This is a genomic window from Pseudomonas maumuensis (assembly GCF_019139675.1).
GTDB classification, from domain to species: domain Bacteria; phylum Pseudomonadota; class Gammaproteobacteria; order Pseudomonadales; family Pseudomonadaceae; genus Aquipseudomonas; species Aquipseudomonas maumuensis.
Genome location: NZ_CP077077.1, coordinates 4,548,556 through 4,663,196 on the forward strand (window position 1 = coordinate 4,548,556; position 114,641 = coordinate 4,663,196).

A 114,641-nucleotide genomic window follows, 5' to 3' on the forward strand; every position below is an offset into this window, starting at 1 on the left:
GGCCCCTGCCCGCTCTCTTCCAGCTGGGCCTTCAGGCCATCGAGGCCGCGCATGCCCTGGCCATGCATGCGTTTCAGGCGCTGCAGCGTGGCCAGGTAAGGCTTCAGGCGCTGGGTCTCGACCAGCGACTTGCTCGACAGGTCCAGCAGGCTGTTCAGACGGTCGGCGGTGACCCGTAATACCCGCTCTGCGCCCTCACCACCGCGCTTGCCGGCCCTACGCACAGGCACCGGCTCCGCCTCGGGTTCAGGCTCCGCCGGGGCCTGCAGCGTAGGCTCGGGTTCCGGCCGCGCCGGCAAGGCAGCGGGCGGCGCGCTTGGAGCGGCAGTCTGCGCGATCAGCGGCGCGGGCGCCGTAGGGTCGAGCAGCGCTGTCATCTGTGCCAGGAACACCGCCACGGCGACATCGACGCCTTGTTCGCCAGGGGTCGCGATGCGCATCAGCAGATCAGTGCCTTGCAACAAGGCGTCGATATGCTCGGGGCGCAGCAGCAAGCGAGCTTCCTGGGCGGCCACCAGGCAGTCTTCCATGACGTGGGCGACACTGACCCCGGCATCGATCCCGACAATCCGCGCCGCCCCCTTGAGCGAGTGCGCCGCACGCATGCAGGCCTCGAGTTGATCGGGTTGCGCAGGGTTGCGCTCCAGCGCCATCAAGCCTGCACTGAGCACTTGAGTCTGGGCCTCGGCCTCCAGGCTGAACAGTTCGAGCAGCGATGCATCGCGCATTTGCTCCGGGGTCATGACAGGCTCCGCTTCACGGCTGACATCAGGTGTTGTTCATCCAGCACGCGCACGCTGCGCCCCCGCCACTGCAACACGGCGGCGGTGAAGTGCGCCGCGTCCTGACCGTTGTCCAGGCTGGCAGGGTCGAGACGATGGATGCCGTCGATCTCATCCACCGGCACCACCACCGGCCCACCCTCGGCTGCCAGAATCAGCATGCGCGGCATGCTCCGCCCGTTACGCTCGGTGCCCGCCTGCGTTGGAACGCCCAACAGGTCGGCCAGCGACAGGCAAGGCACCAGTACACCGCGCACATTGGCGACGCCCTGCAGCACCCGAGAACGCTGGTGCGGCAACGAGTGTACCGTTTGCGCCGGAGCGATTTCGGCCAGGCAGGCAGTGGCCAGGGCCAGCCACTCCTCGCCCAGGCGGAACAGCAGCATCGAGCGACCGACCGCGCATTCCTCCACGATTGCCGTTTCGACTTGCTCGTCCTGAACCAGCGCATAGCGATCCAGCAGGCGCGTTGCCGCCTCGGCATACACCTCGCAATTGCGGCAATGCACATGCCGCTCCAGCAACGGGCACTGCTTGTCGCCATGCACGCCGATGCGGTTCCAGCAATCGTCGATGGGCTGGTCGTCATTGGCGATCAGTTGCATATGGTATCCGCCGCTCATCGTTCAGACTCCCTGCCGGCACGGGCGGCGCGCTCCTGCAGGCGCCGGGCACCGGCCTCGTCGCCCTGCGCAGCCAGCAGCATGGCCAGGTGCATCAGCGCCTCAGGGTGCTGCGGCTCGAGGTAGAGCGCCTTGCGATAGTGGGTGATGGCCTGCGCGGCATCGCCTTCGGTGTCACTGAGCAACCCCAGCCAGTAATAGACCTGTGCCTTGGGGGCAAACTGGCGCAGATAGCGTTCGCAGTCCGCCCTGGCCTGCTGGTTTTCACCGGCATTGGCCTGCCGGGCAATGAGGGCCAGCAACTGCGCTTCGTCTTGTGCCGGTACCGGCGCCACTGGCACGGCGCTCGGCCTGGCGATGCGGGGCGGCAGCGCCACGATACGTGGCGGCGGCACGACCGGCTGGCGCGCAACCGGCAACGGATTGGCAGCAGCCGGTGGGGCATCATCCTGACGCACGTAGGCGAATGACTGGGCAATCCCCAGCGGTCGCATGCCCAGGCGCGCCAGCAGGCTGCCCTCGGCAGGGCCGATGAACAGTACGCCCTGGGCGTGGATGAGACGCTTGAGTACCTCGAACACCCGTTGCTGGGTCGGAACATCGAAGTAGATCAGCAAGTTGCGACAGAACACGAAATCGTAAAACCCTTCGCGCGCCTTGAGCGCCGGGTCGAGCACGTTACCCGCCTGCAGGCTGACTTGCTGGCGTACCCGCTCGTCCAGGCGATGGGTATCGCCGCTTGGGCTGAAGTGCCGCTCGCGAAAGGCCAGCTCGCTGCCGCGGAAGGAGTTGCGCCCGTACAGCGCCTGCTCGCCCTTGGCCACCGAACTGGGGCTGATATCGATACCATCGACACGGAAAGCGCCCGGGCTCAGGCCACCGTCGAGCAAGGCCATGGCGATCGAGTAGGGTTCCTCGCCGGTCGAGCACGGCAGGCTGAGGATGCGCAGGGGCCGTGCGCCGGCAAGTTCTGCCGCACGCTTGTGCGCCAGCCCCGCCAGCGCAGTGAAGGATTCTGGGTAACGGAAGAACCAGGTTTCCGGAACGATGACCGCCTCGATCAGGGCCTGCTGCTCATCGCTGGACTGCTGCAAACGCAGCCAGTAATCGTCGAGGTCCGCGGCCTGCACGAGCGTGCAGCGCTGACGCAACGCACGCTCGACCATCGCCGTGCCGACCGACTCCACGTCCAGCCCGATACGTTCCTGCAGGAAACGGAAGAAACGTTGCTCGCTCATGCTGGCTCCTGCCCGAGCTCGATGGGGTACAACAGCTCACGCACCGCGTCCGACAACAGGTCGTCCACCTGGATGCGCTGCAACAAACCGCGGGCATCTTGCCGAACAGGCCCGAGGTAACGCGCCTCGGCGTTGTCCAGGCCGTAGGGTTGGAACGCGTCGGGGGCACAACGCAGCGTGTCGGTGGCCTGCTCCAGAATCAGCCCCAGCTGCAGGTCCGGGCGCCGTGGGTCGGCGCGGTAATGCACCAGTACCAGCCGGGTGCTGCTGCGCGACTGCGCCGGCGCGCCAAAGCTCAACGCCGACACATCGACCACCGGTACCAATGCGCCCCGATGGGCCAGCACACCGGCCACCCAGCTCGGCGCCTGGGCAATGGGTTTGAGGGTACGGCACGGCAGCACCTCGACCACCTCGCGCACATCCAGGGCGAAGCGCTGGTCGGCGATGCGAAACTGCAGGTACAACACACCCTTGCCGGCTGATTCGCGATCCTCGCGGGGGAACAGTTCGCTCATCGTCGTCAGACTTTGAACCGCGAAACACCGCCCCGCAGCCCGGCGGCTACCTGGCTCAGTTCGTCGATGGCGAAGCTGGCCTGACGCAACGACTCCACAGTCTGGGTACTGGCATCGCTGAGCTGGGCCAGTGCCTGGTTGATCTGCTCGGCGCCGGTGGCCTGGGCCTGCATGCCCTCGTTGACCATCAGTACCCGCGGCGCCAGCGCCTGCACCTGATGGATGATCTGGCTGAGCTGCTCACCCACCTGCTGCACCTCGAACATGCCGCGGCGCACCTCCTCGGAGAACTTGTCCATGCCCATCACCCCGGCCGACACCGCCGACTGGATCTCGCGCACCATCTGCTCGATATCGTAGGTGGCCACGGCGGTCTGGTCGGCCAGGCGGCGTACCTCGGTGGCGACCACGGCGAATCCGCGACCGTACTCACCGGCCTTCTCGGCCTCGATGGCGGCGTTGAGCGACAGCAGGTTGGTCTGGTCGGCGACCTTGACGATGGTCACCACCATCTGCGTGATGTTGCTGGCCTTCTCGTTGAGGATCGCCAGCTTGGCGTTGACCAGGTCGGCGGCGCCCATCACCTGGTGCATGGTTTCTTCCATGCGCGCCAGGCCTTGCTGGCCCGAACCAGCGAGGCTCGAGGCCTGGTCGGCGGCGCTGGTGACTTCGGTCATGGTGCGCACCAGATCCCGCGAGGTCGCGGCGATCTCCCGCGAGGTGGCGCCGATCTCGGTTGTGGTGGCGGCTGTTTCGGTGGCGGTGGCCTGCTGCTGCTTGGAGGTGGCGGCGATCTCGGTGACCGAGGTGGTCACCTGCACCGACGAGCGCTGGGCCTGCGACACCAGATTGGCCAGGGATTCGGCCATTTCGTTGAAGCCACCCTCGATCGCGCCGAACTCATCCTTGCGGTCCAGGCTCAAGCGCATGCTCAGGTCGCCCGAACGCAAGCCGTCGAGGGCATGCACGATGCGCTGCATGGGGGCGGTGATCGCACGCATCAGCAGCAGCCCGCAAATGCCGGCGGCGACGATCGCCAACAGCAGCGAGACGATCATGCTGCCTTTGGCAGTGGCCACGGCGCTGACGATTTCGTTGGTGGCGTTGTCGGCGGACTCCCGGTTGCGCTCGATCACTTCGTTCAGATGCAGGCGCCCTTCTCTCCAGGCGGGCGTCAGCACGTCGGCGATCAATCGCTGGGCTTCGGCGTAGTTCTTCTGGCGGTAGGTTTCCAGGACCTGGTCGACGATCTTGACGTAGGCCTCTTCCTGGCGCGTGAAATCGTCGAACGCAGCCTGGTCGGCCGGATCGCGGATGGTGCCCTGGTAACTGGCCATATGCTGCTTGAGGCGGTCGTCGAAGCTCTTGAACAGTTCGACATCGGCGGAGGTGAACTCGCGGTGGTTCGACAGGCCGACCAACTGCTGGCTGGTCACGTAGCTGTCGACCCAGGCGCTGCGGATCATCGAGCTGTAGTAGAGGCCGGGAATGCTGTCGGACCCTACCGCCTCCTCGCTGGACTCGATCGCCACCAGCCGCGAGTAGGCGGCCACGATCATCAGCAGCATGATGGCGATGATCACGGCGAAACTTGCCAGGATCCGTTGGCGCAAGGTCCAGTTCTTCACATTCAGCCCTCAGGAATTCGATACGAGCGGGAAAAATCGCCGAAGTATAGCCCAGGCTTCCTAAGCATTTGCGGCTGAATGCTGCTGTATTCAGGCCTCCTTGCCCATTGATGTGGCCAATTGCAGACTCATTGATCCGCGGCAAGCCTGACCTGGTTCTCCAGCTCCAGGCGCAAGGCAGGGTCCAACCGCAGCTGACGCGCCAGTTCGTCGAGGTAGGCGCGCTCCATGAAGTTCTCCTGATCGACCATCATCACGCTGGCCAGGTACATCTCGGCGGCCATTTCCGAGGTCTGCGCGGCGCGGGCCACTTCGGCTGGGTCCAGCGGCTTGTTCAGCTCGGCATGCAGCCAGTGCTGCAACTCGCGGTCGCTGTCCAGGCGAGTGAACTCGCCTTCGATCAGGGCCCGCTCACGGTCATCGATATGACCGTCGGACTTGGCTGCCGCCACCAGCGCCCGCAGCACCGCCTGGCTGTGCTGCTCGACCTGGGCCGGCGGCAGGCGATCGAGCGTCTGCGGCTGTTGATCGCCGGCTCCCTGGCGTGCCTGCCAGTTGCCATAGGCCTTGTAGGCCAGCACCCCGAGCGCGGCCAGGCCACCGTAGGTAAGGGCCTTGCCGCCATACTTGCGGGCCTTCTTGTTGCCCAGCAGCAAACCCATGGCCCCCGCTGCCAACGCGCCACCGCCCGCACCAGACAACAGGCTGCCAAGGCTCCCCGAACCTTTGTCGCTGACGCCCTTGCCCTGCTGGTTCTGCATCAGGGATTGACCGGTTTTCAAGAGCTGATCGAGCAGACCACGCGTGTTCATCTGACAGACCTCGCAAACATTCAACGTTGAGAAGGCCCCAGAGTAGGCCGGCAAGCTGAAGCCTCGCTTAACGCATTTGCATCCGGATGTTGCCCCCTGCGGTTTGTTGGCACGGCCAGTCGCTTCTAGTCTGTAGCGTCACTGAGGCGCAGTGCGCTCGAGGACCACGAGGAGAACCGCTCCATGCAAACCCGAATGCTGATCAACGGCCACCTGGTGAACGGCGAAGGCCCGGCCTGGACCGTGCTCGACCCGGCCAAGGGCAGCGCCCTGGCGCAGATCAACGAAGCCACCGAGGCCCAGGTCGACACCGCCGTGCGCGCCGCCGACCATGCCTTCCAGCACTGGTCGCAGACTACGCCGAAGGAACGCGCCAGCGCATTGTTGGCCATTGCCGAGGTGATCGAACGACACGGTGAGGAACTGGCCCGGTTGGAGTCGGATAACTGCGGCAAGCCCTATGCCGCAGCGCTTGGCGACGAGATCCCGGCCATCGCCGACGTATTCCGCTACTTCGCTGGCGCCGCCCGCTGCCTGGGTGGCCTGGCGGCAGGCGAATACCTGCCCGGGCACACCTCGATGATCCGTCGCGACCCGCTGGGCGTGGTCGCCTCCATCGCGCCGTGGAACTACCCGCTGATGATGCTGGCCTGGAAGATCGCTCCCGCGTTGGCCGCCGGCAACACCGTGGTCATCAAGCCCTCGGAGCTGACCCCGCTGACGGCCCTGCGCCTGGGCGAGCTGGTCCGTGAGCTACTGCCGGCCGGCGTGCTCAATATCCTTTTCGGGCGTGGCCAAACCGTCGGCAACCCATTGGTCACCCATGCCAAGGTGCGCATGGTGTCGCTGACCGGCTCCATCCCCACCGGCGCGCACATCATTGGCGCCACCGCCGACAGCGTGAAGCGCATGCACATGGAATTGGGCGGCAAAGCACCGGTGCTGGTGTTCGACGATGCCGACCTCGACGCCGCCATCGACGGCATCCGCACCTTCGGCTTCTACAATGCCGGGCAGGACTGCACCGCCGCCTGCCGGCTGTACGTGCAGGACGGCATCTACGAACGCTTCGTCGAACGCTTGGGCGCGGCGGTGGAGAGCATCAAGCCAGGCCCGCAACATGCCACGGACACCGAGCTCGGCCCGTTGATCAGCGCCCAGCATCGCGACAAGGTGGCCGGCCTGGTGAACCGTGCCATCGCCCAGCCGCACATCCGCCTGGTCACCGGTGGCAAGCCACTGCCTGGCGATGGTTTCTTCTTTGCGCCGACCGTGCTGGCCGATGCGCTGCAGGACGACGAAATCGTCCGCCACGAGGTATTTGGCCCGGTGGTGTCGGTCACCCGCTTCAGCGACGAAGCCCAGGCGCTGGAATGGGCCAACGACTCGGAGTATGGCCTGGCCTCGTCGGTGTGGACCCGTGACAGCGGACGCGCCCACCGCCTCGCCGCACGGCTGCAATATGGCTGCACCTGGGTCAACACGCATTTCATGCTGGTCAGCGAGATGCCGCACGGCGGGCAGAAGCATTCCGGCTATGGCAAGGACATGTCGATGTACGGGCTGGAGGACTACACCTGTGTGCGCCATGTGATGTTCAAGCACTGAGCCACAACCAGCCGGTGGGGGCAAAACACCCACCGGCTTTTTTTCCTGCAAAGCAACGCGATTTTTCCTGCCTATCGCCTGAGCTACACCCTACCGCCGATCTATTGAGTTCGATGGCACTGGTATCACAGACTGATACCAGTTTCTGAAGCTGGCAGGAGTTACACCATGAATGTGATGAATTACCGCGGCTACTCGGCGCGCATCGAATACAGCGACGAAGACCAGTTGCTGATCGGCCATGTCGCCGGGATCCGCGACGTGATCGGCTTCCATGGCGAGTCGATCAGTGAATTGCGCCAGGCGTTCGAGGAAGCTGTCGACGACTACCTCGAAACCTGTCTGCGCCTGGGGCGTGAACCGCAGAAAACCTACTCCGGCAAACTCAGCCTGCGCTTGGAGCCTGCTCTCCACGCCAGCGTGGCGGCCAAGGCCGAGCTGGCGCAGAAGAGCATCAACCAGTGGGTCAGCGACATCCTCAGCCAAGCCGCCTGCGGCTGAGTCAGTCGCGCAGGTCCGATTCGTGGATCGGGTTGGCCCGGCTTGTCGCGCGTTGGTATTGCGCCGGCCAGGTCGCCTTGTTGCCGCCCAGGTCGTCGTCTGCGTGCAATGGCCAGTAAGGGTCGCGCAACAGTTCGCGGGCGAGGAAGATCACATCGGCCTGGCCGGTGCGCAGGATATGCTCGGCCTGGGCCGGCTCGGTGATCATGCCGACGGTGCCGGTGGCGATCTCCGACTCCTTGCGCACCCGCTCGGCGAAACGGGTCTGGTAGCCGGGGCCGGTGGGGATCTCGGCGTTGACCGAAGTCCCTCCCGACGATACGTCGATCAGGTCGACGCCCAAGGCGCGCAGCCGGCGGGCCAGCTCCACCGTCTCGTCCGGGTTCCAGCCATCCTCGACCCAGTCGGTGGCCGACACCCGCACCAACAGCGGCAGCTCCTGGGGCCAGGCCTTACGCACCGCCTCGACGACCTGCAGGGTCAGGCGGATACGGTTTTCAAAGCAGCTGCCGTACTCGTCGCGGCGCTGGTTGCTCAGCGGCGAAAGGAACTGGTGCAGCAGGTAGCCGTGGGCGGCGTGGATCTCGACCACCTTGAAGCCGGCCTTCAACGCCCGTTCGGTGGCGGCGACGAATGCGCCGACCACTTCCTGGATTTCATCCTTGCTCAATTCGCGGGGCGCGGTGTGTTCCGGGTCGAAGGCAATTTTGGAGGGCCCTACCGGCTGCCAGCCGCCGTCTTCGAGCTTGACGCTGCCGTGCTTGCCCAGCCACGGCCTGTGGGTACTGGCCTTGCGCCCGGCGTGGGCCAGCTGGATGCCGGGCACGGCGCCCTGGGCAGTGATGAAGCGAGTGATACGCTGCAGCGCGGGGATCTGGTCGTCGTTCCACAGGCCAAGGTCTTCGGCAGTTATGCGCCCATCGGCGGTGACAGCGACGGCCTCGCTGATCACCAGGCCGGCGCCACCGACAGCGCGGCTGCCCAGATGCACCAGGTGCCAGTCATTGGCCAGACCGTCGACGGCGGAATACTGGCACATGGGGGAAACGGCGATACGGTTGGGCAGGGTCAGCTGACGCAGGGTGTAGGGTTCGAGCAGCAGGCTCATGACGCACCTCCCAGGGACTCCAATGGTTGCCGGGCCGGCACTTGTAGTGGGACGTGGGCCGGTACCGGTAGGTTTCAGCCTAGACCATGGCTCCGAGGGGTGTTCGCCCATCGCCCTGCGCCACGCGTTCCTCCTCGCGCAAAGTCAGCACCTCGACACCGCTCTGCGTCACCGCCACGGTGTGCTCCCATTGCGCCGACAGGCTCCGGTCACGGGTAATCACCGTCCAGCCATCGCGCAAGCCGCGGGTTCCGCGCCCTCCCTGGTTGATCATCGGCTCGATGGTGAACACCATCCCCGGTTGCAGCTGCATGCCCGTGCCACGCTGGCCGTAGTGCAGCACCTCCGGCGCCTCGTGCATCTGCGTGCCGATGCCGTGCCCGCAATATTCGCGCACCACGCTGTAGCCGGCGGCCTCGGCATGGGCCTGGATGGCGTGGCCGATGTCACCGAGGGTCGCGCCGGGGCGCACCTGCTCGATACCCTTCCACAGCGCGGCATAGGTGGTGTCCATCAGCCGCCGGGCCTCTTCGCCGATCTGGCCGATGCTGTACATCTTCGACGAATCGGCGATATAGCCGCCCTGCTCCAGGGTAATGTCGACGTTGACGATCGAGCCCTCCTTCAGTGCCTCGTCGACCTTGGGCATGCCGTGGCAGACCACATGGTCCACCGACGTGTTCAGGGCAAAGGGAAAACCGTATTGGCCCTTGCTCGCCGGCCGCGCCTTGAGGGTCTGGACGATGAAGGCCTCGGCGCGGTCGTTGATCTGCATCGTGGTCACGCCGGGGCGAATGAAACCGTCGAGGTCGGCGAACACCCGGGCCAGCAACTGGCCGGCACGGCGCATCAGTTCAAGCTGGGCGGCGTCCTTGAGGATGACCTTGCTCATTGCAGCAGCTCCTTGAGATTGGCCTGCTCCTGGCGCAGCAACTGGCGCAGCAGTTCCTGGTAGGTGGCCTGCGGGTGCAACTCGGCCAGCATGCCGATACGGATCCAGTGCTCGGCCTGGGCGTTGATCGAGCGCGACAGCGCGGCGCTGGCCACGCGCAGGTCTTCGTGGAGGTCGTCGGCGATCTTGACGATACCCATGTGCGGTTACCTATATATGAAACGTATGCGAATCATATAGCCATAGTTCGACCGATGCCATCCGCTGGTGCGCAGCTCCCCATATCGGTGCGCGTCCCGCGCCGGGCGAGCCCACTCACACAGCAGCACCGCGTCCCGCATGAAATGGCCCGGGATTTGCTGTTTGCATGGCATCGAGGCCATCAACGCCGATGGTTCTCTCTCCACGACGAAGGCGCCGTGTTGCCCCGCTTGCCACTTGCAGGCCGGGTAGCCGGCGCCTTTGTCGTTTCGCCAGCAGGAGATCGTGATGAGCGGCAGTGAAGTGCGCAGTGTTTGCCCGTACTGCGGGGTCGGATGCGGCATTGTCATGCGCGTGAGCGGGGGCAAGGTGGTCAAGGTCAGCGGCGACAAGCAGCACCCCAGCAATTTCGGGCGCCTGTGTACCAAAGGGCTGACCGCCCATGTGCCACTGGAGGCCGGGCGCATGGCCCACGCGTTCGTCCGTGACCAGCGCAGCCAGGAGCCAGCCCGTCGCCCGCTGGACACGGCCATCGCCGAGACGGCCAGGCGCCTGCGCACGATCATCGATACCCACGGCGCCGACGCCGTGGCCCTCTATGTCTCCGGGCAGATGTCGCTGGAGGCCCAGTACCTGGCCAACAAGCTGGCCAAGGGTTTCATCCGCACCCGCCATATCGAATCCAACTCACGCCTGTGCATGGCCAGTGCCGGCAGCGGCTACAAGCAATCGCTGGGCGCCGACGGGCCGCCCGGCAGCTACCAGGATTTCGAGCGCGCCGAGGTGTTCCTGGTGATCGGCGCGAACATGGCCGACTGCCACCCGATCCTGTTCCTGCGCCTGCTCGACCGGCTCAAGGCCGGCGCCAGGCTGATCGTCGTCGACCCACGGCGCAGCGCCACCGCCGACAAGGCCGACCTGTTCCTGCAACTGCGCCCGTGTACCGACCTGGCACTGCTCAATGGCCTGCTGCACCTGCTGCACGCCAATGGCCATACCGACGCGGATTTCATCGCCCGCCACACCGAGGGCTGGGAGGCGCTGCCGGCGTTTCTCGAGGACTACACCCCCGCACACGTCGCGGCCATCACCGGGCTGGCCGAGGCCGACATCCGCGAAGCCGCCCGCCTGATCGGCGAGGCGGGCGAATGGATGAGCTGCTGGACCATGGGCCTGAACCAGAGCATCCACGGCACCTGGCACAGCAATGCCCTATGCAACCTGCACCTGGCCACCGGCGCCATCTGCCGCCCCGGCAGCGGGCCGTTCTCGCTGACCGGCCAACCCAATGCCATGGGCGGCCGCGAGATGGGTTACATGGGGCCGGGCCTGCCGGGCCAGCGTTCGGCGCAGGTGGCGGCGGATCGCGCCTTCGTCGAAGCGCAATGGCAACTGCCCTCCGGCACCCTGCGCAGCGAAGGGGGTGAGGGCACCGTGGCACTGTTCGAGCAACTCAAGCATGGCGAAGTGAAAGCCTGCTGGATCATCTGCAGCAACCCGGTGGCCAGCGTTGCCAACCGCCAACAGGTGATCGACGGCCTGCGCCAGGCACAGCTGGTGATCAGCCAGGACGCCTTCCTCGACACCGAGACCAACCGCTACGCCGACATCCTGTTGCCGGCGGCACTGTGGGCCGAGGGCGAAGGGGTGATGATCAACAGCGAGCGCAACCTGACCTTGATGCCCCGCGCCGTCGAGGCGCCCGGCGAGAGCCTCGAGGACTGGCGCCTGATCGCGCGCATCGCCTGTGCCCTGGGTTATGCGCACGCCTTCGACTACCCCGACGCCGAAGCGGTGTTCGATGAGATCCGCCGCTTCCACAACCCCGATACCGGCTACGACCTGCGCGGTATCGACTATGCCGACCTGCGCCAGGGCCCGCGGCAATGGCCAAGCGCACCGGGGCGCAAGGACACTCGCAGCCCGCTGCGCTATGTCGCGCCAGACGCCCCACAGGCGCCGGTGTTTCCGACGCCCACCGGCAAGGCGCGGTTCTTCGCCCGCCCCTGGCTGCCGCCGGCGGAGCTGCCCGACGATGCCTTCCCTTTCGTGCTCAATACTGGCCGCGTCCAGCACCAGTGGCACACGCTGACCAAGACCGGCCAGGTACCCAGCCTGAACAAGCTGGAGCCCGGCCCCTTTGTCGAGATCCATCCCGACGATGCCCGGCGCCTGGGTATTGCGCCCAAGGACCAGGTGGCGATCCGCTCGCGCCGTGGCCAGGCCGTGCTGCCGGCGCGGCTCAGCGAGCGGGTGCTGCCCGGCAACTGTTTCGCCCCGTTTCACTGGAACGACCTGTACGGCGAGCAACTGGCAATCAACGCGGTGACCTGCGACGCGGTGGACCCGACCTCGCTGCAGCCGGCCTTCAAGCACTGTGCCGTGGCCCTGGAGCGGGTCGCCGGCGAGCGCATCGAAGCCCTCGAACTGACGCTTCCCCCGGAGCCCATCACCATGCCCACCGCCACCCTGTCCCGCCTGCTCGGCCTGGAGGCTTTGCCGGCTCCGGTCCTGGCCGAGGAAGAGCGCCACTACCTGCAAGGTTTCCTGCTCGGACTGAGCCAGGCCAGCACCGAGAACGTGCCTTGCCTGCCGCCCACTGCGCCCCTGGCGCCGGAGCGACGCCTGTTCGTCGACGGCCTGCTGGCCGGCCTGTTCGCCCGGCCCGCGCCAGCACCGCAAACAGCGCTCGAAGGCCCTCGCCACCACGTGCTCTGGGCCTCGCAGACCGGCAATGGCGAGCACCTCGCCGAACGCTGCGCCCAGCGCCTGCGCGACGCCGGGCTGGTGGTCGCGCTCAGTTGCATGGAGGCGGTGCGCCCGTCCCAACTGCGGGGCGCCGCCAGCCTGCTGCTGATCGCCAGCACCTTCGGTGACGGCGATGCGCCGGACAGCGGCGCCGCGTTCTGGCGGGCGCTGCAGGATGACGAAAGCGCAAGTTGCGCCACCCTGCCCTACGCCGTGCTGGCCCTGGGCGACTCGAGCTACGACCAGTTCTGCGGCTTCGGCCGCAAGCTCGATCAACGCCTGGCCGAGCTGGGTGCCCGGCGCCTGCTGGCCCGGGTCGACTGCGAGCCGGACTGCGAAGCGGCCTTCGGCGCCTGGCTCGATGCCCTGCTGCCCGAGCTTGGCAGTGGCCCGCTAGCCCCTGCCGCGCCGGTCGCCGTCCGCGGCAAACATCAGCCCTGGCCCGCTACCCTGCGGGAAAATCGCCTCCTGAGCGGCCTGGGTTCAACCAAGGAAACTCGACAGCTGGTCTTCGACCTGTCCGGCAGCGACCTGCGCTATCAACCCGGCGATGCCCTGGGCGTTTGGCCGCGCAATTGCCCGGACCTGGTCGACGAGCTGCTCACACTGATGCAGCTGGAAGGTCAGGCCGAGATCGAACTCGAGGGGCATGGCCCAATGCCTCTGCGTACAGCGCTGGAGCGGCACCTGGACATCACCCAGGTCAACCGCCAGCAGCTCGAAACCTTCAGCCAGCACGCCCCCGGCCTGCAACGCCTGCTGCAGCCAGCATGCAAGGGCGAACTCAAGGAATGGCTGTGGGGCCGCCAGCTGGCCGACGTGCTGCGCGAACACCCCCAGGCCTTGCCGCTGGGCAATTGGTTGTCGTTGCTCAAACCCTTGCAGCCGCGCCTGTACTCGATCAGCTCCAGCCCCCGGGCTCATCCCGGCCAGGTGCATCTGACCGTCTCCATCGTGCGCCATGGCCAGCGCAAGGGCGTCTGTTCGAGCTTCCTCGCCGACCGCGCAACGGCTTTGGAGGTGTCGATCTTCGCGCAGCCTTCGAAGCACTTCCGCCTGCCCGAGGACGACGGCCTGCCGGTCGTGATGATCGGCCCCGGCACCGGTATCGCCCCCTTCCGGGCGTTCCTCGAGGAACGCGAGATACGCGGGGCCAAGGGGCGCAACTGGCTGTTCTTCGGCGAGCAACATGCCGCCTGCGACTTCTACTACCGCGAACAATTGCAGGCCTGGGAAGCCAGCGGGCATGTGCGCCTGAGCACGGCGTTCTCGCGGGACCAGCCGCAGAAGATCTATGTGCAGCATCGCCTGCTGGAGCACGGTGCCGAGCTGTGGCGCTGGTTGCAGGACGGCGCGCATGTGTATGTGTGTGGCGATGCCCGGCACATGGCCCGGGATGTGGACGCGGCCTTGCGCCAGCTCGTGGCGCGGCACGGCGGCCTGGACGAGGGCGCGGCAGCGGCGTTCGTCGAGGGGTTGGCGCGGGACAAGCGCTACCGACGGGATGTGTATTGATGCACCACGGTGGTGAGGCTTGCACCTTCGTTGTACACGTAACGGCCTCATCGCCGGCAAGCCGGCTCCCACAAGGGTACGCCGCAAATGGGTCCGCAGCCCTGTGGGAGCCGGCTTGCCGGCGATGAGGCCCGTGAGGACTGCCGTTGAGTGGCCGCTTGGCACACTCCCTGCTTTTCAATGCAGTACAACAGCCCCAACGACCAACGGCGGTCGACAGGGGCCTCACACTGATGAGTACAGGCAAAGGCGCCTGGAGCTTCGGCTCCAGGCGCCTTTTTCGTTTTTCCGTGATCGAGGATCGGCTATGCAGGCAACAGCGAACGAAGCACAACGAGCGCGACTGGTCATCGTCGGCAACGGCATGGTCGGCCATCACTGCGTCGAACAGCTGATAGAGCGCGGCGCCAGCGCGCGCTTCGAGCTGCATGTGTTCGGCGAGGAGCGCCAGCGCGCCTACGACCGGGTACACCTCTCGGAATACTTCACCGGCAGTTGCGCCGAAACCCTGGCCTTGTGCGACCGCGATTATTACTCAAGCAACGGCGTACACCTGCACCTGGGCGAGGCGGTACTGGCCATCGATCGCGAACGCCAGGAAGTGATCACCGCCGAAGGCCGCGTCGGCTACGACCAGTTGATCCTGGCCACCGGCTCCTATCCGTTCGTGCCGTCCATCGAAGGGGCCAGCGGCAATGCGCAACTGGTCTATCGCACTCTCGACGACCTCGATGCGATCCGCGCCGCCGCCGGCAGCGCCCGCCGTGGCGTGGTGGTCGGTGGCGGCCTGCTCGGCCTCGAGGCCGCCAACGCCCTCAAGTCGCTAGGACTGGAAGCGCATGTGGTGGAGTTCGCACCAAGGCTGATGCCGGTCCAGCTGGATGCCGAGGGCGGCGCGGCGCTCAAGGCGCGCATCGAGATGCTGGACGTGGGCGTGCATCTGGCCCGCGCCACCCAGTCGATCAGCGCCGGCGAGCACTACCGCTACCGCATGAACTTCGACGGCGGCGAACACCTGGAAACCGATCTGATCGTGTTCTCCGCCGGCATCCGCCCGCAGGACGCCCTGGGCCGCGCCTGCGGCCTGGAGATCGCCCCCCGCGGCGGCGTGGTGATCGACGGCCAGTGCCGCTCCAGCGACCCGTGCATCTTCGCCATTGGCGAATGCGCTTCGTGGAACGGCAGTGTGTTCGGCCTGGTCGCCCCGGGCTACGCCATGGCGCGTAACCTGGCGGCCCTGGTGATGGGCGAGTCGGCGAGCGAGTTCAGCGGCGCCGACATGTCGACCAAGCTCAAGCTGCTGGGCGTGGACGTCGGCTCCATCGGCGATGCCCAGGGCGTCACGCCGGGGGCGCGCAGCTACCGCTTCATCGACGAGGCCACGGCCTCGTACCGGCGTCTGGTGGTCGATGCCAGCGGCAAGCGCGTACTTGGCGCGGTGCTGGTGGGCGACAACAGCTACTACGACACCCTGCTGCAATACGCCCAGAACGGTATCAAGCTACCGGCCGACCCGGCCGCGCTGATTCTGCCCCAGGGCAGCGGCGCGCCGGCGCTGGGCGCCGATGCCTTGCCCGACAGCGCGACCATCTGCTCGTGCCACAACGTCAGCAAGGGCGCGGTATGCGCCGCCATCGACAACGGCTGTGGCGACCTCGCCGCACTCAAGGGCTGCACCAAGGCCGCCACGGGTTGCGGCGGCTGCGCGGCGCTGCTCAAGCAGGTGTTCGAGCACGAACTCACCGCTCGCGGCGTGAGCGTCGACAAGAGCCTCTGCGAACACTTCGCCTACACCCGCCAGGAGCTCTACGGGCTGGTGCGGGTCGAGGGCATCCGCACCTTCAGCGAGCTGCTCGAACGCCATGGCAAAGGCCACGTGGGTTGCGCCATCTGCAAGCCGGCGGTGGGCAATATCCTCGCCTCGTGCTGGAACCAGCCGATCATGGACCCGACGCTGGTGCCGCTGCAGGATACCAACGACACCTTCATGGCCAACATGCAGAAAAACGGCACCTACTCGGTGGTGCCGCGCATTCCTGGTGGCGAGATCACTCCGGAAAAACTCATCGTGATCGGCCAGGTGGCAAAGAAGTACGACCTCTATACCAAGATCACCGGCGGCCAGCGCATCGACCTGTTCGGTGCCCAGTTGCACGAGCTGCCGTTGATCTGGGGCGAGCTGATCGCCGCTGGCTTCGAGACCGGGCACGCCTACGGCAAGTCGACGCGCACGGTGAAATCCTGCGTCGGCAGCACCTGGTGCCGCTATGGCGTGCAGGACAGCGTGGCCATGGCCTTGCGCCTGGAGGACCGCTACAAGGGCCTGCGCGCGCCGCACAAGCTCAAGTTCGCGGTGTCTGGCTGCACCCGCGAATGCGCCGAGGCGCAAAGCAAGGACATCGGCGTGATCGCCACCGACAAGGGCTGGAACCTGTACGTGTGCGGCAACGGCGGCATGCGCCCGCGCCACGCCGAACTGTTCGCCACCGACCTGGACGATGAGACTCTGGTGCGCCTGATCGACCGTGTGCTGATGTTCTACATCCGCACCGCCGACAAACTGCAGCGCACCTCGGTGTGGCGCGAGGGCCTCGAAGGCGGGCTCGACTACCTCAAGCAAGTGGTGATCGACGACAGCCTGGGCCTGGCCGGCGAACTCGAGACGCAGATGCAACAGGTGGTCGACCGCTATGAATGCGAATGGGCCAACGCCCTTAGCGATCCGGAAAAGCTCAAGCGCTTCCGCACCTTCGTCAACGACCGACGCGCCGACCCCGATGTGCATTTCGTCCGTGAGCGCGGCCAACGCCGGCCTGCGGCGCCGCTGCAACTGATTCCCACCCATGAGGAGCTTGTGTGATGAACCTGTCCAATACGGCTGTTGCAACTCAAACCCAGTGGCAGGCGGTATGCCAGGCCAGCGACCTGGTGGCCGACTCCGGGGTGGTGGTATGGCATGAAGGCGAGCAGGTCGCGCTGTTCTACCTGCCGGGACGGGATCGCCAGGTCTTCGCGCTGGAGAACCGCGATCCGCGCTCTGGCGCCAACATCATCGGACGCGGGCTAGTGGCCAGCCTGCAGGGCGAATTGGTAGTGGCGGCGCCGCTCTATAAACAGCACTTCAGCCTGCACGACGGACATTGCCTGGAAGATCCGACACAGGCCTTGCGGGTGTGGACGGCGCGTCTGCGCGGTGCCGATGTCGAACTGGCCCGTAGCTGATGCTCGAACGGGCCAACCAGACGTTGCAGGTCTGGCCCGCACGGATACACTGCCGGGCATGAACCTCGATACCCGCATCAAGTTCCGCCATCTGCTGTGTTTCCTGGAGATTGCCCGACAGGGCAGCCTGGCCAGGGCCGCCGACGTGCTTGCGATCAGCCAGCCAGCGATCTCCAAGACCCTCAAGGAGTTGGAGGATCTGCTCGAAGCTCGCCTGTTCGAGCGCAGCCACCAGGGCGTCGCCCTGACCCCGGCCGGTACCCGTTTCATGCGCTATGCCGGCCCCAGCGTGCAGGCACTGCGTGACGGGGTCGGCAGTGTGCGCGGTGAGGCTCGGGCGCCGTCGCAGGTGCGTATCGGCGTGCTGTCGACAGTCGAAGGGCTGCTGATGCCCGAGGTGCTGTGCCGCCTGCACCAGCAGCACGAGGCATTGGTAATCAGCGTGGTGACCGGGGCCAGCGCCCAGCTGCTTGGGCAGTTGCACCTTGGCGAGCTGGAACTGGTGATCGGTCGCATGACCGACAGCCCGCAGATCCAGGGGCTGTCGTTCGAGCACCTGTACAGCGAGTCGATGACCCTGGTGGTGCGACCCGGGCATCCACTGCTGGCGGCTCAGCCTATTGACCACAGGCAGGTCGGTGCCTATCCACTGGTGCTGCCACCACCCGGCACGACCATTCGCCAGCACGCCGACAGCCTGTTCGTGCAATGCGCCATCCCGCTGCCGGCACAACGCCTGGAAACCCTGTCGCTAGCCTTGAGCAGGCGCTACGTGCTGGGCAGCGAGGCGGTCTGGGTGGCCCCGCGCGACGCCGTGCTGATCGACCTCGGGCGGGGCGAACTGGCCGAACTCGACCTGGGCGTGCGCGAACCGGGCGGCTCGGTGGGGATCTGCCGCAATGCCGCATTGGCGCAGAGCCTGCCGGCGCAGTGGGTGTGCGAGGTGCTCCGGGAGGTGGCCGAAGCCTACCGACTCGGGGTATACCCCTGACAACCCGGCCCGCGTATTCCTATACAATCCCCGCCAGTTCCCAGCGCCCCCAGGACCCCTTTCATGGACGAAACCGCGCAGCACTGGCTGCATGCCCTCTCCGCCCCCATGGCCGCCCTCAACGGCGCCAGCTACACCGCCCCCGACTACTTCGAAGGCGAAGACCAGACCGACCTGGAGCGCTGGTGGGGGATCAGTGACCGCGCCCAGTTGCTGGACATGCTGAACATGGCCGACAACGGCCACGCCACCGAAATGAGCGAAGCCTACTGGCAGTACCAGCGCTGCCTGCCCAGCCAGTGGCAGGCGCTGCTCGACACCCTGGCGCCGCGCGAGCGCATCCGCCACGAATACGCCGCCCGCACCTTCCCCGACTGCGGCCCGGGCGGCACCCGGGCCTGGGACCTGGGGCGCATGAGCTTCCTGCTGCGCGCCGGGGTCAAGAAAGGCCTGATCGATCGCGACGAAAGCCTCTACCTGCACTACCGCCTGGCGCTGCGCGCCCGCCACTACTACAACCGCTGGGATTGCTACCTGGCCGGCTACCTGTTCGGCAAGGCGCTGTGGAATGTCAGCGACAGCAGCGACGAGACCCTGGCCGCCGATCTCGAGCGCCAGGGCAGCGAGCACTGGAACCGCTGCATCCTGCTCAACCTGCGCCTCGGCGCCCATGAGCTGCTGGCCGGGCTGCCCTGGGACATGGACCTGCCGGAGCCAGCGCGCCCCGCCACCCTGGAAGAGGACTGCTGGTCATGAGTTGCTGGATTCGCCTGGGGATCGAACCGACCCAGGACCTGGACGCCATCCGCCTGGCCTACCGTGGCCGCCTGCCCACGCACCACCCGGAAACCGACCCGGAAGGTTTCCAGGCCCTGCGCGCGGCCTACGAGGAAGCGCTGCGCCTGGCCCGCGAGCAGGAAACCCACGAGGCCGAACCAACGGTCGCCGAGGACACTCCCCATCCGGCACTGCAGCACTTCCATCGCCTGCTCGAGGAGCCGTCCCTGCGCTTCGACCCGCAAGCCTGGCAGGGCTACATCGCCGAATTGGACGAACTGCCACTGGACGAACTGGACGACATTGGCTGGCAGCTTTTGCACACCCTGCGCGACTGCGGGCCGCTGTCCCATCACTGTGCCGGCCTGCTGGCACGGCGCCTGGGCTGGGCCGAGCAGGTGCTGCGCCTGGACAACCCCCATGAGGTGGAAGCCTTCCTCGACCGTCTCGCGCAGCCGGATCCCTTCGATACTGCATGCATGCGCGACTGGCCAGCGCCGGCGCAGATGGAGAGCCTGTGGTATTTCCGCAGCCTCGAATACTGCTACCAGCACCGCCCATTGTTCGAGTACGAGCAGTTCGCCAGCGTGCATACCTGCCTGGCGATCCCGAACGACCCGGCACTGGTTCAGCGCCTGTTGGTGCAGTTCAGCCAGGCCGGCATCGCCAGCCGGACCTTCCACGGCCTGCTCCAGGCACAACAGGCGCAATCCCCGGACGATGCCGACCTGCTCTACCTGCTGGCCCGCCAGGCCGATGCCCTGGGGGCCGAGCAACAAGCCCTGGACTGCTGGTTGCGGCTGTACCGCCAACACCAGCATCCACAGGCAGAGCGCTGGCTGATCGACCTCTGCGCCCGCCATCAGCCCCAGCGCCTGCCTTTGCTGATCCAGGCCTTCGACCGCCTGCATACGCCAGCCGGCTGGCCTGAGGAGCTCAGCGACCCGGCCCAGGCCTGGGGCAGCCCGGGGCAGTCAGCGCAGACCTTGGCGCGCTGGTCCGAAGCCTCGCGCCTGGGGCTGGACAGCATCGCCAGCACCTTCGTCGACTGGCATTTGGACGGTGACGACGAACTGCCGCTGCTCGCCTGGCTGCTGCAGGAGCAGCCTGACCAGAATCTGCACCGCTTGTATTGGCATGCCTGGGCCCTGCAGCGCGGCGAGGCCGGTTTACTGCGCCTGGTCCTCGCTCAGCCACCGGCCGAGGACGCCCTCGACGCGCTGATCCTCGAGGGCTTCCAACGCCAGGCGAACCAGCAGTTGCATTGGCTCGAGCAGGCCCCCGTGGTCCAGGTGCTGACGCAGCTCAGCGCCAGCGATGATCCGGCGGCTACCTTGCCCGAGGCCCTGACCGAGGATGCCATTCGCCCGGTCTGCCGTGAGTGGCTGCGGCGCATGCGGGTCTACCCGGCCCATGCCCTGCACACGCTCAACCGTCATTTCGACATGCGCCGCCTGTTCACCACGCCATTCGCCCTGCAACTGCAGGACCGCCTGGCCGAAGCCGGGGTCCTGTTGCCGCCGATGCCCGAAGGGGAGGCACTGTGGCAGTGGCACCGCCAGCAGCTGTTCATGCTGGCGCTGCTGGAGCAACCATCACGTTGGCTGGCACTGATCGACCCGGCCTTGCCCGGGCAGTTGCACTACCAGGCCGAGCATCCGTTCGCTCCGACACACGCCCTGCTCGGTCAACTGCTGACCAGCTCCGAAGGCGCCAGTGGACTGCTCGGCAGCCTGGATATCCGCGACCCGGTACAAGCCCTGATCTCGGCACGCCTGCTGACCTTGCAGCAGGCGCTCAACAGCACGCGCCTGCCCAACGCCGCGCAACTGCTGGCCTGCCTGGACAACGACGACGGCGGGCTGCGTACCGACTATCCGCTGGGCTACCTGCTGTTCTGCGCAGTGTTGCACCACGATCCGTCGCTGGACGAACCACAGCGCTGCGCGTTGCGCGACCGCATGCAGGCGCTGGACCTGCAAGGCGACTGGTTCGAAGCGCTGCGCCGGGGGCTGCTGGACGGCCAGGCCAAGCACCCGCCGGCTGCCGCGGTACGCGCGCAAGGCCTCGACAGCCGCACGGTCGACGAGGTACTGGATGCGCTGCACAGCCTGCTGAACACTTGCACCCCACCCAAGACCCGGGTGCTGCGCGCCCTGCAAAAGGTCAAGGACAACCCGGAACAAGACCCCGGCCTGCGCTGCGCAATCATGGCCGTGCTGTCATGGAGCGAACGCCTGCTGCTGGAGATGATCAAGGAGCCGCCGGCGCCGATGTGGGCGTTCTGGAAGCTCAAGAGTCGACTGAACCGCACGGGCCTGGCCGTGCATGTGGCAATCATCGCCTTGGGCGCCAGCCTGATGCTGCATATCCCGGCGATGTTGGTGGCGATCAGCATCCTGTCGATCAGTGGCTTCCTGCGCCGCCTGCGCGACCTCGGCCACGGCGTGCCGGCACTGCTGCTGGTGATGGTGCTGACCCGCGTGCTGCCGTTCTCGTCAATGGTGCTGCTGGGCCTGCCCGGCGACAAGCTGCCGAACCGTTACGGCCCGGTGCCGGGCAAAGGGCAGCCGCTGGAGGGTGGCCTGCAGGCCACCCTGCGCCGGCTCAACGCTCAGTAACGCAGCTCGTCGAGCGCCTGGCTCAATGCCTGGCGCTCACGGCTGATCTCGCCGGCCTGCTGCCCGGCCAGCACGGCATTGAAGGCGTCCAGCCAGCTGCCGATCAGCTCGCGCTCGTCGCCCAGGCTCTGCATCCAGGCTCGCTCCAGGCGGGCCAGCAAGGTGCGGTTGGGCAGCGTGTCACGTGGGTGGATCTTCAACTTTGCCAGGCGCTCCTCACTGGCCTGGCGTGCCTGCGCATCCAGCCCGGTGGGGCTGCGGTCGATACTGTGGCTGTGCTTCTGGCCGCTCTCGAGGAAGGTCACGTCCACTTCCAGCAGGCCGTTGATGTCGTAGCTGAAGCGCACGTCCAGCGACTGGATCTCGCCGGTCGGCTGCAACGGAATCTCGAAACTGTCCACCAGGATGTTGTCCCGCACCCATGGCCGCTCGCCCTGGTACACGGCGATGCGCACGAACTTCTGTTCCGGGTGGCTGCTGTAGAAACGCTGCACCTTGGACGTGGGGATGATCGTATTGCGCTCGATGATCGGCGAGAAAGCGCCGGTGACATCTTCGCCCCGGGACGAGGCCACGCCGAGGGTGTAGGGGCAGACATCGGTCAGGATCAGTTCGTCGATGGCCGCGTCGCGGGCCTTGCACGCCGCCTGGCTGGCGGCGCCGAGGGCGACGATGGTATCCGGGTCCAGGTGCCGGTACGGCAGGCGGCCAAACAGCTTGGCCACCAGTTGCTGCACCTGCGGCATGCGCGTGGCGCCGCCGACCAGCACCAGGCTGTCCAGCTCGCGCGGGCTCAAGCGGGCATCGCGCAGGGCCTGTTCGATGGGGGTGCGTACCCGTGCCAGCAAGGGTGCCCAGATCGCCTGCCGCTTCGAGTCATCCAGAACCCACTCACGGGGCTGGCCGCCAGCACTCCACTGTAGTGTCCGGCTGCCCTCGCCCGCGTCGCGCTTGAGCTGCTCGATGGCGTCGTGCAGGCTGGCCAGAGCCTGGGGCTCCAGGTCTTCGGCCTTGAGGTTCCAGTCGCGCAGGCAGGCCTGCAGCAGCGCCTCGGTGAAGTCCTCACCGCCCAGGTAGTTGTCGCCGGTAGAGGCATGCACCTCGATCAGCGGCAAGGCGTACTCCAGCACTGTGACATCGAACGTGCCGCCACCCAGGTCGAACACCAGGGTGCGCTCGAACTTCTGCTCATGCAGGCCGTAGGCCATGGCGGCGGCGGTGGGCTCGTTGATCAGCCGCTGGACCTTGAGCCCGGCCAGTTCGGCCGCGAACACCGTGCGTTTGCGCTGCTCGTCGCTGAAATAGGCCGGCACCGAGATCACCGCTTCGCTCACCGGGCAGCCCAGATAGGCCTCGGCGTCCTGCTTGAGCGAACCCAGTACCAACGCCGACAGCTCTTCAGGGGTGAAGCGGTGTTCGCCCAGGGCGTAACGCTTGTCGCTGCCCATGAAACGCTTGAACGCCGCGGCGCTGCGTTGCGGGTGGGTGGTCAGGCGCGCCCGGGCGGCCTGGCCGACGAGGATGCTGCCATCGTCATCGACGCTGACCACCGACGGCGTCAGCACCTCGCCCAGGGCATTGGCGATCAGCCGCGCTTCGCCATCCTGCCAGACGGCGATCAGGCTGTTGGTGGTACCCAGGTCGATTCCCAGCAAGGGAGTGGCGTGTGGCGGAGCGGGAGAGAGGCTGGCATCCTGCATGGTCGGTCTCTTGCTTGCGGTAGGAACCGGCGCAAGGCCTGCTGGCCACTTGCGGCGGACAGGGGATTCTGACGCAACGCCAGAAACAAAAAAAGCGACCCTAAGGTCGCTTTCTCTGTTGCTTCAAGGTGTTCAGTGGGCCCTGAAGCTAAATATGGCGCGGCGGACGGGACTCGAACCCGCGACCCCCGGCGTGACAGGCCGGTATTCTAACCGACTGAACTACCGCCGCGCTATACATCGAGTGGTGGGTGATGACGGGATCGAACCGCCGACCCTCTGCTTGTAAGGCAGATGCTCTCCCGGCTGAGCTAATCACCCTTCGTCTCGGTGTGGCGCGCATTCTACGGAGGACCTCCTACCCTGGCAAGCACTTTTTTCAAAAAATTTGAAAAAAATTTCCAGGCCTTTCAAAGACCTAGCCGCGCCGCGATTTTCTTCCTCTATATAGGACTGCTGGCCCTCTGACAGGGTTGGCCTGGAACCGTCGCTCGGAGAATAATGCCCGCCTTATGTATTAAGGAGAGATTCCCCCTCATGTGGTTCAAGAACCTGCTGTCCTATCGCCTGACCCAGGAAGTACCGTTCGAGGCCGAGGCCCTGGAGGCCGCCCTGGCCAGCAAGCCGGCCCGCCCCTGCGCCAGCCAGGAACTGACCACCTACGGTTTCGTCGCACCGTTCGGCAAGGGCGAGGATGCTCCCCTGGTTCACGTCAGTGGCGAATTCATGCTGATCGCCGCACGTAAAGAAGAGCGCATCCTGCCCAGCAGCGTGGTCAACGACGCGGTCAAGGAAAAGGTCGAGGAGATCGAGACCGAGCAGATGCGCAAGGTCTACAAGAAGGAACGCGACCAGATCAAGGACGAAATCATCCAGGCCTTCCTGCCGCGCGCTTTCATTCGTCGCTCGATGATCTTCGCCGCCATCGCCCCGCGCCTGGGCATGATCCTGGTCAACTCGGCCAGCGCCAAGCGCGCCGAAGACCTGCTGTCGACCCTGCGTGAAGTGATCGGCTCGCTGCCGGTGCGCCCGGCCACCGTGAAGATCGCGCCAAGCGCGACCATGACCGACTGGGTCAAGTCGCAACAGGCCGCCGAAGGCTTCTATGTCCTCGACGAGTGCGAACTGCGCGACACCGCCGAAGACGGTGGCATCGTGCGCTGCAAGCGCCAGGACCTGACCAGCGAGGAAATCCAGCTGCACCTGAGCACCGGCAAGGTGGTCACCCAGCTGGCCCTGGCCTGGCAGGACAAGCTGTCGTTCGTGCTCGACGACAAGATGGTGATCAAGCGCCTGAAGTTCGAGGAGCTGCTGCAAGAGCAAGCCGAGCAGGATGGTGGCGACGAGGCCCAGCAACAGTTCGACGCCAGCTTCCTGCTGATGATGATGACCTTCACCGAGTTCCTGCCGGTGCTGTTCGAAGCACTCGGCGGCGAAGAGATCCCGCAGGGGGTCTGACCCTTCAGGCCGGCGCGGCCCAGCGGCGCCGGCTGAACTTCAGCCGCACCCGCAGCCTTCGATGCTGTTCCTGCGCCAGGGCGTCCTTGGGGATGCACTGGCTCTGGCTGAACCATTGCCCCTTGCGCACGAAGCGCAGCACTACCACCGCGGGCAAGGCAACGCTGTCACGGCATAGGCGCGCCGGCTGCCACCCCCGGGCACGACTGTATATATGCCAACCACGCGGCTCACGACGCAGGCCGGTGATCGCGTCAGGGTGGGACAACAGGATTCGGCGGGGAATGGCCCAGCAGGCGTGGGCAAGGCAGGCAATGACCAGCAGGCCCTTCAGCCAACCGGGCAGCGCGACCACGACGCCGGCGATGAGCGCCAGCGCCAGGCAGGCGAGGTAGGCCGCCAGCAACAGGCGTGAGCCCTGCCAACGGCACTCGAAACAATCACTTGGGCTGGACACGATCCAGGATGATGCGGACCATGCGCTGCAGCTCCGGGTCTTCGGACTCGGTACGCTCCATGAACCAGCCGAACATGTCCTGGTCCTCGCAGGTCAGCAGGCGACGGTACAGCTCGCGGTCCGCTTCGCTCAGGCTCGGGTAGACTTCCTGGGTGAACGGTACCAGCAGCACGTCCAGTTCCAGCATGCCGCGACGGCTGTGCCAGAAAAGCCGATTGAGTTCAGTTTGTTCGACCATGGGGCCCTCCTCGAATGGTCGCGCAGTATACCGCGCAGCGAATGAAGCGGCACAAGGCGTTGGTCTACTCACCTACCTATTTTGTTACCGGCGTTCTATGATGGCCGCCAGTCTTTTAGCTACCGCGATGACCCATGGCCGATTCCGCTTTCTTCTGTTCCCTCTCCCATGAGGGCATCCTCGCCGTCCGCGGCTCCGACGCCGGCAAGTTCCTGCAGGGTCAACTGACCTGCAACATCAGCTACCTCAGCGAAGCCCATGCGAGCCTTGGTGCCCGCTGCATGGTCAAGGGCCGCATGCAGTCGAGCTTCCGTATCCTGCCCGAGGGCAACGGCTACCTGCTGGCCATGGCCAGCGAGCTGCTCGAGGCGCAGTTGGCCGACCTGAAGAAGTACGCGGTGTTCTCCAAGGCCACGCTGAGCGACGACAGCGCCGCCTGGGCGCGCTTCGGCTTGCAGGACGGCGACGCGGCCCAGCAGGCGCTGAGCCTGAGCGTGGCGGACGAGGCCGGCGCGACCGCGCGTCATGATGGCCTGATCGCCATCCGCGCCTCGGCTGGCCGGGTCGAACTGTGGGCGCCTGCCGAGCGGGCCAGCGCCGTGCGCGAGGCGCTCGCCGCCGCGCTGCCGGAGGGCACGCTCAACGACTGGCTGCTTGGCCAGGTGCGCGCCGGCATCGGCCAGGTCATGGGCCCGACCCGCGAGCTGTTCATCCCGCAGATGATCAACCTGCAGGCCGTCGATGGCGTGAGCTTCAAGAAGGGCTGCTACACCGGCCAGGAGATCGTCGCCCGCATGCAGTACCTGGGTAAGCTCAAGCGCCGCCAGTATCGCCTGGCACTGGCCGAGACAGCGGTACCCGAGCCGGGCGCCGAGATCTTCTCGCCAACCCACGGCTCGTCGGTCGGCGAGGTGGTGATCGCTGCCAGCAGCGGCAGCGCCGTCGAACTGCTGGCGGTGCTCAGCGCCGACGCGGTGGCAGACGACAACCTACACCTGGGCAGCCTCGAAGGCCCGCGCCTGACGCTGCTCGACCTGCCTTACGAACTGGACCGCGACCGGGAAATCCAGCGCTGACCAGCCCGCCCCGGCTTCACGCCGGGGCTGCACCACCTTTGCCGTAGAGAAGTCCATGAACAAGCTGGCCGAGAAGGTCCAAGCGCAATTGCTCGCCGCCATCGACCGGGACGACCTGGTCCTGCCGACGCTTCCGGAAGTTGCCCTGAGCATTCGCGAAGCCGCCGAAGACAGCGAGATCAGCGTGTCCGCCTTGAGCAAGGTGATCGGCCGCGACGCCGCGCTGTCGGCGCGCCTGATCAAGGTGGTCAACAGCCCTCTGCTGCGCGCCGCCGTCGAAGTCACCGATCTGCACACCGCGATCACCCGCCTGGGCATCAACTACAGCTGCAACCTGGCCATCGGCCTGGTGATCGAGCAGATCTTCCATGCCCGCGCCCCGGCGGTCGAACACAAGCTGCGCGATATCTGGGCCAACAGCCTGGATGTGGCGGGCATCAGCTATGAACTGTGCCGACGCTACACCCAACTCAAGCCCGACCAGGCCACCCTCGGCGGCCTGGTGCATCAGATCGGCGCGTTGCCGGTGCTGATCTATGCCGAGGAGCACAACGAGCTGCTGTCCGACCCGATCTGCCTGCATTTCGTGATCGAGCAGATCCAGCCAGTGCTGGGCGACAAGATCCTCAGCGCCTGGGAGTTCCCCGAGCAGCTGGTCAACCTGCCCAGCCAGGTGCAGGACCTGGACCGGCGCACCGACCAGATCGACTACATCGACATCGTCCAGATCGCCCGCTGCATCAGCCAGCGCGAGCGCAGCCGGCCACTGGCCGCCCTGCCCGCCTACCGGCACCTGGGGCTGCCCTACGGCACCGAGCTGGATATCGCCGAACTGCTGGATGCGCGGAGCATGTTGCGCTGAATCGGCAGGGCTGCTCGCGGGGCAAGCCCCGCGATAGCCGACATCAATCCGCGATAAAACTCACCCGCACCTTCAACCCGCCGCGCTCGCCGTCATGCAGGCTGATCTGCGCCAGGTGCGCCCGGCAGATCTCGCCGACGATGGCCAGCCCCAGCCCGCTGCCCTGGGCGCTGCGCCGGTAGAAACGCTCGAACACCCGCTCACGCTCATCCTCGGGAATTCCCGGCCCGTCGTCCTCGACTTCGAGCACAGCCGGCGCCAGGACCCGCAGCACCACATCACCGCCGGGCGGGGTGTGGGCCAGGGCATTGTCAACCAGGTTGCTGAGCAGCTCGTTGAGCAAGGTCGGTTCGCCCTTGAGCCACACCGGCGCCTCGGCCTCCAGCGCCAGGGCAACGCCGCGGGCGTGGGCCAGCGGCGCCATCGCCATGCCCAGCTCGCGGGCCAGCTGGCTCAGGTCCAGGCGCTGGGCACCACCCTCGGCGATGGCCCGGGCGCCGTTCTCCACCCGCGCCAACGACAGCAGTTGGTTGGCCAGATGGGTGAGCCGATCGGTGCCCTGGGCCGCCGCCTCCAGAGTCTTGCGCCACTCCTCTGGCTCCCGTGAGCGCAAGCCCAGTTCGACCCGCGCCTTGAGCGCCGCCAGCGGCGTGCGCAGCTCATGGGCGGCATCGGCGATGAACTGCGCCTGGCGCTCGAACTGGCCACGCAGGCGCTCGGTGAAATGGTTGAGGGCACGCACCAGCGGCCCCAGTTCGCGCTGCACCTGCACTACAGGCAAGGCGCGCAGGTCGTCCGGCTGGCGCTCCTCCACCGCCGTGCGCAAGCGCTCCAGCGGGCGCAGCGCGGCGCTCACCGCGAACCACACCATCACCAGCGCGCCGAAGGCCAGCATCCCCAGGCGCAGCAGGGTGTCGGCCATCAGCCCGCGAGCCATGCGCACCCGCGCCTCCTCGGTCTCGGCCACGCGGATCTCGGCCATGCCGTTCATGTTCGGTTCGCTCACCGCCTTGAGCAGACTGACCACGCGCACGTCCTGGCCCAGGTAGGTGGCGTTGTAGAAGCGCGCCAGCGCCGGGTAGTCGTCGGTGCGTGGTGTGCCTGGTGGCGGGGGCGGCAGGTTCTCGTAGCCGGAAATCAGCTTCTGGTGGATGTCCAGCACCTGGTAGTAGATGCGCCCGGCACTGTCGTAGGCGAAGGTGTCCAGGGCCACGTAGGGCACATCGGCGCTGAGGGTGCCGTCGCGCTGCGACAAGCCGGCGGCAATGGTCCGCGCCGACGCCAGCAAGGTCCGGTCATAGGCGGTGTCGGCAGCTTCGCGGCCATTCCAGTAAGCGCTCAGGCCGCTGGCCAGCATCAGCACCACCAGCAGCAACGCCAGGTTGCCCAGCAAGCGCCCGCGCAGGCTGCCGTTGTCACGCATCGCGGTGCTCGAGCAGGTAACCCAGGCCACGGAAGGTGACGATGGCCACCGGGTGGCCGTCGAGCTTCTTGCGCAGGCGGTGGATGTAGATCTCGATGGCGTCGGGGCTGGCCTCCTCGTCGAGGCCGAACACCTGGGCCGCCAGCTGCTCCTTGCTCATCACCCGGCCGGGGCGGGCAATCAGTGCCTCGAGCACGCTCTGTTCGCGCTGGGTCAAGGTCAGCGGCTCGCCGTCCAGGCCGAAGCGCCGGGTATCCAGGTCGTAGACCAGCGGGCCGCAGCGTTGCTGGCGTTCGCCACCGAGCACGCTGCGCCGCAGCAGGGCCTTGACCCGCGCTTCCAGCTCGGTCAGTTCGAAGGGTTTGGCCAGGTAGTCATCGGCGCCGAGATTCAGCCCGTGTACCCGATCCTTCACATCGCTGCGCGCGGTGAGCATCAGCACCGGCAAGGTCTTGCCGCGCCCGCGCAGGCGCGCCAGCACTTCGAAGCCGTCCATGCGTGGCAGGCCGACATCCAGCACCGCCACGGCATAGTCCTCGCTGGCCAGGGCCAGGTCGGCGGCCACGCCGTCATGCAGCACGTCCACGGTCAGGCCCTGGCTCTTGAGGGCCTGGGCCACGCTTTCGGCCAGTTGCAGATGGTCTTCGACCAGCAGCACACGCATCGGATTCTCCCTGTTCGGCTGGGCTTTTTGCGCGGAGTGTAACCCCGTGGCGGGTGCTGTGAAGCCCTCGCCGGAAACCTTTCACGCTGAAAGGTTAGCGAAAGGTTGGTTGCCTAGCATCGCACCACGGTCGCCCCGCGCGCCGCAAAAAGCACCAGCAAGGTGCAAACACATAAGAACAATAAATGGAGTCACCGACGATGCTGTCCACGCAGCCGCAGGCGTACGCGCCTATCCGTTCCCTCGCCGCCCGACCTTCCGCCCTCGCCAGCGCCTTCGCCCTTGCCGGTGTCGCGCCCATGAGCCAGGCCGCCTTCTTCGAAGACAGCACGGCCACCTTCGAAACCCGCAACATGTACTTCAACCGCGACTTCCGCGACGGTACCAGCACGCAGCAATCCAAGCGCGACGAATGGGCCCAGGGGTTCATGCTCAACTTCGAGTCCGGCTATACCGAAGGCACCGTGGGCTTCGGCCTGGACGCGCTGGGCATGCTCGGGGTCAAGCTCGACTCCAGCAAGGACCGCACCGACACCGGCCTGCTGCCGACCCACGACAACGGCAAGGCTGCCGACGAATACTCCAAGCTCGGCCTGACCGGCAAGGTCAAGGTCTCGCAGACCGAATTGAAGGTCGGCACGTTGATTCCCGAGCTGCCCACGCTGCAGCCCAACGACGGGCGCATCCTGCCGCAGACCTTCGAAGGCGGCCTGGTCACCTCGAAGGAGATCAAAGGCCTGACCTTCACCGGCGCCCGCCTGGAAAAAGCCAAGGACCGCAACGACACCAACTGGGAAGACCTGGCCCTCAACAACAAGAACAGTCGCTTCGGCGGCACCTTCAGCGCCGACCATTTCGACACCGGCGGCCTGGACTACCAGTTCACCGACCGCATCACCGGCAGCTACCACTTCGCCCAGCTCGACGACATCTACCGCCAGCACTTCATCGGCATGCTCGCCACCCAGCCCTGGGGCCCGGGCACCCTGGGCGCCGACCTGCGCCTGGCGATCAGCGACGATGCCGGCGCGGCCAAGGCCGGCAAGATCGACAACACCACCTTCAACGGCATGCTCAGCTACACCTTGGGCGGGCACAAGGTCAGCGGCGCCTGGCAACAGCTCTCCGGCGACAGCGCGTTCCCCTACGTCGACGGCGCCGACCCCTACCTGGTCAACTTCGTCCAGATCAACGACTTCGCAGGCGCCGACGAGCGCTCCTGGCAAGCGCGCTACGACTACAACTTCGCCGCCCTCGGCATCCCCGGCCTGACCTTCATGACCCGCTACATCAGCGGCGACAACGTCAGCCGCGCCGCCGGCGGCGAGGGCAAGGAGTGGGAACGCAACACCGAACTGAAGTACGTGGTACAAAGCGGCCCGTTGAAGAACGTCGCCGTGCGCCTGCGCAACGCCACCTTCCGCTCCAACTTCGCCCGCGACGCGGACGAGGTGCGGCTGCTGGTGAGCTACAGCGTGGCTCTGTGGTAACCCATAACAACAACGCTCACGGAGATAGACGATGACTTTTTCACTGCGCCGCCTCGTCCTGGCCACCGGTTGCCTGCTGCTGGCCGGCAACGCCCTGGCCGCCGAACCCAAACGCCCCGAATGCATCGCCCCGGCCTCGCCCGGCGGCGGTTTCGACCTGACCTGCAAGCTGGTGCAAAGCGCCCTGGTCAACGAGAAGATCCTCAGCAAGCCCATGCGCGTGACCTACATGCCCGGCGGTGTCGGCGCGGTGGCCTACAACGCCGTGGTCGCCCAGCGCCCGGCCGATGCCGGCACGCTGGTGGCCTGGTCCAGCGGTTCGTTGCTGAACCTGGCCCAGGGCAAGTTCGGCCGTTTCGACGAGAACGCAGTGAAATGGTTGGCGGCGGTCGGCACCAGCTATGGCGCCATCGCGGTGAAGAGCGACTCGCCCTACAAGACCCTCGATGACCTGGTCGCAGCCCTGAAGAAGGATCCGAGCAAGGTGGTGATCGGCTCCGGCGGCACCGTCGGCAGCCAGGACTGGATGCAGACCGCGCTGATCGCCAAGGCCGCCGGCATCAACCCACGCGACCTGCGCTACGTGGCCCTGGAAGGCGGCGGCGAGATCGCCACCGCGCTGCTCGGCGGGCATATCCAGGTGGGCTCCACCGACATTTCCGACTCCATGCCGCACATCCAGAGCGGCAACATGCGCATCCTCGCGGTGTTCTCCGAAAAACGCCTGGACGAGCCGGAGATGAAAGACATTCCCACCGCCAAGGAGCAGGGCTACGACATCGTCTGGCCGGTGGTGCGCGGGTTCTACCTCGGGCCGAAGGTCAGCGACGAGGACTACGCCTGGTGGAAGGCCTCGTTCGACAAGCTGCTGGCGTCGGAAGACTTCGCCAAGCTGCGTGACCAGCGCGAGCTGTTCCCGTTCGCCATGACCGGCGAGGAGCTGGACGGCTATGTGAAGAAGCAGGTGGCGGACTACAAGGCGCTGGCCCGGGAATTCGGCCTGATCCAGTAAGCCATGCAGCCTGTACTGGCCTCATCGCCGGCAAGCCGGCTCCCACAGGGCCTGCGCTAGGTTCTGAAGCGGCGGATGCCCTGTGGGAGCTGGCTTGCCAGCGATACGGCCAGCACAGATCCCGAGTTGTGCTTCGGCAATCCTTTTCGAGGATTTCTACATGATCCTGCAACGCCTCTTCGCCCTCGTCCTGCTGGCGCTGTGCGTCGTGCTGGCGGTGATGGCCTGGCCCTATCAAGCCGCCTTCTCCTACGAACCGGTGGGCCCGCGCGCCTACCCGCTGCTGATGCTCGGCCTGATGAGCCTGGGCCTGCTGTACCTGGCGATCCGTCCCACGCCGATCGTGCGCAAGGACGACGAACCTGAACTGGACCGCGAAACCCTGATCAAGGTCGCCGCCTGCGTCGGCCTGCTGCTGGTCTTCGCCAGCACCTTCGAGGCCCTGGGCTTCATCCTCAGCGCCACGCTGGTCGGTGTCCCCATGGCCCGCCTGTACGGTGGCCGCTGGCTGCACAGCGTCATCGTGGTGGTGGGTATGAGCATCTTCCTCTACTGGCTGTTCGACCGGGTGATGGACGTCCCCCTGCCCCTCGGCCTGCTCGACGTACTGGAGAACTGACACATGGATACCTTGAGCTACCTGGGCCAGGGCTTCGGCGTTGCCTTGAGCCCGTACAACCTGGTCACCGCCCTGACCGGCACCCTGATCGGCACCGTGGTCGGCCTGCTGCCGGGCCTGGGCCCGATCAACGGCGTGGCCCTGCTGATCCCCATCGCCTTCGCCCTCGGCCTGCCGCCGGAGTCGGCGCTGATCCTGCTGGCCGCCGTGTACCTGGGCTGCGAGTACGGCGGGCGGATCAGTTCGATCCTGCTGAACATTCCGGGCGAAGCCTCCACCGTGATGACCACCCTCGACGGCTACCCCATGGCTCGCCAGGGCCTGGCCGGCGTGGCCCTGTCGCTGTCGGCCTGGAGCTCGTTCATCGGTGCCTTCATCGCCACCTGCGGCATGGTGCTGTTCGCCCCGCTGCTGGCGAAATGGGCAATCGCCTTCGGCCCGGCGGAGTACTTCGTGCTGATGGTGTTCGCCATCGTCGCCCTCGGCGGCATGGCCGGCGACAAGCCACTGAAGACGTTCATCGCGGCGCTGATCGGCCTGTTCCTCTCGGCGGTGGGCATCGACGCCAACAGCGGCGTGTACCGTTTCACCGGTGACAGCGTGCATCTGGCCGACGGCATCCAGTTCGTGGTGCTGGTGCTGGGGCTGTTCTCGATCAGCGAGATCCTCCTGCTGCTTGAAAAGACCCATCACGGCCATGTGGCGGTCAAGGCCACCGGACGCATGCTGTTCAATCTCAAGGAAGCGGCGTCGGTATTCTTCGTCAACGTCCGCTGCGGCTTGCTGGGCTTCTTCATGGGCGTGTTGCCGGGCGCTGGCGCGACCCTGGCCAGTGCCGTGGCCTACATGACCGAGAAGCGCATCGCCGGCGAAAAAGGCAAGTTCGGCAAGGGCGACGCCCGCGGCCTGGCTGCCCCGGAAACCGCCATCGGCGCCTCCTGCTGTGGCGCCCTGGTGCCGATGCTGACCCTCGGCGTGCCGGGTTCTGGCACCACCGCGGTGATGATCGGCGCGCTGACGCTGTACAACATCACCCCCGGCCCGCTGTTGTTCGAACAGCAGCCGGACATCGTCTGGGGCCTGATCGCCTCGCTGTTCATCGCCAACATCATGCTGGTGATCCTGAACATCCCGATGATCCGCATCTTCACCCGCATCCTTGCCGTGCCGAACTGGGCACTGGTGCCGGTGATCGCGATCATCACCGCGATCGGTGTGTACGCGGTGCATGCAACCACCTTCGACCTGTTCCTGATGGTCGGCATCGGCATCATGGGCTACATCCTGCGCAAGCTGGACTTCCCGCTTTCGCCGATCCTGCTCGGGTTCATCCTCGGCGGGTTGATGGAGCAGAACCTGCGCCGCGCGCTGTCTATCTCCAACGGCGAACTGGGCATCCTCTGGTCGAGCCCGATCAGCATGGGCGTGTGGGTGCTGGTGGTCTGCATGCTGAGCCTGCCGCTGCTGCGTATCTGGCGCAAACGTGCCCTGCAGCGCCGGGCCATGGCCGATGCCTGACCGGTCGTTGCCACTGTTCTGGGCCACCGGGCTGGTCGGCCTTGCGGGCGGTTATGCCGCCAGCAAGGTCGGCTGGCCCTTGCCCTGGATGGTCGGCTCGTTGCTGGCGATCATCCTGGTGCGCTGCCTGACTCCCTGGCAGCTCAGTGAAATCCCCAATGGCCGCAAATGCGGGCAATGGATCATCGGCATCGGCATCGGCCTGCACTTTACCCCGGCGGTGATCGAACAGGTGGCCAGCCACTTCGCGCTGATCTTCTTCGGCGCGCTGTTCACCACTCTCTCCAGCGTGATCAGCGTGTGGCTGCTGCGGCGCACCGGTGAAGACCGGGCGACGGCGTTCTTCGCCAGCATGCCGGGCGGCTCGGGCGAGATGGTCAACCTCGGCGCGCGCAATGGCGCGGTGCTCAGCCAGGTGGCCGCGGCGCAGAGCCTGCGGGTGCTGGCGGTGGTGCTGTGCGTGCCGGCACTGTTCAAACTGCTGCTGGGCGATGGCGTGCCGCTGAACCATGCGGGCAGCGTGAGCTGGGGCTGGCTGGCGTTGATAGCGCCGCTTGGGGTGCTCATGGCACTGCTGTGGCAACGCCTGCGCCAACCCAACCCTTGGCTGTTCGGGCCGTTGCTGGTGGCTGCCGGCGTAAGCCTGGCGGGTAACCTGCAGATCGGCCTGCCCAACGGCGCCAGCCAGATCGGCCAGTGGCTGATCGGCAGTGGCCTGGCCTGCCACTTCAACCGGGCGTTCTTCCGCCGGGCGCCATCGTTCCTGGGGCGCACCCTGCTGGCCACGGCGTTGTGCATGCTGATCGCCGCCGGCGCGGCCTGGGCGCTGAGCCTGCTGACGCACCTGGACCTGCGCTCGCTGACCCTGGGCATGATGCCCGGGGGCATCGCCGAGATGAGCCTGACGGCCGAGACCTTGCAACTGTCGGTGCCGCTGGTGACGGCGCTGCAGGTGATGCGCTTGCTGTTCGTGCTGTTCCTGGCCGAGCCGTTGTTCCGGCAGTGGGCCAGGCACTGAGCAAGATGGGCCGCTTCGCGGCCCTCTTTTCAGGTCACAACGGGGGCAACGCCCAATCTATCGGCGCCATGCCGCGCTGCTCGAGGAAGCTGTTGGTGCGGCTGAAATGCCCGCAACCAAAGAACCCACGGTAGGCCGACAACGGCGACGGGTGTACCGATTTGAGCACCAGGTGCTTGCTGGCATCGATCAGCTTCTGCTTGCTCTGCGCATGGGAGCCCCACAGCAGGAACACCACATTCGGACACTGCTCGCTGACCACCTGGATGATCCGGTCGGTAAAGAACTCCCAACCTTTTTTCGCGTGGGACGCAGCGTTGGCCCGCTCCACGGTCATGGTGGTGTTGAGCAGCAACACGCCCTGCTCCGCCCAGCTCTGCAGGTAGCCGTGGCTGGGGATCGGCAAGTTGAGGTCGCGCTGCAGCTCCTTGTAGATATTGACCAGTGACGGCGGCGTGGCGATGCCCGGCTGCACCGAGAAACACAGGCCATGGGCCTGGCCGGGGCCGTGGTACGGGTCCTGACCGAGGATGACCACCTTGACCTGCTCCAGCGGCGTGGAGTTCAGGGCGTTGAAGATCAGCGGTCCCGGCGGGTAGATCTCCTTGCCGGCGGCGTACTCGCCGCGCAGGAACTCGCGCAACTGGTGCATGTAGGGCTGGTCGAACTCGGCACGCAGCGCGGCTTTCCAGCTGGGCTCGAGTTTGATGCGATCGTCGTCGGTCATGGGGGCATCCAAAAGCAAAGTGCCGCGACACTAGGAAAGCCTGACCGGCTTGTCAATCGATCCGACCGACGACCGGCAGCTTCGGCACGCCGGGCCATACTGAGGGGATGACTTGCGTGAGGTAGTCCATGGCCATTCAATGCGAGGTATTGACCGGCGCCGATGGCGCCCGTATCGGCATCGCCACCCTTGACGCGCCCAAGGCGCTCAATGCCCTGACGTTGCCCATGATCGAAGTGCTCGACGAACGGCTGCGCGCCTGGGCCAGCGACCCCGGGATCGTCTGCGTGCTGCTGCGCGGCAACGGGCCGAAAGCGTTCTGTGCCGGCGGTGATGTCCGTGCCCTGGTTCAGGCGTGCCGTACACATCCCGGCAGCGTACCGCCACTGGCCGCCACCTTCTTTGCCAGCGAGTACCGCCTCGACCATCACCTGCATATCTACCCCAAGCCTCTGCTGTGCTGGGGCCACGGCCACGTGCTGGGTGGCGGCATGGGCTTGCTGCAAGGCGCTGCGGTGCGCATCGTCACTCCCAGCAGCCGCCTGGCCATGCCCGAGATCAGCATCGGCCTGTATCCCGACGTCGGCGCTAGCTGGTTCCTGGCCCGACTGCCCGGCAAGCTTGGCCTGTTCCTGGGGCTGACCGGCGCGCCCCTCAATGCCCGCGATGCGCTGGACCTCGGCCTGGCCGACCGCTTTCTGGGCGAACATCAGCAGGAAGCGCTGATCGAAGAGCTGCTGCAGTTGAACTGGCAGGAGCAGACCGCCCTGCAGCTCAACAGCCTGCTCAAGGCCGAACAGCATCGTGCCTGCGTCGAACTGCCCGAAGGGCAATGGCTGGCACGTCGGGCCGCGATCGACGAAGTGCTCGATGTGGCCGACCCCGTCGCAGCCTGGCGGGCTTTGGCCGGCCTGGCCCAGCATGCCGATCCGTTGCTGGCGGCGGCGGGTCAACGCCTGCACGAGGGCTGCCCGCTGACGGCGCACCTGGTATGGGAACAGATCCGCCGGGCACGACACCTTTCGTTGGCGCAGGTGTTCCAGATGGAGTACACGATGAGCCTGAACTGCTGCCGTCACCCGGAGTTCAGCGAAGGGGTGCGCGCCCGCCTGCTGGACAAGGACAACACCCCGCACTGGCACTGGCCGGATGTGGCGCAGGTGCCAGCGGCGGTGGTGGAGGCGCATTTCAGCAAGGTCTGGGAGGGGCGGCACCCGCTGGCGGAACTGGGATGACGCATCGCGGGGCATGTCCGCACTCGGTCAACGCGACCAGCCCCGGTCGCCACCTCGCCCGCCGTCTGGTCGACGGTCGCGATTGCCCTGCCCGTTCGAATGCCAGCGATCACCTCGGCGATCGTCATTGCGATAGTCGTGGCGGTCGCGATCGCGCCCATAGTCGTAGCGCTGGCGGTTGCCATAGTCATAGCGCGGGTTGCCTTGCCAGCGCGGCTGCACGCCGGGCGCCGGATAAGGACGGTACTGCGGCACTGGCGCGGGCCGGTAGTAACGCGGCGCGGGCTGGTAGTAGTAACGTGGCTGCGGCGCCACATAGTAGCGATCCTGACGGTAGTAGCCAGGGTAAACGTAGCGATCGCTGGTGTAGTAGTCACGGCGGTAGTAGCCGTTGTCCGCGTAGTAAGGGGCGCAGGCGGATGTCAGCAGTCCGAGCAGGACGATGAGCAGGATTCGTGGGTACATGGCGGCCTCCTGGACCGCAGGGGTGCCCGGCACAGCGGCGCTGGCGGGCGTCGACGGCAATGCGTTGATCGACACTGGATAAGACAGTCGCGCCAGGGTTCGGTGCCATTTCCGCAACAAATTGAAACAGGTCGTATAACCCTAAAAAACATGCAGTCATTTTTCGGTCATCTCACTAGAATGTGGCCACCGGCACACTTCACGGGAAGATCATGCCTTCGCCCTCCACCCTGTTCTCGCAACGCTCGCTGATCCTTGCCCTGCTGCTGTTGCTGGCCTGCGGCTTCCTGGCCACCTCGCTGTTGAGCTACTACGCCTCGCGCGGGGCGATCCGCGACGGGATCGTCAACACCGAACTGCCGCTGACCTCCGACACGGTCTATTCGGAAATCCAGAAAGACCTGATTCGCCCGGTGCTGATCTCATCGATGATGGCCCAGGACACCTTCCTGCGGGACTGGGTACTGGGCGGCGAGCAGGACACCACGCGTGTTACCCGCTACCTCGGCGAAGTGATGGGCAGCCAGGTCACCTGCACCAGCTTCTTCGTTTCCGACCGCAGCCTCACCTACTACCAGGCCAAGGGCGTGCTCAAGCAGGTCCGCCCCGATGCCTGGCGCGACGCCTGGTACTTTCGCCTGCGCCAGTCGAACAAGCCCTACGAGATCAATGTCGACCTGGACATGGCCAACCAGGACAAGCTCACCGTGTTCATCAACCACCGCGTGCTCGACTACCAGCAACGCTTCATCGGCGCCGCCGGGGTGGGCCTGAGCGTGGAGTCGGTGGTACGCCTGATCGACGACTATCAGCGCAGGTACCAGCGTTCGGTGCTGTTCACCGATGCCCAGGGCAAGGTCCTGCTGACCGGCTCCGACGGTGGGCCCCACGGCTTGCGCGCCGGCCAGCAACTGGCCGACAGCAACCAGTGGCAGGCGTTGCTGGCACGCATGCCGACACCCACCACCGGCAGCCATGAGTACACCGACAACGACGGCCACAGCCACTTCCTCAACGTGCGCCTGCTGCCGGAGCTGGGCTGGTACCTGCTGGTGGACAAACGCGAGACCGGCGCCCTGGAGCGCATCCGCCAGTCGCTGTACCTGAACCTGGCGATCTGCGCGATGATCACCCTGGTCGTGCTGTCGCTGCTCAACGCCATGGTCAAGCGCCACCAGGACAACGCCGAGGCGCTGGCCACCCTCGACAGCCTCACCGGCCTGCCCAACCGCCGCAGCTTCGACCTGCTGGCCGGCCAGGCACTGGTCGAGGCCCAGCGCGACAGCGCGCCGCTGGTCGCCCTGCTGATCGACCTCGATCATTTCAAGGCCCTCAACGACACCCACGGCCACCTGGCCGGCGACGAAGTGCTGCGCCAGTTCGCCAATGTGCTGCAGGGCAGCCTGCGCCAGTCCGATATACTCTGCCGCTGGGGTGGCGAGGAGTTCATCGTGCTGCTGCGTGAAACCGAAGGCCGCCAGGCCATCGAGGTGGCGGAAAAAATCCGTCGGCGCACCGAGCAGTTGACCTTCAGCTATGCCGACCAGCCGCTGCGCCTGACCGCGAGCATCGGCCTGTCCGCCCTGCAGCGCGGCGACAGCCTGCACAATCTGCTGACCCGCGCCGACCACGCCCTCTATCGTGCCAAACAAGGTGGACGCAATCGCGTCTGCAGCGAGATGCCCGGAACCGACCATGCCTGACCCCCAACGCTGCCCCGCCTGCGGCGCCCTCAACCAATGCGGCCTGGCCGATCCGCGCAACGCCACGCAAGGCTGCTGGTGCTTCGAGGTGGTCATCGACTCGGCAGTCATCGAAGCCCTGCCCGCCGAACTTCGCGACAAGGCCTGCCTGTGCCCGCGCTGCGCACAGGTAGACGCGCAGCTCAAGGCAGCGCAGGCGCGCACTATCCGTTAGACTGCGCGCCGATTTCCCGCAAACGACCCTCCATGCGCCTCGACCGATTCCTCGGCAACCTGCCCTGCTACAACCGCCAGCAAGTGCGCCTGCTGCTGGCCCAAGGGCGTGTGCGCGTGGACGGCATGGTGACCGCCGACCCACTGCTGGAGGTGCGCGAATTCAGCCGCGTCGAAGTGGACGAGCAGGTGTACCAAGCCGGTCGCCCGGCACGCTACCTGATGCTGCACAAGCCCGCCGGCTGCGTCAGCGCCACCCACGACCCGCAGCACCGCACCGTGCTCGACCTGCTGCCGGCGGCGCTACGCGATGAGCTGCACATCGCCGGGCGCCTGGACTACAACACCACCGGGCTGATGATCCTGACCAACGATGGCCAGTGGTCGCGGCGCCTGACCCAGCCCCGGACCAAGCAGCCCAAGACCTATCTGGTGCATACCGAGGACGAGATTGGTGCGCACTACGTCGACAAGTTCCGTGAAGGCGTCTACTTCGCCTTCGAAGACCTCACCACCCTGCCCGCGCAGCTGGATGTCCTCGGCCCGCGCAGCGCGCGCCTGACCATCGTCGAGGGCCGCTATCACCAGGTGAAGCGGATGTTCGGACACTTCCAGAACAAGGTGGTGGCGCTGCATCGGGAAAGCATGGGGTCAATCACACTGGACCCGATATTGCATCCTGGAGAGTTCAGGGCGCTGACCGACGAGGAAGTCGCCTCGGTCTGAGCCGATCACCATTCGGCGGTTTCCCACGAAAGATTGTCCCAACGGCACTTGCGCGATCCTGCCCGCGCTGCTTGACTGCTAACTCGTCGGTCTGCATGTGACCAGCCAGTCACAACCGTAGTCCAAGACGCCCTTTACCGGCCACCCGGGGTCTCGATGCCCTGGGGCACGGTAATCGCCCGCCACAACAATACCGTCGACACCAGCGTCAAGGATCGACACAAGGGCCCACCGGTTTTCAGTTCCAGGCGAATGCCTACCTGTCATAAAGCACGTGCATCCTGATGGCCAGTCCGGTCGGTTCGGCGCCAGCCCGCCAAGCGACCACGCAGGTCAGCAGGTGACGCGAATACCCTTTTTGCGCCAGGAGTCGATGACATGAGGCCAGAAATCGCTGTACTTGATATCCAAGGGCAGTACCGGGTTTACACGGAGTTCCATCGCGCGCAGGGCGCCGAGAAGACGATCATCCTGATCAATGGCTCGTTGGCCACCACGGCGTCCTTTGCACAGACAGTGCGCAACCTGCACCCACAGTTCAACGTGGTGCTGTACGACCAGCCGTACGCCGGCAAGTCGAAACCCCACAACCGCCATGAACGCTTGCTGACCAAGGAGACCGAGGCGCACATCCTGCTCGAGCTGATCGAGCACTTCCGCGCCGACCACGTGATGTCGTTCTCCTGGGGCGGCGCCTGCACCCTGCTGGCCCTGGCGCACCAGCCGCGGCTGGTGAAAAAGGCCATCGTCAGCTCGTTCTCGCCGGTGATCAACGAACCGATGCGCGACTACCTGGATCGCGGCTGCCAGTACCTGGCCGCCTGCGACCGCTACCAGGTGGGCAACCTGGTCAACGACACCATCGGCAAGTACCTGCCGTCGTTGTTCAAGCGCTTCAACTACCGGCACGTCAGCAGCCTGGACAGCCACGAGTACGCGCAGATGCACTTCCACATCAACCAGGTGCTCGAGCATGACCTTGAGCGGGCGCTGAAGGCCGCGCGCAACATCGACATCCCGGTGCTGTTCATCAACGGCGACCGCGACGAGTACACCACCGTCGAGGATGCCCGCCAGTTCAGCCGCCATGTCGGGCGTAGCCAGTTCAGTGTGATCCGCGGGGCCGGTCACTTCCTGGACATGGAACACAAAAGCGCCTGCGAGGATACCCGCGATGCCATGCTCGGTTTCCTCAAGCCGGCCTTGCGTGAATCCCGCCAACGCTACGCACAGGAACCGGGGCAGCATGCACTGGCGATCTGAACGCATCGGCGTCCTGTAGCCCTCGTTACCCGCAGGCTACGGGCCGCCGACAGGCTTTTTTACAACCGTGGGGCTTCTCATTCGAGGAGGGTTCTGGTAAAAAGGCTGGCTTCGAAGCGGGTATAGTTTATTGGTAAAACTATAGCTTCCCAAGCTATTGAGGAGGGTTCGATTCCCTCTACCCGCTCCATCTCGCATTCCCCGCACGACGTTCCAATAACGTCGTCGCTGTCAAAAGGAGCCTCGGCTCCTTTTTTCGTTTCTGCGCTTGAAACTCAAAGCACCGCTGAGAATACCAAGGTCAATCCTCATTGCCCTTCTCGGTCTTCAAACGCCGACCGAACGGCCTCCCCGATTCGGGCTGCGAGGCGCTCGTCGTCGAGCTGCGGATATTGCTTCTTGAGCTTGCCTGAAACATTCCAGCCATTCTCCTTCACCGCGCGAATGATGCGGCTTGCATCCTGGTCTGGCATCTCCACCACATTTTTCCGGAAGCCCAAAAACGCTAATATTTTTTGACTATCACCGCAAAACAATACCGCCAGCCGTCAAACGCAAAAATACTACGGGACACACAAATTCACTACCGATTCAGATGGTTTACTCAAAAACGATAATGAAAGCGCTCCTCGCGAATTCCTTGGCCGCTCATCTCCCCTGCCCGAAGTTTGTCCTATAACCGTTCGATTCACTCTCCCGCTCCAACTCGTATTCCGTCCACGTCGTCTCTGTCAAAAGGAGCGTCGACTGTTTTTTCGTTTCCAACGTGCCTTTGTTGATCTGGCCCATAGCCATCGCCGCGCCAATTGGCTTGAATAGCCAGTCGTGCGCGGCGCCTGACCGCTACGCTTTCTGAAACATCTCCAAAGGACTGCGCATGTTTCTCTCCCGCTGGCTACCGGGCCTGGCCAACCTGCTGCACTACCGCCGCGAGTGGTTCCATGCTGACCTGCAGGCCGGCCTGTCGGTGGCCGCGATCCAGATCCCCATCGCCATCGCCTATGCGCAGATCGTCGGCCTGCCGCCACAGTACGGCTTGTATGCCTGCGTGCTGCCGATGATGGTCTATGCCCTGGTCGGCAGCTCACGGCAATTGATGGTCGGCCCGGACGCCGCCACCTGCGCCATGATCGGCGGCGCCGTGGCACCGCTGGCCATGGGCGACCCGCAACGCATCGCCGAGCTGTCGGTGATCGTCACCGTGCTGGTGGGCGTGATGCTGATCGCCGCCGGGGTGGCGCGGGCCGGTTTTATCGCCAGCTTCTTCTCGCGGCCGATCCTCATCGGCTACCTCAATGGCATCGGCCTGAGCCTGCTCGCCGGGCAGTTGTCGAAGGTGGTGGGTTTCAAGATCGAAGGCGACGGTTTCATTCTCAGCCTGATCAACTTCTTCCAGCGTCTGGGCGAGATCCACTGGCTGACGCTAGCCATCGGACTGGCCGGCCTGAGCCTGCTGATCTGGCTACCACGGCGCTATCCGCGGCTGCCGGCGGCGCTGGTGACCGTGGTGGTATTCACCGCCCTGGCCGGACTGTTCGGCCTGGACCGTTTCGGCGTGGCGATCCTCGGCCCGGTGCCGGCGGGCATTCCCGAGCTGGCCTGGCCACAGAGCTCCCTGGCGGAAACCAAGAGCCTGCTGCGCGACGCCCTGGGTATCGCCACCATCAGTTTCTGCAGCGCCATGCTCACCGCCCGCAGCTTCGCCGCCCGCCACGGCTACGCGATCAACGCCAACCATGAGTTCCTCGCCCTGGGCGTGAGCAACCTGGCCGCCGGTATTTCCCAGGGCTTCGCCATCAGCGGCGCCGACTCGCGCACCGCAGTCAACGACATGGTCGGCGGCAAGAGCCAGCTGGTGGGCATCATCGCCGCACTGGTGATCGCCTTGATCCTGCTGTTCTTCACCGCGCCCATGGCCTGGATTCCCCAGGCTGCGCTGGGCGCGGTGCTGCTCATGGCCGGCTGGGGGTTGATCGACGTGAAGTCGCTCAAGACCATCCGCAAGCTCAGCCGTTTCGAGTTCTGGCTGTGCCTGCTGACCACGGTCGGCGTACTCGGCCTGGGCGTGTTGCCGGGCATCGTGTTCGCCGTGACCCTGGCCATCCTGCGCCTGCTCTACAGCATCTACCAGCCCACCGACGCCGTGCTTGGCTGGGTGCCGGGCATCGAGGGCCAGGTGGACGTGCGCCAGCACAAGGATGCCCGCACCGTGCCAGGCCTGCTGGTGTACCGCTTCGACGACGCGATCCTGTTCTTCAACGCCGACTACTTCAAGATGCGCCTGCTCGAAGCCGTACAGAACGTGGAGAAAACCCAGGTGGTGCTGTTCGATGCGGAAGCTGTGACCAGCATCGACGTCAGCGGCATCGCCGCCCTGCGCGAGGTGCGCGACACCCTCGCCGCCCAGGGCATCCACTTCGCCATCGCCCGCGCCCGCGGCACCTTCCTGCGCATGCTGGTGCGTTCCGGGATGGCGCGGGAGATGGAGGAGAAACTGCTGTTCGGCTCGGTACGGGCGGGGATTCGGGCGTATCGGGTATGGCGCAACAGGGCTCGGCGGGAGGGTGCTGCGGATTGAGGGAGGGGGTGGCTTGCGATCCCACTTGGGCGGGCGGGTGCCAGGCGATGGTCTTGCAGCGCTCTCAAGATCGAGCGCCGCGCGGGCGGCGCTCGATCTCATAGACGCAGACGATCCATCGTTGAAAACTTGCGTTACGGCACACAAGCCCGCGCAACAGCCTGTGTCCCCTGCCCAAGCAAGCTGATCAACCCACAGGGCAGGCTCCCCCGCCACTGCAGATAGTCATGCCCCGCCGGAAACTCCACCTGTTCCACCCGGTACCCTTTGGCCAGCAACACATCGCGCAAGTGGCGGTTGGTGTCGAGAATTTTCGGCCCTTCGAACAGACCCGACTGCAAGTAGAACCGCAGTGGCTGGCGTGGCGCCTTGACGTACTCGCGGGTCAGCCAGCCAGATTCGTCACCGGCCATCGGCCACCAGTAGGAACCGGACATGCTCAGCACATTGCCGAACAACTCCGGGTGCCTGAGGCCCAGGTAGGCCGACGCCAGGCCGCCGTAGCTGGACCCTGCTACCACAGTGCGCGAGGCCGGTGCCGCGAGCCCCTGGTGGCTGGCCCAAGGCATCAGTTCCTCGGCCATGAACCTTGCGAACAGTGGATTAGGCGGCAACTCCCGCTCGCGGCTTTGGCTGCTGGGGTTGGCGATGATCAGCGCCGCAGTGGGCGGGATCAGGCCGTCGGCAATCAGGTTGTCGAGTATCGTCGGCGTCGGCACCTGGCGGGTGTAGGCATGGGCATCGAACAGCACCAGCAAGGCCTGGTCGGCCTTGCCCGGGCGCCAACCTGCCGGGCGGTAGAGGTAGATGTCGCGCTCGTTGCCCAGCACCTCGCTGGCCAGGCGCCTGCGCTCCAAACTGCCACGGGCCACCCCGGCACGCTCGGCCACCCACGGCTGGGGCGGCGCATCCACAAGTTCCAGCCGTGAGCGCGACAACCAGGCGTCGCCACTGGCGTCGGCGAAGGTATTCGGGTTCAACGGATCGCGCCGGGTACTGGCCAGGATCACCCGGCGGTCGTCGGACACCGGCACATCCGGCGCCATCTGATAACTCAGGCGGGTCGTCGCAGGTACCTCGAAGCTGTGGAACCAGACATCGCTCGTGCCCAGCCGAGACAGCGGTTCGTGATTGCCTGTGGGGGCGCCGAACATCCTCACGTTGTCCCGTGCCCCGCGCCAGAGGAAGGTGACCAGGCGCTTGCCGGGTTGCCCAGCAATGGCCTCGACCAATGGCGTTCCCTCAACGGCACGGGTCTGCCAGAAGCCTTCGCTGGTGCCACCCGTTGCCAGGTGCTGCTGCAGGGCGCGCAGGGTCGGGCTGAGCAGCGCCGCCGGTGTACGGCGTTGCTCGCCGACAGGCAGGACCTGTTCCAGGCTCAGGCTGAAACGCGCCGCCGGGCGTATCGCCAGGGGTTCGGCGCGCACCGCGTAACGGCCGTCCTGCGCCGCGACGAAGAGGAACTCGCGGGGCTGGTCCAGGCCGTCGATCAGCAGCCGCAACGGACGCCCTTCGGCGTCCAGCAGGCGCAGGCTGACGTCACCGTCGAGCCGACCACGCACCAGGTCCCCGGCCTTGAGCGCCACTTGCCAGGCTGGCGGATGCGCTGCGCCGACCTGGCCGGCAACCGGTTTTCCAACCTCGAGATCGGCGTACGCGCCCGCCAAGGTCAGATTCGAATAGAGCATGGCCAGCAGGCATGCTCCGCCCAAGCGCTTCAATCGCTGCATGTTCACCTCAGAAGTCGACGCTGGCGGAGAGTTTGAGCGTGCGCGGTTCGCTGACAGTCGCATAACCATCGTTGAACACACCGGCCCAGTAGGCGCGGTTCTCGACGTTCTCCAGGCTGGCGCGCAGGGTCACGTCCTTGCTCAGCACCTTGGTCGCATAGCGCGCGCCCAGGTCATAGCGGGTCCACTGTGGGATCTTCAGCTGGTTGGCGGAATCGAGGTACTGGGAGCTGCTGTGAATACCCAGCGCGGTCAGGGTCAGGCCCTCGACCCCAGGCAGATCCCACTCGGCGCCGAGGTTGGCCGACCAGGCCGGTACGCCGCGGGCGGTGTTGCCGTCCATGGCGCCATTGGCGGTCTTGCTCAGCACCGCGCGGGTGTAGGTCACGCCACCGAGCAGGCGCACGCTGGGGACGATTTCGCCGAACATCGTCCACTCCACGCCACGGTTGCGCTGCTCGCCGTCGTCGTTGTAGCGATTGCTGGGCTTGTCGTAGATCATGCTGGGCTTGTCGATCTGGAACACCGCCAGCGTGTGGGTGAAGTCGCCCAGATCCCACTTCACCCCGGCCTCCATCTGCTTGGCGACATAGGGCGCGAACTGCTCGCCGTAGTTGGCGGCCTTCTGGTCGGTGACCATGCCACCCTGGGTCAGGCCCTCGATGTAGTTGGCATACAGCGATACCGGCGCCTCCCAGGGCTTGAGCACGATACCCACGGCGGGGGTCAGCTTGCGCTCGTCGTACGAAGGGTTGCTCATCTTCTGCCGCACGCGCTGGGAACGCACGCCGAGGGTGAGCAGCACACGCTCGTCCAGGAAGCCCAGGGTATCTGCCACGGCAAAGCTCGAAAGGGTGTTGTCGCCGGTCTTGTCGCTGCTGCCGTGGTCACCCGCGATGATCGCCTTGCCCGGGTGGTAGATGTTGGTGGGGTACTTGGCGCCGGTGACCGTCGGCGCACGGCCGATGTCCTGGTGCAGCAAGGTGGTGCTGAGCACCAGTTGGTGGCTGACCGGACCGGTCATGAAGTTGCCGCGCAGGCCGGCCTCGGTGGAAAGACTGTGGGTGTAGCCGGCCTGGTTGTAGGTTTCCCCCGTGGCCGTGCCGTCGGCCTTGTTCACCACCACCCGGGTGCCGTTGAGGAAACCATCGTAGCGGGTGCGCGCGCCGCCGACGCTGGCGTAGGCGGTCCAGCTGTCATCGAGCTGGTACTCGCCACGCACCACCACGGCCTTGCTGATCTGCCGGGCGTGGATGCCTTCGAGGATGTTGGTATCCGGCTTGGGCGCGCGGGTCACGTGCTTGAGGCCGCTGAAACCGGCCATCATCGGGCTGCCGTTCTCCAGCTTCTCGTGGCTTTCGTAGGCATCCAGTTCGAGCTTGAAGTCATCGCCCCGATAGTCCAGTGCCAACGCCGCCAGGGTGCGGTCCTTGGATTGTTCGTCGACACCCGTGTCGCCGCTGCCATAAACGCCGTTGAAGCGAATGCCGAAGCGCCCCTCGGCAAAGCGCTGGCCGACATCGACGTGCTCGGCGACATAACCCTCGGACACGTAGCTGGTGGTCAGCCGGGTCAGCGGCGTATCGCCGGCGCGCTTGGGCACCAGGTTGACCACCCCGCCCACGCCACCGTTGGGCGCCATGCCATTGAGCAGCGCGCCCGGCCCCTTGAGCACTTCGACGCGCTCGAGGAATTCGGTCGGCACATGGCCATCGGGCGCCAGGCCGTACAGGCCACCCAGCGCCAGCTCGGTGGAGTCCAGCGCATAGCCGCGGATCATGAAGTTCTCGTAGGCATGCCCTTCGCCGGTGCTGAAGCGGATCGACGGGTCGTTGCGCAACACCGCGCCGACCGTGCCGCTCTGCTGGTTCTCGATGGTCTTGGCGGTGTAGGCGGTGACACTGAAGGGGGTGTCCATCAGGTCGCGATTGCCCAGCATGCCGATGCGCGCGCCGCGGGCCACCTGGCCACCACTGTAGCTTTCCGGCAGGTCACTGTTGAAGCCAGAGGCGTTGACCGTGGTCGCCCCCAAGGTCAGGGCACCCTGGTCAGTCGGGCCGCGCAGGATGATCACGCCGTTTTCCTCCACCGCCACCAGGTCGCTGCCGGCCAGCAGCTGGCGCAGCGCCTGCAGCACGGTGTAGCGCCCCTGCAAGGCAGGCGTGCTGCGCCCGGCCAATACACGGCTATCGGCGGCGATCGCAACTCCCGAGGCATGGGCCAGGGCATGCACCGTGGCCTCCAGCGACTGGCCCGGCAAGTCGAGGTTCAGCGGCTGGCTATCGGCCAGGGCCAGGCCGCTGCCACCCAGGGCGCAGGCCAGTGCCAGGCGCCGCAGGGTGCCGGGGAAGCGGGAGGTGAAAAGCGACATGATCAATCCTTGCAGGAGGTGGGTTCACAGCTGATGACGCGGCAGCGGCGGTTTACCCCTCAAACGTTTTTCAGAGGATCAGCGCGGCACGATCAGACGTTGCCCACCCAACGCCTGCACGCTGACCGGCAGGATGCCCGGCAAGGCATCGAGCAGTACCTCAGGCCGGTCACTGGGGAAACTCCCGGTCAATCGCAGGTTGACCAGCCCGGGATCGACCTTGACGGCCTGCGCGGCATAGGCGTTCAGCTCACCGATCACCTCTACCAGCGGCTGATCGGTGAACGACCACCAACCGCGCTGCCAATGCGCCTGGTCCGGCCCGTAATGGCCACCGGCACGCAGGCTGCCCAACCGCCCTTCTCCCTCCAGGCAGATGCGCTCGCCAGCCTGCAACACCTGTTCGCCGCCCTGCAGGTCGCGTACCTGCACCCACCCCCTGGCTACGGCCACCTGGACCTGGCCACCCCGGTCGCTGACCGTGAACGCGGTGCCCAGCACCTGTACCACGCCCAGGCGCGTGCTGATCAGGAATGGCCGCCACAGCTCATGAGCCACATCGAAGTAGACATTACCGTGCAGCAGCAGGACCTGGCGCTGGCCGTGATCGAAGCGCACCCGCAGGTTGCTTTCAGCGGCCACCAGCAGCTGGCTGCCATCGGGCAATGCCAAGGCCTGCGGCGCTTGCGCGTGGGCTGTCTGCAGGTCCTGCCGGAACGGCGCGGTGCGCTTGTACATCCAGCCCAGCCAGCCACCTGCGGCCAGCAGCAAGGCCAGCGCGCCGCCCTGGCGCAGCACCCGCCGACGCCCCACATCACAGGCCTGCGGTTGCAAGGCGCCACGCAGTTGCGGAGCGAGGCGGTGAACCAGTTGCCAGCGCTGCTCGGCCTCCAGCCAGGCGCGCTCATGCTCGGCGCTGCGACCGCGCCAGCGCCGCGCCAGGCCATGGGTCTTGCGCACGCGTTCGGGATCATCCCCTTGCAGCGCCGCCAGGTAGACCAGCGCCTGCTGCACCTTGCGTGGCGCGGCCGGCTCAATCATGACGGCTCGCCAGGCGCAGCTCGGACAGGTCGAAGACCGCCCGGGCGATATGCAGCTCGACCGCCTTGGCCGACAGCCCCAGGGCCTCGCACACCTCACGATGACTGTGGCCGTGCAGGCGCACGCGGACGAACACTTCGCGACGCAGCTTGGGCATGCGTTCGATGCGGGCGATCAGGTGTTGCAACTGTTCGCGCGCAATCATGATTTCTTCCACGCTGGGGCTGAGCCAATCGGCCCGCGCCAGCCAGTCTTCCAACGCCGCCAGTTCAGTGCTGCGCCGGCGGTACTGGTCGATGCACAGGTTGCGCGCCGCCTGGAACAGCAAGGCCCGGGCATTGATTACCGGTGCGTTGAGCGCATGGGCGTAGGCCTGGGCGAAGCTGGATTGGGCGATATCAGCGGCGTCGTCAGGATTGCGCAGCCGCCCGCAGAGGTAGCGGCGCAGATCACTGTAATGGGCAAGCAGGTCGTCGACGGCTGCCTTGAGGGCTGGCCGGGCCTGCCAACTGGAAAGGGAGGTCATTGCGGATGTGGCGAGGACCGTTAATAGGAATCCCTATCATTCTCACACATGTCATTCGGCCATCGCCAGCATCATCTTGCCGATCAGTAACCCAGCTTGCGCAGCAACTGGCCTTCGTTCTGTGGCATCGGTCGTTTATAGAAACGCATCAGCTCACCGGCACGGTTGGTGAATATGCCGTCGACGCCGGCTTTCATCGCCTTGTCGAAATCCACCGCCTCGTCGAGGGTGTACACATGCACCAGCAGCCCCTTGTCGTGGCTGGCCTGGTTCATCCAAGGCTGGATCAGGTCGGAGTAGCTCTGCTCGCCGAGGTGGGTGCGGATTGCCGAAGGGCCGGTACCAATGGCGCCGCCGGCCTTGGCATAGTCGAGCCAGCGCTGGAACTCGGCACGGTCCTTGGGTTGCTGACGGGCGTAGAAGGCCGACTTGTCCTGCTCACCGGATTCGGCGAAGTCCTGCCCCGAGGCCGGCTCGATGCTGCCCTTGGCTACCCACAGCAAGAGGATCTTCGGCACCTGCGGCATGGCCTCGTGCAGCAGCTTGAGGCTGTTGCGATCGAATGTCTGCAAGATCACCTTGCCCGGCTTGTCGAGCCAGCCACGAGCCTCGAGGCGCTTTTTCAGGTCCTGTTCGATACCGGGAAACTGCGCCGGCTCTTTGGTCTCGATGTACAGCCCCGGGTGACGCTCGGGGTTGCCTTCGGCGATATCGATCACTTCGTCCAGGGTCAGGATGCGCTGGCCCTTGAACGCTGCCCGGGCACGCTCGGGATAGGCCTTGTTGAACCAGCTGCCGGCGTCCAGCGCCTTGAGTTCGGCCAAGGTGAAGGCGCTGACCGGGCTTGCCTCGCGCTCGGGGTAACGTTCGGCGACGTCGCTGGTGCGTGCCAGCACATCGTCGTGGACCACCACCAGCACACCATCGCGGGTGCGCTGCAAGTCCATTTCCAGGTAGTCGGCGCCCAGTTCGCGGGCCAGCAGGTAGGCGGGGGTGGTGGACTCGGGCGCGTCGAACGAGGCGCCACGGTGGGCGATCACGGCCGGATGCGGGATGTCCTGGGCCTTGGCCAGGGCCTTGCCGTCGGTGGCATGGGCCGCGGTACTCGCCAGCAAGGTGGCCAGGAGAAGGGTCTTGTACATGGGTAGTCCTTTGCAGATCGGGGCCGGCCTCTGGAAGACGCCGGCAAGGTCAACGGTGCAGTCCTTGAGGGCGCAAGCCTCGCACACTCTGCATGACATGCTAAAGTCCCCGGCGTTTTCCGCCCCACCCATTGGATCGCCCATGCCCGCACTCGACGCCCACCTGCCCACCTGGGCCGACCTCAACCAGCGCCACCCCAGCACCGCCCTGCTGCTGGGCAATGGTGCCAGCCGCGCGTTGTGGAAACCGTTCGGCTACTTCTCGCTGTTCGAGGAAGCCCAGCGGGTGCGGCACAAGGCATTGGGGGTGAGCGACCAGGCACTGTTCAAGGCCTTGGGCAGCGAACTGTTCGAGCCGCTGCTCAGCACCCTGAACACCACGGTACGGGCCAACGCCGCGCTGGCGATCAACTCCACCGCACCGCTGAATCGCTATTACTCGATCAAGGAAGCGCTGATCCACGCGGTGCGCGCCGTGCATCTGCCCTGGCCGCGCTTCCCCAGCGCGACGCGCGCGGCCATCAACCAGGCGCTGCGCCAGTACCGCAGCGTCTACACCAGCAACTACGACCTGATCCTGCCCTGGGCCGTGGCCGAAGATACGCAAGGTTTCGCCAGCCTGTTCGACGAACAGGGCTTCTTCGATGTGCGCCGCAGCCAGGCCGACGGTATCCGCATCCTCCATCTGCACGGCGGCATGCACCTGCTCAAGCTGCCCGACGGCAGTACCCGCCAACGCAGCGCGGAACAGGCCGAACTGCTCGAAGGCTTCGCCGTGAACATTCCCGGCGAAGTACCGCTGTTCGTCAACGAAAGCCGCAGCGAAGACAAGCTGCGCGCCATCCGCAACTCCGACTACCTGTCCTGGAGCCTGGGACAGCTGGCCCGCGAACACGACGGATTATGCTTGTTCGGCCAGCACCTGGACGCCAGCGACCAGCACCTGCTCGACGCCATTCGCCAGGCGCGGCCCAAGCACCTGGCCATCGCCATCCGGCCGCTGAGCGAGGCATCGGTCATCAACCAAAAGCAGCACTTCATTGATCGCTTTGGCGATCTTTCGCAGGTTCCGCTGCACTTTTTCGATGCTTCCAGCCACCCCCTGGGCTTGGCTGAACTGGCCATCCCCGTTCCGGCCGCACAGGATCGACGGCGCTGAGCAACACACTTTGCAAATGTAAATAATTCTCGATAAGATCCGCACCCTTTCCTCCCCGCCAGCCCCGGAAAGCGTGCATGCAGCGCCCCAAGCCCGACCCCGTCGCCCACGGTTTCTATGCCGACATCCTGCATTTCCTGCGCAAGCGCATGGACAATGCCAGTGACGCTGCGGACATGACCCAGGATGTGTTCGCCCAATGGCTGGGTTACCGGGATCGGGCCAAGGTGGAGCAGCCGCGCGCGTTCCTGTTCCAGGTGGCGCGCAACCTGCTGAGCGACCATTGGCGCAGGCAGAAAGTGCGCCATGCGGCGTTGGCCGACGACACCCTGCCCGAGCAGCAGGGCGCGCCGGCCAACGACCCGCTGGACCACGCCCAGCAGCAGCAACGGCTGAATCAATTGCGTCAGGTACTCGCGGAACTCTCGCCGCGACGCCGCGAAGCCCTTATGCTGCACCGTTTCGAAGGCCTGACCCAGGCCCAGATCGCCGAGCGCATGAACATTTCCGTCAGCATGGTCGAGAAGCACATCGCCGCCGCCCTGCTGCAATGCAAGCAACGCCTGGACAGTGACAACGGCACGGAGCAGTTCCCATGATTCCCACCGACGAGCTCGACCCGCGCCCGATCGACGCCCAGGCGGCGAGCTGGTTCAGCCGCAACCGCAACCAGCCTTCACGAGAGGACCGCAAGGCGTTCGCCCAGTGGATGCAGACGCCCGAGCACACCCGCGCCTATCGTCAGTTCGAACAACTGTGGGATGACCTGGCCGCGCTCAAGCAAGCCAGTCGTCCCCTGCCGTTGCCGGTACGCCGGACGCGACACTGGCGCCCGGCCCTGGCAACGGCGGCGGCCCTGCTCTGCACGGTGCTGGCCGGTAACCTGGGGGCAGGCAGCGAAGCCTTCAGCCAAACCATCAGCGCCGGTCAGACACTGCAGGCACTGCAACTGCCCGACGGCAGCCAGCTGCATGTCAATGCCCAGACCCGGCTGCGCCTGGACTTCAACGCCGAACAGCGACTGATCCACCTCGATCACGGCCAGCTGTACATCGAGGTGGCGCCCGACAAGGAGCGGCCACTGTTCGTCGATGCCGGCAGCGGCCGCGTGCGTGTGGTCGGCACTGGCTTCGATGTGCGCCGAGGCGACCGGGAACTGGTGGTGGCGGTGGCCCATGGCCAAGTGGCATTCGACACTCCCGGCGAACGGCAACCGCCCTTGCTGCTCAGTGCCCGCCAAGGTGCCACCTACGACCTGGCACGCGGCACCCTGACCCAGCGTGAGTTGGGCGAGCAACAAGTGGCCGACTGGCGCGAGGGCCACGTGAGTTTTCGCAACCGCGAACTGGCCAGCCTGATCGACGAACTCGACCTGTATCGCCAGCACCCGGTGGTACTGGCCGATCCAGCGCTTGGCCGCTACAAGGTGTCCGGCAATCTCGACGTCCACGACCCGGATGCCCTGCTCAATGCCCTGCCCGCCCTGTTACCGGTCAAGACCACCTTGCTGGCGGACGGTCGCGTGCGTATCGAGCGCCGCTAAAAAATAATTTGAGAATTTTTATCATTCGCAGGTGAGGTTTTGTCGCAACATCGCGTCTTCCTCCCCGCCTGCCGCGTGATGGCGGGCTTTTTCCGGCCTTTTGCCGTTTGGGGGAAACCATGTTGTCCGCGTTGCGTCCATTGCACTGCCTGCCTGTCCGACCCACATTGCTGGCCCTGTGCCTGGCCATGAGCCTGGCCGCCGAAGCCGCCCCGGTACCGTTCGACCTGCCGGCGCAACCGCTGGCGCGCTCGCTGAGCCAACTGGCCCAGCAGGCCAAGGTCCAGTTGCTGTTCGACGAAGCGCTGCTCGGCAGCGCCCAGGCACCGGCCCTGAAAGGGGACTTCGAAGCCGAAGCGGCGATCAGCCGTCTGCTGGTGGGCAGCCGCTTCAACGTGGTGCGCATGGGCAATACCTACGTGGTGCGCCTGCGCGAAGACGACCCAACGGCAGACAACAGCCTGCAACTCAGTGCCGTGAGCATCGTTGGTGACGGTCAGCAAGTCGATGCCGGCAACGTAGGGCGCTCGACGCTCGACCAGGAGCAGATCGACCGCTACCAGCCCAGCAACATTCCCAGCGTGCTGGCAACCCTACCGGGGGTGAACATGGGCGGCTCGTCCAAGCCCGGCGGCCAGACCATCAACATCTGGGGCTTCGGCGACGCCGAGGACGTGCCGATGACCCTCGACGGTGCGCCCAAGAGCGGCTTCGAGCGCTATCAGCAAGGCACCATCTTCATCGAGCCCGAGCTGATCAAGCACATCGAGGTCGAAAAAGGGCCGCACTCGGTCAAGACCGGCAACGGCGGTTTCGGCGGCAGCGTCAACATGGAAACCAAGGACGCCGGCGACCTGCTGCAAGAGGGCCGCAACAGCGGTGCGATGCTCAAGTACGGCTATGGCAGCAACGACCACCAGCAGATCTACAGCTCGGCATTGTTCGGCCGTACCGACGATGGTCGCATCGACGGCCTGGTGTATTACACCAAGCGCGACGGCGGCAATCTGAAGATGGCCGACAGCCTGCCCGACCCCACCGGCAAATGGCCGATCAACCCCCAGCGCATCCCCTACAGCGCCCTGGACCTGGACGGCGCCCTGCTCAAGACCAACATCCATTTCACCGACGAGCACAGCCTGGGGCTGTCCTGGGCACAATCGGAAAGCCAGCGCTGGACCACCTTCTCGTCGACCGCCTTCAGCACGCCCCCCACCGCGGCGGATATCAAGAAGTACGGCTACGAAGCCGCCCTCAAGCGCTTCCTCGCCAACCGCCGCACCATCGACACCACCTGGTCGGCCACCTACAAGTACCAACCGATCGAGAACCCGTGGGTGGACCTGCAGGTGAAGTACTCCGAATCGGACACCAAGCAGACCGATGAACGCGACGCCACGGCGTTCTTCCAGCCCGCCACTGGCGGGCGCAAGATGGACACCGAATACAAGGACCGCATGCTCGATGTGAAGAACACCAGCACCTTCCTCACCGGTCCCCTGGAACATGCGCTCACCGCAGGTGTGCAGGTGCGTCGCCATGACCGCGACACGCAGATGTGGATGCCCGGCAAGACCTACGAAGTACCCAAGTACAACTATGGTCACTACCAGCCGTACTTCATGCCCAGCGGCCAGGTCGACAGCCAGGGCTACTACCTGCAGGACGCCATCACCCTGGGCGACCTGACCATCACCCCGTCGTTGCGCTACGACCATGTGACCAACGAGGGCAAACCCAACCAGGCGCCGTACTACAACAACCCGGCGGCTGGCCACGACTACAGCGACAAGACCTACAGCGGCTGGTCGCCACGTCTGTCGCTGTTCTGGAAGATGAACGAACAGACCGCGTTGTTCGCCGACTACAGCAAGACCTGGCGCGCCCCGGTGCTGGATGAACAGTATGAAGTTCAGGGTGTCGGCAGCCGCACCGCCACCAGTCGCAACCTCGATCCCGAGCGCATCACCGGTGTGCGGGTGGGCAGCATCAGCACCTTCAACAACGTGTTCAGCCAGGGCGACAGCGCGCAGATTCGCACCATGGCGTTCCACAACAAGGTCACCGACGAGATCTTCAAGGCCACCGGCATCGGCTGCCAGGCGCAACTGGTCAGCGGCGGCACCATCGCCAACACCTGTGGCGACGGGCTGATGGGCAACTACCGCAACATCGGCGACGTGACCTACAAGGGTTTCGAAATCGAGACCTTCTACGACGCCACCTACTGGTTCGGCGCGGTGTCGTACTCGTGGATGGAAGGCCGCCACGAGGGCGCGTACACCAACCCCTGGGGCCCGGATGTATGGGCCAAGGATGTACCGGCACCGAAATGGATCACCACCCTGGGCGTGAAGATCCCGGCCTGGGACGCCCGGGTCGGCTGGACCGCGCAGTTCGTCGGCGCCACCCACCACCTGCCCAGCGACAAGTACTTCGAGGGCCCCGCGAGTGCGCTCGGTGACCGTTACTACGACAACTTCGGCAACGAGAAGTACCAGATCCACGGCCTGTTCGCCAACTGGAAACCGCAGCAACCCTACCTCAAGGGCACCGAGGTCAACCTGACCGTGGACAACCTGTTCAACAAGGCCATCCGGCCGGAGCTGTCGGGCGAGAACGCCTATACCCAGGGACGCAATGCCAAGATCAGCGTGACCCGGTTCTTCTGAGCCCACTGGCAGGCAATGATGCAATGGAGTGCATCACCTGCCGTTCGCCACCCGCTCCTGGGCCCTGGCGACATTCACCTGCATCGCCACGATGGCCAGCTCATGGACTGCCTGGGCAACGGCATGCGTGCCGCGCGTCTGCATCCACGACAGGATGTCGGCGAGGTGCCAGAGCGAGAGCGTGCCGTCATGCACCGGGGCCGGAAAGCTGCGGTGATGGGTGAGCATGAGCTTGCGCATGTTCTGCCGGGAAACACCCACCAGCTCCGCAACATCGGTCAGGCCGACCAGGTCGGGACTGACCTCGATCAGCCGGGCATCCGGCAACACTTGCCGCACATCCACGACCGGCGGCCCTCGGAACAGACCGACTCCATTACATCCCGGAGCCATGAGAGCCCTCGTATGAGGGCTGCCAGGTGCTTGGCGACAGCCTTTCAGCGCCTATCAGATCGAGCGCCGCGCGGGCGGCGCTCGGTATCCCAGGCGCTGCATCTTTCCAGTCAACCGACCGGTAGCCCACGCAAAGCATGAATGGACCTTAACCAGCGATCAGCCCATCCGCCTTCAGCAGGGTCTCCAGGCAATGCTCGCGCACCCCATAGAACGCCTTGAGCTCGGCGATTTTCTCCAGCAGACCCGCATTGTCCTGGGGCTGACGGCGCTTGACCGCAAGGATCATCTTGTTCTTGTTGGTGTGCTCGAGCGAGATGAACTCGAACACCTTGGTCTCGTAGCCGCAAGCTTCCAGGTACAGGGCGCGCAGGCTGTCGGTGAGCATCTCGGCCTGCTGGCCCAGGTGCAGCCCGTACTGCAGCATCGGTTGCAACAACCCCGGGCTGTGCAACTGCGGGCGGATCTGCTTGTGGCAGCACGGCGAGCACATGATGATCGCAGCGTTACAGCGAATACCGGTGTGGATGGCATAGTCGGTGGCGATGTCGCAGGCATGCAAGGCGATCATCACATCGATGGCCTCAGGCACCACGCTGCGCACATCGCCGCATTCGAACACCAGGCCCGGATGCTCCAGGCGCGCGGCGGCGGCATTGCACAACTCGACCATGTCCGGGCGCAGTTCGACGCCAGTGACCTGCGCCTCACGCCCGAGGGTGTTGCGCAGGTAATCGTGCATGGCGAACGTCAGGTAGCCCTTGCCCGAACCGAAGTCGGCGACCTTCAGGCTTTGCTGCGCGTCCACGGGCGCACCGCTCAAGGCATGGTCGAAGACTTCGATGAACTTGTTGATCTGCTTCCATTTGCGCGACATCGACGGGATCAACGCACCTTGCGCGTCGGTCACCCCAAGGTCGCGCAGGAACGGCCGCGACAGCGCCAGATAACGCTTCTTCTCCCGATCATGCCCGCCAGCGCCCGCCTCGCGTGGGGCCGGCTGTGCCACGTGCCGGCGCAACATCGGCTTGCCCTTCTTGCTGAACTCCAGCTGCACCTCGCCGGCAGCGGTGAACAGGTGTGCGTTGCGAAAGCTCTCCGGCAACAATTCGGCCACCAACGCCTGCGCCTCGTCCAACCCCAGGTTGCGGGTGATGTCACGGGTCTGGTGACGGTAGACCAGCGACAAGCAGGCCTGGCCCTTGATCTGCACCGGCTTGGCGATGATCCGCTGCAGGGTCTGGTCGGCGCCGACATGGCGGGCCAGTACCAGCTTGCTCAGGCTGCCGTCGCCCAGGGCATCGGCGAGCAGGCTCAGGAACTGGGCGCGCGCGTCCGGCGCGCCAGGGGCGAAGGAAGGGGAAGACATGGGAACGGGTGCCTCGAAATGCGGGGAGCGCGATGCGCAATGCCGGGCATTCTACGTCGATGGTGCCCCTGGCGAAACACACCCCTGCTCACCAACGGTCAGTCGAGAATCACCAGGCGGTTGGGCAGCTCGTTGCGCGCATGGGTCGGAGGAACATGTTCACTGAGCAGCTCGCCGCAAGCCTCGATACATTCGACGAAGCCTTGCAAGGTATGGCCCTGGCGCACCTGGTCGGTGAAACGGGCGACGATCGCCTCGCGTGCCTGCTCGGGCAAATGCCGGGCAATGCCCTCGTCCACCAGGATCTCGACATGACGCTCGGCTTCACTGACGAAGATCAGCACCCCCGTGGCACCGGCGGTACGCTGCAGGTTGAGCTCGAGAAACTGCTGGCGGGCCAGGCCCGAAGCGCGCCGGCGTCGCAGTATGGACGGCACCACCCAGGCGGCCAGGCGCGGATGGCGCAACACCAGACACAGGCTGATGAAGGTCAGCATCTGCGCCAGCAACAGGCCATTGACGCCGATACCACCCAGCCACAGGTGCAACACGCCGGGTATCAACAAGGCCAGCAAGGCGGCCCAAAGTAACGGCAGGTAGGGAAAATCATCGGCACGGCGAGCCAGCACGGTCACAAGCTCGGCGTCGGTGCGCCGTTCGGCACGGGCGATCGCCTCGGCGATCTGGCGCTGTTCGTATTCGGTCATGCCATCGTCTCTCGAGCGTTCTTATCATTGTTATCCCGGCAATCGGGTGGGCGAGAGTGTATCTCAACAAGTGCCTCAGATAAGGCATAATCCGCGACTGCGTCGGATCATGGATGAATGATCCACTGAACGGCCAGCGGACTCGACAACAAGGCGTACGAAACGTCTCGGCCCACCGCTATCACTCGACAACGGAATTGATGATGAAACTGTCTTTGCTGGGCCTGGCCATGGGCCTTGCCAGTCAGGCGGCCCTTGCCGCCCCTACCGCCCCGCCCCTGCAGGACAAGCAGGCGTTCGTCGACCATCTGATCAGCCAGATGACCGAGGCCGAGAAGATCGGCCAGCTGCGCCTGATCAGCATCGGCCCCGAGATGCCCCACGCGAAGATCCGCGAGGAAATCGCCGCCGGGCGCATCGGCGGCACCTTCAACTCGCGTACCGCCCCCGAGAACCGGCCGATGCAGGACGCGGCCATGCGCAGCCGCCTGAAGATCCCGATGTTCTTCGCCTACGACACCATCCATGGCGAGCGCACCATCTTCCCGATCGGTCTGGGCCTGGCGTCGTCCTGGGACATGGACGCCATCGCCAAGGTCGGCCGCACCTCAGCCATCGAGGCCGCTGCCGATTCGCTGGACATGACCTTCGCACCGATGGTCGACATCGCCCGCGACCCGCGCTGGGGGCGCACCAGCGAAGGCTTCGGCGAAGACACCTACCTGACCTCGAAGATCGGCCAGGTGATGGTCAAGTCGTTCCAGGGCTCGAGCCCGGCCAACCCCGACAGCATCATGGCCATCGTCAAGCACTTCGCCCTGTACGGCGCGGTGGAAGGCGGGCGCGACTACAACACGGTCGATATGAGCCTGCCGAAGATGTACAACGACTACCTGCCGCCCTATCGCGCCGCGCTCGACGCCGGTGCCGGCGGGGTGATGGTGGCACTTAACTCGATCAACGGCGTGCCGGCCACCTCCAACACCTGGCTGATGAACGACCTGCTGCGCAAGGAGTGGGGCTTCAAGGGCGTGACCATCAGCGACCACGGCGCCATCCAGGAACTGATCCGTCACGGCGTCGCCCAGGACGGCCGCGAAGCCGCCAAGCTGGCGATCAAGGCCGGCATCGACATGAGCATGAACGACACCCTCTACGGCGAAGAACTGCCAGGGCTGTTGAAGTCCGGCGAAGTCAGCCAGGCCGAACTGGACCAGGCGGTGCGTGAAGTGCTGGGTGCCAAGTACGACATGGGTCTGTTCAAGGATCCCTACGTGCGCATTCCCAAGCCTGAGACCGACCTTACGGACTACTACGCCGAGGACCGCCTGCACCGTGAAGCCGCGCGTGATGTGGCACGCCGTGGCCTGGTGTTGCTGGAGAACCGCGAACAGACCTTGCCCCTGAAGAAGGCCGGCACCATCGCCCTGGTCGGCCCACTGGCCGATGCGCCGATCGACATGATGGGCAGCTGGGCCGCCGACGGCAAACCGCAGCATTCGGTCACCGTGCGCGAAGGCCTGCGTCGCGCCGTCGAAGGCAAGGCCAAGCTGGTCTACGCCAAGGGCTCGAACGTCACCGGCGACAAGGCGATGTTCGATTACCTGAACTTCCTCAACTTCGACGCCCCGGAAATCGTCGACGACCCACGCCCGGCCGCCGTGCTGATCGACGAAGCGGTCAAGGCCGCCAAGCAATCGGACGTCGTCGTGGCGGTGGTCGGCGAATCCCGTGGCATGTCCCACGAGTCCTCGAGCCGCACCACCCTGGAGATCCCGGCGGTGCAACGCGAGCTGATCAAGGCGCTGAAAGCCACCGGCAAGCCCCTGGTGCTGGTGCTGATGAACGGTCGTCCACTGTCGATCGCCTGGGAACGCGAACAGGCCGACGCCATCCTCGAAACCTGGTTCAGCGGCACCGAGGGCGGCAACGCCATCGCCGACGTGCTGTTCGGCGACTACAACCCATCCGGGCGCCTGGCCATCACCTTCCCGCGTTCGGTCGGGCAGATCCCGATGTACTACAACCATATGCGCATCGGCCGCCCGTTCACTCCAGGCAAGCCGGGCAACTACACCTCGCAATACTTCGAGGAGCCCAACGGCCCGCTGTATCCATTCGGCTACGGCCTGAGCTACACCAGCTTCGAGCTGTCAGGTCTGGCGCTGTCGCAGAAGGAACTCAAGCGCGGCGGCACCCTGCAGGCCAAGGTAACGGTGAAGAACACCGGCAAGCGTGACGGCGAGACCGTGGTGCAGCTGTACATCCAGGACCAGAGTGCGTCGATGAGCCGCCCGGTCAAGGAATTGAAGAACTTCCAAAAGCTGATGCTCAAGGCCGGTGAAGCGCGAACCTTGACCTTCGACATCAGTGAGCAGGACCTGAAGTTCTACAATGGCCAACTGCAGCACGTCGCCGAGGCTGGCCAGTTCAATGTGCAGGTCGGCCTCGACTCGCAAGCGGTGCAGCAGCAGAGCTTCGAGCTGCGTTAAGCAGGTTCGGCCTCATCGCGGGGCAAGCCCGCTCCCACAGGGTTGCGAATTGTCCTGTGGGAGCGGGCTTGCCCCGCGATGAGGCCGGCACAGACAACCGAGATCCCGGATCCGCTCCATGCCCTCATCCTTCCGCACCCTGCGCCTGGGTTTGATCATCCTGCTGATTCTGGTCGGCACCACCCTCAGCGCTGGCTGGGCCATGCACCAGGCCAAGCGCCAGGCCATGGAAACCGACGCCCGCCGGGCCGGCCAGCAACTGGGCCTGTACGCCAACGCCCTGCACACCTTGATCGAGCGCTACCGTGCGTTGCCTGCGGTACTGGCGCTGGACCCGGAGCTGATCGCCGCCCTGCGCGGCCCGGTCACCGAACCGGTGCAGGACGCCCTGAACCGCAAGCTCGAACGGATCAATGGCGCTGCCAACTCCTCCACCTTGGAGCTACTGGACCGCACGGGCCTGGCCATCGCCGCCAGCAACTGGCGTCTGCCGACCACCTACGTCGGCTCCAACTACGGCTTTCGCCCCTATTTCAAACAGACCCGCAGCCAGGGTAGCGGGCGCTTCTACGCCGTCGGCGTGACCAGCGGCGTGCCGGGCTATTTCCTGTCGAGCGCGGTGAACGATGAGCAAGGGCGTTTCCTCGGCGCCATGGTGGTCAAGCTGGAGTTCCCCGAGCTCGAACGTGAATGGCGTCAGGGCAGCGATATCCTGCTGGTCAGCGATGCCCGCGGCATCACCTTCATCGCCAACCAGGACGGCTGGCGTTACCGCGAGCTGCAACCGCTGTCCGGTGCCGACCGCGCCGAGCTGGCCGAAACCCGCCAGTATGACAAGCAGCCGCTGGTGCCCCTGCAGCACCAGGCCCTGACCCGCTTCACCGACACCAGCCACCTCACCCGTGTGCAAGGCCCGGACGGCACCGCCGAATACCTGTGGGAGCGCCTGCCCCTGGAGGCCGAAGGCTGGACCCTGCACCTGCTGCGCAAGCCGCAGGTCGCCGAGGATGGGCGCAACGCCGCCCTCGCCGCCGCGGCGGTCTGGCTGAGCCTGGTGTTCGCCGCGCTGTTCGTCAGCCAGCGGTTGCGCCTGGCCCGTCTGCGCCAACGCAGCCGCGAGGAGCTCAAGCGCCAGGTCGAGGAGCGTACCCGCGAGCTGCGCACGGCCCAGGAAGGCTTGGTGCAGTCGGCCAAACTGGCGGCGCTGGGACAGATGTCGGCCGCCCTGGCCCATGAGATCAATCAGCCGCTGACCACCCAGCGCATGCAACTGGAAACCCTGCGCCTGCTGCTTGATCATGGCCGCCATGAAGAAGCCCGCCAGGCCCTTGAGCCGCTCGAGCAGATGCTGACCCGCATGGCCGCGCTCACCGGCCACCTGAAGACTTTCGCCCGCAACAGCCCCGGCGGCCTGCGCGAACGCCTGGACCTGGCGACCGTGGTCGACCAGGCATTGCACCTGCTGGACACCCGCATTCGCGCCGAAGGCGTCGAAGTCGCGCTGTACCTGGCACGCCCGGCCTGGGTCCGTGGCGATGCGATCCGCCTGGAGCAGGTGCTGATCAACCTGCTGCGCAACGCCCTCGACGCCATGGCCGACAAGCGCTACAAACGTCTGGAGATCCGTATCGAGGCGGACGATGCACAGTGGCGCCTGAGCGTGCTCGACTCTGGTGGCGGTATCCTCGACACCGACCTGTGCCGGGTCTTCGACCCGTTCTTCACCACCAAGCCGGTCGGCGAGGGGCTCGGCCTGGGCCTGGCGATCTCCTACGGCATCGTCATCGACGCCGGCGGCCATCTGCAGGTCGAGAACCTGCCGGGGGGCGCTCGCTTCAGCCTCACCCTGCCCCGCGACCTGGAGACGGTATGTTGAATTCAGTGATCGTCGTCGATGACGAAGCCAGTATCCGCGCGGCGGTGGAACAATGGCTGAGCCTGTCGGGCTTCAACGTGCAACTGTTCGAGCGTGCCGAGGAGTGCCTGGCGCAACTCCCGGCGCACTTTCCCGGCGTGATCCTCAGCGACGTGCGCATGCCCGGCATGTCCGGCCTGCAGCTGCTCGACCGGTTACAGCAGGCCGACCCTGATCTACCGGTGATCCTGCTCACCGGCCATGGCGATGTACCCATGGCGGTGGAGGCGATGCGCAACGGTGCCTACGATTTCCTGGAAAAACCCTTCACCCCGCAGCACCTGATGGGCAGCCTGCGCCGGGCCCTGGAAAAACGCCAGCTGGTCTTGGAAAACCGCCGCCTTCATGAGCAGGCCGACCTCAAGGCACAGCTGGAGAACACCTTGCTGGGCATGTCCCAGGGGCTGCAGCAGTTGCGTCGCCAGGTACTCGAGCTGGCCAGCCTGCCGGTCAACGTGCTGATCCGGGGTGAAACCGGCAGTGGCAAGGAGCGCGTGGCCCGCTGCCTGCACGACTTCGGCCCGCGCGCCGACAAACCCTTTGTCGCGCTCAACTGCGCAGCCATTCCCGAGACGCTCTTCGAGGCCGAGCTGTTCGGCCATGAGAGCGGCGCCTTCACCGGCGCCCAGGGCAAGCGCATCGGCAAGCTGGAGTACGCCAATGGCGGAACGGTGTTCCTCGACGAAATCGAGAGCATGCCCCTGGCCCAGCAAGCCAAGCTACTGCGGGTGATCCAGGAGCAGAAGCTCGAACGACTGGGCGCCAACCAGAGCATCGCCGTCGACCTGCGCATCATCGCTGCGACCAAACCGGACCTGCTCGAGGAAGCCCGCGCCGGGCGTTTCCGCGAGGATCTGGCCTATCGCCTGAACGTCGCCGAGTTGCGCCTGGCCCCTTTGCGCGAGCGGCGGGAGGATATCCCGTTGCTGTTCGAGCATTTCGCCCGTGCTGCCAGCGAACGTCTCGGGCGCAACGCCCCGTCACTTGGCGGCGTACAACTGGCGGGCCTGTTGGCCCACGATTGGCCAGGCAATGTGCGCGAACTGGCCAATGCCGCTGAACGTCATGCCCTGGGGCTGGGGTCGCCGAACCTTGAGAGCCTGCCAGGAGGGGAGTCTCTGAGCGAACAGATGGAGGCCTTCGAGGCCCAGTGTCTGCGTGCCGCGCTGCGCCAGCACAAGGGCGAGATCAAGGGGGTGATGGAGGCGCTGCAACTGCCGCGGCGCACGTTGAACGAGAAGATGCAGCGGCATGGGCTGGTGCGCGAGGACTTTCTCGGCAGCGAATGAGCGGATTTCCGCCTATAGATCCAGGCAAATGAGCGGAAGTTCGCTCACTGCATGCTGAATCGCCGGGGCTGTCTTGCAGACCATCGCAGGCAAGCCAGCTCCCGCAAAGCACCACGCCAAGCCAGTCACTGTGGGAGCTGGCCTGCCAGCGGTGGGGCACAAGACGCCCCCAAATGGATCACTGCGCACCCATCTGGCACACCTTCTGCAAAACCCTTCTCAACTTGCGCCCCGAGCGCACCCCACAAAAACAACGAGAAGGTATCCCTGATGGATAACGCCAGCACTCTGCCCACCGGGGCAGCCGTCGCGCCCGCCACGGAAAAGTCCACCGCCAGCCGCCTCAAATCGATCTTCAGTGGTTCCATCGGCAACATGGTCGAATGGTACGACTGGTACGTCTACGCCGCGTTCTCGCTGTACTTCGCCAAGGCCTTCTTCCCCGCCGGCGACACCACCGCCCAACTGCTCAACACCGCCGCAATCTTCGCCGTGGGCTTCCTCATGCGCCCGATCGGTGGCTGGCTGATGGGCCTGTACGCCGACCGCAAGGGCCGCAAGGCGGCGCTGATGGCCTCGGTGCTGCTGATGTGCGCAGGCTCGCTGGTCATCGCCCTGACGCCAGGGTACGAGACCATCGGCGTCGCCGCGCCGATCCTGCTGGTCATCGCCCGCTTGATGCAGGGCCTGTCGGTAGGCGGCGAGTACGGCACGTCGGCCACCTACCTGAGCGAGATGGCCAGCAAGGAACGCCGCGGCTTCTTCTCCAGCTTCCAGTACGTCACCCTGATCTCCGGCCAGCTCATCGCCCTGGCAGTGCTGATCGTCCTGCAGAACACGCTGACCACCGAGGAGCTGTACGCCTGGGGCTGGCGTGTGCCCTTCGTGATCGGCGCGCTGTGCGCGGTAGTCGCCTTGTACCTGCGCCGTGGCATGGAAGAGACCGCCTCCTTCACCAAGAAGGAAAAGTCCAAAGAGAGTCTGATGCGCACCCTGCTGCGCCATCCCAAGGAACTGATGACCGTGGTCGGCCTGACCATGGGCGGCACCCTGGCCTTCTACACCTATACCACCTACATGCAGAAGTACCTGGTCAACACGGTGGGGATGAGCATCAGCGACTCGACCACCATCTCGGCGGCCACACTGTTCCTGTTCATGTGCCTGCAGCCGGTGATCGGCGGCCTGTCCGACAAGATCGGCCGGCGCCCGATCCTGATCGCCTTCGGTGTGCTCGGCACCCTGTTCACCGTGCCGATCCTCAGCACCCTGCACACCATCCAGACCTGGTGGGGCGCGTTCTTCCTGATCATGGCCGCGCTGATCATCGTCAGCGGCTACACCTCGATCAACGCTGTGGTGAAGGCCGAGCTGTTCCCCACCGAAATCCGCGCCCTGGGCGTCGGCCTGCCGTACGCGCTGACCGTGTCGATCTTCGGCGGCACCGCCGAGTACGTGGCCCTGTGGTTCAAGAGCATCGGCATGGAGACCGGCTTCTACTGGTACGTCACCGCCTGCATCGCCTGTTCGCTGCTGGTGTACGCAACCATGAAGGACACCAAGCAACATTCGCGGATCACCACTGACTGATCACTGCTCACCAAACGTGAGAAGGGGCGCTCCGGATGACGGGCCGCCCCTTTTTTAATGGATTGTGAGCCGAATAATAGTGCTATTCGGCTCACATAATGAGCCGCATCTGAAAATCTCGATCGCGCTACACCTTGCGCACGGGTAACCGGTCGCCATCTCGGGAAAAGCCACCTATTCCCTTAATTCCCAATTAACTGCCTAGGCCCAAGCTGAAATGGCCCTGTCACCGGCCTGGCCCTGCGCAAACCGATGGTAACGGCATTGGACGGTGGCTAGGGCGCCAGCGGCAGTTTCCTGAAGTTACCCGCGCCGAAAAAGATCAATTTAATCGATTTTTATACGTGATTTTTTGCGCTTTTTAATCAATTTAATTGGCGTAGCATTGAACCCATAGAAACAACAACCCCTAGCAACTCACCGGAGCAACGACCATGAAAAACAAACTGATCCTCACCCTTGTCCTCTCTGTTCTGGCCACTGGCGCCTTCGCCGAAGACGGTTTTGACCGTACCGGCGCCCACACCTTCGCTGCTGTGCAGAGTCAATCGGCCACCTATGCAGAAGATGGCTTCGATCGTACCGGCGGCCAGCGGTTCGCCGAAGACGGCTTCGATCGCACCGGCGGCCAGCGTTTCGCCGAAGACGGCTTCGATCGCACCGGCGGCCAACGCTTCGCTGAAGACGGTTTTGATCGCACCGGCGGCCAGCGCTTCGCGGAGGATGGTTTCGACCGCACCGGTGGCCAGCGCTTCGCGGAGGATGGTTTCGACCGCACCAACGGCCACCGCATCAGCTGATTGCTGATGCGCGCTACCAGCCCGGCTTTGGCCGGGCTTGATCATTTTCAGTTGAGCCAAGCCTTGGCACACTAGGCGCCTCGTCCCCCACCAGGAAGGGCCTCACGGCCTTGCGCAGATGTACTACTACGAACCCGCCAAAGGCCACGGCCTGCCCCACGACCCGTTCAACGCCATCGTCGGCCCACGGCCCATCGGCTGGATCTCCAGCCACGACCGCGAAGGCCGCTTGAATTTGGCGCCCTACAGCTTCTTCAACGCCTTCAACTACATCCCACCGATCATCGGTTTCTGCAGCGTCGGGCGCAAAGACAGCCTGAACAACATCGAGCAGACCGGCGAGTTCGTCTGGAACCTGGCTACCCGACCGCTGGCCGAGCAGATGAACCAGAGCTGTGCCGCGGTGGCGGCAGATATCGACGAGTTCGCGCTCAGTGGCCTGACCCCGGCCATGTCCAACGTGGTCAAGGTGCCACGCGTGGGCGAGAGCCCGGTGAGCTTCGAATGCAAGGTCAGCCAGATCGTCCAGCTCAAGCGCGCCGACCAGGAGGTGGTTCCCAGCTGGCTGATCCTCGGAGAGGTAGTGGCGGTACACATTGCAGAACACCTGCTCAAGGACGGCATCTACGACACCGCCGCCGCCGAGCCTATCCTGCGTGGCGGCGGCCCAGCCGACTACTTTGCGCTGGGCGAGCTGTTCAAGATGGCCCGGCCGCAAGCCTGATCAGAAGATCAACTCGCCTTCCTCGCCCACACCCTGCAGGCGTTCGAGTTCAGCACAAGCGGCCTCGTCGGCCGCGATCGCCGACTGGAACACCTGCCCGTCGAGCACTTTGTGAAAGCGCGGCGCACCGCCCATGCCCAGGGCCTTCACGGCGATCGCCGCGTGGTAGCCGCCGCCTTGCACCGGGACCATCGCCGAGACCGCTTCGAAGTGGGGGAATTCTCTACGTGCCATGCTGCACTCCGCCTGAATGATGTAGGGGCGGCATTCTACACATCAGGCGAAGGTATGCAGGTCCAGGCTGCTGACCACCTGCGCCTGAACCAGCTCGCCAAACACCTCCAGGGTGGGCGAGGCGAAATAGCCGCTCATCGCCTGCTGGTCGCTCCAGCTGCCGCTGAGCAGCCACAGATCGGCATCGACCTGCGAACGCTGCACACTGAAGCTCAGGCAGCCGGGCGCCCGCAGCGACGGCTCCAGCAGGTCGCGCAGACGCATGCCGAGTTCCGCCGAACGACCGTTGCTGGCGCGGATGAAAGCCAGGTGAGTGACCGGTTGAGGCTGGGTCATGAACGATCTCCTTGAAGCGCTACGGACGGGAAAACAGGCTGCCAAGATTAGGGCCCGCCCCTCGCGCGACGTTAGGCCATTACTGCCGAGCGATTGCCTGATCCTGCCGCGCGACAGGATCAGGCAATCGAACGACAGCATTCGACTAGCGCCCGACATTGCCCATACCTATGCTGGCCCGGTCAGTAGAGGAACCACGCCATGACCACGCTCCCGCCACCCGACTCGACCCTTGAGCTGCAGCGCCAGGAACTGGCCGCGCTGATCCAGCGCCACGCCGGCCAGCCCCATGGCCCGGCGTCGGCCATCGAAGACCTTTACCTCACCTGTTACAAGGAGGAGATCCGCGGCATGCCTGCGCTGGCCCAGCCGGCGTTGTGCATTCTTGCCCAAGGCAGCAAGACCCTGATCCTCGGCGACGAACATTACGCCTATGATCCGCTGCACTACATGGTGGTGTCGGTCACCTTGCCGATCAGCGGCGCCCTGCTCAAGGCCAGCCCCGAGCATCCCGCATTGGGCTTGCGCCTGGACATCGACCCGGCGCAACTGAGCCAGCTGATCGCCGAAAGCAGCCCGATGGTGGTGCCAAACCGGCCATCAGGCCTCGGCCTGTACGTGGAGAAAAGCGATCCGCAGCTTCTGGACGCGTTGATCCGCCTGATCAAACTGCTGGACTCGCCACGCGACATTGCCATCCTTGCGCCGATGATCCGCCGGGAAATCTTCTACCGCCTGTTGCGCGGCCCCCAGGGTTACCGGCTGTACGAAATCGCCCTGGCCAACAGCCAGACCCATCGGGTCTGCCAGGCGATTACCTGGCTCAACAACCATTACCACCAGCCATTGCGTATCGAAGACCTCGCCCGGGAAGTGAACCTCAGCGTCTCCACCCTGCATCACCGCTTCAAGTCGGTGACGTCGATGAGCCCGTTGCAGTACCAGAAGCAACTGCGCCTGCAGGAGGCCAGACGCCTGATGTTCAACGAGGGGTTGGAGGCTGCCGTGGCCGGCTACCGGGTGGGCTACGAGAGCCCATCCCAGTTCAGCCGCGAATACAGCCGGCTGTACGGCGCGCCGCCGATCCGTGACGTGGCAAGGTTGCGCGCCAGCGCCAGCTGAGTAACCAACCACACCTGGGGGAGCAACAATCTTGTGTGGTTTGTAATGGCCTCATCGCTGGCAAGCCAGCTCCCACAGGGATGGCGCTTAACCTGAGGGCGGCGCGATAGAGGGGAGCCGGCCTGCCGGCGAATCGAGGGCATAGCCCTCGTGTCGCAGTCAGCCTTGCACAGCCAACTGCCATTGCCCCTGATCCACCTGGATCAGCGTCGGCCCCGGGCGCTCCACCGCTCGGCCCAGCGCCGCCTGCAACTGCGCCACGTCAGCCACCGACTCGGCATCGGCCCCCAGCGCCCGTGCCACGCCGATGAAGTCCGGGGTGTGGATGTCCACACCGACCGGCTCGATCGCCCGGTTGACCATGTATTTCTTGATTTCCTCGTACCCCTGGTTGTTCCACAGCAGCACGATCAGCGGCACCTGCGCCTCGACGGCACTGGCCAGCTCGGGCAGGGTGAACTGCAGCCCGCCATCACCGATCAGGCATACCGTGGGTACACGTGCGGCGCGTGCTTCGGCACTGCCGAGCCAGGCGCCCATGGCCGCCGGCAACGCATAGCCCAGCGTGCCGTAGCCGGTCGAGGCATTGAACCAGCGACGCGGTCGGGTCATGTCCAGGGTCAGGTTGCCGGTGTAGACCGGCTGGGTCGAATCGCCCACCAGCACAGCGTCCGGCAGGGTTTCCAGGATGCCATGCAGCAAACGGGTCTGGCTCAGGGTCGGCTGATCCCAGGTTGCGGCGTTGTCCTGGCGAAGCCGAGCGGCCCGAGCAGCGCCCCAGTTATCATCACGCGGGGGTTGCGCCTGCATGTGCAAGGCCACCAGAAGGGCCTCGGTCGCCTGTGCGGCATCGGCCACCAGGGCCAGCTCGGGCAGATAGTTGCGCACCGTCTGGTCCGGGTCGATATCGATCCGCAGCAGGCTGCCAGGGATTTCGAAACCGCCCTTGAACGTCACGTCATAGTCGGTCTCGGCCAGCTCGGTACCGATGGCCAGCACCACATCGGCCTCGGCGACCAACGCACGGGTGGCCGGCAAAGTCTGGGTCGAGCCGATCTGCAGCGGATGGTTGGCCGGCAGCAGCCCCTTGGCATTGATGGTCAGCGCCACCGGCGCCTGCAGGTGCTCGGCCAGCCTGGCCAGCCCGGCGCCGGCTTCCAGGGCACCACCGCCGGCGAGGATCAACGGTCGGCGCGCCTTGGCCAGGCGCAGGGCCATCTGCTGCACGGTCTGCGGCGCCGCGCCCGCGCGCGCGGTGCGCACCGGGCGGCCCGGCAGCAGGTGATCGGCGGGCTCCACCAGCACATCCAGCGGGATCTCGATATGCACCGGGCGCGGGCGGCCTCCGTCGAACACGGCAAAGGCACGGGCCAATGCCTCGGGCAGGTCATCGGCACTCATCAAGGTGTGCGAAAACGCCGCCACCCCCGCCACCAGCCCGGCCTGGTTGGGCAGTTCGTGCAACTTGCCGCGCCCACCACCCAGCTGGCTGCGCGACTGCACGCTGGAAATCACCAGCATCGGGATCGAGTCGGCGTAGGCCTGGCCCATGGCGGTGGTGATGTTGGTCATGCCCGGGCCGGTGATGATGAAGCACACCCCAGGCTTGCCCCGGGTACGCGAGTAGCCATCGGCCATGAACCCGGCGCCCTGCTCGTGGCGCGGGGTGATGTGGCGGATCGAGGAGGCAGCCAGGCCGCGGTAGAGTTCCACGGTATGCACGCCGGGAATGCCGAAGACATGATCGACACCATAGCCTTCGAGGAGTTTGACCAGCACTTCACCACAGGTTGCCATCATCGAGTACCCGATTCTTGTTGAGACTGGTGCTCATGGAACCAAGGGCCGACTACCGCCACAATGCAAAAAAACACATACTAGCCATGACTTCATATCATGGCTTGTCACAATGAAACGCCTGCCGCCCCTCCCCGCCCTGCACACCTTCCTGGTGACCGCTCAGCACTGCAACTTCACCCGTGCCGCGCAGCAGCTGCACATCACCCAAGGCGCGGTCAGCCGACAGATCGCCGGCCTCGAGGAACACCTGGGCTATGCGCTGTTCCAGCGCCAGGCCCGAGGCCTGGCCCTAACCCGCGAAGGACAGGACTGGCTGCCCCGGGTACAGCAGGTCTTCGTCCTGATCGAGCAAGGCGTGCGCGAAGTCGGCGGACGCAGCACGACGCTGCAGCTCAAGGCGCCGACCTGTGTGATGCGTTGGCTGCTGCCACGCTTGCTGGAGTGGCAGGCGCTACGCCCGGACGTGCCAGTGGAATTGACCACCACGGTGCAGCATGGCGTGGATTTTCGCCGCGAGGGCTTCGATGCGGCCGTTGTGTATGGCGCGGTGCCGAACCATGGGCTGCAGGTACGCAAGCTGTTCGATGAACAACTGACACCGGTCTGCGCACCATCAATATCGGGCGGCCCCTTGCAGTTGCAGGATCTGGCGCGGCAGATGCTGCTGCACCCCTCTCGGGACGAGCACGACTGGCGGTTGTGGTTGCAGGCGGCCAATGCCGGCTTCGACCCCCAGGGGCCGAAGCAGCACTTCGAGACGCTGGACATGGCAATGGCCATGGCCTCCCAGGGGACCGGGATCGCCATCGGCGACTTTGCGCTGATTGGTGATGACCTGCGCGCCGGGCGTTTGTGCATGCCGTTCGAGCTGAAGGTGACGACCGGGAAGGGGTATTACCTGGTCAGCCCGTCGAAGAGCATGCCCACGGGGTTGGTCGAGTTGATGGAATGGCTGCAAGGGCGTGCCCGTACATGACATCAATCGCGACCGGACTTGCCCCGCGGTGCAGACGACTCAGTAGCCGACCGTGAAGCGTGCCCGTGAATGCGCCGGCTTTTCCAGCTCGTCGAGCATGGCGATGGCATAGTCGGCAAAGGTGATCCAGCTTTTGCCATCGGCACCGATCAGCAGGTGATCCTTGCCCAGGGCGTAGTGCCCGCTGCGCTGACCTTCGACGAACTCCGCCGACGGCGACAGGAAGGTCCAGTCCAGGGTCGGCTCCTGGCGCAGCGTATCGAGGAAGCGCACACCGGCATTGGCCTCGGCCTTGTAGGCTTCCGGGAAATCCGGGCTGTCGATCACCCGGTGCCCGGACGGCAGCAGCAGGCTGCCGGCCCCGCCCACCACCAGCAGGCGCTTGACCCCAGCACGCTTGACCGGCTCGATGATCGCTTCAGGCTCGATGGTCGAGAAATGCGCCGCGCTCAGCACCGCGTCACAGCCTGTCACGGCCGCCTGCAGGGCGGCACTGTCCTTGGCATCCAGCGCCTTGACCGTCACGCCGTCACGGCCTTGCAGCGCACTCGGATTGCGGGCGATGGCCACCACACTGTGACCCCGACGCAGGGCCTCTTCCAGCAACTGGCTGCCGGCGCGCCCGGTGGCGCCGATGATTGCGATCTTGCTCATGGGAAACACTCCAACAGGTTGAAAGGGGTTACCACTTCATCTCGCCCTTGGCGACCTTGGCACCCAATTCAAGGGAGCTCTCGTCACCCAGGTTCGGGTAGCGCTGCTTCATCGCCGCGATCAGCGCGGCGCCATTGGCAGCCTTGGCGGCCTCGGTATCGAAGTCACGAATGTAGCCGGCGGTGAAACGCACTGCGTCCAGCGAACGGCTGCTGTCCCCCAGGTAGTGCCCCGGGATCACCGTGCGCGGTGCGAGTTGCTCGATCTTCGCCAGGGTCTTCAGCCAGTCGGCGTGGGATTGCGCGGTCTGGGTGTCGGCCATCCACACATGGATGCCCTCGGAAACCACCACGCCACCGACCACTGCCTTGATCGAGGGAATCCACACGAAGCTACGGTCCGGCTGCGGACCGTCCAGGCCGACGACCTGCAGTGCCTGGCCTTCCAATTCCAGGCGATCACCCTGCAGTACCTGGGGCACCACCAGACGTGCCGGCTTGTCCGCGCCCATCTGCGGGCCCCAGTAGGCCAGCTTGGCGTCCATGGTCTTGCGAATGTGCTCGACCGTGGCGGCCGAGGCGACCACGCGGGCCTTGGGGAACGCCTGGGTGATGGTGTCCAGGCCGAAGTAGTAGTCCGGGTCGCCATGGCTGACGTAGATGGTGGTCAGCTGCTTGCCGCTGGCACGCAGGCGCTCGACCACCTGCTCGGCCTGGGCCTTGCCGAACTGGGCGTCGACCAGGATGGCGTCGTGGGCACCGCTGACGATCACCGAGCTGACCGGGAAGATCGCCGCGTGACCGGGGTTGTAGGCTTCCAGTTTGAGCGGTTCGGCAGCCATGGCCTGGCCACCGAGGGTAAGGCAGGCCAGCAGCAGGCCGCGAAGGGGCGTGAAGAGAGACATTGCAAGATCCTGTGAGCGGGAAGATGGATGCAAGCTTAGTTGCCCCATCCAATACAAAAAATGCGATGCTTCGACACAGTTTGTTTCTAAAATCGGACAGATCATGGACCGACTCAACGCCATGCGCGTATTCGTCACCGTCGTCGACCTGGGCAGCCAGTCGGCCGCCGCGGACCACCTGGAACTCTCCAGGCCCGTGGTATCCCGCTACCTGGCGGAGTTGGAGGACTGGGTCGGGGCACGCCTGATGCAACGCACCACCCGCAAGCTCAGCCTGACCGCGGCAGGCCTCGAGACCCTGCCACGCTGTCGACAGTTGCTGGAGCTGGCCGGCGACCTGCAAAGCGCCGTGCGCCAACCGGACGACGCGCCCCGTGGCGAGCTGCGCATCAGCGTCAGCACCTCGTTCGGCCAGGCCCAGTTGGTGAATGCGCTGGCGGCCTACGTCAAACGCTACCCTGGGGTGAAGGTTGAGCTGCAGATGCTCGACCGCACCGTCAACCTGGTGGACGAACGCATCGACCTGGCGATCCGCACCAGCAACGATGTCGACCCCAACCTCATCGCCCGGCGCCTGAGCGTGTGCCGTTCGGTGGTCTGCGCCAGCCCCGCCTACCTGCGCGAGCACGGTACGCCGGACCGGGTCGAGGCGTTGAGCCAGCACAACTGCCTGACCCACGCCTACTTCGGTCACAGCCTGTGGCACTTCGAGGTGGACGGGCAGAACGTCGCCGTGCCGGTGCAGGGCAACATCAGCGCCAACGAGGCCATGACCCTGCAGAAAGCCGCCCTGGCCCATGCCGGCATCGCCATGCTGCCCACCTACCAGGCGGCCGCCGCGCTGCGCAGTGGCGAGCTGGTGCGATTGCTGCCGCAAGCCAAGCCACGGGAACTGACCCTGAATGCGGTGTACACCTCGCGCAAACACATGCCGGCGACGTTGCGCAGCATGCTGGACTTTCTTGCTCAGCGGTTTGGTGACGAACCGGAGTGGGACAATGATCTGGGAGGGTAATTATTCCCTCTATGGAAGGGGCCTTGCCATGGCCCTGACCGCAGCGGCAGGGCCATACGGCCTCAGCCCCGAGCTGTCAACAGCTACCAGCAGGCATGACGCATACTTCATAGCGCACCTTTAATCGCGCCGTCCGTTGAGTGGACGGCGCGATAAAGGTGATTACTTGAGGCTTTTCTTCACTTCAAAACGTGCTTTGGTCGATGCATCCGCGGGGAAGTTCCGGAGGATGATATACGCTGCAACGTCCGCATTGATAAAATCCAGATAGACAATGTTGGGCATTTTCGTCAGGTCAGCTAGACCTTGTGGTAACCATTTGTTGGCCAGCCTGGCCATTTGCTCAACACTTGACCAAAACTCGGACCCATTAGCTGTCAACGTCCAGGACAGGAGGAACAAGAATCCTTGACCAAGCCCACCGGTTTTATTGAGCTTATCCAGCTGATCAGCCCGCATCTCCTTGTAGTCAGTTGTATTCGTATATTTGTCATACACTACAAGATTTGAGCCTCTGGCGGAGCCATCACGGTAAGAGAAGTAACCACGTTCAGGCTCAGGCTCCAAAGCCTCGCTAAGTACCAACAGCACCTTACCCTTGACATCACCGAGCGTCAGCTCAGCCAAATTGACCCCCCTGTCAGCGTTCTTATAGAGAATACTGGCATAACTATCCATCAAAGATTTTACGTCTTTTTCAACAGCAAGGTCTTTAAAATGGCTAATTTTCAGAATAACGACTTCAGAAGGAGACTCGCCCAAAAACTTCTTTACATCATCCATGATTACTTGCAGTTTAGCCCCATCACAACCTTTACCCGTCGTATTGTTTTCTCGATGAGTAGTAATGAGATTGCCATCATGTTTTTTGATTCGCAAATCAAAATACCTTGATCCAACACTCAGCTGCGTATAGATGCTCTGGCCTTGAGTCTTGGACATCCAGCGTGTGATATCCATATCAGGGGAGCAGTTTTTGGTCTCGTACATACCCGCATTATGGCTCCCCGGCATGACAATCCTGTCGAGTCGCGTGCTAGGATCCAGCTCCCCCATCCAATGCGTGAAGTCATCATAGGTAAGGTTGCGGAGATCATATCGATCGACCGCATTGCTCCCCCCACGCCTGAAATCCATTCTAACCGGGGCATGATTAAGCGTAGATTCCCCCCTACAGCTTACGGTATGGTCACCGATATTTTCACAGTGCGGCCCGCCAAACCACCAGTTATTATTAAACCATGTGGAACCTTGGCCTACCCAGACATCCCTAAACAAGAATTCCCGCTTATCAGCACCAAACTCTCCATCCGTCAGCGTTAACAGCAAGTCCCCTTCAAAGGCAAAATTCAGATCACCTGGATCATCGTCAAAAGTATTGTTCTTCCGCTTAACAATTTCCGACCAGCTCTTGGCTACGTCCTTGGACCCGGAGCGCCCCACCTCAAACAACATCTTGCCGTCATTAGAAAATCTCTTCACATCGCCTTTTTTATTCTTCTGATCAGGATCTTCACCCTCGCTGATGTAAACCTCGTTTAGTGTATAACTCCCACTCGCGATCGTGTAACGAGAGGTGCCATCATGCCAATCGGGTGAAAAGTTAACCTCATTATCACGGTATGTCTGCTTAGTCTCTGACAATCCATCTTTCTTAGTATTTTCGTCGTTCATTGCAAGCTCCATGATTAAGTGAACCACGGACTCAATTAACCATGATGGCAACGCAAAAAAAACTAGCATTTTTACTAGGTGAGAGACGGACAGCTCGGAAGCGCCAAACATTGTGACTTGCTCTGAACGCTGACAAGCACAACTGCTGTGCATGCTGCTGGCGGTGGAGCCATTGCGCTTAAGCTCCACCTTCCACAGACGTTGACTGGACCTATCACCCAGTACCTATCAACGCCCCTCGAACGCTTTCAGGAACCTGCTCATTCCTCGACACTCATGTATTCCTTGGCCCAACGGATGTAGTCCTCGGGCTGGGTATAGGTGTGCGAAAGCTCGGTGGCACCGAGGCTGTCCGCCTTGTGCTGCAGGCCACGCTGCTGGCGCAGGCAGTCGTAGGTGGCCTTGATCGCGGCGAAGTAGGCGGCATGGCCGTCGACCACGATACGCACGCCCAGGCGCGCCAGGCGCTCATCGTCGCGCAGGTTGGGGTTGGCGTAGGTCACCAGCATCAACGGCACGCTCAGGTGTTCGGCGATCTGCTCGAGTTGCTCGAAGTCCTTCACCCCCACCATGCAGATGCCATCGGCACCAGCCTTCTGGTAGCTCTGGGTGCGCACGATGATTTCCTCGGTGCTCAACACGCCAGCATTGGTGCGGGCAATGATCGCCAGGGCCGAATCGACCCGCGCCTCCAGCGCCGCGCGAATCTTGCCCACGCCCTCCTCCACCGAGATCAGGTCGGTGGACTTGCGACCGAACTGCGCCGGCAGCAGGGTATCCTCGATGGTCAGCGCGGCAACGCCGGCGCGTTCCAGTTCGATCACCGTGCGCATCACGTTGAGCGCATTGCCGTAGCCGTGGTCGGCGTCGGCAAGCACCGGCAACTGGGCGACACGGCCAATACGGGTGGCCTGCTCGACGAACTCGCTCAGGGTGATCAGGGCGAAATCCGGCGCGGCCAGAACCTGCAACGAGGCGACCGAACCGCCGAGAATGCCGACTTCAAAACCAAGGTCGGCGGCAATACGAGCTGACATCGGATCGAAGACCGACGCGGTGTGATAGCACGAACCGGAAGCAAGCAGTTCGCGGAAGGCAAAACGCAGATCGTGGTGGGAAGCCTTGGGCATGATCACTCCGCTTGTAATGAGAAATTGTGAACGGCTGACAACCGACCCCTGTATCGGGTCTACCTGACTGTTCCAACCGTCGCCATCAGGGCGGTCATGCACGACATGCAGGCAGAGGAATAGAAGGTGTGGACATACAGCAACGCGAAACCCGCTGGAAAATGGTTGCACCAAGCTGGTGCAGCCCCCGGATTTCAGCCTCTGCGGCCAAGCCACGATATCACGCGGCCATGCAGCACTGGATGAATGCGCCAATGCCGATCTTGCATAGGGGATGCACGAAGTACATAGGCAGCTATGTAACTCAGCGTACAATGCCCCATCATGAATGAGCCCATCGCGGGGCAAGCCCACTCCCACGATGCCTCGCGATCGCGCCAGCTCTGACTACAAGGTACTCACCGTGACCGCCGCCCTGCCCCCAACCGTTCTGCGCAGCGTCCTCACCGCCCTGATGCTGGCGATCCTCCTTGGCGCCCTCGACCAGACCATCGTCGCCGTCTCCCTGCCGGCTATCTCCGCGCAGTTCAACGATGTCGGCCTTCTGGCCTGGGTCATCTCCGGCTACATGGTCGCGATGACCATCGCCGTGCCGATCTACGGCAAGCTCGGTGACCTGTACGGGCGGCGACGCATGATCCTCACCGGCACCGCCCTGTTCACCCTCGCCTCGGTGGCCTGCGGCCTGGCCCAGGACATGCCGCAACTGGTGCTGGCCCGGGTGCTTCAGGGTATCGGCGCCGGCGGTATGGTGTCGGTCAGCCAGGCAATCATCGGCGACTTCGTGCCGCCCCGCGAACGCGGACGCTATCAGGGCTACTTCAGCAGCATGTACGCACTGGCCAGCGTCGCCGGGCCGGTGCTGGGCGGCTGGCTGACCGAGTACCTGTCCTGGCGCTGGGTGTTCTGGATCAACCTGCCGCTGGGACTGACCGCGCTGTGGGTGATCCACCGGGCGCTGGACGGCCTGCCGGTCAAGCATCGCCTGGCCCAGGTCGACTACCTCGGCGCGGTGCTGATGATCATCGGCCTGGGCAGCCTGCTGCTGGGCATCACCCTGGTCGGCCAGGGACATGCCTGGCAGTCGTCCGAGGTCCTGGCGTTGCTGGCCTGCGCACTGCTGGGGCTGGCAGCGTTCATAGCCCACGAGCGGCGCTGCCGCGAGCCGCTGTTGCCTCTGGGCCTGTTCGGCAACCGGGTCGCGGTACTGTGCTGGTGCGTGATCTTCTTCGCCAGCTTCCAGTCAATCTCGTTGACCATGCTGATGCCCCTGCGTTACCAGGGCATCACTGGTGCCGGCGCCGATAGCGCGGCGCTGCACCTGCTGCCGCTGGCCATGGGGCTGCCCATCGGCGCCTTCACCGGTGGACGCATGACCAGCCGCACCGGCCGCTTCAAGCCGCAAATCCTCACCGGAGCGCTGCTGATGCCGCTGGCGATCGCCGCCATAGCGCTGACACCGCCGCAGGCGGGGTTACTCAGCGCATTGTTCATGCTGCTGACCGGCATCGCCTGCGGCCTGCAGTTCCCCACTTCACTGGTAGGCACCCAGAGTGCGGTGCAGAGCAAGGATATTGGCGTGGCGACCAGCACCACCAACCTGTTCCGCTCGTTGGGTGGGGCGATGGGGGTGGCGTGCATGTCCAGCCTGTTACTGGCGCTGTTGCACCAGGGAGGCTTTGAACTGCTGGGCAACCCGCTGCTGGGCAGCCTCAAGGCGGGCGAGGCGGATCCACTGACCCAGTCGCGTCTACTTGAAACCTTCCGCCACTTGTTGCTGATCAGTGCCGCAGCTTCGCTGATTGGGCTGCTGGCGGCGCTGGCATTGCCGGACCGGCAATTGCGCGGCTATTGAAAGCCCGCTTGTACGGGGTATGTGCCTGCCTTAAGCGTTAATCCCCGCTTAACCAGATGGGAATAACACTTCCTCACAATCCTTAACAAAGTGTCATTTGCGCAAGGCCGGGCTCAAGCGCAGCATATCCAGCCCGGTATCGACCCATTTTTCGACATCGACCAGCAGGTCGAAGCTGTCCGGCAACAGCAGCCAGCGGCCGATCAGGCCATCGACATAGGCGAACATGGCCACCGCGGCCCGGTCGATATCAAGCCCGGCAGGCAACTGACCGCGGCGAACTGCATTACCCAAGGCCAGGGCAATGCTTTGATGACAATCCAGCACCGCGCCCTGGCGCTGCTGGCGAATCTCACACATGTCGTCGGTGAACTCGCACTTGTGATGCAGGATTTCGTTGATACGCCGGGTTCGGGCATCGAGCACCAACTCGTTGAACACTTGCAGCAACAGCTTGCGCATGCAGCCGAGCGGATCAAGCTCATCCTCGCGTTCACTGGCGCGTGCCAAGTGATCGTGGGTCTCATGCAGGCTGTCGAGCAACGCCTGCACCAGTTCGGCCTTGTTGCTGAAGTGCCAGTAGATCGCTCCACGAGTAACGCCCGCGAGCTCAGCGATGTCGGCCAGGGTGGTACGCGCCACCCCGCGCTTGTAGAAGGCCTTCTCCGCCGCCTCGATGATCTGGGCACGGGTTTCCTGGGCTTCTTCTTTGGTTCGACGGACCATGGCAGTACAACCTCATCAAGTCCCGCACGCTCAATCTGGCGAGCGGGAATCGGGTCGGGGCAGGCGCTTTCAGGGCCGCTCCCGGGTGGATTTGGGTGATCGGCGGTGGTCATGCACGACACACCGACACTATTTACAAACAACCATGAATGTAAGTATATTCCTTAGCAAGCTATTTATCCACCGGATAGCGTTTTTCTGAAAAAGCACTTCCACTATATTCTTGAGCTCCCCTGCTCCTGCGACCCGAGGATCCTCATGCAATTCAAGCCAGCCGTAACCGCCCTGGTTTCCGCCGTGGCCCTGGCAACCCTGCTCAGTGGCTGTAAGAAAGAGGAAGCAGCGCCTGCGCCGCAGGCTCCTCAGGTCGGCGTCGTAACCGTACAACCGCAAGCCTTCACCCTGACCTCGGAACTGCCGGGGCGCACCAGCGCCTATCGTGTGGCCGAGGTCCGCCCACAGGTGAACGGCATAATTCTCAAGCGCCTGTTCAAGGAAGGCAGCGACGTCAAGGAAGGGCAACAGCTCTACCAGATCGATCCAGCCGTCTACGAGGCGACCCTGGCCAACGCCCAGGCCAACCTGCAGGCTACCCGTTCGCTGGCCGAGCGCTACAAGCAGCTGATCGACGAGCAGGCCGTCTCCAAGCAGGAATACGACGATGCCAATGCCAAACGATTGCAGGCCGAGGCATCGCTCAAGAGCGCCCAGATCGACCTGCGCTACACCAAGGTTCTGGCACCGATCAGTGGCCGTGTAGGCCGCTCCTCGGTCACCGAAGGTGCCCTGGTGAACAACGGCCAGACCAACGCCATGGCCACCATCCAGCAGCTCGACCCAATCTACGTCGACGTCACCCAGTCCACTGCCGAGCTGCTCAAGCTGCGCCGTGACCTGGAAAGCGGCCAGTTGCAGAAGGCCGGCGACAACGCCGCCCAGGTTCAGCTGGTGCTGGAAGACGGCAGCCTGTTCAAGCAACAGGGCCGCCTGGAGTTCTCCGAAGTCGCGGTCGACGAAACCACCGGTTCCGTCACCCTGCGCGCGATCTTCCCCAACCCCGACCACACCCTGCTGCCCGGCATGTTCGTGCATGCGCGGCTCAAGGCCGGGGTCAACGCCAACGCCATCCTGGTCCCGCAACAGGGCGTGACCCGTGACCTCAAGGGCGCGCCGACCGCGCTGGTGGTCAACCAGGAAAACAAGGTCGAACTGCGCCAGCTCAAGGCCAGCCGTACCCTGGGCAGCGACTGGCTGATCGAGGAAGGCCTGAACCCGGGCGACCGTCTGATCACCGAAGGGCTGCAGTTCGTGCGACCGGGCGTCGAGGTCAAGGTCAGCGAAGCCACCAACGTCAAGAAGCCGGCCGGCCCTGCTCAGGCCAACACGGCCAAAGCTGACGCCAAAGCGGAGTAAACCATGTCGAAGTTCTTTATCGATCGCCCGATCTTCGCCTGGGTGATCGCCCTGGTGATCATGCTGGTCGGCGCCCTGTCGATCCTGAAGCTGCCGATCAACCAGTACCCGAGCATCGCCCCGCCGGCCATCGCCATTTCCGTGACCTACCCGGGCGCCTCGGCGCAGACGGTGCAGGACACCGTGGTGCAGGTGATCGAGCAGCAGCTCAACGGTATCGACAACCTGCGTTATGTGTCGTCGGAAAGTAACTCCGACGGCAGCATGACCATCACTGCCACCTTCGAGCAGGGCACCAACTCGGACACCGCGCAGGTCCAGGTACAGAACAAGCTGAACCTGGCCACCCCGCTGTTGCCGCAGGAAGTGCAGCAGCAAGGTATCCGCGTCACCAAGGCAGTGAAGAACTTCCTGCTGGTGATCGGCCTGGTATCCGAAGACGGCAGCATGACCAAGGACGACCTGGCCAACTACATCGTCTCCAACATGCAGGACCCGATCTCGCGGACCGCAGGCGTGGGCGACTTCCAGGTGTTCGGTGCGCAGTACGCCATGCGTATCTGGCTGGATCCGGCCAAGCTGAACAAGTTCCAGCTGACCCCGGTCGACGTGCGCACCGCGGTCGCCGCGCAGAACGTGCAGGTATCCTCCGGCCAGCTCGGCGGCCTGCCGGCACTGCCAGGTACCCAGCTCAACGCCACCATCATCGGCAAGACCCGTCTGCAGACCGCCGAGCAGTTCGAGAAGATCCTGCTCAAGGTCAATGCCGATGGTTCCCAGGTACGCCTGGGCGACGTGGCCCAGGTTGGCCTTGGCGGCGAAAACTACGCCATCAGCGCCCAGTACAACGGCAAGCCGGCCTCGGGCCTGGCGGTCAAGCTGGCCACCGGCGCCAACGCCCTGGATACCGCCAAGGCGCTGCGCACGACCATCAGCGACCTGGAGCCGTTCTTCCCACCGGGGGTGAAGGCCGTATTCCCGTATGACACCACCCCGGTGGTCACCGAATCGATCAGCGGGGTGATCCACACCCTGATCGAAGCCGTGGTCCTGGTGTTCCTGGTGATGTACCTGTTCCTGCAGAACTTCCGCGCCACCATCATCACCACCATGACCGTACCGGTGGTATTGCTGGGTACCTTCGGCATCCTCGCCGCCGCCGGCTTCAGCATCAACACCCTGACCATGTTCGCCATGGTCCTGGCCATCGGCCTGCTGGTGGACGATGCCATCGTCGTGGTGGAGAACGTCGAGCGGGTGATGTCCGAGGAAGGATTGCCGCCCAAGGAAGCGACCAAGCGCTCCATGGAGCAGATCCAGGGCGCCCTGGTGGGTATCGCCCTGGTCCTGTCGGCGGTACTGCTGCCGATGGCCTTCTTCGGCGGTTCCACCGGTGTGATCTATCGCCAGTTCTCCATCACCATCGTCTCGGCCATGGGCCTGTCGGTGCTGGTGGCGCTGATCTTCACCCCGGCCCTGTGCGCCACCATGCTCAAGCCGCTGAAGAAGGGCGAGCACCATGTGGCCAAGCGCGGCTTCTTCGGCTGGTTCAACCGCAACTTCGACCGCAGCGTCGTCGGCTACGAGCGTAGCGTCGGCACCATCCTGCGCAACAAGATCCCGTTCCTGCTGGCCTACGCGCTGATCGTGGTCGGCATGATCTGGCTGTTCGCTCGTATCCCCACCGCATTCCTGCCGGAAGAAGACCAGGGCGTGCTGTTCGCCCAGGTGCAGACCCCGGCCGGCTCCAGTGCCGAGCGCACCCAGGTGGTGGTCGACCAGATGCGCGAGTACCTGCTCGACAAGGAAGCCGACACCGTGGCATCGGTGTTCACCGTCAACGGCTTCAACTTCGCCGGTCGTGGCCAGAGTTCGGGCATGGCGTTCATCATGCTCAAGCCATGGGGCGAGCGCTCGAAGGAGAACAGCGTGTTCGCCCTCGCCCAGCGCGCGCAGATGCACTTCTTCAGCTTCCGCGACGCGATGGTGTTCGCCTTCGCCCCGCCGGCGGTGCTCGAACTGGGTAACGCCACCGGCTTCGACGTGTTCCTCCAGGACCGCGCCGGGGTCGGCCATGCGAAGCTGATGGAAGCGCGCAACCAGTTCCTGGCCAAGGCCGCGCAGAGCAAGATCCTCAGCGCCGTGCGTCCGAACGGCCTGAACGACGAGCCGCAGTACCAGCTGACCATCGACGACGAACGCGCCAGCGCCCTGGGCGTGACCATCGCCGATATCAACAACACCCTGTCGATTGCCCTCGGCGGTAGCTACGTCAACGACTTCATCGACCGTGGCCGGGTCAAGAAGGTCTACATCCAGGGTGCGCCAAATGCCCGGATGAGCCCGGAAGACCTGCAGAAGTGGTACGTGCGCAACGGCAAGGGCGAGATGGTGCCATTCTCCTCCTTCGCCAAGGGCGAGTGGAGCTATGGCTCGCCGAAACTGTCGCGCTACAACGGCGTGGAAGCGGTCGAGATCCTCGGCACCCCGGCGCCGGGCTACAGTACCGGTGAGGCCATGGCCGAAGTCGAGCGCATCGCCGGCGAACTGCCAACCGGCATCGGTTACTCCTGGACCGGCATGTCCTACGAGGAAAAACTCTCCGGCTCGCAGATGCCGGCGCTGTTCGCCCTCTCGGTGCTGTTCGTGTTCCTCTGCCTGGCGGCGCTGTACGAGAGCTGGTCGATCCCGATCGCGGTCGTGCTGGTGGTGCCGCTGGGTATCATCGGTGCCCTGCTAGCCACCAGCCTGCGCGGCTTGTCCAACGACGTGTACTTCCTGGTCGGCCTGCTCACCACCATCGGCCTGGCGGCGAAGAACGCCATCCTGATCGTCGAGTTCGCCAAGGAGCTGCACGAACAGGGCAAAAGCCTGTACGACGCGGCCATCGAGGCCTGCCGTATGCGTCTGCGCCCGATCATCATGACCTCGCTGGCGTTCATCCTCGGCGTGGTACCGTTGACCATCGCCAGTGGCGCTGGCGCCGGCAGCCAGCACGCCATCGGCACCGGTGTGATCGGCGGCATGATCAGCGCCACCGTGCTGGCCATCTTCTGGGTACCGCTATTCTTCGTCGCAGTGTCGTCGCTGTTCGGCAGCAAAGAGCCGAAAGAACACGCCACCCCTGAAACTCCACGTTATGAGGCTGGGCAATGACCAAGTCTTTGTTGTCCCTGGCGGTAACCGCCTTCATCCTCGGCGGTTGCTCGCTGATCCCCGACTACCAGACGCCAGAGGCGCCGGTGGCCGCGCAGTGGCCGCAAGGCCCTGCGTACTCGCCGACCCAATCGGCCGACGTCGCCGCAGCCGAACAGGGCTGGCGCCAGTTCTTCCACGACCCGGCGCTGCAGCAACTGATCCAGACGTCGCTGGAAAACAACCGCGACCTGCGGGTCGCGGCGTTGAACATCGACGCCTACCGCGCGCAGTACCGCATCCAGCGCGCCGACCTGCTGCCAGCGGTTTCCGCCAATGGCAGCGGCAGCCGCCAACGGGTGCCGGCGAACATGTCGCAGACCGGCGAGGCGAACATCACCAGCCAGTACTCGGCCACCCTGGGTGTCAGCGCCTATGAGCTGGACCTGTTCGGCCGGGTGCGCAGCCTGACCCAGCAGGCCCTGGAAACCTACCTGTCCAGCGAACAGGCGCGCCGCTCCACGCAGATCAGCCTGGTGGCCAGCGTGGCCAACGCCTATTACACCTGGCAGGCCGACCAGGCGCTGCTGAAGCTGACCGAGGAAACGCTCAAGACGTACGAAGAGAGCTACAACCTGACCCGCCGCAGCAATGAGGTGGGCGTGGCCTCGGCCCTGGACCTGAGCCAGGCGCGCACTGCCGTCGAAGGCGCTCGCGTCAAGCTGTCGCAGTACCAGCGCCTGGTCGCCCAGGACCTGAACAGCCTCACCGTGCTGGTAGGTACCGGCGTGCCGGCCAACCTGCCCAAGCCGCTGGAGCTCAATGCCGACCAGCTGGCCGAAGTGCCGGCCGGCCTGCCGTCCGACATCCTGCAGCGCCGCCCCGACATCCAGGAGGCCGAGCACCTGCTCAAGGCCGCCAACGCCAACATCGGCGCGGCCCGGGCCGCGTTCTTCCCGAGCATCAGCCTGACCGCCAACGCCGGTACTCTGAGCCCGGATATGGGCGGGCTGTTCAAGGGCGGTTCGGGCACCTGGCTGTTCCAGCCGCAGATCAACCTGCCGATCTTCAACGCCGGCAGCCTGCGGGCCAGCCTGGACTACTCGAAGATCCAGAAGGACATCAACGTCGCCAAGTACGAAAAGACCATCCAGACCGCCTTCCAGGAAGTCGCCGATGGCCTGGCCGCACGCAAGACGTTCGAAGAGCAGTTGCAGGCCCAGCGTGACCTGGTGGCCGCCAACCAGGACTACTACCGCCTGGCCGAGCGCCGCTACCGCATCGGTATCGACAGCAACCTGACCTTCCTCGATGCCCAGCGCAACCTGTTCAGCGCCCAGCAGTCGTTGATCGGTGATCGCCTGTCGCAGTTGGTCAGCGAGGTCAACCTGTACAAGGCCCTCGGCGGCGGCTGGTACGAGCAGACCCAGCAGCAGGCTTCGATCCAGACACCGAAAGGCTGACTGGACCGCTGACAGCATCAAGCCCACCCTTGCGGTGGGCTTTTTGTTGCGCGGTCACATTGCGTTCGATAACCGCCCCGTTCCGCTTGCAACGAATTGCCTAGCCCCCACCCTCCCCCGCACCATCGCCCCCGCAACGTTGCACAAGTTCTCTCTAAAGACGCCTTTCCCTGCGGCCCGCACCCGCAGAGACCCGGCTCGCCCAATAAAAACAAGAGATCCACGACAGATGAGCACTTTGCAACCCGCACGCCAGCTGCTGCCCGGCCTGTTGGCCCTGTCCTGCGCCCTGCCCGGCGTGGCCGCCGAAGGTGGCTTCCTGGAAGACGCCAAGGCCAGCCTCAACCTGCGCAACTTCTACATCAACCGCAACTTCATCGACCCGGCCAACCCCCAGGGCAAGGCCGAGGAATGGACCCAGAGCTTCATTCTCGACGCCCGCTCCGGCTTTACCCAGGGCACCGTCGGTTTCGGCATCGATGTGCTGGGGCTGTACTCGATCAAGCTCGATGGCGGCAAGGGTACAGCCGGCACCCACCTGCTGCCGGTGCATGACGACGGTCGCCCGGCGGACGATTTCGGCCGCCTGGGGGTGGCGTTCAAGACGCGCCTGTCGCAGACCGAACTCAAAGTCGGCGAGTGGATGCCGGTGCTGCCGATCCTGCGTTCGGACGATGGCCGCTCGCTGCCACAGACGTTCCGTGGCGGTCAGCTCACCTCGAAGGAGATCGACGGCCTGACCCTGTACGCCGGCCAGTTCCGCGGCAACAGCCCGCGCAACGATGCGAGCATGGAAGACATGTTCATGCAGGGGCGCGCTGGTATCACCTCCGACCGCTTCAACTTCGCCGGCGGCGAATACAGCTTCAACGACAAGCACACGATGGTCGGTCTGTGGGACGCCCGGCTGAAAGACATCTATCGCCAGCAGTACCTGAACCTGGTGCATAGCCAGCCGTTGGGCGATTGGACCCTGGGCGCCAACCTCGGCTACTTCCTCGGCAAGGAGGATGGCAGCGCACGCGCCGGCGACCTGGACAACCGTACCGCCTCGGCCATGCTCTCGGCGCGCTACCGGGGCCACACCTTCTATGTCGGCCTGCAGAAGGTCAGTGGCGACGACGCCTGGATGCGGGTCAACGGCACAAGTGGCGGCACGCTGGCCAACGACAGTTACAACGCCAGCTTCGACAACGCCAAGGAGCGCTCCTGGCAACTGCGTCACGACTTCAATTTCGTCACCGTCGGCATCCCCGGCCTGACCTTGATGAACCGCTACATCAAAGGCGACAACGTGCATGCCGGGGGAGCGGACGATGGCAAGGAATGGGCCCGGGAGACCGAGCTGGCCTATGTGGTGCAGGCCGGGACGTTCAAGGACCTGTCGGTAAAATGGCGCAACTCGACCATGCGCAGGGATTTCAGCAGCAACGCGTTCGATGAGAACCGCTTGATCGTCAGCTATCCGTTGAACCTGCTATAGCAGATCCGGCCTCATCGCGGATTTGCCCACGATGAGGCCGGGCAATCCAATAAAGAACAAAAATGAATATACAAAGCAAATAACATTCTTTGACGGCATAAGCATCGAGCCGCTAAAACCCAGCTTCAGCCTCGCACCAGAGCCCGAGCATGGACCTCCGCCAACTGCGCTATTTCATCGCACTCACCGAATACCGCAGTTTCGTCCGCGCCGCCGACGCCATGGGTATCACCCAACCCGCCTTCAGCCGCGCAATCCAGAACCTCGAACATACCTTTGGCTGTGCCCTGGTCGATCGCGCCAGCAAGGCATTGCCCCCCACCCCCGAGGGCCAGGTGGTGTTGCAACATGCCCGTCGCCTGGTCCAGGGCGCCGCGCAACTGAACAACGACGTCCTGCAGATGACCAAGCTCGATGCCGGAGAGCTGCGCTTCGGCAGCGGCCCGGCCCTGGCCGTACGCCTGGTGCCCCAGGCCCTGCACCATTTCATCGGGGCTCATCCCGGCATCCGCACCGACTTGCTGGTGGACAATGCCGAGCGCCTGGGACAGGCACTGCGTCGCGAGCAGATCGAGTTTTTCGTCGATGACGTGCGGCCCTTCGAGGCCGATCCCAACTTCCACACCGAGGCACTGTCCCCACGCCCAGGCCTGTTCTTCTGCCGCCCCGGGCACCCATTGCTGGCCAAGGACAGCCTGTCGACCAACGACCTGTTCGCCTACCCGCTGGCCAGCGCCCTGCTGGCCCCCGGCGTGCGCAAACGCCTGGCCAATCTCAGCGGACGCACCGACTTCACCCCGCACCTGCAGACCGAGCACCTGGCGGTGTTGCGCAGCGTGGTGCTGGCCAGCGACGCCATCGGCACGGCCAGTGAGGAAGCGGTGGCCGAGGACTTGGCCGCCGGCAACCTGGTACGCCTGCACTGGCGCAACCTGCCGCCGGGCCTGGAAGTGCTCAGCGTGTACTGCGGGATCATCAGCCGCAGCGGCCAGCGCCTGTCACCGGCGGCGCGGGCAATGATCGACACCCTGGTCAGCCTGGATGCTGCCCCATCGCCCGCAGACGTGGCGCATCGACAATCTCCACCTCGCCATAGCCCAGGCGCACCACGCCGTCCTGTTCGAGGCTCCTGAGGATCTGGTTGATGGTCTGGCGCGACAGCGACAGCATCAAGGCCAGCTGTTCCTGGGACACCTGCAAGCGCCATTGGGCGACATCGCGCTCACCATAGCCTTCGGCCATCTGCAACAGCCGTTGCGCCACCCGCGGCGCGGCGGCCAGCAGGCTCTGCTGCTCGAGGGCGACGAACACCCAGCGTAACTTGTGGCTCATCAACAGGGCCAGGTCGCGCCAGTGTTCTGGCTCGCACGCCAACCATTCCAGCAACGGCGCCTGGGGAATCCACAGCAGGCGTGTCGGCCCCTCGGCATAGGCATCATGGGTGCGCGGCTGGCCATCGAACAGGCTGATCTCGCCGAACCAGTGGGGTGACTCGACCAGCGTCAGCAACGCCTCCTTGCCTGCGCTGCTGACCGCCCCGACCCGCATCGCCCCTTCGAGTACCGCATACAGGCCACACGGCGCATCGCCGCGCTGGAACAGGCGCTGCCCCGCGGCCAGCTCACGCAAACGGCCCAGGGCCAGCAGACTATCCTGAACGGTAACGGGCAACTGCCGGAACCATTGGCCATGCAGCAGCTGAGTACGCGGATCGTGCATGGCACCTCGCAAAGCGAACTCTGTCGGCCAGGCGACAGACGACGATGAATGAACAGGGGCAAGCTGTGCTCACCCCTGATGGAGGAACAACAATGAAAAACCTCGTCGAGCATCTGAGTCAATACGCGGCCTACCACCGCGATCCACGCAACATCGCCACCCACTTCATCGGCATTCCGCTGATCGTGCTGGCCGTGGCCGTGCTGCTGTCACGCCCGGGCTGGGACGTGGTGGGCCTCTGGCTGTCGCCGGCACTGCTGCTGGCGATCTGGTCGGTGTGGTTCTACCTGCGCCTGGACCTGCGCTTCGGCCTGGTGATGGGCCTGCTGCTGGGCTTGTGCCTGTGGGCCGGCCAGGCGCTGGCCGTGCAGAGTACCGGGCTGTGGCTGAGCGCCGGTCTGGGAGCATTCGTGGTGGGCTGGATCATCCAGTTCGTCGGACATGCCTACGAAGGGCGCAAGCCGGCATTCGTCGATGACCTGAGCGGGCTGATCGTCGGGCCGCTGTTCGTGGTGGCGGAGCTGGCGTTCATGGCTGGGCTGTGCGGCGAGCTGAAAAAGGCCGTGGAGGCCAATGCCGGGCCTGTCGCCGTTCGCCAGAAGAAAGCCGCAGTATGACGGTGGCATTGCGTATTCCTCATCGCTGGCAAGCCAGCTCCCACAAGAGCAGCTGATGCCGGTCCCTGTGGGAGCTGGCTTGCCAGCGATGAAGGCGACACCAATTCACCTCACTGCCGCGACTCAACCCCCAACTCATCCCACACCGACTCGGCCAGGTGAAACGTGGCATTGGCTGCCGGGATCCCGCAGTAGATCGCGCTCTGCATGATCACTTCCTTGATCTCTTCCCGCGTCACGCCATTGTTGGCGGCCGCGCGCAGGTGCAGCTTGAGTTCGTCGTTGCGGTTCATGCCGATCAGCATGGCGATGGTGATCAAGCTGCGAGTGTGCCGGGGCAGGCCGGGGCGGGTCCAGATATCGCCCCAGGCGTGCCGGGTGATCATCTCCTGGAACTCGCCGTTGAAGTCGTTGAGCTTCTCCAGGCTGCGGTCGACATGGGCATCGCCGAGCACCGCACGGCGTACCTGCATGCCCGCCTCGTAGCGTTGTTTCTCGTCCACGGTGTATTCCTCAAAGGCTCAGCAGGAAGTCGAGCACTCGGCGGCTGAATGGCGCGCCAATCTCGACGTTGGACAGGTGCGCGGCCGGGAACTCGACATATTCGGCACCGAGGATTCCAGTTTGCATGAAGCGACCGTGCTCGGGGGTGGTCACCGCATCGGCGCAGCCGGCAACGATCAGCGTCGGCACCTGGATAGCGTTGAGCTGGTCTCGGAAGTCGGCATCGCGCACTGCGGCGCAGTTGGCGGCGTAGCCTTCGGGCGAGGTCTGCGCCAACATCTGGCAGATGCGCAAGGTCCGTTCCGGTTCGGCGGCGGCGAACGCCGGGGTAAACCAGCGAGCGATGGAAGCATCGCGCAAATCGGCCATGGCCTGCCGGCCGCCCGCGAGCACAGTGTCGATACGGCTGTTCCACACCTCGTCATTGCCGATCTTCGCCGCGGTATTGCACAAGGTCAGGCTGAGCAGGCGGCTGCCGGCATTGATGCCCAGCCACTGACCGATCAACCCGCCCATGGACAGGCCGATGAAGTGGGCTTTTTCGATGTCCAGCGCATCGAGCATCGCCAGCACGTCGTGACCCAGTTGCTCGATGCTGTAAGGGCCCTCGGTGACCAGCGATTGGCCATGGCCACGGGTGTCGTAGCGCAATACACGGAAGTGCTCGGTCCACGTCGGGATCTGCGCATCCCACATCTGCAGGTCGGTGCCCAACGAGTTGGACAAGACCAGCACCGGGGCATCGGCCGGGCCGTCGAGTCGGTAATGCAATGCGCCATCGGCCAGTTGCACATGTGCCACAGCGGTCTCCTTTCAGGCAGTGAAACGTTGATGTTCGGCTACGGCGCGCGCCACCCAGACGCGGGCCTGGCCCAGGTAATGGGTGGGGTCGAGCAGACGGTCGAGCTCTTCGCCGGACAACTCGGCGTTGACCTGCGGTTCATCGCCGAGCACGGCACGCAGATGGCGTCCTTCGGCCACGGCGCGCTGGCAGCACTGCTCCAGCAGGTGATGGGCACGGTCGCGGCCCAGGCGCTGGGCGAGGACGATGCTGACCGCCTCGGCCAGCACCAGGCCCTGGGTGAGGTCGAGGTTGCGGCGCATGCGCTCGGCGTCCACTTCCATGCCTTCGGCGATCACCTGGGCCTGGCGCAGGGCGCCGGAGACCAGGCAGCAGATCTCCGGCAGAGTTTCCCACTCGGCGTGCCACAGGCCGAGGCTGCGTTCGTGCTCCTGGGGCATCGCGCTGAACAAGGTCGAGAGCAGCCCGGGCACCCGGGTGGCGGCGCCGATCAGCACCGCCGCCCCGACCGGATTGCGCTTGTGCGGCATGGTCGAGGAACCGCCTTTGCCCGGCGCGGCAGGCTCGAACAACTCGCCCGCCTCGGTCTGCATCAGCAGGCTGACGTCACGGCCAAACTTGCCCAGGCTACCGGCGACCAGGCCCAGTACCGAGGCGAACTCCACCAGGCGGTCACGCTGGGTGTGCCACGGTTGTTCGGGCAAGGACAGCTTCAGTTGCGCGGCCAGGGCCTCGGCCACCGGCAGCGCTTTGCTGCCCAGCGCCGCCAGGCTGCCGGAAGCGCCACCGAACTGCAGCACCAGCAGGCGCGGGCGCAGTTCCTTGAGGCGTTGCCGATGGCGAGTCAGGGCGCCAAGCACACCGGCCAGCTTCATGCCCAGCGTCACCGGCGTGGCATGCTGCAGCCAGGTCCGCCCCACCAGCGGCGTGTCGGCATGTTGCAATGCCTGACGCGCCAGGGTGTCGGCCAGCTTGCCCAGATCGCTTTCGAGCAACCCCAGGGCATCGCGCAGTTGCAGCACCAGGCCGCTGTCCATCGCATCCTGGCTGGTGGCGCCCAGGTGTACGTAGCGCTCGGCTTCGGCCACGCCACTGGCGACCACCTTGCCCAGGGCCTTGACCAGCGGGATCGCCGAATTGCCGGCCACCGCGATGGCCTCGGCCAGCGCCCGGGCATCGTAGCGCTCGGCCTTGCAGGCCGCCTCGATGGCAGTCACCGCCGTGTGCGGCACCAGCCCGGCGGCCGCTTCGGCGCGGGCCAGGGCCGCCTCGAAGTCGAGCATGCCCTGTAACCGGCCCCGGTCGGAGAAAACCTCGCGCATGGCCGGGGCGGTGAAGTAGGCGTCGAACAGTTGGTTGCTCATGCAACGTCCTTAGTGATCGTGGTGCAGGTACGCCGCCTGCTTCGGCAGGCGCAGGCTGAACAGGAAAGCCACCGCCATCATGGCGGTCACGTACCAGTAGAAGGTGTTCTCCATCCCCAAGGTTTTCAAGCCCAGTGCCACGTATTCGGCCGAGCCGCCGAACACCGCGTTGGCCACGGCGTAGGCCAGCCCCACGCCCAATGCGCGAACCTGTGGCGGGAACATCTCGGCCTTCACCAGGCCGCTGATGGAGGTGTAGAAGCTGACAATGCACAAGGCCAGGGTAACCAGCACGAAGGCCATGAACGGGCTGGTCACGGTCTTCAGCGCCATCAGCAAGGGGACGGTGAATAGCGTCCCCAGTGCGCCGAAAAGCAGCATCGAATTACGCCGACCGATGCGGTCGGAGAGCATGCCGAACAGCGGCTGCAGGATCATGAACAGGAACAGCGCGCCGGTCATGACGAAACTGGCACTCTTGGCGTTCATGCCGGCGGTGTTGACCAGGTACTTCTGCATGTAGGTGGTGAAGGTATAGAAGATCAGCGAGCCACCGGCGGTATAACCCAGCACGGTGATGAACGCGGCGGCATGATTGCGGAACAACCCGCTGATGCTGCCGGCATCCTTGTCCTGGCGGGTCTCGGCGCTGCTGGTCTCTTTCAGCGAACGGCGCAGCATCAGCGAAATCAACGCGGCGATGGCACCGACCACGAACGGGATGCGCCAGCCGTAGGCGCGCAGTTCCTCCTCGGTGAGCAGTTGCTGCAGGATCACCACCACCAGCACCGCCAGCAACTGGCCGCCGATCAGGGTGACGTACTGGAACGAGGCGAAGAAACCGCGCTGGCCGCGCAGCGCCACTTCACTCATGTAGGTGGCGGTGGTGCCGTACTCACCGCCCACCGACAGCCCCTGGATCAGCCGCGCCAGCAACAACAGCGCCGGCGCCCAGGTGCCGATGCTGGCGTAGGTGGGCAGGCAGGCGATGATCAACGAGCCGCCGCACATCATCAGTACCGAGATCATCAGCGAGTTCTTGCGCCCGTGACGGTCGGCCAGACGGCCGAAGATCCAGCCGCCGATAGGGCGCATCAGGAAGCCCGCAGCGAACACGCCGGCGGTGTTGAGCAACTGCACCGTGGGGTCGTCGGAGGGGAAGAAGGCCGGGGCGAAGTAGATGGCGCAGAAGGCGTAGACATAGAAGTCGAACCATTCCACCAGGTTGCCCGACGAGGCGCCGACGATGGCGAAGATACGCTTGCTGCGTTCTTCGCCGGTGTAATAGCTGGAAGTCATGGTTTATTACTCCTGGGAGGTCACTGCAAAGTCTAGACATACCCAGTAATAGTCTCGTTCCACAGAAGGCCTGATCGCGGGGCAGGTCAAACCCGCTCGATGGCCAATGCCAGGCCCTGACCGACGCCCACGCACATGGTTGCCAGCCCTTTGCGCCCACCGCTCCTCTCCAACTGGTGCAACGCCGTCAGCACCAGCCGTGCCCCGCTCATGCCCAGCGGATGCCCCAGGGCGATGGCGCCACCGTTGGGGTTCACCTGTGGCGCATCGTCCGCCACACCGAGCTCGCGCAGCACCGCCAGCCCCTGGCTGGCGAACGCCTCATTGAGCTCGATGACATCGAAATCACTCACCGCCATGCCCAGACGCTCGGTCAGTTTGCGCACCGCCGGCACCGGGCCGATGCCCATCACCCGCGGCGCCACGCCGGCACTGGACATGCCCAACACCCGGGCCCGTGGGGTCAGGCCATGTTTCTTCACCGCCTCGGCCGAGGCCAGGATCAGTGCGGCGGCGCCATCGTTGACGCCCGAGGCATTGCCTGCGGTAACCGTATGCTCCGGGCCATTGACCGGTCTGAGTCTGCTCAACGCCTCTAGCGTGGTGTCCGGGCGCAGGTGCTCGTCCTGCTCGACCACGGTCTCGCCCTTCTTGTGCCGGATACGCACCGGCACGATCTCTTCGGCAAAGTAACCGGCAGCCTGAGCGGCGGCGGCCTTCTGCTGGCTGCGCAGGGCGAAGGCATCCTGGTCGGCACGCGACACCTGGTAATCGTCGGCGACGTTGTCGGCGGTCTCGGGCATCGAGTCCACACCGAACTGGGCATTCATCAACGGATTGACGAAGCGCCAGCCGATGGTGGTGTCCTCGAGCTTCATATTGCGCGAGTAGCCGCTCTCGGCCTTGCCCATCACGAACGGTGCGCGGGACATCGACTCGACGCCACCGGCAATCGCCAGCTCCATCTCGCCGCTGGCGATGGCCCGGAAGGCGCTGCCGACGGCGTCCATGCCCGAGGCGCACAGGCGGTTGAGGGTCACGCCCGGGACGCTGTGTGGCAAGCCGGCCAGCAACAGCGCCATGCGCGCCACGTTACGGTTGTCCTCGCCAGCCTGGTTGGCGCAGCCGAAGAACACTTCGTCGAGCCGATCCCATTGCACACCCGGGTTACGCTCGATCAATGCCTTGAGCGGCACTGCCGCCAGGTCGTCGGCGCGCACGCCGGCCAGGGCCCCGCCGAAACGGCCGATAGGAGTACGAACAGCGTCGCAGATGAAGACTTCACGCATCAGGCTTCTCCTGCCGTCTGGCCATGGGCGGCGGCGGTACGCGCTTCGAGGTCGCGCAAAGCGGACAGCTCTACCTCGCTTGGTGCCGCAGTTTGCTGCACGTCCTCGGCAAAGCGGATCGCCCAGCCGGTGGCTTTGATGATCTGCTCGCGGGTCACGCCTGGGTGGATCGAGGTGACCACGAACTCGTGGCTACCCGCCTCCGGCTCCATGATGCACAGGTCGGTAATGATGCCGACCGGCCCCTCACCCGGCAGGCCCAGGCGCTGGCGCGAATCGCCGCCTTCGCCATGGCCGACCGAGGTGATGAAGTCGAGCTTGTCGACGAAGGCCCGCGGCGACTGCTTGAGGATGATCAGCACCTGCTTGGCGGAGCCGGCGATCTCTGGCGCGCCGCCTGCACCCGGCAGACGGGTCTTCGGTGCGTGATAGTCACCGACCACGGTGGTGTTGATGTTGCCGAAGCGATCAACCTGGGCGGCGCCGAGAAAGCCCACGTCGATACGCCCGCCTTGCAGCCAGTAGCGGAAGATCTCGCCGGTCGGCACCACGGTGTCGGCGGTCTCGGCCAGCTCGCCGTCGCCGATGGACAACGGCAGCACGCTCGGTTTGGCACCGATCGGGCCGGATTCGTAGATCAGCACCACATCGGGCGAGGAGGTCAGACGCGCCAGGTTGGCCGCCTTGGACGGCAGGCCGATGCCAACGAAGCAGACGGCGCCGTTGCGTAGGCGACGGGCGGCGGCGACGGTCATCATTTCGGAAGTGGAGTAGCTCATTGCGCGGCCTCCGCGGTGCTGGCCAGCCTGGCCTGGAATTCGGTGAAGTCGGCAGTGCCACGGATATAGGTGTCGATCCAGGCGCTGAACGACTCACGGTTGCGGGCAATCGGGTCCCAGGCCTGGTAGAAGCGGTTGTCGCGCTCGTAGTAGCCGTGGGCGTAGGACGGGTGGGCGCCGCCGGGCACCAGGCACACCGCGCTGAGGGCCCAGGTCGGCAACACACAGGCATTCATCGGCGCCTGCAGGTCATCGACGATCTCCTCGACGGTGACAATGCAGCGCTTGGCTGCCAGCGCCGCTTCCTTCTGCACACCGAGGATGCCCCACAGCAACACGTTGCCCTTGCGGTCGGCCTTCTGCGCATGGATCACGGTGACGTCCGGGCGCACCGACGGCACGGCGGCGAGCACTTCGCCGGTGAACGGGCAAGTGACGGACTTGATCAGCGGGTTGACCTTCGGCAGGTCGGAGCCGGCGTAGGCGCGCAGCACCGCGAACGGCAGGCCGGAAGCACCGGCGACATAAGCGTTGGCCAGGTCGGCGTGGCTGTGCTCCTCGATCTCGATGGCGTGGGGCCACTGTTTCTCCACCGCGTCGCGCAGGCGGTGCAGCGAACCGACGCCGGGGTTGCCGCCCCAGGAGAAGATCAATTTGCGCGCGCAGCCAGCGCCGATCAGTTGGTCGTAGATCAGGTCCGGGGTCATGCGCACCAGGGTCAGGTCGCGCTTGCCCTGGCGGATGATCTCATGGCCGGCGGCGATCGGGATCAGGTGGGTGAAGCCTTCGAGGGCGACACTGTCGCCATCCTGTATGAACTGCTTCACGGCCTCGTGAAGCGAGAGGATTGCTGCCATTGGAGACTCCTGGTCAGGTCGAGTCGGGTCTGTGAGCAGCGGGCCGATGCATCGCTGCGATGGGCCCAGATTAAGGAGGCTGACGGGTTCGTTACAATCCGATAATCGCACTTACGTGCGATTATCGAACCATTTGTTGCTCTGCTATTTATATGTTCCTGCAGCAGCACACCGCACAGGCTTCAGGTCGCATCTGCGTGGCTGACCAACCCTTTCACGACAACGCCCACGGTGGCCAATGCCGCCGGCACCAGCAGCGCCGTCAACACCTGCTCGAAATTCCACCCCAACCCCAGCAGCGTAGCCCCGCTCCAGGCGCCGAGAATCGCGCCGAAGCGACCGATCCCGAGCATCCAGGAAACGCCCGTGGCACGGCCTTGGGTCGGATAAAAGCGCGCCGCCAGAGACGGCATGGCCGATTGCGCGCCGTTCACGCACATGCCGGCAACCAGAACCAGGGTCGCCAGTAAGGTGATGTTGCCCAGGCTCTGTCCAACCGCGTAGGCGAACACGCCTGCCAGCAAGTAGAAGATGCCGATCACTTTGTGCGGGTTGAAACGGTCCATGGCCCAACCTACTCCCACCGCGCTGAGCACCCCGCCAAACTGGAACAGAGCGCCGATGAAAGCGGCCTGCTCCATGCTCGCGCCGCTGTCACGCATCAGAGTCGGCAGCCAGCTGGTCAGCAGATACACGATCACCAGGCCCATGAAATAGGTCAGCCACAGCAAGACGGTGCCCAGGCCATAGGTACCCGAGAAGATCACCGCAAACACGTTGCGCGCCGCCGCGGCCTTCTGTTCCGGCACACTGAAACTCGATGCCTGGGCTACCAGTTCAGGGTTGATTGGCGCCAGGGTCTTGCGCACCTTGTCGGCGCCGCGATTGCGTACCACCAGGAAGCGCGCCGACTCCGGCAACCAGGCCAACAGCACCACTGCCAGCAGCAGCGGCAGCACCCCGCCGATCACCAGCAGGCTGTGCCAGCCGTAGGCCGGGATGAGCTTCGCCGAGATGAAGCCACCGCCGGCCATGCCCAGGTTGAAACCACAGAACATGCTGGTCACCAGCAACGACTTGAGGCGCTCCGGGGTGTATTCCGATAGCAAGGTGGTGGCGTTAGGCATGCCAGCCCCAAGACCCAGACCGGTCAGAAAGCGCAACACCAGCAACTGGTCGACATTGGTCGCGTAGGCCGAGGCCAAGCTGAAGCCACCGAACACCAGTACCGCGCCCACCAGCACGCCCTTGCGTCCGAAGCGGTCGGCCAGCGGGCCGGAGCCGAGGGCGCCGAACACCATGCCGATCAGCGCGGCGCTCATCACCGGGCCGAGACTGGCGCGGTCGATGCCCCACTCCTGGGACAGCGCCGGGGCGATGAAGCCCATGGCGGCGGTGTCCAGGCCGTCGAGGAAGACGATCAGAAAGCACAGGACCACCACCCGCCATTGATAGCGAGACAACGGCTGGGCGTTGATGAAGGACTGGACGTCGAGGCAGTTGCCGACAACGGATTGCGGTTTGTTCATTATTGTTATCCGGGAGTTGGGCACAGGCAGGCTACCGCGCAGGGCGGATGCACTGGAACAGGAAACAGCGGATACGACGGCCGTGGTTCAGCCGGAGTGCAGCAGCACCGTGCGCGGGCACAGCCGCGACAGCGAAGGGAAAGTGGTCATGGGGATGCCCTCGGGCCTGTTGTTATTGTCCGGTCGGCGTAGCCGACACGTGCAACAGACATTAATCAGCGGGCGTGGGTGGCGCAATTCGTCGACAACGACACTGTGCGTTTATCGAACAGGAAACGGCGGGGCGTATCCAACGCTTCGCGCAAGAGCAACTGTCTTGCGTTGTTGGTCATGGCCTCATCGCTGGCAAGCCCCACACAGCAATGACGCTTGGCTTGAAACCAGCGCCGTCGGTGTGGGAGCCGGCTTGCCGGCGATGGGGCGCAACGCGCACCCCGTCATACCTCAACCAAAAAGCTGATGGCACAAGTCTCTGCTGGCCGCCAACAGGATCGGCAGGAAGCGCTGCTCCAGCTCTCCGCGGCTGACGCGGCCGACATGGGTGCTGACATTCAGCGCCGCCAGTACCTGACCCGACGCGTCATAGATTGGCACGGCAATCGAACGCAAGCCCTGCTCCAGCTCCTGGTCGACCACGCACCAGCCCTGCTCACGCACCTGCTGGATACACGCGAACAACGAGGCCGGATCATGCAGGGTGCGGCTGGTCCGGGCCTTGAGGTCGGCGCGCTCCAGATACTCGTGCAGGCTGGCATCGTCCAGCGCCGCCAGCAGGATACGGCCCATCGAAGTGCAGTAGGCCGGCAATCGCCCGCCGACCGAAAGGTCGACCGAGATCAGCCGTTCGACCGTGGCGGATCGCGCGATATAAAGGATGTCGTCGCCCTCCAGCGTGGCCATGTTGGCCGCTTCGTGGAGCTGGTCGCTGATGCGATCCAGATAAGGCTGGGCCGACACCGCCAATGGCGTGGATGACAGGTAGGCATGGCCAAGGGTCAGGACTTTGGGCAACAGCGAATAGGTACGCCCGTCAGTAGTCGCGTAACCCAGCTTCATGAGGGTATGCAGACAGCGCCGCACCGCAGCACGAGGGATCTCCGTACGGTGGCTGATCTGGGCGATGGTCAGGTGCCGCTTGCGCTCCTGGAATGCCTGGATAACTGCCAGACCACGGGCCAGGGAAGTCATGAAGTCCGGGTCGCCGGTGAACGCCTGGATACGCTTGGCCGCAGACGCCACGATTGGCGGCGCCAGGGTGGGACTGCTGGTGCGTGCGGGCTCGTTCGCTGGCGGGCCGCTGGTTTCTTCGCTCATGGACATGCCTCAAAAAAATCGCTACCTCGTTCGATTATCGAACGAACGGCCGATAATCGCAATTGACCGCTGACACTTTTACTTATACCTTTCCCCTGCCACATGTGGCTTCTTTGGAGAGACTGGTCAGGTACCCACCGTAGAAGTCCCAGGCAACGGCCTCGCCCCTCAGCGAGGCCGTTTTCATTTCCGATTGCCGCCGGCAAACTTAGCCTCACGACAACTTGAACTTTCACTACACCTTCAGACAACCCTATTGTCCGCCCACGATAACTTCCGTTCTATTGTCAATGGCGGGTAAAGAACGATAGCCTTCGATTGGGCGATTGCTATACTCGCTCAGGCTGGTTGACAGCACTGCATAATGGATCCAATCGAAAAACTTTCGTTGCCCTCAGACACCTGCAAACTGTTCCAGCAGTGGCTTGTCGTGGGGTGCGCCAGCAGTCGCCCTCCCACATTCTGTCATTTCGGTGCAACGGAATATTTGCGTTGCCGGTATATCCACACCCTGTGTGTGTATTAGAAGGCTGACGCTCAACGTCAAACTATTCAGGTATTAATGTGACGAAAGAAGAACTGCGCGCGGAACTCGAGCGCCAGGCTGAACGTTACAAGGAAGTATACGGTGGTGAAGTCACCACCTACGCCGCACAACCCGAGCCGGAACGCAAGCCCTGGCGTAAACGCGCTAGCATCCTCGACCAAGCCTTTGCCCAGGAAATCGAGAAGATCGAGAAGGAACTGCGCAGCGACGACGACTGAAACCCAACGATGCCACAGAGCCATCATCGAGGGACGGTTCACCGAGGCACATCCTGGCCTAAACCGGTGATATGAAATGGAATCACACAAATTTCATACAGTCGTTTAAATTGCGTGCGCTTTATAAAAACAGCCTCAAAACGCTGATTTTTCTGAATTTTATCGAATTTTTACGACTGTTTTCCGTGCGAAGTCACCCGCGAGATGCACGCTTAGGCTCGACATTCTCCTGCCATCGGTCAGTGTCGGGTGCATCGATTGCCATGGTTTTCTGGCATAATCCGCCCCCCCTAAAGACCGCCAGACAACCTTCATGATCGATTTATTCAGCGGACTGGATGCCTGGGTTATCGTGAGCCTGACGCTCGCCTTGACCTTCGTGCTCGCATTCGAGTTCATCAATGGCTTTCATGACACCGCCAACGCGGTAGCCACCGTCATCTACACCAAGGCCATGCCACCGCACCTGGCCGTGTTCTTCTCCGGGGTGTTCAACTTCCTCGGCGTTCTGCTCGGCGGTGTCGGGGTGGCCTATGCCATCGTCCACCTGTTGCCGGTCGAACTGCTGATCAATGTGAACACCGGCCACGGCCTGGCCATGGTCTTCTCGTTGCTGGCCGCGGCCATCACCTGGAACCTGGGCACTTGGTACTTCGGCATTCCGGCCTCCAGCTCGCACACCCTGATCGGCTCGATCCTCGGCGTCGGCCTGGCCAACGCCCTGCTCAGCGACATTCCACTGGGTGACGGCGTCAACTGGCAGAAGGCCATTGATATCGCCATGTCCCTGGTGCTCTCGCCAATGGCCGGCTTCGCAGTCGCCGCCCTGGTGCTGATCGGCCTCAAATGGTGGCGTCCGCTGTCGAAGATGCACAAGACCCCGGACCAGCGCCGCAAGCTCGACGACAAGAAGCACCCGCCGTTCTGGAACCGCCTGGTACTGGTAATCTCGGCCATGGGCGTGAGCTTCGTGCATGGTTCCAACGATGGTCAAAAAGGCATCGGCCTGATCATGCTGGTACTGATCGGTATCGTCCCGGCCAAGTTCGTCCTCGACTTGAACAGCACCACCTACCAGATCGAGCGTACCCGCGACGCCACCTTGCACCTCAGCCAGTTCTACCAGCGCAACGCCGCCACCCTGGGCGAGTTCCTGGCACTGGGCAAGGCGCAGGCGAGCGACCTGCCCGAGCAGTTCAGCTGCAACCCGCAGCAGACCGAGCCGACCATCGCCGCCCTGCAATCGTCGCTGGCCGGAGTGACCGACTACCGCGCCCTGAGCGCTGAGAAGCGCGTCGAAGTGCGCCGTTACCTGCTCTGCCTGGATGACACGGCGAAGAAGGTCGGTAAGCTGCCTGGCCTGGAGGCTCGTGAAAAGGCTGACCTCGATAAACTGCGCAAGGACCTGACCGCCACCACCGAGTATGCCCCGTTCTGGGTGATCGTCGCCGTCGCCCTGGCCCTGGGCCTGGGCACCATGGTTGGCTGGAAACGCGTGGTACTGACCGTCGGCGAGAAGATCGGCAAGCAAGGCATGACCTATGCACAGGGCATGTCGGCGCAGATCACCGCGGCCTGCGCCATCGGCATGGCCAACGTGTTCAGCCTGCCGGTGTCCACCACCCACGTACTGTCGTCGGGTGTGGCCGGCACCATGGTCGCCAACAAGAGCGGCCTGCAGGGCGGCACCGTGAAGACCATCCTGCTGGCCTGGGTACTTACCCTGCCGGCATCGATGGGCCTGGCGGCCGGCCTGTTCTGGCTGGCGTCCAAGGCCATCGGCTGATTGCCATTGCCGCACTGCAAAGGCGCCCTACGGGGCGCCTTTTTTGTATCTGCTATCGGACCGCTAGCGTTTCTTCCCGCCCAGCAACGACCCCATCAACCCACGCACCAGCTGGCGCCCCAACTGATTGGCCGCCTGGCGTACCGCCGACTTGATCGCCTGCCCAGCCGCGCTCTGCAGAAACTCGCCGGCCTTGTCGGCGAAGCTGTCTTCATCGGCCTTGGCCTGAGGTACCGGTTCCACCGGCTCGCCCTTGCGTTGTGTGAGCATTTCATAGGCCGACTCTCGGTCGATCGGCTTGTCATAACGCCCAGCCAGCGGCGATGCCGCAACCAACGCACTGCGCTCAGCCGCACTCAACGGCCCGATTCGCGACTGCGGCGGCGCGATCAGCACCCGCTGGACCATGGCCGGCGTCCCCTTTTCTTCCAGGGTTCCGACCAAGGCTTCGCCGATACCCAGTTCAGTGAGCACTGCCAGGCTGTCGAAAGCCGGGTTGGGTCGGAAACCATCGGCCACGGCGCGCAGCGACTTCTGCTCCTTGGCGGTGAATGCCCGCAGGCCATGCTGGATGCGCAACCCCAACTGGGCTAGTACCGCATCCGGTAAATCGCCGGGTGACTGAGTGACAAAATACACACCCACGCCTTTGGAGCGGATAAGCCGCACCACCTGCTCCAGGCGATCCTGCAGAGCCTTGGGCGTGCCATTGAACAGTAGATGCGCCTCATCGAAGAACAGCGCCAGTACGGGCTTGTCGGCATCGCCACGTTCCGGCAACTGCTCGAACAGTTCGGCCAGTAACCACAGCAGGAACGTCGCATAAACCTTGGGAGCCTCATGCACCAGGCGGCTGGCATCGAGCAGGTGGATGCGACCTTGCCCGTCGCCCTCCGGGCGCAGCAGATCCTCTAGTTGCAACGCCGGCTCGCCGAACAGCGCCTCGGCCCCTTGTTGTTCCAGGGTCGCCAGCCGGCGCAAGAGTGCCTGGGTGGAGGCACTGGTCATCAAAGCGCTGTCCTCGCCCAGCATCTGGGGGTTGTCCTTCAGATGCGCCAGCAGGGCCTTGAGGTCTTTCAGGTCGAGCAACAGCAGCCCCTCACGGTCGGCCACCTTGAACGCCGCATACAAGGCAGCCTGCTGGCTGTCGGTGAGTTCCAGCAGATTGCCCAACAGCAATGGCCCCATTTCGCTCAGCGTGGTGCGCAGGGGATGACCCGATTGCCCGGCGACATCCCATAGGCTTACCGGGTACGCCCGGGGCGTGTGGTTCAGCCAGGGCATCCCGGCGATCCGCTCCGCCACCTTGCCCTGCGGCGCGCCCGCCGCACCGAGGCCACACAGGTCGCCCTTCACATCCGCCGCGAAAACCGCCACCCCGGCGTCACTGAACAGCTCGGCAAGGTGCTGCAGGGTAACCGTCTTGCCGGTGCCCGTGGCCCCGGCCACCAGGCCGTGCCGGTTGGCCAGGCGCATGGCCTGGGATACCGGCTGACCATCCGACCCCGCTCCTACAACCATTCGTAAGGAATCTCCCATCTTCTTTCATCCCCGCTCAAGTTCTGCCACGTGACAGCCGATAGTTCAAAACGACGCTTACCAGAAAGACAGTAACAACCCGAAAAGGACCACGGGACTTGTTGCACTGTTTTCCAGCGGTGCTTTGTGCGAACGACCCGATAAAAACCTTAGCGGACGCGATCACGTTATGAATAAAAGCCTTCGTTTCAGCCACAAGATTCTTCTGGCGGCATCACTGATCGTGATCCTCGCCTTCAGCCTGTTCACCCTGTACAACGACTACCTCCAGCGTAACGCCATTCGCGAAGACCTGGAGAACTACCTGGCCGAGATGGGCGAGTCCACCTCCACCAACATCCGCAACCTGTTCGAAGGGCGCATCAAGCTGGTCGACAACGTCGCCCAGAACCTCGCCCAGTTCCCACAGAACACCGGCACCCTGCTGGGCCAGAACGCACTTACCTCGAGCTTCCTGACCATCTATCTGGGCCAACCCGACGGCACCTTCACCGTGCGCCCGGACACCAAGATGCCCGACGGCTACGACCCGCGCGTACGCCCTTGGTACAAGGACGGCCTGAACGCCAGCGGCCCGATCCTCACCGAGCCCTACATCGACATGGCCACCAACAAGATGGTCATCTCGATCATCAGCACCGCCTCGCGCTCGGTCGGCGTGGTCGGCGGCGACCTGGCCCTCGATGGCCTGGTGGAAATCATCAATTCGTTGAATTTCGGCGGCATGGGCTATGCCTTCCTGGTCAATGACCAAGGCAAGATCCTGATCCACCCGGACAAGAACCTGGTGATGAAATCGCTGTCGGACCTGTTCCCGCAGAATACCCCTCGCCTGTCCAGCGACCTGACCGAAGTGACGCTCAACGGCGAAACCCGTTTGCTGAGCTTCACCCCGGTCAAGGGCCTGCCATCGGCCAACTGGTACATCGGCCTGTCGGTGGACAAGGACAAGGCTTTCTCGATGCTCAGCACCTTCCGCACCTCGGCGGTAATCGCCACCCTGGTCGCGGTGGTGATCATCATCGCCCTGCTCGGCCTGCTGATCCGCGTACTGATGCAGCCGCTGCACACCATGACCCGCGCCATGTCGAACATCGCCGAAGGCGAAGGCGACCTGACCCGTCGCCTGGAAATCCACAACCACGACGAATTCGGCATCCTCGGCACCGCCTTCAACCGCTTCGTCGAACGCATCCACGGCTCGATCCGCGAGGTGTCATCGGCCACCGAGCAGGTCAACGAAGTGGCGCTGCGGGTTATCAGTGCCTCGAACTCGTCGATGGCCAACTCCGACGAGCAGTCCAACCGCACCAACAGCGTCGCCGCCGCCATCAACCAACTCGGCGCCGCTGCCCAGGAGATCGCCGGCAATGCCGCCCAGGCCTCGCAGCACGCCAGCTCCGCGCGGCTGCTGGCCGAGGAAGGCCAACAGGTGGTGCAGCGCAACATCGATGCGATGAACCGCCTTTCGGACTTGATCGTCACCTCCAGCGAACACATCGAGACACTGAACAACAAGACCGTGAACATCGGTCAGATCCTCGAAGTGATCACCAGCATTTCCCAGCAGACCAACCTGCTCGCCCTCAACGCCGCCATCGAGGCCGCCCGCGCCGGTGAGGCCGGCCGCGGCTTCGCCGTGGTCGCCGACGAGGTGCGCAACCTGGCGCACCGTACCCAGGAGTCGGCGCAACAGGTGCAGACCATGATCGAGGAGCTGCAGGTCGGTGCCCGCGAGTCGGTCGATACCATGGGCCAGAGCCAGCGCCACAGCCAGGACAGCATGGACATCGCCAACCAGGCCGGCGAGCGCCTGGGCAGCGTCACCCAGCGTATCGGTGAGATCGACGGCATGAACCAGTCGGTGGCCACCGCCACCGAAGAGCAGACGGCCGTGGTCGACTCGATCAACATGGACATCAACGAGATCAACATGCTCAACCAGGAAGGCGTCGAGAACCTGCAGGCCACCCTGCGCGCCTGTTCGGACCTGGAACAGCAGGCCGGTCGCCTCAAGCATCTGGTCGGCAGCTTCCGCATCTGACCCCCACCCGCTCCCACCTCTGCGTGGGAGCGGGCCCCGCCAAACCCCGATCGAACAAACTATCCTTCAGGTAGGTCAACCCTAAGGCGCGTCATCGCCGGCCCCGTGCCGGCCGATGACACACCCGAGGACGATCCCGGAGGGATGCTGATCGTGCATATCGCCGACATCACCATGTTCTATGCCCCGGCCAGCGGCGGCGTGAGAACCTATCTTGATGCCAAACACCGCCGCCTCGACGCCATGGCCGGCGTTCGCCACAGCCTGTTGATTCCCGGCGCCAGCGCCAGCCAGGTCAACGGCGTCTATCATGTTCCCGCGCCGCCTCTGCCCTTCGGCAACGGCTACCGGTTCCCGGTGCGCCTGGCCCCCTGGTGCAAGGAGCTGCGTCGCCTGCAACCCGACCTGATCGAGGTCGGCGACCCCTACCTCACCGCCTGGGCGGCCCTGGAGGCACGGCGCAAGCTCGATGTCCCGGTGATCGGCTTCTATCACTCCGACCTGCCGCTGCTGGTGAGCAACCGTATGGGCAATTGGTTCACGCCCAATGTCGAGGCCTACGTCAGCAAGCTCTACGGGCATTTCGACCGGGTACTGGCGCCCAGCCAGGTGATGGCCGACAAACTGCGCAGGCTGGGGGTCGAGAATGTGCATGTGCAACGCCTGGGGGTGGACCTGGTGCAATTTCACCCCGACAAGCGCGACCCAGGCCTGCGTGCCGAACTGGGCATCGCCGACAGCAGCCGCCTGCTGGTCTTCGCCGGCCGCGGCTCACGGGAAAAGAACCTGCCGGTACTGCTCGATTGCATGCAGGCACTCGGACAGCCCTACCACCTGCTACTGGTGGGTTCGAACATGCCACTCGGCGTGCCGGACAATGTCAGCGTGATAGACCACTTCTGCCCACCCGACGAGGTCGCCCGGCTACTGGCCAGCGCCGACCTGCTGGTACATGCCGGCGACCAGGAAACCTTCGGCCTGGTCATCCTCGAGGCCATGGCCAGCGCCACGCCCGTGGTGACCGTGCGTGCAGGCGCCTTCGGCGAAATCGTCAGCGAACACTGCGGTCGCCTGTGCCCACCCAACGATGGCCGCGCCATGGCCGCAGCCGTGCGCGAAGTCTTCGACAGCGGCGTGCGCCAGCTTGGCGGCCAGGCGCGTCGCCACGTGGAACGCCACTACAGCTGGGACAATGTGGTCAGTGGCCTGCTCCACCATTACCAGGCGGTGCTGGGCCACCCATTGCCGGTGCGCGCCCATGGCTGAGCCCACCGCCTCCCGACGCAGCCTGATGCTGGTGCTGCACGATGTGGCGCCGGAGACCTGGCCGGACTACCAACCCTTTGTCCAGGCGATCGACGACTTGGGTGGCGTGCCGATGACCTGGCTGGTGGTGCCGGATTTTCACCATCGCAACCCGCTCGCGTGCTCACCCAGCTTCTGCCGTCTGCTCGAACAGCGCCTGGCGCGTGGCGACGAACTGGCCCTGCACGGCTACTACCATGCCGACGACAGCCCTCCTCCACGTGGGCCGGGCGAATACTTCATGCGCCGGATCTACACGCATGAAGGCGAATTCCATGGGCTGGACCAGGCAAGCGCACTCGAGCGACTGCAGGCCGGACTTGCCTTGTTCGGGCAACAGGGCTGGCCGGTGGCGGGCTTCGTCGCCCCGGCCTGGCTGATGAGCGAAGGCACGCGCCAGGCCCTGCGCCAGTTGCCGCTACGCTACACCAGCACGCCACGACACCTGTACCGGCTGCCGGACTTCACCGCCTTCGATGCCCCTGGGTTGGTGTGGAGCGCGCGCAGCGCCTGGCGCCGCAAGTTGTCGAAAGTGATCAGCGACTGGCAGTGCCGCCGCTGGCGCGAAGCCCAAACCCTGCGCCTGGGCCTGCATCCGGTGGACATGCGCCACGCCAGCGCACGCAACTACTGGCTCGAGACCCTGCAGCAGTTGCTCGCGCAGGGCCGGGAGCCACTGACCAAGTCAGCCTGGCTGGAGCGCCAGGCCGTGCCATGAATCGGCTGGGCTGGCTGGGCCTGGCAATGCTGCTGGCGTTGTCGGTGCCCGCGCTGCTTGGCGGCCGCGACTTGCTCCCGCGCCTGCAATCCTTCGCCCCTGGGCTGATGGCGCTGCTGCTGGGCATGATCCTGTTGTGCTGGACTCTCAATGCCTTGCGCCTGCGCTTGCTGCTCGGTGAACAGGGCGCCCGGGTGGGCCGGATCCGCAGCCTGGGAGTGGTCATGGCCACCGAGTTCGCCATCTGTACCACGCCTGGCGGCACGGGCGGCCCACTGACCTTGATGGCCCTGCTGGCACGCGAACGTATCGCGCCCTCGCGTAGCGGCGCGGTGTTCGCCATGGACCAGTTGAACGACCTGCTGTTCTTCTTCTGCGCCATGCTGGCGATCGCCGCCTATGCCCTGTTCCACAGGCTCGGCCACAGCCAGGCGCACATGCTGATGGGCAGCGCCTTGCTGCTGTGCGCCGCGCTGGTCGGGATCGCCCTGCTGCTGCGTTATCGACGCGGGGTGATCCGCGGCAATGGCCGGTTACTGCGACGCCTGGGCATGTCACCGGCACGGCGGCGACGCTGGGCACGTAAAGTGCTGCGCTTCGCCCATGCCCTGGCCGATACCTGGCGCATGCCACGGCGTACACTGGCGCTGGTGTTCATCCTGACCTGCGCGCACTGGTGCCTGCGCTACAGCGTGCTGTACCTGGTGCTGCGAGGGTTGGGCGTAGAGCTGGCATGGATCCCGAGCTTTCTGGTGCAAATGCTGTCGCTCAGCGCGGGACAGTTCAGCCTGCTGCCGGGCGGCGCCGGCGCGGCAGAGCTGACTTCGGCGACCTTGTTGTCACCGCTGGTGGGCAGTTCGACGGCAGCGGCAGCGATTCTGATCTGGCGCGCGGTTACCTATTACTTCTATCTGCTGGCGGGTGGGCCGGTGTTCCTGTATCTGCTGGCGCGCCCACGGCAGGAACGGCGTCAGCAGACCGGTTGAGCCGCCCCCAGAGTTCGGCGGCACCAGGAAACTCGGTGCCGTCCTCGTCGCTCAGGGCCTCGGGGTCGAAGCGGGCCAGGCAGCCTTCGCCCAAGGTAGGCGGCGCCGAGGCGCCGGCCTTGTCACGTGGATCCGCCATGCGCAGGCCCTCGACTCAGTTGAACACCACAGTCTTGTTGCCATGCACCAGCACGCGGTCTTCCAGGTGATAGCGCAGGCCGCGGGCCAGGACCATCTTCTCCACGTCACGGCCAAAGCGGACCATGTCCTCGATGCTGTCGGCATGGCTGACCCGCACCACGTCCTGCTCGATGATGGGGCCGGCGTCCAGCTCTTCGGTCACGTAGTGGCAGGTCGCGCCGATCAGTTTCACGCCGCGCAGCGCCGCCTGGTGATAAGGCTTGGCGCCGACGAACGACGGCAGGAAGCTGTGGTGGATGTTGATGACCTTTTCCGCGTATGCCTGGCACAGCTGCGGCGGCAGGATCTGCATGTAGCGCGCCAGCACCACGGCATCGGCGCCGCACTCTTCGACCAGGCGCGAGACTTCGGCGAACGCCGGCTGCTTGTCCTTCGGATCGACCGGCACATGGTGGAACGGAATGCCGTGCCACTCGACCATGCTGCGCAGGTCGTTGTGGTTGGAGATAACGCACGGGATCTCGCAGTCCAATTCATCGGTGTGCCAACGGTGCAGCAGGTCCGCCAGGCAGTGCGACTCGCGGCTGGCCATCAATACCACGCGCTTCTTCTGTGCCGAATCGGTGATCCGCCAGGTCATGGAGAACTCTTCGGCGATCGGGGCGAATGCCTCGCGGAAAGCCTCGATACCGAACGGCAGGGACTCGGCGCGGATCTCATGGCGCATGAAGAACCAACCGCTCTGCTCGTCGGAATGGTGGCTGGCTTCGTTGATCCAGCCATTGTAGAGGGCCAGGAAATTACTGACTTTTGCCACGATGCCGACACGGTCGGGGCAAGCGATCACCAATCGATAGGTGCGCATGAGGGAGACTCCAGAACTTCGCAAAGGCGCACATTCTAGCGGCCTGCCAGGGAAAACGCAGTAATCATCTTTGCCTACGCGCACTGGCTCAACGGTTCGATCGCACAGGTCTATTCCTCTTTTCCCAAGGGGGAAATGGCGATTGCCCCGGGAAGATTGTAAATTTTTCTTAACCTAAAGACCGCGAAGTCATGCCCTACTATTAATTGAGTCATCAATTTTAAATTGTTTACTTGAGAGTATCCTCTGTCTATTATTGCCCCCACTGTCTCTCTCTGAACATGCATTAAGGAACACACCATGTCCCTGATCAACGAGTACCGCGCCACCGAAGAAGCTATCAAAGAACTTCAGGCCCGTCTGGCCAACCTGTCGCAAGACGGCAAACTGCAAAAAGAGCTGGAGTTCGAAAAGAAGCTGCGCGAGCTGATGGCCGAAAATGGCAAATCGCTGCGTGACGTGATCGCCCTGCTCGACCCAGAAAGCAAACTGAGCAAAGCCCCGCGCGGCGCGGTCAAGGCCACGGGCACCAAACGTGCGCGCAAGGTCAAGCAATACAAGAACCCGCACAATGGCGAGGTTATTGAAACCAAGGGTGGCAACCACAAAACCCTGAAAGAATGGAAAGCCAAGTGGGGCGGCGACGTCGTCGAAAGCTGGGCCACCCTGCTGGACTGATACGCTTAGGCGATTGGTTGCAACATGAAAACGCCGGCACTTGCCGGCGTTTTTGTTTATCTGCACATTTCAGAGCTGGTACTGCACTTTCAGTTTCTGGACATGGCACTCCCAAGCATGCAGCACCCGCCGTCCCACCTCGCTGGCATCAGCCAGACTGCTCTGGCATGCCTGCTCGAAATCAGCCAGGGTGTTCGGAGCACCATAAGTAGAATCAGTAAGACGTTGCTGGCAGAACGCATGCCAACGTGCCCGTTCTTGATCATCAAGGGTGTCGGAAAAGTTTCGCGCACGATAGCGGAACAGCAACTCCGGCAAGCGTGGATCATCGAACATCCATTGCCCCTTGGCCAACTGCTGTGGGTCCGTACATCGCACTTGCTCGCTAAGGCGCTTGTCCCGGTCGCCGAGGAAGCCCTCATACAACTGTTGCTCCGGGTCTTCGCTGGGTGCAAAGCCCTCTTCCTGATAGATGATCTCCAGCTTGTCTCGCCAAACAGCCTGCTGGTTGGCTAGCCGCTCCGCCTGTGCCTGCAACGTCGACAACTCGATTCCCAGACGTTGTTGATCGGCTGGACGCAGTACCGACAGCGGCGCCAACACCGGACAACGATTGATATGCACCAACTTCAGCGGTACCGGTAGTTCGCCCGGTGTCATATCTTCATGCCGCGTATACAAGCGCTGACGCAATGCTTGAGCGCTCTCCTGGAGCAGAGGCGAAGTGTCCTGTTGCAAGTCGCAAACTATCAGCGCATTGCGATTACGCGGGTGCCATGCCAATGGCAGCACCACACCGATATAGTTGCGCTGGGCCGAGAAACGTCCGGATACATGTACCAGGGGCTGCAATAGCCGGATCTGCTCCATGACCTTGTGCTTGCTGCGTAACTGGAACAACCAGTCATACAACCTGGGTTGCCTGTCGCGAATCAACCGTGCCAGGGCAATAGTCGCCCGCACGTCGGAAAGTGCTTCGTGGGCATGTCCGTGGTCGATGCCATTGGCCTTGCTCAACAGTTCCAGGCGCAAACTGGTACGCCCATCCTGTTGTGGCCAGACGATGCCCTCCGGGCGCAGCGCATAGGCTGTACGCACCACATCGATCAAGTCCCAGCGGCTGTTGCCACCCTGCCATTCACGGGCATAGGGGTCGAAGAAGTTGCGGTAGAGGCTGTAGCGGGTGACCTCATCGTCGAAGCGCAATGTGTTGTAGCCGGCGCCACAGGTGCCGGGCCGGGCCAGCTGCTCATGGATCCGCGTCATGAATTCGGCCTCGCACAGCCCCTGGCTGGCCAGCTGCTGCGGGGTGATGCCGGTCACCAGGCAGGCCGCCGGGTGCGGCAGGATATCGTCGGAGGGGCGGCAATAGAGGCTGACAGGCGCCTCGATCTCGTTGAGGTCGAGGTCGGTGCGCACGCCTGCTACCTGCAGTGGGCGGTCGCAGCGCGGATTGATACCGGTGGTTTCGTAGTCGTGCCAGAAAATGCTGGAGCTCACGGGGTCTTCCTGTTTCGAGGTCGACCAGAGTCTAACGGCACCTGCGCGGGCTGGGCCAGCCTCACACAGAGGCGTTCATGGGCCGGAAGCTGAAGAAGTCGCGCAGAGAGCGGACGAAGTCATCGTATTCCTGGGGTGCCTGCAGCAGCATGAAACCGGCATCGAAATGCCCTGGGGTCTCATCTTCGCGGCACCATAGGCAACTGCCGGTCAGGTTTATGAACTGCAGTCCACCGCCGGCCAGGGGAACCCGCAGTTGCAGCTCGAAGTCCGGCCCCACCAGCACCGGTAACTGGCTGATCAGCATCAGGCCGTCCTCCGACGCGTTGCCCAGATAGCCGATCTGCTGATCGGTGCAGCGGTTGAAGACCTTGAGCACGCAAGGCAGCTGATGGCGTTGTATGTGTCGCTCGATAAACATGATCGCAGTGAAGTCCTGTACCCGGAGCCAGGAATACAAGGTACTGGCGATGATCGTTACAACTCTCTAACAGATTAGTCCAGTCCGACGGACGGACTACATGAAATCATCGAGACCTTGGGATTAACGCCAAGGTGTAGTGCTCACCGGGCTGGCCACCGCTGCTTCGCTGCCACGCAAGTGCCCGAGCTTCTCCAGCGTTTGCAGGCGTGCCTGGGCGCGGTAGGCGTACTCGTTGCGCGGGTACTGTTGGATCAGGTACTGGTAGGTCTGCGCCGCATCGACGTAGAGTTTCTGGCGCTCCAAGCACTGCCCGCGCAGCAGCGACACTTCCGGGTGAATGAACGGACGGGCGCGGCTGGTACGGTCGACCTGCGACAGCTCCAGCATCACCTTTGCGCAATCGCCACGGTCGTAGGCGCGATAGGCGTTGTTCAGGTGGTGGTCCATGGACCAGCGGGTGCAGCCGACGACACTGGCCGCCATGGTCAAAACGATCAGGGTGCGCATGGGAATTCTCCTTTGATGGCAGTGTATCGGCCTTTCACGACAAATCTTCACAGGCTTTTGCAAGCATACCCCCGCCGTTCAAACGCAACTCGTCTTCGTGTGCCGGTAGTGCATCGGAACAATGACTACAGCGTAATTGAGGAGTAGCCTTTCGCTGCGCTTCACTATAGGAGTCTGTGCATGACCATCCGCCGTACCAAAATCGTCGCCACCCTTGGCCCCGCCAGCAATTCGCCGGAAGTGATCGAGCAGCTGATCCTCGCCGGCCTGGACGTGGCACGCTTGAACTTCTCCCACGGCACCCCGGACGAGCACAAGGCCCGCGCCCGCCTGATCCGCGACATCGCCGCCAAGAACGGCCGCCACGTCGCACTGCTGGGCGACCTGCAGGGTCCGAAGATCCGCATCGCCAAGTTCGCCAACAAGCGCATCGAACTGAAAGTCGGTGACAAGTTCACCTTCTCCACCGCCCACCCGCTCACCGAAGGCAACCAGGACATCGTCGGCATCGACTACCCCGACCTGGTCAAGGACTGCGGCGTCGGTGACGAACTGCTGCTCGACGATGGCCGCGTGGTCATGCGCGTCGAGACCGCCACTGCCGATGCCCTGCACTGCGTGGTGATCATCGGTGGCCCGCTGTCGGACCACAAAGGCATCAACCGCAAAGGTGGCGGCCTGACCGCGCCGGCCCTGACCGAAAAAGACAAGGCCGACATCAAGCTGGCCGCGGAAATGGACCTGGACTACCTGGCCGTATCGTTCCCGCGTGACGCCAGTGACATGGAATACGCGCGCAAGCTGCGTGACGAAGCCGGCGGCAGCGCCTGGCTGGTGGCCAAGATCGAACGCGCCGAAGCAGTGGCCGACGACGAGACCCTCGACCAGCTGATCCTCGCTTCCGACGCCGTCATGGTCGCCCGTGGCGACCTGGGCGTGGAAATCGGCGACGCCGAGCTGATCGCGATCCAGAAGAAGATCATCCAGCACGCCCGCCGCAACAACAAGGCGGTGATCGTGGCGACCCAGATGATGGAGTCGATGATCCAGAACCCGATGCCGACCCGCGCCGAAGTGTCCGACGTGGCCAACGCCGTGCTCGACAACACCGACGCGGTGATGCTCTCGGCCGAGAGCGCCGCCGGCAGCTACCCGATCGAGGCGGTCCAGGCCATGGCCCGCATCTGCTCGGGCGCCGAGAAACACCCGACCAGCCAGAAGTCCAGCCACCGCCTGCACACCACCTTCGAACGCTGCGACGAGAGCATCGCCCTGGCGGCCATGTATACCGCCAACCACTTCCCCGGCGTCAAGGCGATCATCGCCCTCACCGAAAGTGGCTATACCCCGCTGATCATGTCGCGCCTGCGTTCGCACGTGCCGATCTTCGCCCTGTCGCCGCACCGCGCCACCCAGGCCCGTGCCAACATGTTCCGCGGCGTCTACCCGATCGCCTTCGACCCGGCTTCGCTGCCGGCCGACAAGGTCAGCCAGGCGGCGGTCGACGAGCTGCTCAAGCGCGGCCTGGTCGAGCAAGGCGACTGGGTCATCCTGACCAAGGGTGACAGCTACCACACCATCGGTGGCACCAACGGCATGAAGATCCTGCATGTCGGTGATCCGCTGGTCGGCTGATCTGCCAGCAAAAGCCATCGCGGGGCGACCCGACTTGCCCCGCGATGGGTTCAGGCCTCAGG

Annotated in this window: 98 protein-coding genes, 3 tRNA genes and 3 pseudogenes (2 of these 104 only partly in view); 52 read left to right on the forward strand and 52 right to left on the reverse strand. The window is 64.6% G+C overall.

The annotated features are described in order from the left end of the window. The 6 genes from KSS90_RS20330 to KSS90_RS20355 form a co-directional block, all read right to left on the reverse strand. Positions 1-743 carry the 5' portion of a hybrid sensor histidine kinase/response regulator gene (locus KSS90_RS20330; RefSeq protein WP_217867012.1) on the reverse strand. It extends 1,558 nt beyond the left edge of the window, so 743 of the gene's 2,301 nt are visible here — the first part of the coding sequence; it begins with the start codon at positions 741-743; its stop codon lies beyond the left edge, outside the window. After that, the gene (locus KSS90_RS20335; RefSeq protein WP_225933099.1) at positions 740-1,405 is read right to left on the reverse strand and encodes a chemotaxis protein CheW; all 666 of its coding nucleotides are present in this window, start codon (positions 1,403-1,405) and stop codon (positions 740-742) included. The genes KSS90_RS20330 and KSS90_RS20335 overlap by 4 nt, the downstream gene beginning before the upstream one ends. Then, a complete protein-coding gene (locus tag KSS90_RS20340; protein WP_217867013.1) occupies positions 1,402-2,643 on the reverse strand; it encodes a CheR family methyltransferase in 1,242 nt (413 codons plus the stop codon). The genes KSS90_RS20335 and KSS90_RS20340 overlap by 4 nt, the downstream gene beginning before the upstream one ends. Next, positions 2,640-3,161, reverse strand: coding sequence for a chemotaxis protein CheW (locus KSS90_RS20345; protein ID WP_217867014.1), 522 nt, complete (start codon positions 3,159-3,161; stop codon positions 2,640-2,642). The genes KSS90_RS20340 and KSS90_RS20345 overlap by 4 nt, the downstream gene beginning before the upstream one ends. Before the next feature lie 5 nt (positions 3,162-3,166). After that, positions 3,167-4,789, reverse strand: a complete 1,623-nt coding sequence (locus KSS90_RS20350; RefSeq protein ID WP_217867015.1) for a methyl-accepting chemotaxis protein — start codon at positions 4,787-4,789, stop codon at positions 3,167-3,169. Between the two features lie 128 nt (positions 4,790-4,917). Beyond that, a complete protein-coding gene (locus KSS90_RS20355) occupies positions 4,918-5,601 on the reverse strand; it encodes a tellurite resistance TerB family protein (RefSeq protein WP_217867016.1) in 684 nt (227 codons plus the stop codon). A gap of 183 nt (positions 5,602-5,784) precedes the next feature. Here KSS90_RS20355 and KSS90_RS20360 point away from each other — a divergent pair, with 183 nt between their 5' ends. Then, positions 5,785-7,209 (forward strand): gamma-aminobutyraldehyde dehydrogenase, encoded by a 1,425-nt coding sequence (locus tag KSS90_RS20360; RefSeq protein WP_217867017.1) that lies wholly within the window; start codon positions 5,785-5,787, stop codon positions 7,207-7,209. A gap of 168 nt (positions 7,210-7,377) precedes the next feature. Next, positions 7,378-7,710, forward strand: a complete 333-nt coding sequence (locus KSS90_RS20365; protein WP_217867018.1) for a type II toxin-antitoxin system HicB family antitoxin — start codon at positions 7,378-7,380, stop codon at positions 7,708-7,710. Position 7,711: 1 nt separating this feature from the next. On the opposite strand, the gene KSS90_RS20370 is transcribed toward KSS90_RS20365, so the two are convergent. The 3 genes from KSS90_RS20370 to KSS90_RS20380 form a co-directional block, all read right to left on the reverse strand. Continuing rightward, entirely contained in the window at positions 7,712-8,818 is a 1,107-nt protein-coding gene (locus KSS90_RS20370; RefSeq protein WP_217867019.1) for an NADH:flavin oxidoreductase/NADH oxidase, read from the reverse strand. A gap of 79 nt (positions 8,819-8,897) precedes the next feature. Then, complete coding sequence (map, locus tag KSS90_RS20375; RefSeq protein ID WP_217867020.1) at positions 8,898-9,710, reverse strand: type I methionyl aminopeptidase; 813 nt, start codon at positions 9,708-9,710, stop codon at positions 8,898-8,900. Further along, positions 9,707-9,910, reverse strand: coding sequence for a ParD-like family protein (locus KSS90_RS20380; RefSeq protein WP_046856862.1), 204 nt, complete (start codon positions 9,908-9,910; stop codon positions 9,707-9,709). The genes map and KSS90_RS20380 overlap by 4 nt, the downstream gene beginning before the upstream one ends. A gap of 289 nt (positions 9,911-10,199) precedes the next feature. Between KSS90_RS20380 and KSS90_RS20385 the strand changes: the two genes are divergently transcribed. From KSS90_RS20385 to KSS90_RS20410, 6 genes are all read left to right on the forward strand, one after another. After that, a complete protein-coding gene (locus KSS90_RS20385; protein ID WP_217867021.1) occupies positions 10,200-14,174 on the forward strand; it encodes a bifunctional nitrate reductase/sulfite reductase flavoprotein subunit alpha in 3,975 nt (1,324 codons plus the stop codon). Between the two features lie 307 nt (positions 14,175-14,481). Then, entirely contained in the window at positions 14,482-17,034 is a 2,553-nt protein-coding gene (nirB, locus tag KSS90_RS20390) for a nitrite reductase large subunit NirB (protein ID WP_217867022.1), read from the forward strand. Further along, positions 17,034-17,396, forward strand: a complete 363-nt coding sequence (gene nirD / locus KSS90_RS20395; protein WP_217867023.1) for a nitrite reductase small subunit NirD — start codon at positions 17,034-17,036, stop codon at positions 17,394-17,396. The genes nirB and nirD overlap by 1 nt, the downstream gene beginning before the upstream one ends. Before the next feature lie 58 nt (positions 17,397-17,454). Beyond that, entirely contained in the window at positions 17,455-18,387 is a 933-nt protein-coding gene (gene pcaQ / locus KSS90_RS20400) for a pca operon transcription factor PcaQ (protein ID WP_217867024.1), read from the forward strand. Between the two features lie 63 nt (positions 18,388-18,450). Continuing rightward, entirely contained in the window at positions 18,451-19,143 is a 693-nt protein-coding gene (locus tag KSS90_RS20405; RefSeq protein WP_217867025.1) for a DUF1266 domain-containing protein, read from the forward strand. Beyond that, entirely contained in the window at positions 19,140-21,785 is a 2,646-nt protein-coding gene (locus KSS90_RS20410) for a molecular chaperone DnaJ (protein WP_217867026.1), read from the forward strand. Before KSS90_RS20405 ends, KSS90_RS20410 begins: the two co-directional genes overlap by 4 nt. Here KSS90_RS20410 and KSS90_RS20415 read toward each other — a convergent pair. The 3 genes from KSS90_RS20415 to KSS90_RS20425 form a co-directional block, all read right to left on the reverse strand. Further along, a complete protein-coding gene (locus KSS90_RS20415; protein WP_217867027.1) occupies positions 21,779-23,485 on the reverse strand; it encodes a molecular chaperone HscC in 1,707 nt (568 codons plus the stop codon). The two genes, KSS90_RS20410 and KSS90_RS20415, sit on opposite strands and share 7 nt — an antisense overlap. A 155-nt stretch (positions 23,486-23,640) precedes the next feature. Beyond that, positions 23,641-23,717, reverse strand: a tRNA-Asp gene (locus KSS90_RS20420). Positions 23,718-23,730: 13 nt separating this feature from the next. Continuing rightward, positions 23,731-23,806 (reverse strand) — tRNA-Val (locus KSS90_RS20425). Positions 23,807-24,022: 216 nt separating this feature from the next. On the opposite strand from KSS90_RS20425, the gene rdgC reads away from it, so the two are divergent. After that, positions 24,023-24,943, forward strand: coding sequence for a recombination-associated protein RdgC (gene rdgC, locus KSS90_RS20430; RefSeq protein WP_217867028.1), 921 nt, complete (start codon positions 24,023-24,025; stop codon positions 24,941-24,943). Between the two features lie 4 nt (positions 24,944-24,947). Here rdgC and KSS90_RS20435 read toward each other — a convergent pair whose 3' ends face one another. After that, on the reverse strand, positions 24,948-25,400 hold the full coding sequence (locus tag KSS90_RS20435) for a protein YgfX (RefSeq protein ID WP_217867029.1): 453 nt from the start codon (positions 25,398-25,400) through the stop codon (positions 24,948-24,950). Continuing rightward, positions 25,384-25,638, reverse strand: a complete 255-nt coding sequence (locus KSS90_RS20440) for an FAD assembly factor SdhE (RefSeq protein ID WP_023631750.1) — start codon at positions 25,636-25,638, stop codon at positions 25,384-25,386. The genes KSS90_RS20435 and KSS90_RS20440 overlap by 17 nt, the downstream gene beginning before the upstream one ends. A gap of 134 nt (positions 25,639-25,772) precedes the next feature. Between KSS90_RS20440 and ygfZ the strand changes: the two genes are divergently transcribed. Then, on the forward strand, positions 25,773-26,714 hold the full coding sequence (gene ygfZ, locus KSS90_RS20445) for a CAF17-like 4Fe-4S cluster assembly/insertion protein YgfZ (protein WP_217867030.1): 942 nt from the start codon (positions 25,773-25,775) through the stop codon (positions 26,712-26,714). Between the two features lie 55 nt (positions 26,715-26,769). After that, the gene (locus KSS90_RS20450; protein WP_023632685.1) at positions 26,770-27,576 is read left to right on the forward strand and encodes an HDOD domain-containing protein; all 807 of its coding nucleotides are present in this window, start codon (positions 26,770-26,772) and stop codon (positions 27,574-27,576) included. A 43-nt stretch (positions 27,577-27,619) separates the two neighbouring features. On the opposite strand, the gene KSS90_RS20455 is transcribed toward KSS90_RS20450, so the two are convergent. Together KSS90_RS20455 and KSS90_RS20460 are read right to left on the reverse strand one after the other, a co-directional pair. Continuing rightward, the gene (locus tag KSS90_RS20455; protein WP_217867031.1) at positions 27,620-28,999 is read right to left on the reverse strand and encodes a sensor histidine kinase; all 1,380 of its coding nucleotides are present in this window, start codon (positions 28,997-28,999) and stop codon (positions 27,620-27,622) included. Beyond that, positions 28,992-29,663 (reverse strand): response regulator, encoded by a 672-nt coding sequence (locus KSS90_RS20460; protein WP_038705540.1) that lies wholly within the window; start codon positions 29,661-29,663, stop codon positions 28,992-28,994. Before KSS90_RS20460 ends, KSS90_RS20455 begins: the two co-directional genes overlap by 8 nt. Positions 29,664-29,863: 200 nt before the next feature. On the opposite strand from KSS90_RS20460, the gene KSS90_RS20465 reads away from it, so the two are divergent. The 5 genes from KSS90_RS20465 to KSS90_RS20485 all read left to right on the forward strand — a co-directional run bounded on the left by KSS90_RS20465 (position 29,864) and on the right by KSS90_RS20485 (position 35,320). Next, positions 29,864-31,153 carry an OprD family porin gene (locus KSS90_RS20465; RefSeq protein WP_217867032.1) on the forward strand — a complete coding sequence of 430 codons (1,290 nt, stop codon included), beginning with the start codon at positions 29,864-29,866 and terminating at the stop codon, positions 31,151-31,153. Positions 31,154-31,184: 31 nt separating this feature from the next. Continuing rightward, positions 31,185-32,165, forward strand: a complete 981-nt coding sequence (locus KSS90_RS20470; protein WP_217867033.1) for a Bug family tripartite tricarboxylate transporter substrate binding protein — start codon at positions 31,185-31,187, stop codon at positions 32,163-32,165. A gap of 160 nt (positions 32,166-32,325) precedes the next feature. After that, on the forward strand, positions 32,326-32,784 hold the full coding sequence (locus KSS90_RS20475; RefSeq protein ID WP_217867034.1) for a tripartite tricarboxylate transporter TctB family protein: 459 nt from the start codon (positions 32,326-32,328) through the stop codon (positions 32,782-32,784). Between the two features lie 3 nt (positions 32,785-32,787). Then, the gene (locus KSS90_RS20480) at positions 32,788-34,302 is read left to right on the forward strand and encodes a tripartite tricarboxylate transporter permease (RefSeq protein ID WP_217867035.1); all 1,515 of its coding nucleotides are present in this window, start codon (positions 32,788-32,790) and stop codon (positions 34,300-34,302) included. Continuing rightward, a complete protein-coding gene (locus tag KSS90_RS20485) occupies positions 34,295-35,320 on the forward strand; it encodes an AbrB family transcriptional regulator (RefSeq protein ID WP_217867036.1) in 1,026 nt (341 codons plus the stop codon). The genes KSS90_RS20480 and KSS90_RS20485 overlap by 8 nt, the downstream gene beginning before the upstream one ends. Positions 35,321-35,354: 34 nt before the next feature. Here KSS90_RS20485 and ung read toward each other — a convergent pair whose 3' ends face one another. Then, positions 35,355-36,047 (reverse strand): uracil-DNA glycosylase, encoded by a 693-nt coding sequence (ung, locus tag KSS90_RS20490; protein WP_217867037.1) that lies wholly within the window; start codon positions 36,045-36,047, stop codon positions 35,355-35,357. 128 nt (positions 36,048-36,175) lie between these two features. Between ung and dspII the strand changes: the two genes are divergently transcribed. Continuing rightward, positions 36,176-37,282, forward strand: a complete 1,107-nt coding sequence (gene dspII, locus KSS90_RS20495; protein WP_217867038.1) for an enoyl-CoA hydratase/isomerase DspII — start codon at positions 36,176-36,178, stop codon at positions 37,280-37,282. Between the two features lie 27 nt (positions 37,283-37,309). Here the strand turns inward: dspII and KSS90_RS20500 are convergent, their stop codons facing one another. Then, the gene (locus tag KSS90_RS20500; protein WP_217867039.1) at positions 37,310-37,747 is read right to left on the reverse strand and encodes a hypothetical protein; all 438 of its coding nucleotides are present in this window, start codon (positions 37,745-37,747) and stop codon (positions 37,310-37,312) included. Positions 37,748-37,959: 212 nt separating this feature from the next. On the opposite strand from KSS90_RS20500, the gene KSS90_RS20505 reads away from it, so the two are divergent. The 5 genes from KSS90_RS20505 to KSS90_RS20525 all read left to right on the forward strand — a co-directional run bounded on the left by KSS90_RS20505 (position 37,960) and on the right by KSS90_RS20525 (position 41,842). Next, positions 37,960-39,450 (forward strand): sensor domain-containing diguanylate cyclase, encoded by a 1,491-nt coding sequence (locus KSS90_RS20505; protein WP_217867040.1) that lies wholly within the window; start codon positions 37,960-37,962, stop codon positions 39,448-39,450. After that, entirely contained in the window at positions 39,443-39,664 is a 222-nt protein-coding gene (locus KSS90_RS20510) for a cysteine-rich CWC family protein (RefSeq protein ID WP_046856883.1), read from the forward strand. Before KSS90_RS20505 ends, KSS90_RS20510 begins: the two co-directional genes overlap by 8 nt. Before the next feature lie 32 nt (positions 39,665-39,696). Then, positions 39,697-40,389, forward strand: coding sequence for a pseudouridine synthase (locus KSS90_RS20515; RefSeq protein WP_217867041.1), 693 nt, complete (start codon positions 39,697-39,699; stop codon positions 40,387-40,389). 378 nt (positions 40,390-40,767) lie between these two features. After that, positions 40,768-41,652 carry an alpha/beta fold hydrolase gene (locus tag KSS90_RS20520; RefSeq protein WP_217867042.1) on the forward strand — a complete coding sequence of 295 codons (885 nt, stop codon included), beginning with the start codon at positions 40,768-40,770 and terminating at the stop codon, positions 41,650-41,652. Between the two features lie 116 nt (positions 41,653-41,768). Then, positions 41,769-41,842, forward strand: a tRNA-Gly gene (locus tag KSS90_RS20525). 118 nt (positions 41,843-41,960) lie between these two features. Here the strand turns inward: KSS90_RS20525 and KSS90_RS20530 are convergent. Beyond that, a pseudogene (locus tag KSS90_RS20530) lies at positions 41,961-42,140 on the reverse strand (Fic family protein); the annotation flags it as partial. 389 nt (positions 42,141-42,529) lie between these two features. Between KSS90_RS20530 and KSS90_RS20535 the strand changes: the two are divergent. After that, positions 42,530-44,230 (forward strand): SulP family inorganic anion transporter, encoded by a 1,701-nt coding sequence (locus KSS90_RS20535; RefSeq protein WP_217867043.1) that lies wholly within the window; start codon positions 42,530-42,532, stop codon positions 44,228-44,230. Positions 44,231-44,364: 134 nt separating this feature from the next. Here KSS90_RS20535 and KSS90_RS20540 read toward each other — a convergent pair whose 3' ends face one another. The 5 genes from KSS90_RS20540 to KSS90_RS20560 all read right to left on the reverse strand — a co-directional run bounded on the left by KSS90_RS20540 (position 44,365) and on the right by KSS90_RS20560 (position 51,040). Continuing rightward, positions 44,365-45,918 carry an alpha/beta hydrolase gene (locus tag KSS90_RS20540; RefSeq protein WP_217867044.1) on the reverse strand — a complete coding sequence of 518 codons (1,554 nt, stop codon included), beginning with the start codon at positions 45,916-45,918 and terminating at the stop codon, positions 44,365-44,367. A gap of 49 nt (positions 45,919-45,967) precedes the next feature. Beyond that, positions 45,968-48,331, reverse strand: a complete 2,364-nt coding sequence (locus KSS90_RS20545; protein WP_217867045.1) for a TonB-dependent receptor — start codon at positions 48,329-48,331, stop codon at positions 45,968-45,970. A gap of 78 nt (positions 48,332-48,409) precedes the next feature. After that, positions 48,410-49,372: a FecR family protein gene (locus tag KSS90_RS20550; RefSeq protein WP_217867046.1), complete on the reverse strand. Its 963-nt coding sequence runs from the start codon at positions 49,370-49,372 to the stop codon at positions 48,410-48,412. Next, the gene (locus KSS90_RS20555) at positions 49,365-49,898 is read right to left on the reverse strand and encodes an RNA polymerase sigma factor (RefSeq protein ID WP_217867047.1); all 534 of its coding nucleotides are present in this window, start codon (positions 49,896-49,898) and stop codon (positions 49,365-49,367) included. Before KSS90_RS20555 ends, KSS90_RS20550 begins: the two co-directional genes overlap by 8 nt. 83 nt (positions 49,899-49,981) lie before the next feature. After that, positions 49,982-51,040: a glycerophosphodiester phosphodiesterase family protein gene (locus KSS90_RS20560; RefSeq protein WP_217867048.1), complete on the reverse strand. Its 1,059-nt coding sequence runs from the start codon at positions 51,038-51,040 to the stop codon at positions 49,982-49,984. A 142-nt stretch (positions 51,041-51,182) separates the two neighbouring features. Here KSS90_RS20560 and KSS90_RS20565 point away from each other — a divergent pair, with 142 nt between their 5' ends. The 4 genes from KSS90_RS20565 (at position 51,183) to KSS90_RS20580 (ending at position 56,414) form a co-directional block, all read left to right on the forward strand. Continuing rightward, a complete protein-coding gene (locus KSS90_RS20565; RefSeq protein WP_217867049.1) occupies positions 51,183-52,199 on the forward strand; it encodes a DUF4917 family protein in 1,017 nt (338 codons plus the stop codon). Between the two features lie 77 nt (positions 52,200-52,276). Beyond that, entirely contained in the window at positions 52,277-52,798 is a 522-nt protein-coding gene (locus tag KSS90_RS20570; protein ID WP_217867050.1) for an RNA polymerase sigma factor, read from the forward strand. Continuing rightward, positions 52,795-53,742 (forward strand): FecR family protein, encoded by a 948-nt coding sequence (locus KSS90_RS20575; protein WP_217867051.1) that lies wholly within the window; start codon positions 52,795-52,797, stop codon positions 53,740-53,742. The genes KSS90_RS20570 and KSS90_RS20575 overlap by 4 nt, the downstream gene beginning before the upstream one ends. 119 nt (positions 53,743-53,861) lie before the next feature. Further along, positions 53,862-56,414 carry a TonB-dependent receptor gene (locus tag KSS90_RS20580; RefSeq protein ID WP_217867052.1) on the forward strand — a complete coding sequence of 851 codons (2,553 nt, stop codon included), beginning with the start codon at positions 53,862-53,864 and terminating at the stop codon, positions 56,412-56,414. A 33-nt stretch (positions 56,415-56,447) separates the two neighbouring features. On the opposite strand, the pseudogene KSS90_RS20585 reads toward KSS90_RS20580, so the two are convergent. The 3 genes and pseudogenes from KSS90_RS20585 to KSS90_RS20595 all read right to left on the reverse strand — a co-directional run. Beyond that, positions 56,448-56,762, reverse strand: a pseudogene (locus KSS90_RS20585) (helix-turn-helix transcriptional regulator); the annotation flags it as partial. 193 nt (positions 56,763-56,955) lie between these two features. Then, positions 56,956-58,176, reverse strand: coding sequence for a class I SAM-dependent methyltransferase (locus tag KSS90_RS20590; RefSeq protein WP_217867054.1), 1,221 nt, complete (start codon positions 58,174-58,176; stop codon positions 56,956-56,958). A gap of 98 nt (positions 58,177-58,274) precedes the next feature. Then, the gene (locus KSS90_RS20595) at positions 58,275-58,883 is read right to left on the reverse strand and encodes a TPM domain-containing protein (protein WP_217867055.1); all 609 of its coding nucleotides are present in this window, start codon (positions 58,881-58,883) and stop codon (positions 58,275-58,277) included. 200 nt (positions 58,884-59,083) lie between these two features. Here KSS90_RS20595 and bglX point away from each other — a divergent pair, with 200 nt between their 5' ends. The 6 genes from bglX to KSS90_RS20625 all read left to right on the forward strand — a co-directional run bounded on the left by bglX (position 59,084) and on the right by KSS90_RS20625 (position 67,693). Beyond that, the gene (bglX, locus tag KSS90_RS20600; protein ID WP_217867056.1) at positions 59,084-61,375 is read left to right on the forward strand and encodes a beta-glucosidase BglX; all 2,292 of its coding nucleotides are present in this window, start codon (positions 59,084-59,086) and stop codon (positions 61,373-61,375) included. Between the two features lie 118 nt (positions 61,376-61,493). After that, positions 61,494-63,251 carry a sensor histidine kinase gene (locus KSS90_RS20605; RefSeq protein ID WP_217867057.1) on the forward strand — a complete coding sequence of 586 codons (1,758 nt, stop codon included), beginning with the start codon at positions 61,494-61,496 and terminating at the stop codon, positions 63,249-63,251. Next, on the forward strand, positions 63,245-64,579 hold the full coding sequence (locus KSS90_RS20610) for a sigma-54-dependent transcriptional regulator (RefSeq protein WP_217867058.1): 1,335 nt from the start codon (positions 63,245-63,247) through the stop codon (positions 64,577-64,579). Before KSS90_RS20605 ends, KSS90_RS20610 begins: the two co-directional genes overlap by 7 nt. A 270-nt stretch (positions 64,580-64,849) precedes the next feature. Next, positions 64,850-66,169 carry an MFS transporter gene (locus tag KSS90_RS20615; protein WP_217867059.1) on the forward strand — a complete coding sequence of 440 codons (1,320 nt, stop codon included), beginning with the start codon at positions 64,850-64,852 and terminating at the stop codon, positions 66,167-66,169. Positions 66,170-66,603: 434 nt separating this feature from the next. Continuing rightward, a complete protein-coding gene (locus KSS90_RS20620; protein ID WP_217867060.1) occupies positions 66,604-66,969 on the forward strand; it encodes a heme utilization protein in 366 nt (121 codons plus the stop codon). Positions 66,970-67,087: 118 nt separating this feature from the next. After that, complete coding sequence (locus KSS90_RS20625) at positions 67,088-67,693, forward strand: flavin reductase family protein (RefSeq protein WP_217867061.1); 606 nt, start codon at positions 67,088-67,090, stop codon at positions 67,691-67,693. On the opposite strand, the gene KSS90_RS20630 is transcribed toward KSS90_RS20625, so the two are convergent. Together KSS90_RS20630 and KSS90_RS20635 are read right to left on the reverse strand one after the other, a co-directional pair. Continuing rightward, complete coding sequence (locus KSS90_RS20630) at positions 67,694-67,927, reverse strand: hypothetical protein (RefSeq protein ID WP_186713115.1); 234 nt, start codon at positions 67,925-67,927, stop codon at positions 67,694-67,696. It lies immediately after the preceding gene. A gap of 42 nt (positions 67,928-67,969) precedes the next feature. Continuing rightward, entirely contained in the window at positions 67,970-68,263 is a 294-nt protein-coding gene (locus KSS90_RS20635) for a putative quinol monooxygenase (RefSeq protein WP_023630181.1), read from the reverse strand. A 201-nt stretch (positions 68,264-68,464) separates the two neighbouring features. Between KSS90_RS20635 and KSS90_RS20640 the strand changes: the two genes are divergently transcribed. Continuing rightward, the gene (locus KSS90_RS20640) at positions 68,465-69,385 is read left to right on the forward strand and encodes an AraC family transcriptional regulator (protein ID WP_102682762.1); all 921 of its coding nucleotides are present in this window, start codon (positions 68,465-68,467) and stop codon (positions 69,383-69,385) included. A gap of 159 nt (positions 69,386-69,544) precedes the next feature. Here KSS90_RS20640 and KSS90_RS20645 read toward each other — a convergent pair whose 3' ends face one another. Continuing rightward, positions 69,545-71,182, reverse strand: a complete 1,638-nt coding sequence (locus tag KSS90_RS20645) for a 5-guanidino-2-oxopentanoate decarboxylase (protein WP_217869833.1) — start codon at positions 71,180-71,182, stop codon at positions 69,545-69,547. A 112-nt stretch (positions 71,183-71,294) separates the two neighbouring features. Between KSS90_RS20645 and KSS90_RS20650 the strand changes: the two genes are divergently transcribed. Next, a complete protein-coding gene (locus tag KSS90_RS20650) occupies positions 71,295-72,161 on the forward strand; it encodes a LysR substrate-binding domain-containing protein (protein ID WP_217867062.1) in 867 nt (288 codons plus the stop codon). 39 nt (positions 72,162-72,200) lie between these two features. Here the strand turns inward: KSS90_RS20650 and KSS90_RS20655 are convergent, their stop codons facing one another. Beyond that, positions 72,201-72,815 carry an NAD(P)-dependent oxidoreductase gene (locus KSS90_RS20655; RefSeq protein WP_217867063.1) on the reverse strand — a complete coding sequence of 205 codons (615 nt, stop codon included), beginning with the start codon at positions 72,813-72,815 and terminating at the stop codon, positions 72,201-72,203. A gap of 28 nt (positions 72,816-72,843) precedes the next feature. After that, positions 72,844-73,719, reverse strand: coding sequence for an MBL fold metallo-hydrolase (locus KSS90_RS20660; protein ID WP_217867064.1), 876 nt, complete (start codon positions 73,717-73,719; stop codon positions 72,844-72,846). Positions 73,720-73,822: 103 nt separating this feature from the next. On the opposite strand from KSS90_RS20660, the gene KSS90_RS20665 reads away from it, so the two are divergent. Further along, entirely contained in the window at positions 73,823-74,734 is a 912-nt protein-coding gene (locus KSS90_RS20665) for a LysR family transcriptional regulator (protein WP_217867065.1), read from the forward strand. 162 nt (positions 74,735-74,896) lie between these two features. On the opposite strand, the gene KSS90_RS20670 is transcribed toward KSS90_RS20665, so the two are convergent. Then, positions 74,897-76,408: a phosphatidylinositol-specific phospholipase C domain-containing protein gene (locus KSS90_RS20670; RefSeq protein ID WP_217867066.1), complete on the reverse strand. Its 1,512-nt coding sequence runs from the start codon at positions 76,406-76,408 to the stop codon at positions 74,897-74,899. A gap of 260 nt (positions 76,409-76,668) precedes the next feature. Then, positions 76,669-77,538, reverse strand: a complete 870-nt coding sequence (locus tag KSS90_RS20675; RefSeq protein ID WP_217867067.1) for an isocitrate lyase/PEP mutase family protein — start codon at positions 77,536-77,538, stop codon at positions 76,669-76,671. 403 nt (positions 77,539-77,941) lie between these two features. On the opposite strand from KSS90_RS20675, the gene KSS90_RS20680 reads away from it, so the two are divergent. Beyond that, a complete protein-coding gene (locus KSS90_RS20680) occupies positions 77,942-79,393 on the forward strand; it encodes an MDR family MFS transporter (protein ID WP_217867068.1) in 1,452 nt (483 codons plus the stop codon). A gap of 93 nt (positions 79,394-79,486) precedes the next feature. Here KSS90_RS20680 and ttgR read toward each other — a convergent pair whose 3' ends face one another. Continuing rightward, the gene (gene ttgR / locus KSS90_RS20685) at positions 79,487-80,119 is read right to left on the reverse strand and encodes an efflux transport transcriptional regulator TtgR (protein ID WP_217867069.1); all 633 of its coding nucleotides are present in this window, start codon (positions 80,117-80,119) and stop codon (positions 79,487-79,489) included. Between the two features lie 258 nt (positions 80,120-80,377). Between ttgR and ttgA the strand changes: the two genes are divergently transcribed. The 5 genes from ttgA (at position 80,378) to KSS90_RS20710 (ending at position 88,746) form a co-directional block, all read left to right on the forward strand. Further along, complete coding sequence (ttgA, locus tag KSS90_RS20690) at positions 80,378-81,532, forward strand: toluene efflux RND transporter periplasmic adaptor subunit TtgA (RefSeq protein WP_217867070.1); 1,155 nt, start codon at positions 80,378-80,380, stop codon at positions 81,530-81,532. A gap of 3 nt (positions 81,533-81,535) precedes the next feature. Beyond that, positions 81,536-84,688 carry a multidrug efflux RND transporter permease subunit TtgB gene (gene ttgB, locus KSS90_RS20695; RefSeq protein WP_217867071.1) on the forward strand — a complete coding sequence of 1,051 codons (3,153 nt, stop codon included), beginning with the start codon at positions 81,536-81,538 and terminating at the stop codon, positions 84,686-84,688. Beyond that, the gene (locus KSS90_RS20700) at positions 84,685-86,130 is read left to right on the forward strand and encodes an AdeC/AdeK/OprM family multidrug efflux complex outer membrane factor (protein ID WP_038705526.1); all 1,446 of its coding nucleotides are present in this window, start codon (positions 84,685-84,687) and stop codon (positions 86,128-86,130) included. The genes ttgB and KSS90_RS20700 overlap by 4 nt, the downstream gene beginning before the upstream one ends. Positions 86,131-86,359: 229 nt before the next feature. Continuing rightward, positions 86,360-87,613 carry an OprD family porin gene (locus tag KSS90_RS20705; RefSeq protein WP_217867072.1) on the forward strand — a complete coding sequence of 418 codons (1,254 nt, stop codon included), beginning with the start codon at positions 86,360-86,362 and terminating at the stop codon, positions 87,611-87,613. Positions 87,614-87,762: 149 nt separating this feature from the next. Next, positions 87,763-88,746 (forward strand): LysR family transcriptional regulator, encoded by a 984-nt coding sequence (locus tag KSS90_RS20710; RefSeq protein WP_217867073.1) that lies wholly within the window; start codon positions 87,763-87,765, stop codon positions 88,744-88,746. On the opposite strand, the gene KSS90_RS20715 is transcribed toward KSS90_RS20710, so the two are convergent. Next, complete coding sequence (locus KSS90_RS20715) at positions 88,646-89,332, reverse strand: Crp/Fnr family transcriptional regulator (RefSeq protein ID WP_217867074.1); 687 nt, start codon at positions 89,330-89,332, stop codon at positions 88,646-88,648. The genes KSS90_RS20710 and KSS90_RS20715 overlap by 101 nt on opposite strands. A gap of 92 nt (positions 89,333-89,424) precedes the next feature. Here KSS90_RS20715 and KSS90_RS20720 point away from each other — a divergent pair, with 92 nt between their 5' ends. Further along, positions 89,425-89,949, forward strand: coding sequence for an Mpo1 family 2-hydroxy fatty acid dioxygenase (locus tag KSS90_RS20720; protein WP_217867075.1), 525 nt, complete (start codon positions 89,425-89,427; stop codon positions 89,947-89,949). A 110-nt stretch (positions 89,950-90,059) separates the two neighbouring features. Here the strand turns inward: KSS90_RS20720 and pcaC are convergent, their stop codons facing one another. From pcaC to pcaR, 9 genes are all read right to left on the reverse strand, one after another. Continuing rightward, positions 90,060-90,452: a 4-carboxymuconolactone decarboxylase gene (gene pcaC / locus KSS90_RS20725; RefSeq protein WP_046856920.1), complete on the reverse strand. Its 393-nt coding sequence runs from the start codon at positions 90,450-90,452 to the stop codon at positions 90,060-90,062. Positions 90,453-90,462: 10 nt separating this feature from the next. Then, a complete protein-coding gene (pcaD, locus tag KSS90_RS20730; RefSeq protein WP_217867076.1) occupies positions 90,463-91,254 on the reverse strand; it encodes a 3-oxoadipate enol-lactonase in 792 nt (263 codons plus the stop codon). A gap of 12 nt (positions 91,255-91,266) precedes the next feature. Then, positions 91,267-92,619, reverse strand: coding sequence for a 3-carboxy-cis,cis-muconate cycloisomerase (locus KSS90_RS20735; RefSeq protein ID WP_217867077.1), 1,353 nt, complete (start codon positions 92,617-92,619; stop codon positions 91,267-91,269). A 9-nt stretch (positions 92,620-92,628) separates the two neighbouring features. After that, positions 92,629-93,918 (reverse strand): MFS family transporter, encoded by a 1,290-nt coding sequence (locus KSS90_RS20740; RefSeq protein WP_217867078.1) that lies wholly within the window; start codon positions 93,916-93,918, stop codon positions 92,629-92,631. A gap of 86 nt (positions 93,919-94,004) precedes the next feature. Next, positions 94,005-95,210, reverse strand: a complete 1,206-nt coding sequence (gene pcaF / locus KSS90_RS20745) for a 3-oxoadipyl-CoA thiolase (RefSeq protein WP_217869834.1) — start codon at positions 95,208-95,210, stop codon at positions 94,005-94,007. Further along, complete coding sequence (locus KSS90_RS20750) at positions 95,207-95,986, reverse strand: CoA-transferase subunit beta (protein WP_217867079.1); 780 nt, start codon at positions 95,984-95,986, stop codon at positions 95,207-95,209. The genes pcaF and KSS90_RS20750 overlap by 4 nt, the downstream gene beginning before the upstream one ends. Then, the gene (locus tag KSS90_RS20755) at positions 95,983-96,843 is read right to left on the reverse strand and encodes a CoA transferase subunit A (RefSeq protein WP_217867080.1); all 861 of its coding nucleotides are present in this window, start codon (positions 96,841-96,843) and stop codon (positions 95,983-95,985) included. Before KSS90_RS20755 ends, KSS90_RS20750 begins: the two co-directional genes overlap by 4 nt. Before the next feature lie 182 nt (positions 96,844-97,025). Beyond that, positions 97,026-98,372 carry a 4-hydroxybenzoate transporter PcaK gene (pcaK, locus tag KSS90_RS20760; protein ID WP_217867081.1) on the reverse strand — a complete coding sequence of 449 codons (1,347 nt, stop codon included), beginning with the start codon at positions 98,370-98,372 and terminating at the stop codon, positions 97,026-97,028. Between the two features lie 444 nt (positions 98,373-98,816). Next, positions 98,817-99,686 carry a pca regulon transcriptional regulator PcaR gene (pcaR, locus tag KSS90_RS20765; RefSeq protein WP_217867082.1) on the reverse strand — a complete coding sequence of 290 codons (870 nt, stop codon included), beginning with the start codon at positions 99,684-99,686 and terminating at the stop codon, positions 98,817-98,819. Positions 99,687-100,250: 564 nt separating this feature from the next. Between pcaR and KSS90_RS20770 the strand changes: the two genes are divergently transcribed. Both KSS90_RS20770 and KSS90_RS20775 read left to right on the forward strand, forming a co-directional pair. Beyond that, positions 100,251-100,451, forward strand: a complete 201-nt coding sequence (locus KSS90_RS20770) for a hypothetical protein (RefSeq protein ID WP_217867083.1) — start codon at positions 100,251-100,253, stop codon at positions 100,449-100,451. Positions 100,452-100,764: 313 nt separating this feature from the next. Next, on the forward strand, positions 100,765-102,237 hold the full coding sequence (locus tag KSS90_RS20775; RefSeq protein WP_217867084.1) for an inorganic phosphate transporter: 1,473 nt from the start codon (positions 100,765-100,767) through the stop codon (positions 102,235-102,237). Between the two features lie 63 nt (positions 102,238-102,300). On the opposite strand, the gene KSS90_RS20780 is transcribed toward KSS90_RS20775, so the two are convergent. Beyond that, entirely contained in the window at positions 102,301-103,776 is a 1,476-nt protein-coding gene (locus tag KSS90_RS20780; RefSeq protein WP_217867085.1) for a helicase HerA-like domain-containing protein, read from the reverse strand. Between the two features lie 313 nt (positions 103,777-104,089). Here KSS90_RS20780 and KSS90_RS25970 point away from each other — a divergent pair. The 5 genes and pseudogenes from KSS90_RS25970 to gpgF form a co-directional block, all read left to right on the forward strand. Beyond that, positions 104,090-104,962, forward strand: a pseudogene (locus tag KSS90_RS25970) (cache domain-containing protein); the annotation flags it as partial. Between the two features lie 93 nt (positions 104,963-105,055). Continuing rightward, on the forward strand, positions 105,056-105,820 hold the full coding sequence (locus KSS90_RS25975; RefSeq protein WP_371041571.1) for a methyl-accepting chemotaxis protein: 765 nt from the start codon (positions 105,056-105,058) through the stop codon (positions 105,818-105,820). Between the two features lie 144 nt (positions 105,821-105,964). After that, entirely contained in the window at positions 105,965-107,086 is a 1,122-nt protein-coding gene (gene gpgS / locus KSS90_RS20790; protein ID WP_217867087.1) for an N-acetylglucosaminyl phosphatidylglycerol synthase, read from the forward strand. Continuing rightward, positions 107,079-107,843, forward strand: coding sequence for an N-acetylglucosaminyl phosphatidylglycerol deacetylase (gene gpgD / locus KSS90_RS20795; RefSeq protein WP_217867088.1), 765 nt, complete (start codon positions 107,079-107,081; stop codon positions 107,841-107,843). Before gpgS ends, gpgD begins: the two co-directional genes overlap by 8 nt. After that, on the forward strand, positions 107,840-108,829 hold the full coding sequence (gpgF, locus tag KSS90_RS20800; RefSeq protein WP_217867089.1) for a glucosaminyl phosphatidylglycerol flippase: 990 nt from the start codon (positions 107,840-107,842) through the stop codon (positions 108,827-108,829). The genes gpgD and gpgF overlap by 4 nt, the downstream gene beginning before the upstream one ends. Here the strand turns inward: gpgF and KSS90_RS25620 are convergent. Together KSS90_RS25620 and purU are read right to left on the reverse strand one after the other, a co-directional pair. Next, on the reverse strand, positions 108,738-108,968 hold the full coding sequence (locus KSS90_RS25620) for a hypothetical protein (protein WP_225933100.1): 231 nt from the start codon (positions 108,966-108,968) through the stop codon (positions 108,738-108,740). The genes gpgF and KSS90_RS25620 overlap by 92 nt on opposite strands. 15 nt (positions 108,969-108,983) lie before the next feature. Next, complete coding sequence (purU, locus tag KSS90_RS20805) at positions 108,984-109,835, reverse strand: formyltetrahydrofolate deformylase (RefSeq protein WP_046856933.1); 852 nt, start codon at positions 109,833-109,835, stop codon at positions 108,984-108,986. A gap of 300 nt (positions 109,836-110,135) precedes the next feature. Between purU and mvaT the strand changes: the two genes are divergently transcribed. Continuing rightward, complete coding sequence (gene mvaT, locus KSS90_RS20810; RefSeq protein ID WP_050703899.1) at positions 110,136-110,513, forward strand: histone-like nucleoid-structuring protein MvaT; 378 nt, start codon at positions 110,136-110,138, stop codon at positions 110,511-110,513. A 69-nt stretch (positions 110,514-110,582) separates the two neighbouring features. Here mvaT and sbcB read toward each other — a convergent pair whose 3' ends face one another. The 3 genes from sbcB to KSS90_RS20825 all read right to left on the reverse strand — a co-directional run bounded on the left by sbcB (position 110,583) and on the right by KSS90_RS20825 (position 112,944). Further along, positions 110,583-112,013, reverse strand: a complete 1,431-nt coding sequence (gene sbcB / locus KSS90_RS20815) for an exodeoxyribonuclease I (protein ID WP_217867090.1) — start codon at positions 112,011-112,013, stop codon at positions 110,583-110,585. Between the two features lie 61 nt (positions 112,014-112,074). Continuing rightward, positions 112,075-112,434 (reverse strand): PilZ domain-containing protein, encoded by a 360-nt coding sequence (locus KSS90_RS20820; protein ID WP_217867091.1) that lies wholly within the window; start codon positions 112,432-112,434, stop codon positions 112,075-112,077. A gap of 123 nt (positions 112,435-112,557) precedes the next feature. Continuing rightward, entirely contained in the window at positions 112,558-112,944 is a 387-nt protein-coding gene (locus tag KSS90_RS20825; protein WP_217867092.1) for a tetratricopeptide repeat protein, read from the reverse strand. A gap of 180 nt (positions 112,945-113,124) precedes the next feature. Here KSS90_RS20825 and pyk point away from each other — a divergent pair, with 180 nt between their 5' ends. After that, positions 113,125-114,579, forward strand: coding sequence for a pyruvate kinase (gene pyk / locus KSS90_RS20830; RefSeq protein WP_023631128.1), 1,455 nt, complete (start codon positions 113,125-113,127; stop codon positions 114,577-114,579). Positions 114,580-114,636: 57 nt separating this feature from the next. Here the strand turns inward: pyk and KSS90_RS20835 are convergent, their stop codons facing one another. Further along, a protein-coding gene (locus tag KSS90_RS20835; RefSeq protein ID WP_217867093.1) for an iron-sulfur-binding ferredoxin reductase crosses the window boundary here: on the reverse strand, positions 114,637-114,641 show its final stretch. Its footprint extends 916 nt past the window's final position; 5 of the gene's 921 nt are visible here — the last part of the coding sequence; the start codon falls outside the window, past its right edge; it ends in the stop codon at positions 114,637-114,639.

Bases quoted from the DNA above. Each gene is read 5' to 3' on its own strand.
- KSS90_RS20335 (WP_225933099.1), bottom strand. From the start codon at position 1,405: ATGAGCGGCGGATACCATATGCAACTGATCGCCAATGACGACCAGCCC.
- KSS90_RS20340 (WP_217867013.1), bottom strand. From the start codon at position 2,643: ATGAGCGAGCAACGTTTCTTCCGTTTCCTGCAGGAACGTATCGGGCTG.
- KSS90_RS20345 (WP_217867014.1), bottom strand. From the start codon at position 3,161: ATGAGCGAACTGTTCCCCCGCGAGGATCGCGAATCAGCCGGCAAGGGT.
- KSS90_RS20355 (WP_217867016.1), bottom strand. From the start codon at position 5,601: ATGAACACGCGTGGTCTGCTCGATCAGCTCTTGAAAACCGGTCAATCC.
- KSS90_RS20360 (WP_217867017.1), top strand. From the start codon at position 5,785: ATGCAAACCCGAATGCTGATCAACGGCCACCTGGTGAACGGCGAAGGC.
- KSS90_RS20365 (WP_217867018.1), top strand. From the start codon at position 7,378: ATGAATGTGATGAATTACCGCGGCTACTCGGCGCGCATCGAATACAGC.
- KSS90_RS20370 (WP_217867019.1), bottom strand. From the start codon at position 8,818: ATGAGCCTGCTGCTCGAACCCTACACCCTGCGTCAGCTGACCCTGCCC.
- map (WP_217867020.1), bottom strand. From the start codon at position 9,710: ATGAGCAAGGTCATCCTCAAGGACGCCGCCCAGCTTGAACTGATGCGC.
- KSS90_RS20380 (WP_046856862.1), bottom strand. From the start codon at position 9,910: ATGGGTATCGTCAAGATCGCCGACGACCTCCACGAAGACCTGCGCGTG.
- KSS90_RS20385 (WP_217867021.1), top strand. From the start codon at position 10,200: ATGAGCGGCAGTGAAGTGCGCAGTGTTTGCCCGTACTGCGGGGTCGGA.
- nirB (WP_217867022.1), top strand. From the start codon at position 14,482: ATGCAGGCAACAGCGAACGAAGCACAACGAGCGCGACTGGTCATCGTC.
- nirD (WP_217867023.1), top strand. From the start codon at position 17,034: ATGAACCTGTCCAATACGGCTGTTGCAACTCAAACCCAGTGGCAGGCG.
- pcaQ (WP_217867024.1), top strand. From the start codon at position 17,455: ATGAACCTCGATACCCGCATCAAGTTCCGCCATCTGCTGTGTTTCCTG.
- KSS90_RS20405 (WP_217867025.1), top strand. From the start codon at position 18,451: ATGGACGAAACCGCGCAGCACTGGCTGCATGCCCTCTCCGCCCCCATG.
- KSS90_RS20410 (WP_217867026.1), top strand. From the start codon at position 19,140: ATGAGTTGCTGGATTCGCCTGGGGATCGAACCGACCCAGGACCTGGAC.
- KSS90_RS20415 (WP_217867027.1), bottom strand. From the start codon at position 23,485: ATGCAGGATGCCAGCCTCTCTCCCGCTCCGCCACACGCCACTCCCTTG.
- rdgC (WP_217867028.1), top strand. From the start codon at position 24,023: ATGTGGTTCAAGAACCTGCTGTCCTATCGCCTGACCCAGGAAGTACCG.
- KSS90_RS20440 (WP_023631750.1), bottom strand. From the start codon at position 25,638: ATGGTCGAACAAACTGAACTCAATCGGCTTTTCTGGCACAGCCGTCGC.
- ygfZ (WP_217867030.1), top strand. From the start codon at position 25,773: ATGGCCGATTCCGCTTTCTTCTGTTCCCTCTCCCATGAGGGCATCCTC.
- KSS90_RS20450 (WP_023632685.1), top strand. From the start codon at position 26,770: ATGAACAAGCTGGCCGAGAAGGTCCAAGCGCAATTGCTCGCCGCCATC.
- KSS90_RS20455 (WP_217867031.1), bottom strand. From the start codon at position 28,999: ATGCGTGACAACGGCAGCCTGCGCGGGCGCTTGCTGGGCAACCTGGCG.
- KSS90_RS20460 (WP_038705540.1), bottom strand. From the start codon at position 29,663: ATGCGTGTGCTGCTGGTCGAAGACCATCTGCAACTGGCCGAAAGCGTG.
- KSS90_RS20465 (WP_217867032.1), top strand. From the start codon at position 29,864: ATGCTGTCCACGCAGCCGCAGGCGTACGCGCCTATCCGTTCCCTCGCC.
- KSS90_RS20470 (WP_217867033.1), top strand. From the start codon at position 31,185: ATGACTTTTTCACTGCGCCGCCTCGTCCTGGCCACCGGTTGCCTGCTG.
- KSS90_RS20475 (WP_217867034.1), top strand. From the start codon at position 32,326: ATGATCCTGCAACGCCTCTTCGCCCTCGTCCTGCTGGCGCTGTGCGTC.
- KSS90_RS20480 (WP_217867035.1), top strand. From the start codon at position 32,788: ATGGATACCTTGAGCTACCTGGGCCAGGGCTTCGGCGTTGCCTTGAGC.
- KSS90_RS20485 (WP_217867036.1), top strand. From the start codon at position 34,295: ATGCCTGACCGGTCGTTGCCACTGTTCTGGGCCACCGGGCTGGTCGGC.
- ung (WP_217867037.1), bottom strand. From the start codon at position 36,047: ATGACCGACGACGATCGCATCAAACTCGAGCCCAGCTGGAAAGCCGCG.
- dspII (WP_217867038.1), top strand. From the start codon at position 36,176: ATGGCCATTCAATGCGAGGTATTGACCGGCGCCGATGGCGCCCGTATC.
- KSS90_RS20500 (WP_217867039.1), bottom strand. From the start codon at position 37,747: ATGTACCCACGAATCCTGCTCATCGTCCTGCTCGGACTGCTGACATCC.
- KSS90_RS20505 (WP_217867040.1), top strand. From the start codon at position 37,960: ATGCCTTCGCCCTCCACCCTGTTCTCGCAACGCTCGCTGATCCTTGCC.
- KSS90_RS20510 (WP_046856883.1), top strand. From the start codon at position 39,443: ATGCCTGACCCCCAACGCTGCCCCGCCTGCGGCGCCCTCAACCAATGC.
- KSS90_RS20515 (WP_217867041.1), top strand. From the start codon at position 39,697: ATGCGCCTCGACCGATTCCTCGGCAACCTGCCCTGCTACAACCGCCAG.
- KSS90_RS20520 (WP_217867042.1), top strand. From the start codon at position 40,768: ATGAGGCCAGAAATCGCTGTACTTGATATCCAAGGGCAGTACCGGGTT.
- KSS90_RS20535 (WP_217867043.1), top strand. From the start codon at position 42,530: ATGTTTCTCTCCCGCTGGCTACCGGGCCTGGCCAACCTGCTGCACTAC.
- KSS90_RS20540 (WP_217867044.1), bottom strand. From the start codon at position 45,918: ATGCTCTATTCGAATCTGACCTTGGCGGGCGCGTACGCCGATCTCGAG.
- KSS90_RS20545 (WP_217867045.1), bottom strand. From the start codon at position 48,331: ATGTCGCTTTTCACCTCCCGCTTCCCCGGCACCCTGCGGCGCCTGGCA.
- KSS90_RS20550 (WP_217867046.1), bottom strand. From the start codon at position 49,372: ATGATTGAGCCGGCCGCGCCACGCAAGGTGCAGCAGGCGCTGGTCTAC.
- KSS90_RS20555 (WP_217867047.1), bottom strand. From the start codon at position 49,898: ATGACCTCCCTTTCCAGTTGGCAGGCCCGGCCAGCCCTCAAGGCAGCC.
- KSS90_RS20560 (WP_217867048.1), bottom strand. From the start codon at position 51,040: ATGTACAAGACCCTTCTCCTGGCCACCTTGCTGGCGAGTACCGCGGCC.
- KSS90_RS20565 (WP_217867049.1), top strand. From the start codon at position 51,183: ATGCCCGCACTCGACGCCCACCTGCCCACCTGGGCCGACCTCAACCAG.
- KSS90_RS20570 (WP_217867050.1), top strand. From the start codon at position 52,277: ATGCAGCGCCCCAAGCCCGACCCCGTCGCCCACGGTTTCTATGCCGAC.
- KSS90_RS20575 (WP_217867051.1), top strand. From the start codon at position 52,795: ATGATTCCCACCGACGAGCTCGACCCGCGCCCGATCGACGCCCAGGCG.
- KSS90_RS20580 (WP_217867052.1), top strand. From the start codon at position 53,862: ATGTTGTCCGCGTTGCGTCCATTGCACTGCCTGCCTGTCCGACCCACA.
- KSS90_RS20590 (WP_217867054.1), bottom strand. From the start codon at position 58,176: ATGTCTTCCCCTTCCTTCGCCCCTGGCGCGCCGGACGCGCGCGCCCAG.
- KSS90_RS20595 (WP_217867055.1), bottom strand. From the start codon at position 58,883: ATGACCGAATACGAACAGCGCCAGATCGCCGAGGCGATCGCCCGTGCC.
- bglX (WP_217867056.1), top strand. From the start codon at position 59,084: ATGATGAAACTGTCTTTGCTGGGCCTGGCCATGGGCCTTGCCAGTCAG.
- KSS90_RS20605 (WP_217867057.1), top strand. From the start codon at position 61,494: ATGCCCTCATCCTTCCGCACCCTGCGCCTGGGTTTGATCATCCTGCTG.
- KSS90_RS20610 (WP_217867058.1), top strand. From the start codon at position 63,245: ATGTTGAATTCAGTGATCGTCGTCGATGACGAAGCCAGTATCCGCGCG.
- KSS90_RS20615 (WP_217867059.1), top strand. From the start codon at position 64,850: ATGGATAACGCCAGCACTCTGCCCACCGGGGCAGCCGTCGCGCCCGCC.
- KSS90_RS20620 (WP_217867060.1), top strand. From the start codon at position 66,604: ATGAAAAACAAACTGATCCTCACCCTTGTCCTCTCTGTTCTGGCCACT.
- KSS90_RS20625 (WP_217867061.1), top strand. From the start codon at position 67,088: ATGTACTACTACGAACCCGCCAAAGGCCACGGCCTGCCCCACGACCCG.
- KSS90_RS20630 (WP_186713115.1), bottom strand. From the start codon at position 67,927: ATGGCACGTAGAGAATTCCCCCACTTCGAAGCGGTCTCGGCGATGGTC.
- KSS90_RS20635 (WP_023630181.1), bottom strand. From the start codon at position 68,263: ATGACCCAGCCTCAACCGGTCACTCACCTGGCTTTCATCCGCGCCAGC.
- KSS90_RS20640 (WP_102682762.1), top strand. From the start codon at position 68,465: ATGACCACGCTCCCGCCACCCGACTCGACCCTTGAGCTGCAGCGCCAG.
- KSS90_RS20645 (WP_217869833.1), bottom strand. From the start codon at position 71,182: ATGGCAACCTGTGGTGAAGTGCTGGTCAAACTCCTCGAAGGCTATGGT.
- KSS90_RS20650 (WP_217867062.1), top strand. From the start codon at position 71,295: ATGAAACGCCTGCCGCCCCTCCCCGCCCTGCACACCTTCCTGGTGACC.
- KSS90_RS20655 (WP_217867063.1), bottom strand. From the start codon at position 72,815: ATGAGCAAGATCGCAATCATCGGCGCCACCGGGCGCGCCGGCAGCCAG.
- KSS90_RS20660 (WP_217867064.1), bottom strand. From the start codon at position 73,719: ATGTCTCTCTTCACGCCCCTTCGCGGCCTGCTGCTGGCCTGCCTTACC.
- KSS90_RS20665 (WP_217867065.1), top strand. From the start codon at position 73,823: ATGGACCGACTCAACGCCATGCGCGTATTCGTCACCGTCGTCGACCTG.
- KSS90_RS20670 (WP_217867066.1), bottom strand. From the start codon at position 76,408: ATGAACGACGAAAATACTAAGAAAGATGGATTGTCAGAGACTAAGCAG.
- KSS90_RS20675 (WP_217867067.1), bottom strand. From the start codon at position 77,538: ATGCCCAAGGCTTCCCACCACGATCTGCGTTTTGCCTTCCGCGAACTG.
- ttgR (WP_217867069.1), bottom strand. From the start codon at position 80,119: ATGGTCCGTCGAACCAAAGAAGAAGCCCAGGAAACCCGTGCCCAGATC.
- ttgA (WP_217867070.1), top strand. From the start codon at position 80,378: ATGCAATTCAAGCCAGCCGTAACCGCCCTGGTTTCCGCCGTGGCCCTG.
- ttgB (WP_217867071.1), top strand. From the start codon at position 81,536: ATGTCGAAGTTCTTTATCGATCGCCCGATCTTCGCCTGGGTGATCGCC.
- KSS90_RS20700 (WP_038705526.1), top strand. From the start codon at position 84,685: ATGACCAAGTCTTTGTTGTCCCTGGCGGTAACCGCCTTCATCCTCGGC.
- KSS90_RS20705 (WP_217867072.1), top strand. From the start codon at position 86,360: ATGAGCACTTTGCAACCCGCACGCCAGCTGCTGCCCGGCCTGTTGGCC.
- KSS90_RS20710 (WP_217867073.1), top strand. From the start codon at position 87,763: ATGGACCTCCGCCAACTGCGCTATTTCATCGCACTCACCGAATACCGC.
- KSS90_RS20715 (WP_217867074.1), bottom strand. From the start codon at position 89,332: ATGCACGATCCGCGTACTCAGCTGCTGCATGGCCAATGGTTCCGGCAG.
- KSS90_RS20720 (WP_217867075.1), top strand. From the start codon at position 89,425: ATGAAAAACCTCGTCGAGCATCTGAGTCAATACGCGGCCTACCACCGC.
- KSS90_RS20735 (WP_217867077.1), bottom strand. From the start codon at position 92,619: ATGAGCAACCAACTGTTCGACGCCTACTTCACCGCCCCGGCCATGCGC.
- KSS90_RS20740 (WP_217867078.1), bottom strand. From the start codon at position 93,918: ATGACTTCCAGCTATTACACCGGCGAAGAACGCAGCAAGCGTATCTTC.
- KSS90_RS20750 (WP_217867079.1), bottom strand. From the start codon at position 95,986: ATGAGCTACTCCACTTCCGAAATGATGACCGTCGCCGCCGCCCGTCGC.
- KSS90_RS20755 (WP_217867080.1), bottom strand. From the start codon at position 96,843: ATGGCAGCAATCCTCTCGCTTCACGAGGCCGTGAAGCAGTTCATACAG.
- pcaK (WP_217867081.1), bottom strand. From the start codon at position 98,372: ATGAACAAACCGCAATCCGTTGTCGGCAACTGCCTCGACGTCCAGTCC.
- pcaR (WP_217867082.1), bottom strand. From the start codon at position 99,686: ATGAGCGAAGAAACCAGCGGCCCGCCAGCGAACGAGCCCGCACGCACC.
- KSS90_RS20775 (WP_217867084.1), top strand. From the start codon at position 100,765: ATGATCGATTTATTCAGCGGACTGGATGCCTGGGTTATCGTGAGCCTG.
- KSS90_RS20780 (WP_217867085.1), bottom strand. From the start codon at position 103,776: ATGGGAGATTCCTTACGAATGGTTGTAGGAGCGGGGTCGGATGGTCAG.
- KSS90_RS25975 (WP_371041571.1), top strand. From the start codon at position 105,056: ATGGCCAACTCCGACGAGCAGTCCAACCGCACCAACAGCGTCGCCGCC.
- gpgS (WP_217867087.1), top strand. From the start codon at position 105,965: ATGCTGATCGTGCATATCGCCGACATCACCATGTTCTATGCCCCGGCC.
- gpgD (WP_217867088.1), top strand. From the start codon at position 107,079: ATGGCTGAGCCCACCGCCTCCCGACGCAGCCTGATGCTGGTGCTGCAC.
- gpgF (WP_217867089.1), top strand. From the start codon at position 107,840: ATGAATCGGCTGGGCTGGCTGGGCCTGGCAATGCTGCTGGCGTTGTCG.
- KSS90_RS25620 (WP_225933100.1), bottom strand. From the start codon at position 108,968: ATGGCGGATCCACGTGACAAGGCCGGCGCCTCGGCGCCGCCTACCTTG.
- purU (WP_046856933.1), bottom strand. From the start codon at position 109,835: ATGCGCACCTATCGATTGGTGATCGCTTGCCCCGACCGTGTCGGCATC.
- mvaT (WP_050703899.1), top strand. From the start codon at position 110,136: ATGTCCCTGATCAACGAGTACCGCGCCACCGAAGAAGCTATCAAAGAA.
- KSS90_RS20820 (WP_217867091.1), bottom strand. From the start codon at position 112,434: ATGTTTATCGAGCGACACATACAACGCCATCAGCTGCCTTGCGTGCTC.
- KSS90_RS20825 (WP_217867092.1), bottom strand. From the start codon at position 112,944: ATGCGCACCCTGATCGTTTTGACCATGGCGGCCAGTGTCGTCGGCTGC.
- pyk (WP_023631128.1), top strand. From the start codon at position 113,125: ATGACCATCCGCCGTACCAAAATCGTCGCCACCCTTGGCCCCGCCAGC.